This is a genomic window from Vibrio sp. 1978 (assembly GCF_033344345.1).
This window is the reverse complement of the sequence record NZ_JAWPOP010000006.1, coordinates 1-115,343: the sequence shown is the minus strand read 5'-3', so window position 1 is coordinate 115,343 and position 115,343 is coordinate 1. Positions and strand designations below refer to the sequence as shown.

Below are 115,343 nucleotides of genomic sequence, written 5' to 3'. Positions count from 1 at the left end.
GGGCTTTGAATACCACTGGCATTCCATACTAAAGTGCCTTCACCGTTCTTACACCAAGGCGCAGCATAAGTCGCATGACGAATATTCAGCTCAAGCTGCCCATCAACACCAACAGGCACAGGGAGGCGCGCTTGCTCAACAACTTTTACCGCCGGAATCGAGGCAACTAAGTTTTTGGCATAAGGGCCATCACTTAAGCTATAGCCGACAAAACCGCGCCCACGAACGTCCATTTCACTACCACGACCAAAGCGCACAGCAAACTCAGCTTTACCTGTCAGTAGACTCGACCATTGGAAATCCCAATTAACTTCTCCAAGGTTCTGGCGCTGCCAACGAATACTAGCAGCTTGACCTTGCCATACCGAACCGTTGGCTCCTTGAATGTCCAGGCCTCTCACTGTTGGTGCTTGTTGTAACACCCAAGAGACTGGTAATCCCATTAAAAGACTGACTGAAAAAAAGACGATAAAGATAACAACGTAAAGTACTGCTCGCTTCACCTTAACCTCGCTTAAACTGAAGGCGGTTTACATCGATCATGCCCGCTTGCTCTGTTCGGTCGATATCTAAAAATTCGACTTCAATACCCTGTTGCTCTTTCAAGTAACGTAACCAATCCACTAGTTGATTAAACGCGAGTGGTTTGATCCACACTTGAACGCTCTCATTACGAGGTTGTACTCGAATCAACTCAACTTTATAACGACGAGCTGAAGAAGAAACTAACTGATTCAACGGTTGACTAGAGTAGCTCACACCGCTGCTTTTTCGCAGTGCAGTGATGCCATCCGCTTTATCTTGTACCCAAGCTAGCAACTGCTTTTCACTTTGAATACGTGACTGAGCTAGCTCCGCACGTTGACTCATTGGTTGTAATAAACCCCAATAAATAATACCGATAACGGCAATAGCGCCACATCCCATGACCAAACGCTGCTCACGCTGCGAGATGCTGCTCCACCAAACCTGAGCTTGAGAAATTAAATTTTTCATCATCACCTCACAAACGCTTCAAAACAAAGCTGCCAACCACAACGTTATCGCTACGGTTCAACTGACCTTGCTCAACATTAAACTTCTCTGCCAATTTCACACGAGCCTGCTCAAAAGGTTGGAAGTCTGAACTACGAGCCTGAATACGTACTTCGCCACGTTGTCCGTCGTATTTAAAGCTAGTGATCTCCAAGTCGCTGACCTGACCAAGCGTCGCGGGTAATGCCGCCAACCATGACAACATTGCCTGCTGACCACCTCCACCAGATAAGCGGCGCTCTTCATCATCCATTTGTCGTTTGAGGTAACTAACGGTAGGAATGCGTCTTTTATTTGGGAACACTTGGCGGAAAATACGCTCACTCTCCTCACGATACGCTTGAGCTTGTGCTTCGTACTTGTGGACCACGAGCAACTGCTGCGCAACCATGACAACGATAAGCACCCCCGCAGCAATGGTGGCTTTTTGCCAGAGCTTCCAGTATTTACCCCAAGAAGATTTCGGCTTGAAGATCCCAGTCAGCAAATTGACTTTGCTTTCTGTCACCCCCTTCGCCAGTAAAGCCATCGTCATTTCCTCTGGTTGCGGCTCCCATATTTCAGGTAACGCAGATTCCGGGACCGAGCTATAGCAATCGAGCTTCCAACCTTCATGATTTTGTAGATAAGAAGAGAGGTAAAGGTCTAACCAAGAAGCGTCGACAACCGCGCCCTCTGTCACAGAGTGACGAATTAGCCATTGCTCGCCAATCATTGCAGCACTGCTGTGATCTCCACGAACCGGTAACGCAAGCACATCGGGTAAAATGCGTTTAATGGCGATACCTTGGCTTGAGAAACGTTGCAGTACAGTCTGAATCCAAGCACGTTCAACTGCGCAAATCTGCGCTTTATCCGCTTGTTTACCCAACACGCTAAAGTGCAGGCCATCAACGTCCTGAGCAACTTCGTCTTCCACTAAGTACGGTAACATCGCCTCGAATTGGCGTGTTGCACCAGGCGGTATATCCACTTGCGTCAGGACCACATCATTACTCGCCAACAGCGCCACAACTTGGCGCTGACCAGCATATGAGACCAATTCATCTAAGTGTTCCCACCCGGCGATTTCACCGCTAGCAATCACTTCCTGTTGATCTGTCGACCACACCACCCAAGGAATGGTACTTTGTTGTTCGCTACTCAGCCGAACGGTCAGAAACTCGCTCACTGATCCCTCCAAAACGACGGCGAACTACGGTCACCGTTTCTCTATTTGTACTTTGCAAAAGGCTTCGGATACGTACACGTGATTCATCCACCAACACTTGTGCATCCAATTCAAAAAAGGCGCTATCCACACCCAAATAGCCTTTGGCGTTTTTCTTTACATCTTCACTTAAGCCAGCCATTTCTGACTCTGCTAAAAATTCATCAATGCTATCCCACCCATCAAATGGGCGTTTTTCAATTAGCTGAATCGCATCACTACTGCTTAAGTTTGGTGAGAACATTGCCACCAAAATCGGAGTTTGCTCAACATCAATCGTATTCACGTTTAAACGCCAGTCATCACTTGGCAATGCACAGACCAACGGCTCCAATTTTTGGAAAATTTCACCACTCACCTGATAGACAGCCCGTAACTCGGAAGCATCTGCCATCCAACCATTTGATGCCAAATAGGAAGGTTTCATCGCTTCATATGTGCTGTCTTCAACCCCAGTAGTCGAACGGACAGAGTCATCAGCATCAATGTATTCCCAAGTAGAGTCTGCAATGATTTCTGCTTGATATGGCTCGACATCCAACTCTTCTAATAGGCGCTGCAATACATTCACTAAATATGGTCTTGTAATTTGCTGACCCGTTGGTTGCACACGACTCAATACATTTAGATTAAAGCACGCTTGCTTGTCTCTAATTCGTCCCGCCGCTTGACCATAATCTAACGGATAGACTTGCTCTTTTATCGCCCACGGTTGACTCATATTAATCGTGTCGGTGTCTTTATAACTTTGTTCGATACCCACTTTTGCTAGCGCCTCGACGCCAAGGCTGTACCAGTACGCTTGCTGGTAATTGATTTGATTAGCGCCTCGCTGAAACTGTAAGAACAAACGTTCCGACATGCTGGCGGCAACCGTCGCCATAATCGCCAGCAACATCAACACTATAATCAAAGCAACACCGCGCTGACGGTTAACCATTATTGCTGTCTCCTGAACTTTCCTCTTTCTGACTCAATGTGCCATCAGGAGTGAGATAAGTGCGGGCAATTTCTCCATAGTCTTTGAGAGTGAGAACAACAGAAACCGCTTTCGGCAGCGCTTTTTCTTCAGCCCACTCTTTTTTCCATTGCTTACCATCATAGAAACGCATATCAAATGACTCGACCTGCGTTAGCAATGGAGTAACAGTACCTTGTTGCCCAACCGGCGTATCAGGATAGCGCCACCATACTCGCTGCAGTGTTTCTTCTTTTAAGCGATAGCCAACCTTGGTTACTTCTCCACGAGGGAACTGCTGCTGAGGATTGTGCCAACCTAAACGGGCAAACATCAGCCCTTTAGTATCGGAGTCCAACAGGTAATCGGACCAAAAAATTAGCCGGCTAGCAGGCTCTTCACCATTAGTACGTGTTTGACGCATCGCCATTTGACGAAAATCGTTATCCATCATAACCATGGCACGCTGAATTTCGTTTAAGCGTTGGGTTCGTTCTTGTGATAGCGCATTGCTACGCTGTACTTGCGATACCACTTGGTACGCTGCGACACTTAAACTGGCAAAGATGGCAATCGATACCAACACTTCAATAAGTGTAAAACCTTTTACCCTTTGGCGCGTGTTTGCGCGGAGATGATTATTGCGCCACATAGCTTCGTACCGTTACTACAGGGCTCGCGCTTTTCTCTACCGAGACGCTCACATCAAATGCTTTCAGCAATGGCTGCGTCGTGGCGACTGGCGTGACTTTCCAGAACCAAGTGCGTCCTGCCAGCTCTTCTGTGCCGTTTTTCGCTTTGAGTTCTCCGGTATTCAACATCACATTTGCCATCTGATTATCCACAACCATGGCTGCAAACATTTTTTCTTCTAGATAACTGATTGTATTAATATGCTGGCTCACAGAGCGAATGACACTGATGGCAGCGGTAGCGAAAATTGCCAGTGCGACCAATACTTCCAGTAAGGTCATGCCTCTCGTCCGGCGATGACTCAAATTTGGGCGAGCTTGCTTAAAATTGCGCATTCTCATCCTCTTTCACTTCTTCGCCCGGAGCTAATAACAAAATTTGTCCACTTTCTTTGCCAATGACTCGCCAACCGTCATTAAAGGCATCACCATTTTGCGGAAAAAAAGACAGGGTAAATGGCGTGACTTCGGCGCTGGAAAAGATAAACACTTGCGGTGGCTGAATTTTCTTTTCGTCCTCTTCTTCTGCGAACATGTCTTCATCAAAAAGAGAACCTGGTTTGAATAAGCGCTCATCATTATCCCAAGCACCACCTCCGAGCTCGAGTTGTAGCGTAATATCTTCTTCTAGCTTGGTTTTGCTCGGAATCTGCTTTAATTTCAGAGGCTGCCAACCTTCTGAGGTTAAACTCAGTAGAGCGTAGGTCGATTTGGTATCATCCACTCGAACGCCAAAATCTTTACCGCTCAGCACCGCTTCTTCATTGAGCAGCTGTAAACGCTGAAAAAAGCTTTGAGCATACTGTTTGGAAAGATCTTTTTGGCTAGTCGGTAACGTCGAGATCACGGCCACAGCCGTAAGAGATAGCAAAACCAGCACCAATAGAATTTCTATCAATGTAAAACCGTTATGTTTTCGCATTTGTTTCATTAGTGCTGGCTTAGGCTCAATTATTGGAAGTCTTGCATGTTCCAGTTGCCAATATCTGCAGCTGGACCTTCTCCACCCTCTTGGCCATCTGCGCCGAGAGTGAAGATATCGATTGTACCGTTATCACCTGGGCTTAAGTATTGGTACTGGTTGCCCCAAGGGTCATTAGGAAGACGTTTGATGTAACCACCATCACGGTAGTTGCGTGGCTCTGGGTTAGATGGCTTACTAACCAATGCTTCTAGACCTTGGTCCGTTGTTGGGTAAACGCTGTTATCCAACTTGTACATATCTAGGGCATTTTCCAACGCGACAATGTCCGTAATCGCTTTTTGTTGGTCAGCCTTCTCTTTGTTACCCAATAGGTTTGGAACAACAAAACTTGCCAAAATACCTAGGATAACCACAACAACCATCACTTCTAAAAGTGTAAAACCCTGTTGTTTACTACGCTTAAACTTCATTTTTTTCTCCGAAAGTTAGATTAAAGCCATGCCGTTAGTAGACACGTCTTAATTCGAAATTATCCACTCATCAAGTTATTCATTTCTAGCATTGGCATCAAGGTCGCCATCACAATGAACAACACTAATCCAGCCATTAATGCAATCAGCGCAGGAGTAAACACACCCAGAGCAATATTGACTGTTGATTCAAAGTTTTGATCTTGGTTATCGGCAGCCCGCGTCAACATGCTCTCTAATTCACCACTTTGCTCACCACTGGCGATCATGTGTAGCATCATTGGTGGAAACAAGCGAGTTTGATCCAACGCCTTACGCAGACTAGCCCCCTCTCGAACGTTATCCGCTGCAAGCAAGACTTGCTGCTTCACATAACGGTTAGACATAACATCTACCGCAACGCGCATACCCTCTAGAATTGGAATCGCACTGGAAGTACAGATCGAAAGCGTTCGTGCGAATCGTGCGGTATTCAAACCTCGAGAGATCTTACCTATTAGCGGTAAGCTCAAGATTTTTCTGTCCCAAGCTAAGCGAAAGTCTGGCTTTTGCAACGCCAGTTTGAGGCCATAGAAAAGCGCCACCAGCACAACGAAAATAATCAGCCCCCAATCTTGCACAAACTCACTGGCTGCCAGTAAAAATTGCGTCGATTGAGGTAACTCTTGGCCCATCTGAATGATGGGTTCAATGATTTTAGGAACAACTGTCGCCAATAAGAACGAAACGATGACAACCGCGAATACCACCAAAACTACAGGATAAATCATGGCTTGAAGCAATTTAGATCGCATCTTTTGGCGGTTTTCGACGTAGTCTGCCAAACGCTCTAATACGGTATCGAGGTGACCTGATTTTTCGCCCGCCGCAACCATGGAGCGGTACAGTTCATCAAACACATGTGGGTAATCGGCAAAACTGTCGGCAAGCGGATAACCCTCTGTTACTTTCGAGCGAACCGCAGCCAACATAGAACGAATCCTCGGCTTTTCAGCCTGCTCAGAGACCGCACGCAAACACTCTTCCAAAGGCATTCCTGATTGGACTAGCGTAGACAATTGCCGTGTGATGAGTGCCAGCTCAGATGTCGAGATGCCGCGCTTAAAGCTGACTGAACCTGAAGACTTAGCCGATTTAGCTTTCGTCTCGACCACTTCAATCGGGATCATCCCTTGCTCTTTGAGTCGCTGGCGCACTTGTCGGGCGTTGTCCCCTTCTATCGTGCCTTTTTTATGCTTGCCTTTTGCATCTAGCGCTTTGTACTCAAATGCCGCCATTAGGTTTCCTTCGTCACTCGCATCACTTCTTCAAGTGACGTAATGCCACGACGCACTTTGCTTAAACCATCGCTGCGAATACTTGGCGTATGGGCGCGAACGGCTCTCTCAATTTCTTGCTCACCAGACTCTCGGTGAATCAACTCTTGCACTTGCTCATCAACCATAATGAGCTCGTGGATACCTGTTCGACCTCGGTAACCTTTTTGGTTACACGCTTCGCAGCCTTTAGCACGGTGTAGCTCTAGTGGTTCATGCGCTTCCATACCAAACAGTTTTTTCTGTTCAGCATCGGCTTCATACGGCTCTTTACAGCTTGGACAAAGCGTTCGAACTAAGCGCTGCGCTAGCACCCCTAATAACGAAGAAGAAATAAGGAATGGCTCAATACCCATATCACGTAGACGCGTAATCGCACCCACTGCGGTGTTGGTGTGGAGAGTAGACATTACCAAGTGACCCGTTAAGGACGCTTGCACTGCAATTTGTGCGGTTTCTAAGTCACGGATCTCACCGACCATCACCACATCCGGGTCCTGACGCAGAATGGCACGCAAACCACGCGCAAAAGTCATGTCGACCTTTGGGTTCACCTGAGTTTGACCGATGCCATCAATATCAAATTCGATCGGGTCTTCAACCGTTAAAATGTTGCGTTCGTTGCTATTGATCTCTTGCAAGCCAGCGTACAAGGTGGTTGATTTACCAGAACCTGTCGGGCCCGTCACCAAGATGATACCGTGAGGGCGGCCAATCAAGTGACGGAAGTTGTCATGCACTGAAGGTGTCATGCCCAAACTATGTAAATCAAGACGAGTCGCGTTTTTATCCAACAAACGCATTACCACGCGCTCACCATGTGAGGACGGCATCGTAGATACACGCACGTCCACCGCACGACCACCGATACGCAACGAAATACGGCCATCTTGAGGCACACGCTTTTCTGCGATATCTAGTTTAGCCATAACCTTCACACGAGAAACTAGCAAGGGCGCTAGCTTACGGCTTGGAGTCAGGACTTCACGCAATACGCCATCGACACGGAAACGAATCGAAAGGGTTTTCTCGAACGTCTCAATATGAATATCCGACGCACCTTCTTTGATCGCTTCGCCCAACATGGCGTTGATCAATTTGATGATTGGCGCATCGTCTTCCGATTCTAATAAGTCTTCATCGTGCGGCAGTTCTTCAGCCAAAGAGAAGAAATCATCGCTATCAGCACCAATATCTTCCATCAACTGACGCGCTTCAGACGAGTCGCGTTGATATGCTTCGGTCAGCTTTTTATCAAAGGCTTCTTTATCGATAGGTTGCGGTACGAAGCTTTTCTTTAATACACGACGGACTTCAACCAGAGCCGCAGGGTTAAGCGGCTCGACATAGTAAAGAATAGGTGGACGCTCAGGATGCTCTGTCTCCAGCACCAGTTTAAAGCGGTTGGCAAAACTGAATGGCAGACGACGCATACTTGGCGCTGTGTCTAACATATCAACCATTAGTTGTTTTCCATTTGATCAATAAACGCTTGAATCTCTGTTGGGTGCTGACGCTCCTGGCCAAAGGCTGGCATAACCGGGATCTTCTCGTCTGCCATCAACTTCAACCCTTGATCCGCTTTATAAAGCTGTTCTGCGCGAATAAAGTTGTATTTACGCTGCGTAATACCGTCAGCCGTCACACCATCGCGAATAATCGTCGGCTTGATGAACACCATCAAGTTACGTTTTTCTGTTTGCGTGCTAGTTGACTTGAACAGATGGCCAAGTACCGGAATGTCACCCAATAGCGGCACTTTAGACTCACTTTCAAGTGCGCGTTCATCGACCAAACCACCAAGAACCAACATCTGACCATCTTGGATCATGACAGAGGTGTTTAACTGTCGTTTAGCAAAGCGAACGTCAACCGCACCGTTTGCGCCTAATACGTTGGAAACTTCTTGTTCAATATTTAACTGTACAGAGTCACCTTCGTTAATTTGTGGCACTACTTTGAGTTTGATACCGACTTCTTTACGGTCAACCGTTTGGAATGGGTTGTCGTTGTTTGAGCCAGCCGTAGAGCCCGTAATAACCGGAACCTCTTCACCCACAATAAATGATGCTTCGCCATTATCCATTACGGTAATACTCGGAGAAGATAGAATGTTTGAGTTGGAGTCAGAAGCAACAGCACTAATTAGCGCTGTCCAGTCACCCATAACAATACTCATTGCCGCACCATTTACTCCGCTAAGCGCTGACGCTAGCGTAGAGTAGTCACCTGATTCAGTAACATCATATGGCGTTCGTTCGCCATTAGAGTTGGTATAGTATTCAGTGCGGGTTTGATCTTTTGCTTCTTCTAGACCAACCATCACCTGACCAATCGGGGCTCCTGAGTTACCGTACTGAATTACAGCACCCGTTTCTAATGAACCCCACTGAACACCTAGGTTAATACCATCACCTTCAGACATTTCGACAATTAACGCTTCAATAAGAACCTGAGCACGACGAATATCGAGTTGAGAAATGACGTCTTGTAATGCCATCATAATATCTGGTGGCGCTGTTAAAACTAACGAGTTAGTTGCAGCGTGAGCAGCAATGACGACCTCACCACGCGATGCACCTGATGTTTTCTGACCAGCTTGCTTTTCAGCTTGCAGGTTATCGGAAACACCTTTCAATACATCCACCAAGTCTTCAGCTTTCGCATTTTTCAGGTACACAACTCGGTTGTTACCTTTTGTCGCCATTTCAACATCAAGTTGACGAATCAAACGTTTCAAGCGGGCTCTTACTTTTGGATCACCAGAAATTAAAATCGCGTTAGTACGTTCATCGGCCACAATTTTAGGTTCAAGGAACTCTGGCGTGCTTTTCTGATTCGCACTTTTATTCAGTGCTTCGACAATGCGTACCATTTCAGCAGCAGATGCATTACGCAGCTCCACCAATTCAATTTCTTTATCGCCGGCTTGGTCAACACGCTTGATGATCTCTGCTAAGCGATTCACTACTGCCGCACGACCAGTAATCAAGATAATATTCGCTGGATCATAATGAACCACGTTACCGGCACCGGCATTATCAATCAGTTGACGAAGTAGAGGAGACAACTCACGGACCGACACATTACGCACCGCGACAACTCGAGTGATAACACTATCGCCTTGCGCGCTGCCATCACCTAACACAGGGATTGCTGAGGTTTTTGAGTCTTTTGCTTTGATAACCTTAAGTACCCCATTGTCCATCTCTACGACTGCGTAACCGTATACTTCAAGGACATTAAGGAAAAAGCTGTAATATTGCTCTTCGTTAAGTACGTCATAGCTGCGGACATCGATCTTACCGCGTACTGAAGGATCAACAATGATGGTCTTTTCGAGGTTACGACCCACTATGTTGATGAATTCTTGAATATCAGTGCCTTTAAAGCTCGCACTAAATTCGTTTGCCATTGCACCTGGTACGCAGAGTAAACTTCCTGCTAGTAGCCAAGCACTTTTGCTGAACCAATGTTTCACGTATGTCTCCCTGAACTTACGCCGGTTGCCTAAGTCTTACAATTGGATATAGATATCGTACTGTTGGCCGTCTCGCTCAACAGTTAAATTTAATTCTTGCGGATCGCTCATCACTTGCATCAGTTGTACTGAAGAAGACGGATCACTTAAATCGATCCCGTTCAGTTGAACCGCAATATCGCCAGGTTGTAGTCCTACATCATTAAATAATGCGGCATCACGACCAGGTGATACTCGATAACCAACAATGTCTCCGTCTTTTTTGACGGGTGAAATGGTGATGTATTTAAAAACGCTTTGTGGATCTTTCGCAATTTCCTCGCGGATTTGCTCTAATTTCTCTCCAACGTCAGACGTCGCTGCTTCTGCTCGCTGAGCTTGCGCCCTAGCTACCTGCGGCGATTCAGATAGCTTCTTATATTCTATACCTTCCATCATTAAGGTCTCGTCTCGACCTTGGTTATCAATGATGACGCGATCCACCAATACCGCTTTTAGTGTCGCACGTGTCCCTTCGATTTCTTCACCCAAACCGTACGTAGCTTGCTTACCTCGGTTAGCAATAACAGCAAGGCTGGTGTTGGCATCACTACTTGCAACCGCACCGACCAGCGTAAGGTTAAGGCGCGTCTTAGGGGCGTCTTTAACAATAGGCTGTTCTACAACCGCCGCTTTTTGCTCAGTGTATTTACCGAATAGGTTGGCATTCTGAAGGGCATTAAAATCTATCGCGTCGCCTTTATTGCTCGCAGCAACGCTACTCGCCGATGGACGCCATTGCGGCACTTCCGACGATTGAGGTATGGCTAACCACACAATTTTGCCAAGTATCCATCCGGTTATCGCAATAAACAGACAGGTAAGCAACAAGCTAAGTTTGGCTTGAATGGTATAATGATTGGACTTGATCTGAGCCAGTAGCGGTCTGCTTGATAATCCTGCACTTAGCTCTAAACGTTTCACTGAATGGATTCCTTTATTCTAACGTCCGTCATTTAAGCTATAACGATAGCTATCGACTTTAAATTGCTAAATTTGCAATAAAATTATTACTCAACAAAGAGCAGTGAACTATATCACAAGTTGTCTTTCATACCTTTTTCTTATGCAGTTTTTGCCAACTCCCTTGAAAAAAATACGCCTTGACTCCATCTGTAGGTGAATAATCCATCACTCATTGCTGTATTCGGGCAGTGATTAGATAGCGTAGTGTTCTATGAGTTCCCTAAATGAAGCCGTTAGGCTAGATAAATGGCTATGGGCCGCAAGATTTTACAAAACCCGCTCCATCGCGCGTAACATGGTCGATGGCGGTAAAGTCCACTATAATGGCCAACGAAGCAAGCCGAGTAAAATCGTTGAAGTGGGCGCTGAAGTCAGACTTCGTCAAGGCAACGAAGAAAAAATCGTGATAATCGAACAAATCTCAGATCAACGCCGAGGCGCTCCCATCGCACAAACCTTATATCGCGAAACCAATGAGAGTATCGCGAAACGTGAGGAACACGCGACTCAACGTAAGCTTAATGCCCACAACCCAAGTCCGGAACGCCGCCCAGATAAAAAGCAGCGCCGAGACATCATTAAGTTCAAACACCAATAAAAGCCGGAATTACCAACGAGGAAAACACTCCATGGCAAATAATGTTTTAAACCGCTACCTATTCGAAGATCTTTCAGTACGTGGCGAGTTGGTACAATTGGATGAAGCGTACCAACGTGTTATCTCCAGCAAGGAATATCCGGCAGCAATAGAGAAACTGCTGGGTGAGCTACTCGTTTCAACTACTCTTTTAACTGCCACTCTTAAGTTCGAAGGTTCGATCACCATCCAGCTACAAGGCGACGGTCCTGTGTCTCTTGCCGTTATCAACGGTGACCATAACCAACGTGTTCGTGGCGTAGCTCGCTGGGAAGGCGATGTTGCCGATGACGCAAATATTCACGATCTAATGGGTAAGGGCTACCTTGTGATCACCATCGAACCGAAAAACGGCGAGCGTTACCAAGGCGTCGTTGGACTAGAAGGTGACACTTTAGCAGAAGTGCTAGAAGGCTACTTTGCAAACTCAGAGCAGTTAAAAACGCGCCTATGGATCCGCACTGGTGAGCATGAGGGCAAAGCACACGCAGCAGGTATGTTGATTCAAGTGATCCCTGACGGCACTGGCTCTCCAGATGATTTCGAACATCTAGAGCAGCTCACTGATACAGTAAAAGATGAAGAATTGTTTGGTTTAGAAGCGAACGAGTTATTGTATCGACTATATAACCAAGACAAAGTACGTCTGTACGAGCCGCAACCTGTCGAGTTCCATTGTGGCTGTTCTCGTGAGCGTAGCGGTGCAGCAATCATCACCGTTGAGAAAGCTGAAATTTATGACATTTTGGCAGAAGTTGGATCAGTTTCTTTACATTGTGATTACTGTGGCACAACTTATACGTTCGACGAATCTGAAGTCACTGAACTGTATGCACAAGCTTCTACGGACAAGAAAACCCTGCATTAATTTACATAGCTTATCAAGCACGTAATTTACCCTACAAAAGGCCAGCTTAATGCTGGCCTTTTTGTGATCAACCCCTCGTAATAACTAGCCTCAAGCGTAATAAAACAACTGCTTAATTTTAAACAATTAATAATGATTTTGCCCTAGCGCAAAGGATTGCGTGCACGATAGACTATTCCCACCAATATGTGACGGGTTACCTAAAACCTTATTGAAATCATGGGCAAATTTTGAGCTATCTCCCTGTTTTCTCCCCGCCCCGTTGCTAGCATGGTGAGCAGATTAAAATTAAAACATTCTTACAAAATCCCTACAAAATCCTTATAAGGAGCACCTATGACCGTTATGGAACATACTAAGGCTGCAACACTTGATCTAACCAAGCACGGACTGCATAACGTAAAAGAGGTTATTCGCAACCCAAGCTACGAAATGTTGTTTGAGGAAGAAACGCGTGAAGACCTAACCGGTTATGAGCGCGGCGTGGTTACTGAACTAGGTGCGGTTGCCGTTGACACTGGCATCTTTACTGGTCGCTCACCAAAAGATAAATACATCGTCAAAGACGCTACGACAGAAGAACATATGTGGTGGACGTCTGATCAAGTGAAAAATGATAACAAGCCAATCACTCCTGAAGTGTGGGACGAGCTAAAAGAACTGGTCACAAACCAGCTTTCTAACAAACGCTTGTTTGTTGTTGACGGTTACTGTGGTGCAAACCCAGATACACGTTTGAGCATTCGTGTTATCACAGAAGTCGCATGGCAAGCGCACTTCGTTAAAAACATGTTTATTCGCCCGACAGAAGAAGAGTTAGCGACATTTGAACCAGACTTCGTAGTAATGAATGGCGCAAAATGCACTAATCCAAAATGGGAAGAGCAAGGCCTGAACTCAGAAAACTTCACCGTATTTAACCTAACTGAGCGCATGCAACTTATCGGTGGTACTTGGTACGGCGGTGAAATGAAGAAAGGTATGTTCGCCATGATGAACTACTTCCTTCCACTAAAAGACATCGCATCAATGCACTGTAGCGCTAACATGGGCAAAGATGGCGATGTAGCGGTATTCTTCGGTCTATCTGGTACGGGTAAAACGACCCTGTCGACTGATCCTAAACGTGCGCTAATTGGTGATGATGAGCACGGCTGGGATGATGACGGTGTCTTCAACTTCGAAGGTGGTTGTTACGCAAAAACCATCAAACTTTCGAAAGAAGCGGAGCCGGACATCTACAACGCAATTCGTCGTGATGCACTGCTAGAAAACGTAACAGTACGTGGCGATGGCTCTATCGACTTTGATGATGGTTCGAAAACAGAAAACACACGTGTTTCTTACCCTATCTACCATATCGATAATATCGTTAAGCCAGTATCAAAAGGCGGTCACGCGAATAAAGTGATCTTCCTATCAGCCGATGCATTTGGCGTACTGCCTCCAGTATCTAAATTGACACCCGAGCAAACTAAGTACCACTTCCTATCAGGCTTTACCGCCAAACTAGCGGGAACAGAGCGCGGTATTACTGAGCCAACACCAACTTTCTCTGCTTGTTTCGGCGCGGCGTTCCTAACGCTTCACCCAACTAAATACGCAGAAGTACTGGTTAAACGCATGGAAGCAGCGGGCGCTGAGGCTTACCTAGTGAATACTGGTTGGAACGGCACTGGCAAACGTATCTCTATTCAAGATACACGCGGAATTATTGATGCAATTCTTGATGGTTCGATTGAAGATGCACCAACTAAGCACATTCCTATCTTCAATCTTGAAGTACCAACGTCACTACCAGGTGTGGATCCAAGCATTCTAGACCCTCGCGACACGTACGTTGACCCACTTCAGTGGGAAAGCAAAGCGAAAGATTTAGCAGCGCGCTTTATCAATAACTTTGATAAGTACACAGACAACGCTGAAGGTAAATCTCTGGTTGCGGCTGGTCCTCAGATTGATTAAATCGAGTAACAGCGACGTCGCGTAAACTCAGTGAAAAGTTGGCATTAACTTATCACCTTTACGTAGGCCAAGTTACAAAAATTGCTTCAAGCCCCTCTTTTGAGGGGCTTTTTATTGAATACCACAGAATATTGATACAAGCTAAAGCTTATCTAGTTTTATTTAATAACACACGTAGGTTCTAGCAAAGATGAAAACAGCGCGTCGAGTTCTACTTCTGTTACTGGTTATCTTAGTTACCATTCCGGCCGCTACGATTGCGCTGCTAACAACATCTTACGCGGACGCAACCTGGCGCTTGCTGTCAAACACCTTTTCTCTTCCCTTCCGGGCCGAAAGCGTGCGTTATGGCTTTCCCTATCACCTAACTTTACAACGCGTGAACACCAGCGGAGACGATGCGTCTTACATCGAGCAAGTCGATTTATGGATGAATCCCGATGTTTATCGCGATGGTAAATGGATCGTTGATAGTTTATTGATTGATGGTATGAGCTTGCAGTATGGCGCACCAAAGCTCCCACCTTTAGACAACGTTTTATTCCATCAAATCGCGCTCAAAAATATTGATTACGCCGACGAGCAGTACTCTGCCAATGGCATTGACCTTCAAATTCAATCACCACAATGGAATGGTCAATTAATACCATATGGCGAAGTTCAACTTGCGGCCGACCAACTCTATTGGAATGGCGAAGCCTTTAATCAAGTCTTAGTCGATATAGACTACAAACCGCAAGACAGTACGCTTTATGGCACCTCTTTTAACTGGCGTAACAGTCAAATATCTGGGCAAGGGGAGCAGTATCCTCAAGGCTGGTCTTTAGTAAATGTGACCATCAACAAGCTGAAACTGAGTAATACGCAGCGCCAATCACTGCTTGCAAAACCTTGGCACGATCTACCATTTAGCATTAATCATATTAATAGCTTAGATTTGCTTAACGCCGATATTGAATGGGGCGACTGGCACTGGCAGAACTTGGATCTTTCTGTGGAAAACGCCACACTGCCACTGTCTCTCTGGAAGACAAAAGCTCAAGTGTCATTGCAGGCGGATAGCGTTCGATTCCAGCAGCAAACCGCAATAGAGCCACGTTTGAGTGCCGCTATCGAGCCAGGAGTAATCCAGCTCAACGAGCTCAGCTTAGATTGGCAGCAAGGTCGAGTGCAAGTTTCTGGATTGTTCACGCCAACACAATGGAAGCTCAAAGAAGCCTCTATTCAAGGCCTCAAGTGGGCAACACAGCCAGAAGACAACCTAAATTGGTGGCACGCCGCCACCAGCGAGTTAGAGCATGTTGCAATCGAACGACTCGACATTGAGCGCAGCCAAATTATCCAGCTATCTCACGAACCTTATTGGCAACTTTCCGGTTTAAATATCGAAGGGCAACAGCTTGATATTAAACAGTCGGCTCAACGTTGGGGCCTTTGGCAAGGCGAATTGGAAGTCAGCGTTGTCAACGCCAGCTATGACCAAATACTCACGTCTCACGCAGCACTTGCCATGCAAAGCAAAGATGGCTTTTGGCAATTGACTCGCCTTTTTGCGCCACTCGAGCAAGGCTACGTAGAAGGCATCGGACAAATAGATTTGAGTACCCCGAGCCAACCTTGGGCGCTCAACGTCAATGCTGATGGTATTCCCTTATCGCTCTTCCACGATTATTTTTTACCCGACACACTGGCTATTGATGGTTTTTCCGATCTCAGCCTCGATCTACAAGGGTTATCAGGTGATCGCAACATGCTGGCCTACAGCTTATCGGGTGAAGTGGAAGCCAATCTCCGAGATACCCGCTTGAAGTCCCAAGCGGATCATTCGCTCAAAGCCATTACCTTAAGTCCACTGCGTTTAAGCGCGCAACGAGGGGAAGTTGCCATAAAGCCGGTCACCATCTCAGGAAAAGCCATAAGTGGTAAGGTTTGGGGAACATTTGATATGGCCAACAACCCGCTAAGTGGCATTACTTATCAATTGGAAGAGTCGTGCGGAAACATTGAAGGCGATCTACTAAGTGGCGAAACCCACCGTAATGAGTGCGTGAACGCATCAAAACTGGCCGAGCCTACTGATATTGAGACTCCACAGAAAAATGAACCTTCCATCGAGCAGCCAATCGTAATTGATAACATCAATTTGGAGACTCAAGAGGAAGAGCTTTACGAAGAAGTTATCGAAGAAGATGAAGTACCCGACACGAATTCCGCAGCAGAACAAACCCTCTCACCGACAGAGCAAGAAGGTGAAACAGATAAGCGCCCAGCAGATCAGTCGGCGCTTACCCCATCAGCAACTGAGTAACTGCGAGTAGTTCGGTATCAGCATATAGGTACCGACAAAATCAACAGCTGGCGTGTCACCACTATAAATCACTACGTGAATAACGATGCGTGCTTTGCGTCCCGACTCCAATCGGTCTAGGTCACCACTGATCCCATCCAACGAAGTACTCGCCACGGGGTTTTGTTCGACTGGTTGACGATAGCGAATCGAGCTGTCGGCCAACACAATATCACCGTGCAGCCCACGCTCTTTAAGCAGCAGCCACGTCATCCCCCACCCTGTCAGGGTTGCTAAGGTAAAAGCTGACCCAGCGAACATGGTGTTATGCGGATTAAGGTTAGGATTAAGCTGCGCACAGCATTCAAACTGGTAACCCGTGTACTGGTTAATCTTGATCCCCATTTTGTCGCTAATTGGGATTTGTTGCTCCCAGCGCTGTTGAAGCTCAGTACACCATTCAGGGCGACGTAACACATTGGCCATCGGATCCAGTTGCTTCACCATTTGCTGATGGCGCACAGGGCCACGCTCATCGGTCAGCTCACCTCGACGCTCAAAGCCATTTTTTTCATAAAAGGCGATGGCATCTTCACGGGCATTACACACCAAGCGTTTCGCTCCTTCCTGGCGTGCTAACGACTCTAGTGCAACCAAAACCAGCGAACCCATCCCTTTGCTACGGCGATTATTTTTAACCGCCATATAGCGGATCTGGCCATCATTGTCCGGCGTAATGTATAAACGGCCAATCGCCATAGGACGACCTCGACCATCAACAATCATGCGGTGATGACTCATTTCGTCGTATTCATCGCGCTCTGAGCCGATCGGCATACGCCATGGCTCACGAAGCAGTTGCCAGCGAAACTGATAATACTTGTTTATCTGATTATCGGTTTTGGGAGTAATGAGTTTGAACATATCAATCCTTTGAAAGCACAACACTAATCAGTGTCGGAAAAATTACTCCAAGCCAATTCCATGAGCTTGGAGTTAAAGCTTAGACTATGGCGCCTGTGTTACCAGATTAGACCTGCAACCAAAACGTCACAGGACCGTCATTCACCAAGGACACTTTCATATCGGCAGCGAAGCGGCCACGCTGTGTGGGTAAGACTTCTTCACACAAGTCAGAAAAGTAATCATACAAGCGCTCTGCATCAACAGGATGCGCACCGCGAGAAAAGCCAGCTCGCGTGCCTTTTTTTGTATCCGCAGGCAGCGTAAATTGAGAAACCACCAGCACTTTACCTTCCACCTGTTTAACGTTCAGGTTCATCTTGCCTTCGTCATCTTCGAACACACGGTAGGTTGTAACACGCTCCATTAAACGCTTTGCTTTAGCTTCATCGTCGTCCTTCTCTACGCCCAATAAGACCAGCAGACCACGATCAATTTCTCCTACGACTTCACCATCCACGCGGACGGCTGCTTCACTGACTCGTTGAATTAGCGCTATCACTACTCTCGCTTCCTTCATCTGTTAACTGAGATTCAGCGGTCGAGTGTATCATGTCTAAATCTTCACTCCAGTGCTCTCGCTCACCAAGCGCAGCCGTAACTTCCGCCCCCAATAACACGATCATCCAGCATAAATACACCCAAACAAATAAGATAGGAATCGCCGCTAACGCGCCGTAGATGAGCTGATAAGACGGAAACTGAGTGATGTAAAGCGCAAAGCCTTTTTTACTCAACTCGAACAGTATCGCGGCGACTGCTGCCCCCATGGCACCATGAGCGAGGTGTACTTTTTTATTCGGCACTAGAATATACAAGCCAAGAAAAGCAAAAAAGGACAGCAACAACGGTAGCCAACGCAGAAATAAATTAAACGCACCAGATAATGTCTCGTTCTCTAAAATTTGCAGCGAAGTCACGTACGACGTCGCCGCAATACTCGCACCGACCATGATCGGCCCTAACGTGAGTACCATCCAATACATAGAGAATGAAAAGACTAAACGGCGCTTGTCTTTAACTCGCCAAATGTAGTTTAAGTTCTTATCAATGTTGGAAATCAGCATGACCGCTGCGATGAATAAAAACCCACCGCCAACCGCGCTCATTTTGCCCGTATTCGCCACAAATTCCTGTAATGCCGTATGTACAGCTTCTCCAGAAGCTGGCACAAAATTCTCAATAATGTAGCCTTGCAGCACCTCACCAACGTTCGCAAAAACGGGAAATTTCGACAATATTGATAACAATACCGTCAGCATTGGCACGATGGATAACAAGGTAATGTAGGCAAGATAGCCCGCGTTCACATTCACACGATCATGCGTTAATCGCTTAAGAAGATACTTAAAAAACGCGACGCAACTTGGCAGTAGATTGATTAATCTCGCCTTGTAACTCTCTGATAACTGGTTCATAGTTCATCCCATAATTAGCGCCGAGGACATAAGAATGCCTTATTTATTAGCAATTGTACTATCAATTTTCACTTTAACAGGGTGTCAATCTGCTTATTACTCAGCAATGGAGCAGGTTGGGTATCATAAACGAGATATTATGGTCGACCGCGTCGAAGATGCCAAAGAATCTCAACAAGATGCACAAGAAGAATTCACCAGTGCACTTGAAGCCTTGTCTGCGATCACCAACTTTGATGGTGGTGAGCTAGAAAATGTCTACAACAACATCAATGACAAATACGAAGATAGCGAAAAAGCGGCTCAAGACGTACGTGACCGTATTGCTGCGATTGAAGACGTATCCGGCGCACTGTTTGATGAGTGGCAAGATGAGCTAGAGCTGTACTCGAGTGCGAAACTGCGTCGTTCAAGCGAGCAAAAACTACGTGAAACCAAAGCCTCGTACAAAACCATGCTTAGCGCTATGAAGCGTGCAGAGAAAAAGATGACACCGGTACTGGATACGCTACGTGACAACACGTTGTACTTAAAACACAACCTTAACGCCAGTGCGATTGGTTCTTTGCAAGGTGAGTTCTCTAGCTTAGAGAAAGACATTCAGTTTGCGATCAAACAAATGAACGAAGCGATTGCAGAGTCCGATAAATTCCTACAAAAGCTCAATCAAAAGTAAATGATTTAGACCTCCTCCTAGTGAGGAGGTTTTAGTCGGCGACCTTACCGAGTAAACCGATGACTCTTCGAACAAAGCCTACTCTCTCTGGCACAGTTCCCCATGGTACTTCTATCACTTCATAACCCAACTCAGTATAGACACTCACTAACGACTGATGAATCTCCAATGCTTCTTCAAAGCTGTGCGGACGCACTTCATCTTGTACGTAAATGGATGCTTCAGGTCGACAAGTAAACACCTGACTATGGTACCCAGCGCTTTCGGTTAAGAAAGCTTGGTCAACCTTACAGCCGCCCACTTGTAGGTATGCAATGATGTCGGGGATGGCGCGATCAACAAACGCAACATCATGACAACGCGCATCACTCTTTTGTTTGTCCATCAACCCAAGGCATAACTTGGCAAACTCAGGTAAATTCGTCCACGGCAAAATACCATTTTCTAACTGGCTTTGCTGCTCAATCAAGTCGCGAGACCCTTCAGGAAACGTGGCGTAACCACACGCGTCTAGCGCATTCAGCAGTGTTGTTTTTCCCGCACCAGGCCCACCGGTGATAATAATCGGGTTCATATTCAACTCCAGAAAACAAAAAGCCCCGAGCATAACTCGAGGCTTCTTCTTAATTGAATCGCTTAACGAAAATTATTTCGCGCCACGAGAAGCACGCTTACGGTCGCTTTCCGTTAGGAACTTCTTACGGATACGGATGCTTTCAGGCGTTACTTCTACTAGCTCGTCGTCATCGATGAATTCTAGTGCTTGCTCAAGAGTCATCTTGATTGGCGGAGTAAGAACCTGTGCGTCATCTGTACCTGATGCACGAACGTTGGTTAGCTGCTTACCTTTCAGTGCGTTTACCGTTAGGTCGTTGTCACGGCTGTGAATACCGATAACCATACCTTCGTAAACTTCAACACCGTGACCGATAAATAGACGACCACGCTCTTGAAGGTTGAACAGTGCGTTAGTTAGCGCTTTACCCATCGCGTTCGCGATTAGTACACCGTTTACACGTTGACCGATGTTACCGCCTTTGTGAGGGCCGTAGTGATCAAACGTATGGTAAAGAAGACCTGAACCTGAAGTCAGTGTCATGAATTCCGTTTGGAAACCGATCAGACCACGTGATGGCATAACGAAGTCCATACGCACACGACCTTTACCGTCTGGAGACATGTCTTTCAGCTCACCTTTACGTAGGCCGATGTTCTCCATGATGCCGCCTTGGTGCTCTTCCATTACGTCGATAGTTACCGTTTCGAACGGTTCCATCAACTGACCATCTTCTTCTTTGATGATTACTTCTGGACGAGATACCGCAAGCTCAAAGCCTTCACGACGCATGTTTTCGATCAGGATAGAAAGGTGAAGTTCACCACGACCTGATACGCGGAATTTATCTGGATCGTCTGTTTGCTCAACGCGTAGTGCAACGTTGTGTACCAATTCCTTCTCAAGACGCTCAAGGATGTTACGTGACGTTACGAACTTACCTTCTTTACCCGCGAATGGAGACGTGTTTACTTGGAACGTCATTGTTACTGTTGGTTCATCAACAGACAATGGTGGTAATGCTTCTACTGCGTTTTGTGCACAGATAGTGTCAGAAATTTTCAGCTCGCCAAGACCAGTGATTGCGATGATATCACCCGCGTTAGCTTGTTCCACTTCGTGACGCTCTAGGCCAAGGTAGCCCATTACTGTACCCACTTTACCGTTGCGAGTTTTACCGTCAGCACCAATAATGGTTACCTGCTGGTTTGGCTTAACGCTACCACGAGTTACGCGAGCCACGCCGATAACACCAACGTAAGAGCTGTAGTCTAGCTGAGAAACTTGCATCTGTAGTGGACCATCAAGGTCAACATTTGGCGCGTCAACAACATCAACGATAGTTTGGAATAGTGGTTCCATGTTCTCGCCAGTTTCGCCTTCTTCTAGAGAAGCCCAACCGTTAAGTGCTGATGCGTAAACTACTTTAAAGTCTAGCTGGTCATCAGTTGCACCTAGGTTGTCGAACAGGTCGAACACTTGGTCCATAACCCAATCAGGACGTGCGCCAGGGCGGTCAATCTTGTTGATTACAACGATTGGTTTTAGACCGTGAGCAAACGCTTTTTGTGTTACGAAACGCGTTTGAGGCATTGGACCATCAACTGCGTCAACGATAAGTAGTACAGAGTCTACCATCGACATGATACGCTCAACTTCACCACCGAAGTCCGCGTGTCCCGGAGTATCTACGATGTTGATACGGTAATCGTTCCAGTCGATTGCTGTGTTTTTAGCAAGAATGGTAATACCGCGCTCTTTCTCGATGTCGTTCGAGTCCATGACTCGCTCTTCAGCTTCACCGCGAGACTCAAGCGTGCCTGATTGTTGTAGCAGCTTGTCAACCAACGTGGTTTTACCGTGGTCAACGTGCGCGATGATCGCGATATTTCTTAATTTATCAATCTGTGGAGTAGCCATGGATATTGATTCACTTAGATAGATGAAATGCCCCCACGCTGAGAACGGGTGCTCTCTGGCGACATTTGCTGATTAAAAAAACGGCCATAATGTACCAGATTTTAGCAAAAAGCCTAGAAATATGTGATCTACTCCCGAGCATTTCTGCGATTTTTACGCTTAATGCCCATTTTCTTCCTCAGAACGAATTGATTAAACGCAACTTTATTCTAATCGATGCATAATTCAAATTGACTCTTGCTCAAAAACTGGGCTGAATACGCAATGTATCTGTCACATTATGGTGCAACAATGATTTTTAGCACCATAATAGTGCAATCAAAGATCATTTTGGTGCAAGCAACTGCACCAAACTAGCATTCAAAAACACAATTGCTTGAAATTAATGGAATATTTTTTTTGGCACGGTTTTGGCTTTAGTTAAAACAGCATCGATTAATGAAAAGTCAAATTGATTAATCAATGCCAGGTTTCATGAATAATTCATAAATCGAGCTTTTACCGCTTATTAACACTGGAGGTTATCCAAGATGTCAGTAGAAAACGTTCTATCGCTGATCCAAGAAAACGAAGTTAAGTTTGTTGACCTACGCTTCACTGATACAAAAGGTAAAGAGCAGCACATTTCGATCCCTGCTCACCAAATCGACGCAGACTTCTTCGAAGAAGGTAAAATGTTCGATGGTTCATCAGTTGCTGGCTGGAAAGGTATCAACGAATCAGACATGGTAATGATGCCTGACGCATCTTCTGCTGTGCTTGACCCATTCACGGAAGACGCAACACTAAATATCCGTTGTGACATCTTAGAGCCTGCAACAATGCAAGGCTATGACCGTGACCCACGCTCTATCGCAAAACGCGCTGAAGACTTCATGCGTTCTACAGGTGTTGCAGATACTGTACTTATCGGTCCTGAGCCAGAATTCTTCCTATTTGATGACGTGAAGTTCTCGACAGACATGTCAGGCTCTTTCTTCAAAATCGACGACGTAGAAGCGGCATGGAACACAGGTTCTGACTACGAAGAAGGTAACAAAGGTCACCGTCCAGGCGTTAAAGGTGGTTACTTCCCAGTAGCTCCAGTAGATTCATCTCAAGACATCCGTTCTGCTATGTGTCTAGTAATGGAAGAAATGGGTCTTGTTGTTGAAGCGCACCACCACGAAGTGGCAACGGCGGGTCAAAACGAAATCGCAACTCGTTTCAACACGCTAACAACCAAAGCTGACGAAATCCAAATCTACAAGTATGTTGTACACAACGTTGCTCACGCGTTTGGTAAAACAGCGACGTTTATGCCTAAACCACTTGTTGGCGACAACGGCAGCGGTATGCACGTTCACCAGTCTCTAGCAAAAGATGGCGTAAACCTATTTGCTGGTGACAAGTACGGCGGTCTATCTGAAATGGCGCTTTACTACATCGGTGGTATCATCAAACACGCTCGTGCAATCAACGCATTCGCTAACCCATCAACAAACTCGTACAAACGTCTTGTACCAGGCTTCGAAGCACCAGTAATGCTAGCTTACTCAGCGCGTAACCGCTCTGCTTCAATCCGTATCCCAGTGGTACCAAGCCCGAAAGCACGTCGTATCGAAGTTCGTTTCGGTGACCCAGCGGCGAACCCATACCTATGTTTCGCAGCAATGCTTATGGCTGGTCTTGACGGTATCAAGAATAAGATCCACCCAGGCGAAGCGATGGATAAAGACCTTTACGATCTTCCAGCTGAAGAAGCAGCAGAAATCCCAACTGTTGCATACTCACTAAAAGACGCGCTAGCAGAGCTAGATGCTGATCGTGAGTTCTTAACAGCGGGCGGCGTATTCTCTGACGACTTCATCGATTCATACATCGACCTTAAGTCTCAGGACGTAGAGCGTGTGAACATGACAACTCACCCTGTTGAGTTCGAACTTTACTACTCTGTGTAAGGTCGACACTGTGTAAAATGTAAACACAGCAATAAAATATTAGGCTCGCCTCGCAGGCGGGCCTTTTTTGTATTCGCCAGTCAAGCTTCGACGTTTAACATGAGAGGATAATAAAAATACACTTAGAATTTTTCCTTACAGGTCAAAGAGCTAAGCCATTGAAACGTGAAATCATCGAACAAGAGAAGGTGAGCAATGAAAGTTCAGCTTATTCCATCACTGTGTGCACTCAGCGGATTGTTAATCGCCTCTATCGCCTTCGCGCAGGTCGCGTATACGTGGGTAGATGAAAATGGCGTGGTTCACTTTAGTGATACACCAAACAAAGGAGCAAAAGCGATCGCACTGCCAAACCTTGAAGCCAGCGCACCAGCTCCTGAGGTAGAAAGTACTGAATCGCTCGCACCTCAGACTACGCCATCTACTGCATCACAAAACAAGCCAGAGAAAACAACCGAGAAGCCTCTTCCATTACAACTCTCGATGCTGACTCCCAAGCACAACGAGACCATCCGCAGTAATCGAGGCATCATCAATATTCAATTAGAAACCAATCGCAAGCTTGGTATCGGTGAGCAATTGCAATTGTTACTCGATGGAAAACCTTATGGTGCACCACAAAACCATATAGTGTGGCAGTTAAACAATATTGACCGAGGCACTCACACACTTGCTGTGCACGCGAAAAGAAGCGGCAAGCTTATTGCATCTACTAGCCCTATAACGGTGCATTTACATAGAGCAAGTGTTAAGCCGACCGTAAAAGGGGCAAAATAGAATATCTGGTGAAAAAAATCACATCACAGCGGTGCTTTTCACTTTTTCTTCTAAGATTTATTCGCCATACTTAACGTTCAATTGCACCATTATTGTGCATCGCACAATCTTAAAGCAAAACAAGGACGTAATGTGGATACCAGTCTTCCTAGTGCCATTCTCAACAATATGGTGACAGCAACGCTGATTCTTGATGATGGATTGGCCATCCGTTATGCCAATCCGGCTGCCGAATTGCTGTTTTCTCAAAGCGCCAAACGAATTATTGAACAATCACTTTCTCAATTGATTCAGCATGCGTCGCTGGATCTCGCGCTGCTCACTCAACCGTTGCAAAGTGGCCAAAGCATCACCGACAGTGACGTCACTTTCGTTGTTGATGGCCGCCCTTTAATGCTAGAGGTGACGGTTAGCCCTATCACTTGGCAAAAACAGTTGATGCTTCTGGTCGAGATGCGCAAAATTGATCAGCAGCGCCGACTCTCTCAAGAACTGAACCAACACGCCCAACAACAAGCGGCGAAGCTGTTAGTCCGAGGGCTTGCACATGAGATCAAAAATCCGCTTGGCGGCTTACGCGGTGCGGCGCAATTGTTAGAAAAAATGCTGCCAGAGCCCTCTCTCACCGAATATACACACATCATCATTGAGCAAGCAGACCGTTTAAGGGCGCTCGTGGATCGATTACTAGGACCGCAAAAGCCAGGTAAGAAGACACAAGAGAATCTGCACCAAATTCTTGAAAAGGTTCGCCAACTGGTTGAATTAGAGTCACAACGCTCAATCATCATTGAACGAGATTATGACCCAAGCTTGCCAGAGATTTTGATGGATACAGACCAAATCGAACAGGCAATGCTTAATATCGTCAGCAACGCCGCACAAATTCTTAGCCATCAAGAACACGGGAAAATAACCATTCGCACCAGAACGGTGCACCAAGCCAATATTCACGGCAAACGCTGTAAACTCGCTGCTCGTGTCGAAATCACAGACAACGGCCCAGGTATTCCACCGGAACTACAAGACACGCTGTTCTATCCCATGGTCAGTGGCCGCGAGGGAGGAACTGGATTAGGGCTATCTATTTCGCAAAATTTGATCGACCAGCACAATGGAAAAATAGACGTAGAAAGCTGGCCTGGTCACACAACATTTACTATTTATCTGCCGATCTGATTGCGCTAATGGACTTCAAGTCGCGTCAGTTTTTCGGTTTGCTGCAAGGATTACTACATGAGTAAAGGATATGTTTGGGTCGTTGATGACGACAGTTCAATTCGCTGGGTAATGGAGAAAACGCTCTCCTCTGCCAACATCAAATGTGAAACCTATGCCGATGGAGAAAGCGTGTTAATGGCGCTCGAACGCGAAGTGCCGGATGTTCTAGTATCAGACATTCGCATGCCAGGTATTGATGGGTTGGAGCTACTAAAACAAGTACAGCGCGATTACCCAGACCTTCCCGTGATTATCATGACCGCACACTCAGATTTAGATGCGGCAGTGAATGCGTACCAAAAAGGTGCTTTTGAATATTTACCAAAACCTTTTGATATTGATGAAACCTTAACTCTGGTTGAGCGAGCCATTGCACACAGCCACGAAAACAAACGCGAGCAGCTCTCTCCAGAAGACATTCCAGCAGAAACGCCTGAAATTATCGGTGAAGCACCAGCGATGCAAGAGGTGTTTCGCGCCATTGGTCGTCTTTCTCGCTCCTCTATTTCAGTCTTGATTAACGGTGAATCGGGCACGGGTAAAGAACTCGTTGCTCATGCACTGCACCGTCACAGTCCACGTGCTAACAAACCTTTCATTGCGCTCAATATGGCGGCGATTCCCAAAGACTTGATTGAATCAGAACTATTTGGCCACGAAAAAGGCGCGTTTACGGGGGCAAACAATGTTCGTCAAGGACGATTCGAACAAGCCAATGGCGGCACTCTATTTTTAGACGAAATCGGCGACATGCCATTGGACATTCAAACTCGTTTACTACGCGTTCTAGCTGACGGGCAGTTTTATCGAGTGGGCGGTCACTCTCCGATTAGTGTCGATGTACGAATTGTCGCGGCAACACACCAGAACTTAGAAAAGCTGGTGCACGAAGGTGACTTCCGTGAGGACCTCTTTCATCGCTTAAACGTGATTCGCGTTCAGATCCCGGCACTGCGTGAGCGTAAGCAAGACATTGAAAAGCTTACACAGCATTTTCTTATCCGTGCGGCTGATGAGCTTGGTGTGGAAACAAAAACTCTCCACCCGTCGACTGTAGAGATTCTTAACCGCCTTGATTGGCCTGGCAACGTGCGTCAATTAGAGAATATTTGCCGTTGGTTAACCGTTATGGCCAGTGGTAGCGAGGTGTTACCAAATGACTTGCCAAGCGAACTACTCGAAGAGAAAAAATCCATTTCAGACTCTGCACATGGTAGTTGGCAAGAACAATTGGCGGATTGGGCACGGCATTCACTCGCAGCAGGAGATAAAGAACTACTTTCTTACGCTTTACCAGAATTTGAACGCATTTTATTAGAAGCAGCCTTAGAGCACACTAAAGGTCATAAGCAAGATGCCGCTAAAGTATTAGGCTGGGGGCGAAATACACTCACCAGAAAATTAAAAGAATTGTACTGACAATCACTTACGTGGTGCGTTAACAACGAGCGTCGTTTGTCACTCGATATTAATAAAAACATCAGTACAATTGTGGCGCACCACCATCTATGTGATTAGGCGATGTCTACTGCTACGACTCAAATTACACTGCGTACTGCTGTTCTGATTCCATTTGTCATGATCTTCTTACTGGCGATCGGTGTCGTTGTCTACGTCCAAAAACAAAGTTACGAAGAAGTGGTCACGGATATCAGTGACAAGCAACTTTCCGTGTTAACCGAAAGTGTCCACGACCACCTCAATAGCTATCTACGTAAGCCTTTTACTGCGGTTATGGCTCTCGCGCACAACGTCAGCTATCACAACCTTTATCGCCCTCACGATACCTCAGACATTCAAAACTACCTGCTGAGTGCATTCAAAAATCTTTACCAATCGATACCGCAGTTGGATGTAATCGCATTTGGTTCAGAAAACGGCGACTTTGCAGGCTTTCGCCGCGAGCTTTCCGACGATTACACCTTAATGGTGCAAGATCGCTACACCGATGGTGATCTGGTTATTTATGGAACCAACCATGTGAGTAACAACATTCGAACGGTTATCTCCCAATACGATCCTCGCACTCGCCCATGGTATAAGCCCGTTGCAGAGAGCCAAAACGCCACTTGGTCTGAAATTTATACCAACGCTGATGAACGCCAGGATATTACGCTATCAGCCATGACGCCGGTGTACAAACACGACCAATTTGCTGGTGTTTTGGTGACAGACATTCGTATCAATACATTCAACGAATTCCTGCGCGAGTTAAAATACAACACTAAAGCGTCGGTCTACATCATGGACCCAGATCATCGTTTAATCGCTCACTCAGGCCCGGGAAGCGTCATCTCATGGGGCACAAAATTTTCGGATAAAGGGCAGCGTTTGCTTGCCGCTGAAAACGCAGACCCGATCATCAAAATCAGTGCGAGCCGAGTCCGGTCTTTCGATCTCAACAACACCAAGCAACCTTATACTTTTTCATTTGAACATGATGGCCAACGTATTTTCAGTCGGCTAACCCCGTATCGAGACCAAGACGGCTTAACATGGTTTATCGGCACCTCCATTTCGGAGTCTGAGCTTCTCGGCCTGTTACCAAAAAGCCAGCAAGAGAGCTGGCTCGTTGGCATTATTGTAAGCCTATTTGGTATCGCCATCAGTTGGATCATTTTCAACCGAGTTACCAGACCAATTAACGCGACGGCCGCCGCCGCTCAGCACCTGGCAAATGGGGATTGGGATAGCGGCATGCCAAAGCCTGGTTATGTGTATGAGACAACCGTACTGGTTCATGCTTTTAATGAAATGGCGAACAATCTAAGAGCTTCATTCAAAGCATTGCGTGAACAGTTGGTTTATGACTCTCTGACACGCTTATATAGTCGTCAGGGTTTGGTCGAAATCTGTGAAAATCAGTCTGATCTTTGTCACGGCAGTTTATTTTTACTTGGTATCAACAAATTTAGAGATATCAACGACAGTGTGGGTCATCACAACGGCGACCAGCTGTTGGTCAGCATCGCTGAAAGGTTAAAACAGCAGTTTCGTGACAACGCATTATTGGCTCGGATTGGTGGTGATGAGTTCGCGGTGTTTCTCTCAAATGTCGACACTGAAACCAAAATTAAACAAACCGAGCGTCGATTACAGCAACTCTTTTCCACCCCATTTATGGTGGAAGGCGAGAATGTAGTGATGAAGATTTCACTTGGTATTGTACAAACCCAGCCAAACGAAACCATGCCTTTATGGTTACGCAACGCCAGCATCGCATTAAGTTACGCCAAACAAGACTCACTGACTGGTGTTTGTCACTACAGCCCAGAACTAGCGAGCGCTTCAAAGTTTCGTACGCAAATGCTGACCAAGATCCAAACTGGCATTGAAAACCGAGAGTTTATTCCTCATTACCAACCGATTGTGGATCTCGTCAGTGGCACAGTGTGTGGCGCCGAAGCACTTGCGCGTTGGCATAGCGACTCAGGTATGGTGTCACCATTAGATTTTATCCCAATCGCGGAAGAAAGCGGCATGATCAAAGCCATCGGCCAACAGATTCTGTTACAAGCTTGTCGCGACACTTACCAAGCGATCGAAAGCAAACAGTGGCCGTCGGACTTCCAACTGCATGTGAATATCTCCGTTAATCAACTATCTTGCCCAAGTTTTGTTGATACGGTGACAAGCGTATTGGATATCACGAAATTACCAGCAAGTAACCTCACACTAGAGATCACAGAATCACGCATCATTGATAGCGCACCGACCACACTAGAAAATATGACTAAGCTGCGTGAAATGGGTATTGGTATCGCGATAGATGACTTTGGCACCGGTTACTCATCACTGGGTTACCTCCACTCTCTACCGTTTACTTGCTTGAAGATTGATCGCACCTTCATCAATCAACTCACGCAAGAAAACTTAAACAGTTCAGTCGTCGCTGCCGTCATCAATATCACAGCAGGTCTCAAAACTAATGTCGTCGCGGAAGGTGTCGAGGATAGCAATCAAGCACAATTACTCCGCTCTTTAGGCTGTAATCAGGTGCAAGGCTTCTACTACAGCCGCCCTATGCCACTAGAAGAATGGCCAACACATTTGGTGAACATGAAGTAGAAAAGAGCGAGAATCGTTGATTTCCTAGTCATCCTCTACTGACAATCTACCCAACTGTTATTTATACTTAACTGCAAATCTTACCCATGTATTGTCACAGATGATGTTTGGGCCCTGTTCCAGTTCATAACTATCCGGATCGACAAAATGATAACGAAGAACCTTCCTCTTACTGATTTGCACCGTCACCTCGACGGTAACATTCGTACTAAAACGATTCTTGAGCTAGGCCAAAAGTTTGGCATTGCCCTACCAGCGTACGATATTGAGTCTCTCACTCCTCACGTTCAAATTGTCGAAGCGGAACCCTCTCTTGTTGCTTTCCTTTCTAAGCTCGACTGGGGTGTTGCTGTACTGGGCGATCTAGATGCGTGTCGTCGTGTCGCGTACGAAAACGTAGAAGACGCGCTAAACGCACAAATCGATTACGCAGAGCTGCGTTTCTCTCCTTACTACATGGCGATGAAACACAAGCTACCAGTAGCGGGGGTTGTTGAAGCCGTCGTGGACGGTGTGCAAGCGGGTATGCGCGATTTTGGCGTGAAAGCCAACCTGATCGGTATCATGAGTCGCACATTTGGCACTGACGCATGTCAACAAGAACTGGACGGCATTCTGAGCCAGAAAGATCACATCGTTGCCGTCGACCTTGCGGGTGACGAACTAGGCCAACCGGGTGATCGCTTTGTGTCTCACTTCAAGCAAGTACGCGATGCTGGCCTTGGGGTAACGGTCCATGCTGGTGAAGCAGCAGGTGCAGAGAGCATGTGGCAAGCAATCAATGAGCTGGGCGCAACTCGTATCGGTCACGGCGTAAAAGCGATTCACGATCCAAAACTGATGGATTACCTAGCAGAAAACCGCATTGGTATTGAATCTTGCCTGACGTCAAACTACCAAACAAGTACGGTAGAAACGCTAGAAAACCACCCTCTCAAGCAGTTCCTAGAGCATGGCGTTCTTGCGTGTTTGAACACTGACGATCCAGCGGTTGAAGGTATCGAACTGCCATACGAATACGAAGTAGCGGCACCAGCCGCTGGCCTGAGCCAAGACCAGATTCGCCAAGCGCAAATCAATGGCCTTGAGATTGCGTTCCTTTCAGAAGCAGAAAAATCGGAACTGAGAGAAAAAGTAAAAGATCGCGCTTAAATCCAGCGAAAACATAAAAAAATGCCAGCATCTGCTGGCATTTTTTATATCTTGAATCTGTATCTCTGATTAAATAACACGAGAGAACTGTTGCTGACGTGCCTTTGCTCGTAGGTATTTATCGAAGCTCATACAAATATTACGGATCAACAAACGACCTCGCAGCGTCACACGAATTTCATTATCATCCACTTCCACCAGCTCATCGTTAATAAAGGTCTGAAGTAGCTGCAAATCTTCTTTAAAGTACTGTTCAAACCTCACTTTAAACTCAGACTCAATGGCTTTCTTGTCTAACTTGAAGTTACAAATCAGCTGCTTAATCACTTCACGACGGAGCAAATCATCGGAGTCCAGAGAGACCCCTTTCCATAGAGCGTGACGAAGTTCGTTGACTTGAGCGTAGTATTTCTTCAGCTCTTTCTGGTTTTGCGCGTACGCATCGCCGATCATCGAGATTGCAGAAACACCAAAGCCAACCAAGTCACATTCACCTTGTGTGGTGTAGCCTTGGAAATTGCGATGCAAAATACCTTCGCGCTGGGCAACAGCAAGTTCATCGTCCGGCAAAGCAAAGTGGTCCATACCGATAAATTGGTAGCCAGCATCAGTCAGTGTCGCGATGGTGTCTTGCAGAATCGCCATCTTCTCTTCTGCCTTTGGCAGATCTTCGTCTTTAATCTTACGCTGCGCTGCAAATAGCTGTGGCATGTGCGCGTAGTTAAACACGGATAGACGGCCCGGCTGCATCTCTAGCACTTGTTCTAGAGTCTTGGCAAAAGATTCTTTGGTCTGCTTCGGTAAACCGTAAATCAAATCTAGGTTCGTCGAACGAAAGCCTAACTCTTTTGCGCGCGCAACCATCGCAACGATGAACTCTTCATCTTGCTCACGATTCACCAGTTTTTGCACTTCTTTGTTGAAGTCCTGAACACCGATGCTCAAGCGATTGAAGCCTTCACTACGCAGATGATCCAGCATGGTCAGCTCGATTTCACGCGGGTCAACCTCGATACTGATTTCAGCATCGCTACTAAAAGTAAACTCTTGGCGTAGCAGGCTCATTACACGCGTGATTTGCTTTTCAGAGAGAAACGTCGGTGTACCACCACCAAAATGCAATTGCGTCACGGTGCGACCAACAAGTAATGCAGCACGTTGACGAATTTCGTGTTCAAGCACGTCGAGGTATTCATCCGCTTTGTGCGAGTGGCGCGTAATGACTTTATTACATCCACAGTAGTAACAAAGCTTGTGACAGAACGGAATGTGTACGTACAGCGATAATGGGCGTTCTGGGTATTGAGTGCATGCCATATCATAATCAGAAATGGTGAACGCTTCATGAAACTCCAGCGCCGTTGGGTACGACGTATAACGAGGCCCGGAATAGTTGTACTTATCCAATACCGCTTGATCCCAGACGATTTGCTGTTTCGATTCAGTGTGTTGATTCGACATGGTGGTACTTTCCGTTAAATGCTAGGGCAACGAAAGCCGTCACCCGATATTCAGAGCCGCTATTTTGCCATACGACGATGACAAGCGTGGCAACGCCGACTGGCTTTTTAAGTATAAAACTAAAGAAGTGCTAGCGTGATCACGATACCCCCATTAGTCATAAGGAGACTATTGGGGGTCGCGCTTAAATCATCTGAATATTGATTTGATTATTCAGTGGCTGGACGTTTTTCTGCAACACTTTGAGCTCCTCAATAATCGCATCAGTGAGGCGGCTTTCCGCTTTATGACGCGTCAAGTTCTGTTGCATACGCTCTTTCTTGGCAAGTTGTTGGCGTTCTTCGCCACGCGCCATATCTTTCACGATGTGGTAAAGCTCAGAAATCGCAGGGTACGTTTTATCGAAATCAACGCGGTCTTCACCTTGTACATAATCCATGATGTTATACACACGGATACTGATTTCAGATAAATCGCACTGGCCTTGAATGCCCGCCTGACACAAGGTATGCACATTCTCAAAAATGTTGGCGTTACGTTTGTCTATCGCCAATTTTTGATGCTTCAGCTGCAATTCCTTTTGCTTTTTCAATTGAAGCAGAAGGTAACCTGCATAAGAAGCGAGTGCGATGATAATCACAACACCAGCAATAGCTAATAAGGTTACATTCATAGCTTAATTATCCTTTATAGTCGTCGAAATTAATGTCGTCGAAATCTGCCAGCAAGTCATCATCGTTGCGCGGGCTTTTCTCAGCAGGTGCAGTGAAGTCTTCCTCTTCTTCAGGTTCCAACAAACCTAGTTGGTCCATTAGTTTCTCAATGCGATCGAGTTTCTCATCGACGAATTTCTGTAGACCTGTGCCCAGGTTTTCACCCGCTTCAATACGGTCTAGCAACACGTTCAATTGCGCGTCATTTTCTAGCATCTCTAGTTCTTGCTCTGCCGACAAACGACGCTCTTGCTTCGTCATTTTCTTCGCAGGTTCAACAATCAGAGGTATTTTCTTTTTGCTGCCTAAGCGCGGGTCGCGATTTTGTGCAGCAGCTTGCTTTTTCTGCTCGTTAACTTCTGAGTTACGGTTACCCGTTTTCAGACCTTTACGCTTTTTAGCACGCTTGCGTAAGCGGCCTTCCACATCAGATTCTGTACGGTTACGAGTTACAACAAACTCAGGTGCACCAGCGGCACCCGGTTTTCTAGATTTTTTACTACGGCTCATTACTGGGGTTTCCTCAGTAAAATTACATCATTACCAATAAATTCGAGTTCGAGCTTATCCCGCTCAGCTAGGAACTGGAACGTGTCACGACTAAAGAACACTACGTGAGTGAGATCGTTCTTATAATGCCATGATTTGAAAGCCTCCACGTCGATGACCATTTTCGTCATCAGGCCTATCCAGCCCCCTGGCTTAACTAAATTCAACCATTGCTTCCACACCAAATCTGGGTGGTAGAGGTGCTCTATCACCTCTGTTGCTGTCATGAAGTCGTACGTTTTTTCTAAAACCGACGTATCAGGGTGGTAGTAGAGATCGTACAACGCCATGTTGTGCCCCGCCTCTTCCAGCATCAAGGAGAGCGTTGGGCCAGGACCACAACCAAAGTCGATACCATTTGATTGTGGAGAAATTCGCTCTGTGATCGGGTCAGCAATACGCGACAAAAAGCGTCGGTAACCCAAATCATCGGGGTTGTTCTCATGCAAATCATAGTGAGCTTTTTCGCTTTCCGCATCCAAACGTTGGTCTGGATTTACGAATACCAAGCTGCACTGCTCACATTGAAGATATTCACGACGCTTATCTTCAAAATAATGGTGAGTGCGCTGATTTTGGCATAAAGGACAGGTATGCATGCTGACTTCCTCAAACAGGGATGCGAAACATACCAGAAAGTGAACTCGGATTGGAGTGTTGTTGAGTATTTTTTCAGCAATTTTTATTAAAAAACTTTGTTTACAACCTATAAAGCTAAATAAGTGCAGTAATCTCAATTCAAGTTACGACTGAGCAAGTCAACGGATATAAAAAAAGCGACAGTCAGACTGTCGCTTTCTAAGTGCCATCAATTGGCGAAACTGTGTTGCACACATTTGGTGCACCAATGATCCCTTTGTTTTTAGAGCTTTCCCTGCCAAAAAGAGTTGTTTTTCATCTTCCTGATGAGTTTTGGCTATCCGTTTACTTCCTGTCTACTGAGCAACTTCCTGTGCCTGATCCGTTTCACTGTCTTAACCGTCAGACGAGATGACCATCCTTATCTGATAGGCTCCCTACCTATCTAAATCCCTTTCTAAATCACCAAGCATCCGAGCTACATCCTTGGAGACCTAAACCGTGGTCTTAAATCCTTACATTCACTCCCTGTGAACGACTTCTACTTTACGCCATCCCGTTATGCTCACAAGTAATGGGTTGAAAAAATAATCCGCCTATTTTTCTAAAAAATCAAAATTATCATTTAATCAAAAGCTTAAAAACACTAACAAGAAAAAGCCAACATCAAGTATGGCAAATGTCTCACAAACTGCCGAGCCAACTATCGCTTTCGCATCCAAACTCGACTGTGATATCTGTCACGAACAAAAATGCCCTAGTGGATTCACTAGGGCATTTTTGTACAAGTTGCTCGAACGATGTAGGGACATCTACCCAACCAGCTCAAGATGCAGGATCTTGAGCGATTTAGGTATATTAGTGCAGACCGCCAACGTATTTAGACAGCACTTCGATATCTTCGTCTGTCATTTTCTTCGCGATGTCGCGCATCATGGCATTCATATCATTGCCACGGTCGCCATCACGGAATTTTTCTAGCTGAGCTTTGATGTAGTCAGCATGCTGACCAGAAATTTTCGGGAAACCTGAAAGCTCAGTACCATTGCCACGAGGACCATGACATGCAATACATGCGGTTAGGCCACGCTCGGCATCACCAGCGGTATAAAGCGTTTTGCCTTTTGCTACTACATCTTCAGGTGTTGAGTTTTCTGAAACTGGTAGCGAAGCGTAGTAAGCAGATAGGTCTGCGATATCTTCATCGCTCAGTGGCATTGCCATACCACTCATTACAGGATCGTAACGACCTTGTTTACCACCACTTGTCATGCCTAGCTTAAGTTCTTTTAACTGCTTCTCAAGATACTTAGCGTGTTGGCCTGCGAGTTTCGGGTACGTTGTTATTGCACTGTTGCCATCTGCTCCGTGACAGGCGACACAGGTTTGTGATTTTGCTTTACCAGCCTCAATATTACCTTGGGCCCATACTGAGCAACTGGCTAAAAGACTCAAAATTAGCGCTAATTTCTTCATGACATTCCATTATAATTATCAAGCTTCCAGTACCACGGAATGTGAACATACCGCGTACACTCATGGTACAATAGGCGACCTTATGCCGAGCACGGTTATTTTACACATTTTCACAAAAAAGTAATCAATCGACTACACAAAGTCGAGATGGAGTTAACAGTGAGCGTAAAAATTCATTACCAAAATACGCATTTCATCACCAGCGCACCCGATATTCGTCACCTGCCGGAAGACGAAGGTGTCGAAATTGCGTTTGCAGGACGCTCAAACGCTGGTAAATCGAGTGCACTTAACCGTCTAACTAATCAAAAAAGCTTAGCCAAGACATCAAAGACACCTGGTCGTACGCAATTAATCAACCTTTTCAAAGTAGAAGAAGGTTGTCACATTGTCGATCTACCTGGATACGGTTTTGCTCAAGTACCGGTAGAGATGAAAAACAAATGGCAGAAATCTTTGGGTGAATACCTACAGAAACGCGAGTGCCTAAAAGGCTTAGTGGTTCTAATGGACATTCGTCATCCAATGAAAGATCTCGACCAACAAATGATTTTCTGGGCCATCGATAGCCACATTCCTGTGCAAGTTTTGCTAACCAAAGCAGATAAACTAAAAAGTGGTGCACGCAAACAAACTCTACTGAAAGTTCGTAAGCAAGTAGAAACTTTCGGTGGTGACGTTTCTGTTGATGTGTTCTCTTCACTGAAAGGATTAGGTGTCGATCAGCTACGTGCAAAACTGGATACCTGGTTTGCACCAGCACTAGCACACCTGATAGAAGAAGACGAACAAGAGATACCAGCGAGCGATGAAGAATAATTAACAATATTTGTTAAATTTCTTCGACACGGCCCTGCCATTTGGTGGGGCTTTTGTTTATCTGAACTAAATAACAGGCAATAAAAATCCCCGCCTTCCTGGCAGGGATAACGGGAGAGAAAAATTGGTAATTATTGTTATGTGACGAAGCATTGCTGAACTGAGATTCGATTTCAATAGGTTAAAAAGCGCTCTTGTTTCCTGTGTATCACCAAACATTCACTCCAAAAACACCCAATAGTGTTACAATTCAGACAGTTAAGCCAAGCAAATCTTCAAAAAGATGTAACTTAGTTTCTTTCAAGAAAAAATAATAGTGTGACTGGCGTAAATTTACAGGATGAATAACGCGATAAATTTGAAGGAAAAATCGAGATTTTGCAGTGATTTAGAAAGGTCAAAAAAGAAGGTTTCTGAAGGCTTACTTTAAGCTACTGATCCAAAAGAATAATTTTCTTTCGTCCAATAAAAAACGCCCCAGTCAAAAACTGACTGGGGCGGCTGAATCAGCCTAATCCAATAACGTGAAACAAAAGGTCTGAAAGATAGAACATCTTACCTCTGTACCCTACGAGTATTAATGTACAACAATTGGTCAGAATTGCAAAGAATTTTTGTAGTTTTTTTTCATGAAATTTTTATTAAGCAACATCAAAGTTAACTTTGCGCTAGCTTTTTTAATCTCAAAAAAAAGCCAGCGTTTGTGCGCTGGCTCATAATTAATTGGTTATTTTGGTCTAAAAGTGACTAATGAGCTTGATCCCAGTTCTCACCGTGACCTGCTTCTGCAACCAACGGTACTTTTAGCTCTGCTGCAGATTCCATCAATTTCTGTACTTTACTTTCAATTTCGGACAATGATGACTCTTCAACTTCAAAGACCAATTCATCGTGTACTTGCATTAATAACTTCACACGACCATTGCCTTCTTCCTGAATCCACTGATCAACCCACAGCATCGCTTTCTTAATGATGTCCGCAGCCGTACCTTGCATTGGTGCGTTGATTGCCGCACGTTCAGCAGCTTTACGACGCATCCCGTTGCGCGATTTGATTTCTGGTAAATGCAAACGTCGACCAAAAATCGTTTCAACATACCCTTTATCTGCTGCCGTGCTGCGTGTGTCTTCCATGTACTGCATCACGCCTGGGTAACGTTCAAAGTATGTATCCATGTACGCTTGAGCCTCACCACGAGGAATGCCTAATTGCTTCGCCAAACCAAACGCACTCATGCCGTAAATAAGACCGAAATTAACCGCTTTCGCACGACGACGTTGCTCACTTGAAACGTCTTCAATAGAAACACCCATGATTTCTGCTGCGGTTGCCGCGTGGATATCTTTGCCATCACGGAATGCATCCAATAACGCTTGGTCACCAGAAAGGTGCGCCATGATGCGAAGTTCGATTTGCGAGTAGTCGACCGCTAAGATTTTATGCCCTGATGGCGCGACAAACGCTTGACGAATACGACGGCCAGCTTCGTTACGAATTGGAATGTTCTGTAAGTTCGGATCAGTAGAAGATAGACGACCCGTTGCAGTCACTGCTTGGTGGTAAGAAGTATGCACGCGCCCCGTTGATGGGTTGATCATCTTCGGCAGTTTGTCGGTGTAAGTTGATTTTAGCTTCGCCAAACCACGGTATTCCAAAATCAGTTTTGGTAGTGGGTAGTCTAGCGCGAGTTCTTGCAGAACTTCTTCATTCGTCGATGGTGTGCCTGATGGCGTTTTCTTCACAACCGGTAAACCCATTTTTTCAAATAGGATGGCTTGTAATTGCTTTGGCGAGTTCATGTTAAACTCTTGCTCTGCAATTTCGTACGCTTTCTTTTCAAGCTCATCAAGGCGAGCGGTAATCTCGACCGACTGCGCACTCAGCTTCATTTCATCGATAAAGACCCCAGTGCGTTCAATGCGCGAAAGAATTGGCACCAACGGCATTTCAATCTCTTCGTAAACTGTCTTCAGGCTTTCATCCTGCTCGATATTAGCAAACAAGCGATTGTGCAGACGAAGGGTCACATCCGCATCTTCTGCCGCGTATGGCGATGCTTGTTCCAGTTCGATTTGGTTAAACGTAAGCTGATTTTTGCCTTTACCTGCAATTTGCTCAAAAGAAATGCAGCTGTGCTGTAGGAAGCGAAGCGCCAAGCTGTCCATATCGTGTTTACCGCCGACACTGTTGTAGATATACGATTCCAACATCGTGTCGTGCTTGATACCTTTTAGCTCAATGTCGTAACGAGCGAGTACAGACGCATCATACTTTAAGTTTTGACCGACTTTTGCTTTCGCTGCATCTTCAAGAATTGGCTTCAGCTGTTCTAGTACCCAATCACGATCAAGCTGTTCAGGCGCATCTAAATAGTCATGTGCAACTGGCACATAAGCCGCAATACCTTCATCGACAGCGAATGACAAACCAACTAGATTCGCTAGCATGTAATCTAGGTTATCGGTCTCCGTATCAAATGCAAACAGCTCAGCCGTTTGAAGTTTATCTAGCCAAGCATTGAAGGTTTCTTTATCCAGAATTGTTTCATATTGGCTGCGATCGATTGTTACCGCAGAAGTTTCCATCTCGGCTTGAGAAGAAGAAGCTTGTGAAGATCCTGCAAGCTCTACGGCCTCCACAGATCCAGAACCGCCTTCAAGTAGTTCATTCAACCAAGATTTAAACGTCAGTTGGCCATACAGCTTCACTAATTCGTCTTTATTTGGTTCCGCTTTCAGCAATGATTCTGGCGTTTCCTCAAGCTCAACATCCAATTTGATGGTCGCGAGCTCATACGAAAGCATGGCATTTTCTTTGTTGTCGATGAGCTTTTTCGCCATGGTTTTAGAACCACGGAAACCAAGCCCTGCAATATCATCGAGGTTTTCATACAACTTCGTCAGACCACCAATACCTTGCAGTAGTGCGGTCGCTGTTTTATCACCGACACCCGGTACACCAGGAATGTTATCTACTTTATCGCCCATCAGTGCTAAGTAGTCGATGATCAACTCAGGTGGAATGCCAAACTTTTCAACCACACCTTCACGATCCATTACGACGTTCGTCATGGTGTTGATCAAGGTAATGTTATCATCCACTAGCTGCGCCATGTCTTTATCACCAGTACTGATCAATACAGGCATGCCCTTTTGTGATGCTTGGTATGCTAACGTACCGATGACGTCATCCGCCTCGACGCCAGGAACACAGATCAGCGGCAAACCCATTGCACGAATAACATTGTGTAATGGTTCAATTTGACAACGCAGGTCATCCGGCATTGGCGGACGATTCGCTTTGTATTCTGCATACATATCATCACGAAAGGTTTTTCCCTTTGCATCGAAAACCACCGCGATGCGCTCAGACGCAAACTGACGCATCATGCTGCGTAACATGTTCACGACGCCGTAAACGGCATTAGTTGGAATTTCACCATTGCTCATGGTGCCCGGGTAGGCGTGAAAAGCGCGATATAGGTAAGAAGAGCCGTCGATAAGGATCAACGGATTTTCAGGAATACTTGCCATAATTGTCTGTATCCAATTCAGTACTTGAGAGATCTGCCTAGGATGCCATGACTGCTGATCTGAATCTATCTTGTTCGCTCGATCTAGGTCGCGTAAATTTTTCCGACTTTATTCACGAAAACACCACCCCCTGTGGATAACTCTGTTTATAGAAATTATCCACTGGTTATCCAATAACAAAAAACACAAGAAAACACCAACCCAAACCATTGATTAATAACAATAAATTCGCATAACGGCGAGAAGATCAACGATCCTAAAATGATCATCGCATGTGGAAAAGATATTAATAGTGACGTCAAATAGAAATCGTAGAAAAGAAAAAAGCGACCCGAATGGGGTCGCCTAGCAGAAGTGGTAAAGCAAATTCTGTAAATAGAGCAGCTTAACCAAGAAGCTATAAATTACACTGGAAGCAATGTGAGCAATGTCGTGTCAAAAAGAATTCGTGCAAGTTCTCGGAAAAATGTTTCATCACTTCTCAACTTTCAGTTAATTAACTTCTGTTAATAAGTCACTCAACGTCCTTGTGAACTTTCCTCATTCCCTAAGACAGGTCTAATAATAATGATTCTCATTTCGTAGTCAACAGTTAAATGAGAAAAAATCTCATTTATTTTCACATTGCTTTAATGAAATGCACTCGAGATTCTCGAAGATTTACTTTTTCTTCAAACTTTTCAATTATATAGCCATTTCTCAATAACAAGCGAAGCATAGCCGGAAACTGGTTTCGAGATTTCACTTTTAATGTGTTGTAGCCTTGTTCTGCCACCCAATCCTCTTGAGCTTCCAAAAGCAGTTGTGCCACGCCTTCATTTCGAGCTTCAGGGACAACACCACCTAACCAGCTATAGAAAACACCATCCTCTAATTCGTAACCTATTTTGAAGCCGACAATCGTGCCATTTTTTTCTGCAACGAGGATTAAACTGTTTTTCTCTTCTAAACGTTGAGTCATGGAGTCTACCGTTTCTCCTTTCGAAAACTCGGTAACACGCGCCACAACTTGAAGTGCTTCTTCCAATGTGCCTTCACGAATCAGCATTGTCATTGTTCTCTTCTCCAAAATAAAAATACCCAAGCACCTTGGATTGTTACTGTTGTAATCCGCCTGAGGTTACTTGGGTATATACAGACGAACAACTCTTGTTGGTCTGGTATTTCTCACTGAGCGATAATTACTCTTCTGTCGCTTCCGGAGTACGATTTAGGTGTTGAGCAGTTTGTGCATTCTCTTCTGCCAACCACTCAGCAACGTCTTTCGCAAAGTACGTTAAGATGCCATCTGCACCTGCACGTTTGAAGCACAATAGTGATTCCATCACAATTTCACGCTCTTTGAGCCAGCCATTCATGATCGCCGCTTTATGCATCGCGTACTCACCAGACACCTGATAAGCAAACGTCGGTACCTGAAGTTCGGTTTTAACTCGGCGAACTACATCTAAGTATGGCATACCAGGTTTAACCATCACCATGTCCGCACCTTCATTGATGTCTAGCGCCACTTCATGGATCGCTTCGTCAATGTTTGCAGGGTCCATTTGGTAGTTTTTCTTGTTGCCGCCTTTTAGATTTGAAGAAGAGCCAACCGCATCACGGAATGGTCCGTAGTAGTTCGATGCGTACTTAGCCGAGTAAGCCATGATTTGAGTATGAATGTAGCCCGCGTTTTCTAATGCTTCGCGGATCTTACCAATTCGGCCATCCATCATGTCTGAAGGCGCGACTACGTCAGCACCCGCTTCTGCATGAGACAAAGCCTGCTTAACCAATACTTCTGTGGTTTCATCATTCATTACGTAGCCATCTTCATCGATGATGCCGTCTTGGCCATGTGTCGTGAATGGGTCGAGTGCCACGTCTGTGATTACACCAATTTGAGGAATGTGTTCTTTAAGCGCTCGTACTGCTCGCTGAACCAAACCTTCTGGGTTGTAGGCTTCAGTAGCACATAAGCTTTTAGCGTCTTGGTTTACGACAGGGAAAAGCGCGATTGCTGGAACGCCTAGATTTGCAAGGTATTGTGCTTCTTCTAGCATTAAATCAATCGACAAACGCTCTACACCCGGCATGGACTCCACGCTCTCACGACGATCTTTACCCATAAGAATGAACATTGGATAAATCAGATCATTAACAGAAAGTTGGTTCTCAGCCATCAAACGACGACTAAAATCGTGCTTACGTAAACGACGCATACGGCGTGCAGGGAATGGACCTTGAATTGATACAGACACCATTTTCTCCTTGTCTGGACGGTTATGATGATCAAATCATCTGGTGAACAAAATCATATCACTCTTGATGCATGTTGCGAGTGACAATCTGGAAAAAGGTAATGAAAAAAACTGAAAATGACCCAGCACTCACACTCAAGTATACTTCGAATACGAAACCAACTATGAAGCACAGAGAGTAACGATGATCGATACCCACGCGCACATCTATGCCAGCGAATTTGATAACGACCGCGATGAAGTAGTACAACGCGCCTTAACGCAAGGCATTAATAAAATCCTGTTGCCAAACATCGATCTGGACTCTATTGAGCCCATGCTACAAACCGAAGCGGCATATCCTGACGTGTGCCACTCAATGATGGGACTCCACCCTTGTTATGTGGACAGCAATGTTGAACAAACGTTGGAGATCATCCGCGGTTGGTTTGAGAAACACAAGTTTATTGCGGTGGGCGAAATCGGTATCGACCTGTATTGGGATAAAACCTATCGTGCTGAGCAAGAAATGGCGTTCGTAGCTCAACTTAACTGGGCAAAAGAGATGGACTTACCAGTCGTTATCCACACTCGTGATTCGATTGAAGAAACACTCACTTTGCTAAGACAAGAGCAAGATGGTCGTCTGCGTGGTGTATTCCACTGTTTTGGAGGCAGCTTAGAAGAAGCGCAAGCAATCAATGAGCTAGGCTTCCACTTAGGCTTGGGTGGCGTATCGACCTTTAAGAATGGCGGGATGGATAAAGTCATTCCACATTTGGATATGCAGTGGGTCATTTTAGAAACCGACTGTCCATATTTAGCGCCTGTGCCACACCGTGGTAAACGTAATGAACCAGCCTACACTTCTCTCGTTGCACAACGTGTTGCCGACTTGCGTGATGTCGACATCGCAACCATCGATGCCATAACGACTGAGAATGCCAAAAAGCTGTTTAATATTTAATTCACGAGAATTGAAAAAAGCGACGAAATCAACGTCGCTTTTTTATCACCTAAACTATTGAATGAACGATTCAACCCGTTGAAATAGTAGAACAATCCATACAAAATTATTGATAAACATAATAATTAACTAGCAACTCTACTTACTTCTCATATCGTCACTTTACTTCGTCCGCTTTGCAAAACTGTCGACAACTCGACACATTATTTTTCTATACTGATTTACGCCCATTAATTAGCACAAATGTAAAACAGCATGAATATGGAAGTTGAAGTGTGTACACATGGTGCTTACTTACAACGCGTACCGCGCAGTTTTTTTCAAAAGCTGCTGGGCATCAAGGAAGTATACGTATGCACAAAATGTGGTTACGTCATGAAAGTTAAGTAATTAGCCCAAGAAAAAACCAACCGCAAAAAAAGCGGCTCAATTGAGCCGCTTTTCACATCTAGATTAGCCTTATTCTTCGGTTTCCGCTTCTACTTCTTCGCTTCGACGAGTATAAAAACGCGCGAAGAACAAACCGACTTCAAACAGTAAACACATCGGAATAGCGAGTAAGGTTTGCGAGATCATGTCTGGTGGCGTTAACACCATACCTACGACAAACGCAGCCACTATAATATAAGGACGTTTCTGTCTTAAATCTTCTGGTGTAGTGGCCCCAGTCCAACACAACAAAATAATCGCAACAGGCACCTCAAATGCGATACCAAACGCCATAAATAGCGCCAGCACAAAGTCGAGATAACTCGAGATATCAGTTGCAAACTCTACTCCACCAAGAGAGATGGCGGTAAAGAAGCCAAACACCAATGGAAATACCACGAAGTAGGCAAATGCCACTCCACAGTAGAACAATAGCGAACTAGAGAACAGCAGTGGCATGATCAATCGACGTTCATGCTTGTACAAACCTGGCGCTACAAAGGCCCAAACTTGATACAAAATAAACGGCACCGCAATAAATACCGAAGCAATTAACGTCAGCTTAAGTGGCGTAAAAAAAGGTGACGCTACATCCGTAGCAATCATGGTCGCGCCTTCAGGTAGACGTTCTACTAAAGGTGCGGAAACAAACTCGTAAATGTGGTTAGAGAAATAAATTAGTCCGACAAACACGACCAACACTGCGAGGATTGAACGCAGTAGTCGGTTGCGAAGCTCCAACAAATGACTAATTAAAGGTTGTGTCTGCTCGACGGTAGACATGGCAAACCTCTTATTAAAAACCAGATCAAAAAGGAGCTACCAATCACTAGTAGCTCCTCCTAATGAGACTATTCGGCTTTCTTATCTGCCGCTGTAACCTTGCTCTCTTGCGCTTTCTCTACCTTTTCTGCTGCTGGCTCTGTTTTTACAGGCTCAGCCTCTGAATCGGTGTTCTTTGCGTAAGGACGATTTACAGATTGCGCTGCCTTCTTCAACTCTTCAACTGAAGATTTCAACTCAGGGGACAAATCATCCATCCCCATTTGTTCTGCTTTGCGCAAGTTTTCTTGCAGCTCTTGGACTTTCAGCTCGTGTGACAATTCGTCTTTGACGCTATTTGCCATACTCTTAGCGGCACCGATAAAGCGAGACACGCTGCGAATAGCATGAGGCAAACGCTCCGGCCCAAGAACGACCAGACCAACAACAGATATTAATACCAGTTCCCAAAAACCGATATCAAACACGTTTTACGCCTGCTCTTTGTCTTTTTTCGTTTCAGGAGCAGCTTCTTTTTTCTGCTGCTCTTCTAGACTTTTTGGTTCGAAGTCTGCGTCTTTGTCATTTTTCGCAGGTTCATCTTCGCTCATCGCTTTTTTGAAGCCCTTAACGGCACCACCCAGATCGCCACCGATACCGCGTAGTTTCTTTGTTCCGAATAGCAATACAACAATTACAGCAATGATTAGAAGTTGCCAAACACTGATACCACCCATTCTCTTTACCTCGGGTCTTTAAACAAACAAAAATATTTCAAGAGTTTAACGTCTATTGACGATAAGCTCGCCAACTAAGCAGCCAAAATGTGACACCTGCGATACCGCAGGCCAACGAAAGCTGCTCAAAAGCATCGTTCACCAATATTGCCGAGCATACGACTAAAGTCGCGCCAACGCCAAACAAAAACTTTCCTGTCGCCTGCTGGCGCTTGCTCTGGCGATACCCTTGATAAAGCTGATCCATACGTTGATTCATCGCTTTACCTTGTTTCAGGCTATCGTAAAGTAGCTCTGGCAGTTCAGGTAATTTCTCTGCCCAAAATGGTGCGCGGTCTTTAATCGCATTCACTAGAGCTTGCGGCCCAACTTGATTCATCATCCATTCCTCCAGGAATGGTTTTGCGGTCTCCCACAAATCGAGTTGAGGATATAGCTGCCTACCAAGCCCTTCCACGTACAATAGCGTTTTTTGCAACAGTACAAGCTGTGGCTGAACCTCCATATTGAATCGACGTGCCGTGTTGAACAAATTCAACAACACATGACCAAAGGAGATTTCGCACAATGGCTTAGCAAAAATAGGCTCACACACAATGCGAATCGCGAACTCAAACTCATCGACATTGGTATCCGCAGGCACCCACCCTGAATCCACATGTAACTCCGCCACTCGGCGGTAGTCACGATTGAAAAACGCCAGGAAGTTTTCCGCCAGATAACGCTTGTCTTCGCTATTAAGTGTACCAACGATTCCGCAATCTAGCCCTATCCACATTGGGTTCTCTGGATGTTCGGGTTTGACGAACACATTACCCGGATGCATATCGGCATGGAAAAAGCTGTCTCGGAACACCTGAGTGAAGAACACACTCACACCGCGTTCCGCGAGCAATTTCATATTGGTGCCATTTGCTTTCAAGCCTTCAATATCAGAGACTTGAATGCCATATATTCGCTCAGAAACCATGACAGTTTCATTACTGAAGTCGGGAAAAACTTCAGGAACATACAATTCTTCGCTGCCCTCAAAGTTGCGGCGCAACTGAATGGCATTCGCCGCCTCACGTCGCAAGTCGAGTTCATCAAGCAGGGTTTTCTCGTACTCACGCACGACTTCAACTGGTTTTAAACGACGTGCTTCAGGCATCGCTCCGGCGACTATACGCGCCATTCGGTGCATCAGTTTTAGATCTGAATCAATGACTGGGCGAATATCTGGGCGGATAACCTTTAATACCACTTCTTGGTTAGTGTCTTTTATGCGCGCAGTATGTACCTGAGCAATCGACGCAGACGCCAGTGGTTTGATATCAAACTCGGTAAACCATTTTTCTAACGGACCACCTAATGCTTGCTCCATCTGCTTTTTTGCCAACTCGCCATCAAAAGGAGCGACTTGGTCTTGAAGTAAAGCTAGGGGATCAGCGATATGCGGAGGAAATAAGTCACGGCGCGTCGACATCATCTGACCGAACTTAATCCAAACCGGCCCCAGCTCTTGCAGTGCTAAACGCAGACGTTCACCGAGTGGTTTTTCTGGGTGCTTGTTCTTAATCCAAAACAAGCTTTTGCGCAGTAAAAGCGGAGCTTTGGTCAGTTGGTGATCGGGAAGCAGCTCATCTAAGCCGTATTCCAGTTGTACTTTGGCGATGTGGTATAAGCGCTTTAGTTCTGCTGGCGTCATGGTTTCTCCAATGCAGGCTTATCTGCATCCAGCTTATTCAGCAAAGCCGTTAAACGAGCTTCAATGCGAGAAGCCTGGCTGCGAACCTCATCAACTTGGTCGCAGAAATAGGCCACTTCTAACGGAGCGGGAGCCAGTTTCCATTCTTCAGTCACTACTTGCGCAAGATGACGCTGGTGTTTTTCTGCTTGAGACGCAAGAAAGTTGCCGATGTTTTTTGAACCTTGCACAAAGGTATGTGCGGCGACATCGCCAGTCACGCGAGACAACCACTCTTCAACATCTGGTTTGCAATCCACCATCAACTGAGAGAATTTCTGCGCCAATTGAATATCGCCTTCGAGTTCAAGTTTATCTTGTTTAATAAGACGAGTGATGTTGGCCTGATCGCGCAGCTCTGGTAACACACTCAAGTTGAGCGATAGATAGCAGTTAGGCTGCCCTTCGTAATGACCAAGCACATCAATTTGCTGACTAAAAACGAATGTCAGTGTTTTATTGATCTCTTTCAGGTGAACTTGAATAACTTGACCTTTTAGACGCGCTAAACGACGGCCCAATGCTGGGTCGTCTTTGATCAGTGTATTCAGTGACGTTTCAATCACAGCGGTGATAAGTGGTTCAAATGGCATGCCGTTAACCCTTAGAATTTATAACCGCGATGCAAAGCCACAATACCACCAGTTAAGTTGTAGTATTTGGTGTTTTCAAAACCTGCGTCTTGCATCATGCCTTCCAGCGTTTCTTGGTCTGGATGCATACGGATTGACTCCGCTAGGTAGCGGTAACTCTCTGAGTCATTCGCAACTAGCTCACCGATTCTCGGCAACAAGTGGAATGAATATGCGTCGTATACTTTCGATAACGGCTCTAGCACTGGTTTTGAAAATTCCAACACCAATAGACGGCCGCCTGGCTTCAGTACGCGGAACATTGAACGAAGCGCTTTGTCTTTGTCTGTCACATTACGCAAACAAAAACTGATGGTGATAACATCAAAATAATCATCAGGGAACGGCAGTTCTTCTGCGTTGGCTTGAACGTAATGCACGTTACCCACAATACCGTTGTCACGCAGTTTATCGCGACCAACGTTAAGCATTGAGTTATTGATATCGGCAAGGATGACATGGCCTTCATCGCCAACAATGCGCGAGAATTTCGCCGTCAAATCCCCCGTACCACCACCTAGGTCAAGAATACGCTGGCCAGGGCGAGCGCCACTACAATCGATAGTGAAGCGCTTCCAAAGGCGGTGAATACCACCTGACATCAGGTCATTCATGATGTCGTATTTTGTTGCCACGGAGTGGAATACTTCGGCAACCTTAGTCACTTTTTCGTCTTTTGCCACTGTAGAGAAACCAAAGTGAGTGGTTTCATTCTCTAACGCTGTATTGGATTGCAAACTTGTGTCCGTCATTCTAATTCCTCTTAGGCAGCGCTTTCCTCTACGGGGCGTTTGTTGACAAATAAAATCGCCCACTGCACTGCGGGCGATTAGTTTACTTTATCCTCAGCCGGATGTCTTTCTACTAACGGGTCATTTTCTGAAAATGCATCACTCTGCGCTAACTGCGCGAGGTCGGAAGAAATCGGTCGTTTAATTTCAACTCCCAAGTGTTTAAAGCTTTCGGCTTGGCGAATCACATTTCCGCGCCCTGTGGCAAGCTTGTTCATCGCACCTTGATAGCTTTGATTCGCCTTATCCAGCGCACCACCGAGCCCCTCCATGTCGTCTACAAACAATCGTAATTTGTCGTAGAGTTTTGTCGCACGCTGCGCAATCATTTTGGCGTTTTCATTTTGGCGTTCATTGCGCCATAGATTATCAATGGTGCGCAATGCCACCAGCAACGTTGTTGGGCTCACCAAAATGATGTTTTGCTCCATCGCGTCTTTGATCAAACTTGGATCGGCTTGAATCGCGACTTGGAACGCCGGCTCAACCGGGATAAACATCAGAACATAGTCCAAACTCTGAATACCTTTGAGTTTGTGGTAGTCCTTCATGCTTAACCCTTTGATATGTGCACGTAGAGCGGCTAAATGCGCATTCAAAGCCTGATCGCGCTCAGCATCAGTTTCGGCGTTGAAGTAGCGCTCATAGGCAACCAGCGCCATTTTAGAATCCACAACCACTTGTTTGTTTTGTGGGAGATGAACAATGACATCAGGTTGGTAACGCTTGCCAGCTTCATTTTGTAAGTTCACCTGAGTCTGATATTCGTGCCCTTCACGCAAGCCAGATTCGGCAAGTACCCTAGCGAGCACCACTTCGCCCCAGTTACCTTGCTGTTTGTTGTCCCCTTTCAACGCTTGGGTCAAATTAACCGCTTCGCGCGTCATTTGCTCGTTCAAACGTTGCAGGTTTTTCAGCTCATGCACTAAGGTATGGCGCTCTTTAGCTTCTTGACTAAAGCTGTCATTAACGTGCTTTTTGAACCCTTCTAACTGTTCTCTAAGCGGTGACAACAAGCCTTCTAAACTCTGACGGTTTTGCAAATCGACCTTCGCGGTTTTTTCTTCAAACAGTTGATTGGCCAAGTGCTCAAATTGTTGTTTCAAGCGTGCTTCTGCTTGTTCTAAAATTTGCAGTTTTTCGGCATTAGCTTGGTTAATTTGCTCATGGCGAGCTTGCTGTTCACGCAGCTGCGTTTCTAGACGTGATTTGTGTTCACGCATTTGGCCAAGCTCATCAAAGTATTGCTGGCGCTCTTGCTTTACAGCCTCGAAGTAACGCAGTTTTTCCATTGCTGCCATCAGCTTTCCATGTGTTTGGCGTACTTCAAACGCGGCTTTATCGCGCTCATCATCTAATTCATCCAACTCTTGCTGAGCATCGGCAAGGCTTTGCTTGACCTGTTCAAGTTGCTGTTGATGAAGCTGTTTTTCTGAAACAAGTTGTTGCTCGAGAAGCTGAGTTTGGGTGATAAAACGCTGTTTCACCCACCAACCGGCAGCGACACCACTAAGCGTGGCAGCACAAAGAGAAGAGAGAATGAGAGATTGGTACTCAAGAATCCATTGCATAATAGCGAGTTAGCCTGTGTTTTGTATCTATAACAATGGTATTTAGACACTGGATAAATGTCCAGTTTGTTGGATGAAAAATCCTCGCATACACTAGGCCTTCCTATAATATTCTTTCTTCCGCTCAAATTATCCAAACCGAGCGGCACATCATCACGCAGAGGCATCATGAACGAGCGTCGCGCCCTAGGATTTGGGCTCTCAGCAGTATTACTTTGGTCTACCGTTGCAACCGCATTTAAACTCACGTTGGCAGAATTTACGCCTATTCAAATGCTATGCATTGCCAGCATCGTCTCTGCGATTGCGCTAACAGTAATCTGTGGTGTGCAAGGTAAATTGGGCCAGTTAAGTGCTACATTTTTCTCAAACCCTTGGTATTACCTACTGCTTGGGTTGATTAACCCTTTGGCGTATTACGTTATTCTGTTCAAAGCATATGACTTGCTGCCCGCATCTCAGGCTCAAGCGATCAACTACAGCTGGGCCATCACCTTAACGCTAATGGCCGCTGTTTTCTTAGGACAAAAGATCCGTGGTAAGGACTGGCTGGCTTGCGGTTTTAGTTATGTCGGCGTGATAGTGATTGCCACACAAGGCAATCTTTTAGGCATGGAATTTGAGAGCCCGTTGGGTGTTGGTCTTGCGCTGCTATCAACGCTGCTGTGGGCCGGTTACTGGATTTTAAATACCAAAAATAAGGCCGACCCTGTGGTTGGCGTTCTGCTCGGCTTTTTGGTCGCTATTCCATTCGCCATTGGTTTAAGTCTTTATGAAGGTGCTGGCTGGCAGATGATCTCAGCTAAAGGCTGGGCAGCGGTGACGTATGTCGGACTGTTTGAAATGGGGATCACTTTCGTTTTGTGGCTGAGCGCACTCAAATCAACGCAAAACACCGCGCGTATCAGTAATCTGATCTTTGCTTCTCCATTTATCTCACTCATGTTGTTAGCTACCATCATCGGCGAAGAAATTCACCCTTCAACCTTGATTGGCCTAGTATTGATCATCAGTGGCTTAGTCATTCAGCAAGTCTCATGGGGCAAGAAAACCAAAGCGGTAAACGCTTCTTAATCACCTATCAAAAGCCCTAAAAAACGATGCAATAAGTTGGATAAAAAAGAGATATAGATAACATTTTAATGATAGAAAGCACTTTACGCTGCTAGGATTTAGCTACGCGTTGGATACGATACTCACAAAGCCCAATAGCTTACGCTAGATTCTAATATAATTACCTTTGGGCGATTTAGGACTCGTTATTAATTATGTTTCGCTTCGCTATTCCTTCGCCTTTGATGGCAGACTGGCAACACGTTCTGCGACAATGCTGTAATGTAACTCAAGCTCAGGGACAGCTTTATACTCTGAGCGATACTCAGCAGTGGCTATCGACTGAGGTGTCCACCTCAACCCAAAATCATCGTGCTATCGTCGATGTGATAACGCAAGTTGTCGATCACTTTACGCCGACAGATTTTACAGTTAGCCATACCCCTTTTGAAGAGCAAACCTTGAGCATAGGACCGATTTGGCTACCTAATGGCGAATTGCTTGCCGTACTGACACTGACTCACCCTAATGATCAATCAACGGTTGTTTCGGCATGGCTAAGCGCAATGGCGGGGCGGATCAGCTTTGATATCAACTTGCACTGTCAGCAAGAACAAACGCGACATCAAAGCGCGGAAATAAAGCCAACACCAACACTACAAGAGTTTATCGACTGCCTTGAAGACCACGTATGGATAAAAGGCATGGATGGTCTTTATTCGATGACCAACCGAAGCGTAGAAAATGCGTGGCAAAAAACCAACAGTGAAATCATTGGAAAAGACGATTTTGCTCTGTTTAGCCATGAACGTGCGGAAAAATTCATTGATGCCGATAAATTGGTGGTAGCCACGGGCACGCAAAATATTGTTGAAGAATGCCGTCAAATTGATGAAAACAATAACCCCACTTGGCTAGAAACCATTAAGTCTCCTGTCCGTGATCATGCGGGAAACTTAATCGGCATTCTGGGGATGACACGTAACATCACCCGCCGAAAAATGGTAGAAACGCAGCTCTCCTTAGCGTCCCAAATTTTCAACAATTCGCAAGAAGGCATGGTCATTACAGACCGCAATGCCAACATCATTGATGTAAACACGGCTTTTACCCAAATTACAGGTTACCGCTCTGAAGAGGTGATAGGAAAAAACCCACGAATTCTGCGTTCAGGCCATCATGATCAAGGTTTCTATCAACAGTTGTGGCATCAACTCGAAAACAAAGGCCAATGGAAAGGCGAATTCATCAACAGAAAGAAAGATGGCAGCATTTATCCGCAATTAGCGACCATTAGCGCCGTAATGGACGATAAAAACCACCTTATTAACTACATTTGTGTGTTTGAAGATATCTCTGTGCGTAAGGCACACGAAGAAAAGCTGCAGCGCATGGCTTTTTACGATCCATTAACCAATCTACCTAATCGCACCCATTTACTCAGCTTACTCGAACAACACATCGAAACCGGACACAAAAGCCAGCAGACGTTTGCCACCCTATTCTTAGATATCGACCATTTCAAACACATCAACGATAGTATGGGCCACTTCTGTGGTGACCAATTGCTGTCTAAGTTAGCGATTCGTCTGCAAGATGTGCTTCACCTCAATGCGCATGTGGCTCGTATTGGCGGCGATGAATTTGTGATTATTTTGCCAGACATCCATAGTGATGTTGCCTTACTGGAAACCGTCGGCGATATTCTAAGCGTATTCCAGCAACCATTCGACTTGGCAAACCACGACTCACTTCGTGTCTCGACCAGTATTGGTATTGCCTTGTACCCAAGAGACGGTCAAGACAGTGAAACCTTACTGAAAAACGCAGACACTGCGATGTACTTAGCGAAGAAAAATGGACGCAACGGCTACGCGTTTTACTCACCGGATTTGACCGATAAATCCGTATCCCATGTACGCATTCAATCCGCTTTGCATCAAGCAATAGAAAAACAACAACTCCGGTTAGAATTCCAACCGCAATACAACTTGGAACAAAATACGATTGTCGGCGTGGAAGCTTTATTACGCTGGCAGCATCCAGAGTTTGGCCTTGTACCACCAGCAGACTTTATTCCAATTGCAGAAAAAACAGGGCTGATTCAAAGCATTGGTGAGTGGGTATTACAACAAGCTTGTTTGCAAGGTAATGCTTGGCTAGACCAGGGCATCGAGTTTGGCAAAATCGCCGTCAATGTTTCTGCGTTGCAGCTTCAGCAGTCAAATTTCATTCAGCGATTAAGTACTATCCTCGATAACACCGGATACCCTGCCCAACGGTTAGATTTGGAGATCACAGAGAGCTTTTTACTGATCGACCCTCAACAAGCCATTGCATCGTTAAATCAATTACGAGAGCTGGGTATTGAGATTTCTCTGGATGACTTTGGAACTGGCTATTCGTCTTTGTCTTACTTGAAAGGTTTGCCAATCAACAAACTGAAAATTGACCGCTCATTTGTCAGTGATGTCCCAAGTAATAGCGACAGCAACGCGATTGTGAATGCCATTATTGCCATGGGAAAAACGCTGTCGTTGAAAGTCGTCGCGGAAGGGATAGAAACTCGGGAACAAGCCGATTATTTATTCGAAAAAGGCTGTATTTATGGTCAGGGATATTTATTTAGTCAGCCAGTGAGCGCTGAAAAACTGTTTCGTTGAACCAGCTTGCTCCTCAAGTCACTCTCGCGGTGCCACGTCCGCGGAGGTGATTTGTTTTGCTTGATTTTGGGTTGATTGGCATAGCTCTAGACGATCAACCAAAATATTGATACAAACCAGCAACGGCACACCGATCAATAGTCCCATTCCGCCCCAAAGCCAGCCCCAAAAAACAAGCCAAACAAAAATCACTAACGGGTTTAAGTTAAACCTTTTCCCCAATAGTGTTGGTGTAACAAACTGACTTTCAATCAAATTGAGCAGTAAATAGATAGACACCACCGTCAGCATAAAACTGACCGACTCCAACTGAAGATAAGCAACAAAGCCAAAGCTCACCATGGATATGACAGGGCCGAGGTACGGCGCAAAATTCATCACGCCTGCAAATGCGCCCCATAGAAATGGATCTTCAAGGCCTAGAACAAAAAACACGGCCCCAACACTCAACCCAAGTCCCGCATTCACCAACGTGATGGTGCCAATGTATCGAGATAGGTCTTTCTGTAGCGCTTTGACCAACTCAATCGCTTGGCGCTGTTTGGCGAACCCATGTAAGTAAGACACTGACTTTCGAAATAAGCTTCGTCCATGATTGAGCATAAAGTAAACCATAAACAGCACGATCATCGCTTGTGTCAAAATCGTCGGCGTAGTGGTCGCGAGCGTTTTTACCAAAGAAAATACGGTGTTGTTCCCGACCTCATCCATACTCATATCATTGGCGATATTCAATGGAGTATTAAGGTGATCAGCCGAAGCTTTAGTAACTTCGCTTACTTCTTGCGACACATTTTTCACGATACTGGGCAGCTCAGACCACCATTGCTTGGCGGGCTCCGACATGGCGGCAAGACCAATAATTGAGGCGCCAACGAGGAATGACAGTGTCAACACGACGGTAATAGCACGTGGTAAGCCTTTGTCTTCAAGATAATTAATGAAAGGACTGCACAGCAGAGAAATAAAGGTGCTAAGTACAATAGGTAACAATATTGGCTTGGCAAAATACAGCCCTGGGACGAGTAACAGGACGAGAAGCGTTGCACCAATCGCAGTGTTGGCAGGAATGTTCAATTTCGCTGTCATAATAAGCTCAGAATCGGTAAGAAAATTTTGCGGTGAAATCCGCTATTAGAGTGGTTCGCCCTCTGTCGTCGCAGCGTTGCTTATTTGTTTTGTGTTGCTGCATTTCCATTTTGCTCCGCATCTGACTCATCCAGAGAAGCTGCCGCGACCGGCTTTGTGAGCGAATCGGTAATATCAGACACGCTGCTAACCAATAGCCCCATTGACGAAATAGAAGAAGTCAGTCGAGACAATCGACCTGCTTTTGCAGCGGTAACGGCAACGACAGCACTAATGCCTAATGTCGTCCAAGGGTTTTCTCTCACAAACTTCTTGGTGGTAAACGTGAACATTTCCATCGACAAACAGCATTGCTCTAGAGACGCTTTACCTTCCATCCGCTTGATCCGCATGGCTCGATTGAGCTTTTGTAGCGAGCGCATCCCACCCCTCCTGTAATTGTTCTGTCGTATTTTTGAATCCAAGAAATCCAACTAAACGCTTCTGCCACCAGGCTAAAGCAAATAATGCCAAGCCTAATGATGTGATAAATACACCCACGGCAACATATACGTTGGCAGTTAACTGATAAGCCACCACCCCAGAGGCAAGGCACAAACTGAATACGAACAATACCGACAATAGGGTAAAAACAACGGTACACAGCAAAATCTGACGCACTGCGGACACGTTAACTTTCATCTCCAAGAGGAACAAATCCAACGTTGAACCTGACCATGCTTTTAGCGATTTCGTCAGTTGGTCCAATTGCGCAAGAATGCTGCTCAAACCATTAATGGTTTGTTGGATATCCTGTTCTTCTGCCCCATCAGGGGCTCGGCCGCTGTCTGAAGCCGCCGAGCCTGATTGCTGATTGGTAACTTGCCCTGAGTTATTCATGTGAAGCCTCGCCTTTCTGTTGTGTGGCTTAATCCTTGATGACCACTATTATTTGATCAGCTTCGAAACCGCCCAACCAGCAAGGAAGGCACAGCCTATGCTCAGCAATGGGCGCTCCTTGATTACATTTTCTGCCGACTTAGTCGCCTGCTGAACTTGCTGTGCACCTACATCCAGCTTCTCTTTGGCTTGGTCTTTCATCGCGCCAACGGCTTCCGTCGTGGCTTGTTCCGCTAAGTGATATGCTTCTTCTAACTGCTCTTGAGGTTTTACTGTGCTTTCTTTTGTAGTAGCCATAACTAGCCTCCATTAATGAGTTGAATAGTGAATCAAGTGAAACAATGTTTGACCTCACTTACTCCCTACAAAGCCATATCCATGCCAGAATTTTAAGTTATTGTTTTTTATTGATTTTATTTTTATTTTGATAAAAAGCCGTATCTGTACGTGTAATTCTTTCCAGGCTTTCCCCGCCATTCTTGTAATTTTTTCTTAGCGCCTTACCGACTGTTAGCAAGTTATTGCAAAACAAGATATTAAGTCACTGATTAATAAGACTTAAAGTTCATTGGCATACAACCTGCAACTGAAGACGAAACATCGTGTTTGTATTCCATACGCTCAAACACCCCTATCACCAGTAAATAAGGAGTGGCATATGAAAAATGAAAACATCGCCTCAATCATTGAGCTTATCGAAAGCGGAAATGAAATTTACAACAAGGCCATCGAGAACATCGACAACACTTCTTTGAATAATGTGTTGGTAGAACTGCTCAGAGTACGTGAGCGTGCAGTCATTGAGCTCACTCCCTACTCTCTAGCAAGTAACAATGAAGAATCTGCCGACGACACTCCGGTTTCCTACACCATCAAGGCGCGTGAGGTCTACAGCGACGTGATGAAGGAAGTGTCCTCTGACAAAGAGTCTATGTATTTAGAACAGCTTGAAGGTGTCGAAAGCAAGGTACTCAAAGAGATTGAGAATTTGATTACTTCCCACCCAGAGCAGGCGGATAACTCGGTTCTGCTGAAAGTTCGTAGCGATATAAAAAGCTGCAAAGAAAAACTCAGCAGCATCAGCCTTATTAGCTAAAACTTGGTGGTCGCCTTTGCAATAAAGCTCAGTATTGAGCAAAGAAATGGCCAACTTGCTTTGGCCATTTCTGACAAGCCCACAGGCGCATTAACATAACCATCACGAGAAATGTCCCACGACAATAGTCATAAATAAAGAGGTCACTATGACATTGGATAACAATCGAGTAAGGGAGCTACTCGTAAAAATGACACACCATCGCCAAACGTGTTTGCCTCTCGTTAACCCGCAATCACATATGACACTCGCAAGAGCGGCATATCGATTCGTGAAAATAGAAAAAGTGATGATCAAAAAGATGGCGAAGCTGTTCTTCGATCAAGACGGTGAACAATTCATTGCAGAAAATGCCACCGAATACGGCGTTGCCGAGTTAGGCAATTACAAAGAAATGCATTTTATGAATAAACTACTGTTAGATGATTTAAAAGCCCTGCTTAGAGCCATTGACGACACCAACTTAACCGCACTTGTTTCTTATTGGTTAGCTGCTTTACAAGTTGAAAACGATGAAATTGAAAAGCACTTACCTCAGGGTGAGTAATTGTACTCGCCCTTCTTTCTTTCACTTTGTTTAAACCACATCCCCAATCAACCTAGTAAAAGGTGCAGATAGAAAAAAGCCGCTGCATCTACGCAGCGACCTTAATAGCCTTTTTACGACGCACACCAAATCATCAAACAACACAGAAAAAGCGCCATGTAGAATACGAAGCAAATGGCGCGTTATCCGCGGATTATCTGTGTTAAAGCGAAGCTGATTTACGTCTCTGGCTTGGAACAAATACGTTCAATGACTTTGGACGCAGCTTGATTGCCAGTTGCTCATCAGAATACAGTTCACCATCAATCACATACTCAATCGGTTTATTCGCAGAAATAGTGACGCTCTGAGCCGTCGCGTATTGAAAATGTGTCGATTCTTCCTGTGCGCCTACGCTCGTTAATGTCAGATCCGACAATGCGATAAGACGTCCGCCTAAAGACTCGGTGTTATCTAAATATGTGATATGCAGCTTGCCATCATCAGGCTGCGGCGCATCACCACCTTGGGCAAGCAACGTACTAAATGGAGCGATATTCGCAACGACAAAACTATGGACTTCAAGCGTTTGTGTATTATTGTCGTGGTTTCCATCTCCAGTTGGAGCATCTAACGAAACGGTTAAAGCTTGCGTTTCTTCCGCCACTACAGCATTAAAAAAGCCGGTGAGGTAAGCGAGTTGTCCAAAAACATTTTTCTCTTCTCGCTGAGCGTGCTCGATCATTTTCTGTTCTAGCCCAATGCCTAAGACCAATAAAATAAGCCGCTGATTACATTCCGCAGTATCAATACGTTGGCAGTGTCCGCCAAGCAACGCTTCACACGCTTTTTCGACCGGTGAGAATTTTGCGCCAACGCCATAGAGCACATGACATAACGCATTGGCAGTTCCGAGCGGAACAATACCGAGTTTGAGGTCGGTATCCACCAATTGGCTCGCCACCTCTGTTACTGTGCCATCGCCACCAGCTACGATGATTTGCTTAGCTCCACTTTCTTTTGCCTGTTGTGTTAGCTGCTCGGCGCTGAGGTTTGTGGTGGTTTGATGAATACTCAAGCGATATTTTTTGGTTAGTTCACGAATCAAGTGCTGTTCGTTTTCCTCCCATTTGCCGCCACCTGCAACAGGGTTAACCACCATCCAAGTGGATTGATCCAGCCCCAGTACGCCTTTTTCACTGATCGCTCGTAACGTCCTAATCTGTAATTTATTCAATCTCGCGGTACTGCGTACGTCATTGATTTTTTTCATCACGGATTCAACCGTCAGTGACGGGTCTTTGCTCAGTAAATACGCCGCCACAACAAACACTGAACGACCACGCCCTAACGCACAATGCACAACCACTGCCCGCGAGCACGAGATTTGAGTATCAATCCAGTTAATCGCATGGCGAAGGCGCTCTAGCGTCGGGGCTTTGTGGTCGAGTACCGGAATCGAAAGGTAATGAAACTGCTTGTCGGTCATCGCACTTTCAAGGCCTGCAAATTCTGCGGTGACATCGACAATACAAGAGATTTCATTGGATTCGAGAAAATCTAAGTCACTCTGAAACAAACGGCGAGATAGGTATAAATTGTCGCTGACTTTTTGGATTGGAGGCACTGTATCACGCCGTCTTTCCCAGGCGTTATACGCTCTAGCCCCCAATAGAAATGGGATGAATGCCCAGCGAATCCACCTGACAATCTTGCCATCTTGGTTTTTTCTAAAAATAGAGGGAATGTCGAATACGTAGGCTACGCTGACCAACGCTAAAGAAAGAGATATCCACAAGAACAGCAAACTAACGATAATTTGAGGCGTATATATAGCGGCCAATAAACTGATCAGAGCGCCAAGAATATAATATTTGATGATAAACATTCGCTCTCCTTGCCTTCAGCGAGTGCACTTTTTAGTGGAAGTTAGAATACGCGGGGGATTGAGCTTGGATACATGAACTTGAGTAAACGCCTTGATTGAGTGCCTTCCCGTGCCGAAATGGCACGAAAAGGTCCAACACTCTACCTAGCTTGCCATCTCTTCAACATAACCATCCGCTAGTTTCATTTTCTGCTTATCGGTCATTACTTTGCCGGCTAACTGGAAGAAACGCTGTTCTTCTTCCTCAAGATGGTGCAACACTTTGTGACGCAAGGTTTTCATTAGGTTGAGCCACGCTGGCGAGCTCATATCGGTTGCATCAAGCTGTGCAATCACTTTATCAATTTCATGATGCTCTGCGATGCCATGGCGAGTGAGATCAATGGTCTTATCGCTATCTATTAAAGGCGCGTAGAAAAATCGCTCTTCTGCCGCTGCGTGCTGTTCGAGTTCCTCTTTAAGGTTGTGGTAAAACTCTTCACGAGCGGGGGAATCTCCAGACGTTTCCATCAGAGCATCGAGTAAAAGGCGCTGCTTTTCATGACTCTCTTTCAGTACATCAAATATGTTTTTCATCTTTGACTCCTTATCTGATTGTAAACAATTGGGACAAAAGGAAGGGCGGTGATTGACCGCCCCTCTCTTACATAGCTATGCGTAAAAAACCTAACCTGATTCGGCTAACAGTCTTGGTCTTCAGCGTTTAGATTTTCTTTAATGTTTTCACATTCATCTTCAATCGCATTTTGGGTTTCTTCGGCGGCTTCATCTATCTTTTTGCCGGCCTGTTCCATTGGCCCTTCTTCACTACAAGCTGCCAACGCAAACACCAAACCGAATACTGCGGCGATACGGTAAATAAATGACGTAAGTTGCATGGAATCTCCTATCTATTTACGTTTTTTCTTCCTAGCAGAACAATCACTATTGATACAATTAATGACAATAGGAATAGGTAAAATATCACTTGCGCGATAGAGGCAGCAGCTCCTGCAATACCAGTAAAGCCTAATAGTGCAGAAATTAGTGCCAGTGCCAGAAAAATAAACATCCAACGAACCATAGTGTTACCTCCTAATAAAAGTGGGTTAAATCACTCGGCTCGCTATTATTGAACCACTTCTAGCTTATCAACCACCTTATTTACGTCATTGGTGTTATTTGCAATTGAAATTGCAAGATCATGCTCCGCATCTGAATTAACTTTACCTGCCAACGTTACCGTTTTGCGTTCTGTCGTTACATCAATATCCGTACCACTCACATTGGTATCCATTAGTAGGCGCGTTTTAACTATAGTCGTGATTTTAGAATCGGTCAGTGTAGCTAAAGCTTCTGAATCAGTTTCTTTCTTGCCTTCATTCACTACTGACAATTCGTTGTTTACTTTTTTCACACCATCAAGACCAGTAACAAGCTCTTCGGCAAGTGATTTTTCAAGATCATTGTTTACCGAACCAGAAAGGGTAACGACCTGATTCTCAACATCGGTATTGATATCAAAAGAGTTGAGATTGCTGTTTAGCAGTAGTGTGGTTTCAGCTTTACCATCTAGCCAAGCGTCCATGGATTCTTTTTCCCATTTATCACTCGCTAAGACTGCTGTAGATGAAGTAGCAAGAACTGACGTAAGTACAATTTTAGCTGCGATGTTATTCATGGTAATTCTCCTTTATTGACGTTGCACTTCCCTAGGAGCAAACCATGTGCCAACTTTATAACTTATTGTTTTTAATTAACTAATAAAGAAAAGAGGTAAAAATGAGATGAGCAATAAAGTATAAGCATGAATTATTTACACGTAAAAAATGTAATTTTTAATCGGTGATAAGCCTCCGTCACTTGTGCCGAAATAACCTGATAAAACAGAAAGGCTATTTCTCCAGAATCAATTAATAGCAAAATTATTATTTAAAAAATAAAAATCTGAACAAAAGGAAATATCTACTGATGGCTCTCACCGATATATATCAAAAAGGGGCTAACAACATAAAAATACCGAACAAATCCTTAAATCTATGCTGACAATATTTTGTCTTGTGAAGTGAGAATAATCCACGTACATTGTTTCTGTCATAGTAAAGAGGACATTTCTATGTCGATGCCAAGCCTGTTTCTAAGAATACAAGATCCATCACTTAAAAATGCCATCGCTTCTTGCCAGGAACTGAACAAATTTCGTCTGCATGACATCGATGCCGCAGACCAATGGATTGAAGATTTCCTACAACTCAAACCGGAAGTTGCGATTGTTGAAGTCGCCCACTTTACTAGTGCAGATTATCAACGTCTTTCTAATATCGAAGACATCTACGATATGGACTTGATCATCATTAGCTCAGGCGCTCCAAACGAGAACTTGGATAAGCTGATGAACTTGGGTGCTATTTTTCACTACAGAAAGCCCGTTGATATTGCCATTCTGACGGACACCCTGAGCGAAGTCAGCCAGTACTATCAACACAAACAAGATCAAGGGCGTAAAGTGTCCACCAGCGATCTTGACCAATTTGGTCTTTTGGTCGGCTCTTCCTCTCCGATGCATCAGCTCTATCGTATGATCAGGCGCGTTGCTAAAACAGAAGCCAACGTCCTTATTGTCGGTGAAAGTGGATCAGGCAAAGAACTGGTGGCGCAGACCATCCACTTAGCGAGTGAGCGTAAACAACAGCCCTTTATAGCGATTAACTGTGGTGCCATTAGCCCTGAATTGGTTGATAGTGAACTGTTTGGCCATGAGAAAGGCGCTTTTACCGGAGCAAATAAAACTCACCAAGGTGTATTTAAGCAGGCAGAGGGCGGCACCCTATTTTTAGATGAAATCACCGAGATGCCTATCGAGCATCAAGTGAAGCTATTACGGGTGCTAGAAACCGGAGAGTATCGCCCAGTTGGCAGTAATACGGTTCATATCGCTAATACTCGCATCATTGCTGCTACAAACCGTGATCCTAAAATCGCCATTGAGGAGCAGTTCCTGCGTGAAGATCTGTTTTTCCGCTTATCGCATTTCCCATTAACGATACCGCCACTGCGAGAACGAGGCGGTGATATCGTCGGTCTGGCCAAGCACTTTATCGCGCACCGCAACGCCAATGAGGCAAAAACCAAAACGATTCTTGACTCTGCGATCCAAAAAATCGCTGCACACGACTGGCCAGGTAATGTCCGTGAGCTCAAACACACGATCGAGCGTGCATTTATTTTGGCTGATGACACCATCCGAGATGAACACCTTATCTTCGACACACCACCATTGGAAACAGGCACCAGCATCGAAGACCTTGTTCCGGCGGGCGTTTCGCTAGAAGAGCTAGAAAAAGCCGCCATTCTCAATACCCTTGAAGAGAATCAAGGCAATAAAACGGAATCAGCGCAGGAGTTAGGCATTAGCGTGAAAACGCTCTATAACAAACTCGAAAAGTATCAAGACGAGTAACTCGCTATGGGAATACAAAAAGAGCACTGACTTTTATTCAGTGCTCTTTTTGTATCTTATCTTTTATGCAGTTAGGCTGCGTTTGGTGTTTGATTAAACCCACTGCCCCGCAACAAAGCCGCTCGACCAGCACCACTGAAAATTGTAGCCCCCTAGCCAACCAGTCACATCCATCACCTCACCAATAAAATAAAGCCCTTTAATGTCTTTGCATTCCATGGTTTTCGAGGATAAGTGATCAGTATCGACACCGCCGAGTGTCACTTCCGCAGTTCGGTAGCCTTCAGTGCCATTCGGGGCGATATCCCAATGCTCTAGGCGCTCCACAATCGCCGCAAGCTCCTTTTGATTGAACTGTTTTAGCGGTTTATCGACTAGCTCTTTACGTTCAATTAAGACTTCAACCAGACGCTTAGGCAGCACTTTGGCAAGCGTATTCTTGAGTGACTGATTTGGATGCTTCTCACGACTGCGTTCTAATAACTCAGCAACATCATCGTTTGGCACAAGATTGATCAACACCTTTTGTCCGGCCCGCCAGAATGAAGAAATCTGTAACACTGCTGGACCAGATAACCCACGATGTGTGAACAACAGGGCTTCTTTGAACATGGTGCCATCTTCAGCCGTAATTTCCGCAGGTACCGCGATACCGGATAACTCAGCAAAGTCTTCTTTGTCTTCTTTATGCAGAGTAAATGGTACAAGACCTGCCGTGGTTGGGATAACTCGAAGACCAAATTGTTCCGCGACTTTATAACCAAATGGTGTCGCCCCCAGTTTTGGCATCGACAAACCACCTGTTGCGATAACTAAAGACTCACATTCGACAATCTCAGTACCAGCATGCAAACGAAAGCCTTCATCAATTTTTTCAATCGAATGAACATCGCATTGGTAACGCTGCTCGATGTTCGGCATGTCACACTCAGCTAACAACATCTTCACGATATCTTTGGCCGTAAATGCATCGACACAAAACAACTGGCCGTGATCACGCTCTTCGAACTCAATGCCATGTTTACACACCATCGAGATGAAATCCCAGTTAGTGTATTGGGAGAGCGCCGACTTAACAAAGTGCGGGTTTTGACACAAATAGTGATTAGCTGAAACGTCGTAGTTAGTGAAGTTACAACGACCACCGCCCGAGATAAGGATTTTACGTCCTGGCTTTTTAGCATGATCGAGCACCAAAACACGGCGGCCTCGCTTGCCTGCTTCTGCAGCACACATTAAACCTGCTGCGCCTGCGCCAATTACAACAACATCAAATTTCTTACTCATCGGTAGCTCTTAGACTGATTGGTATCGAATCAAAATAAAAAAGGATGTGCACATTGCACATCCTTGCTTTCTAGGCGCGACATTCTACCGACAAATACCGAAAGGGAAAAGCGCTTAAACTCTAAGCGCTCTGTATGTCCGCAAAATCTCAGACAGAACAACTTCTGGATTATTGACTCTTAGAGAATGAAGGCCGCAAGTAGCGTCACGCCGAGCAACGCGGTCGATAGAACAAACAATTCACGCACTCTTTCACACTTACCAGTAAAAATTTCATCGTGGTGATGATGATATTCTTTACTTTTAATGTAGTGATACAACCTCACCTGCTTGGTGACATTTCCATGAGTAGTAAAAAAACCATTACCATCAACTTGCTGATATAACAGCGGATGCGCTTCACGCATGATATAAATTAGAGAACGAAGAGCGGTGAGATACCGGATCATATTAACTCCAGTTACCACCATTAGCGCAAATAAGATTGTGTCTCCACTGATCATCTTTTCCTCCCTACATCTTCAACAATGCTCAAGAGAAAAAGACGACCAAGACTTCGTCTTTACCCGCTACTTACAACGTCCCAAAACGCGTTTACGCAGCTGGAGCATCCATGATTGAAGATGAACCTTCTTTCGCCATTTGTGCTAGATCTTTGTCGATGAAGAACAACGCTTTACCGTCTTCACCTACCAGTTCGATCTTATCTAAAATCCCTTTAAACAACTTCTCTTCTTCGTGCTGTTCTGACACGTACCACTGTAGGAAGTTAAACGTTGAGTAGTCTTGGCTAGTAAATGCAACGTGCGCCAGTTTGTTGATTTTTTCCGTGATCATTTGCTCATGTTCAAATGTCTCGCGAAAAACGTCACCTAGGCTCGCAAAGTCATGCTTTGGCGCATCAATAGCGCCTAAGATTGGCATTGAGCCAGTTTCACTCACGTAAGTGAATAGGCGTTGCATGTGCTCCATTTCTTCTACGGCGTGAGCGCGTAAAAATTCAGCCGCACCTTCAAAACCTTTGTCTTCACACCAAGCACTCATTTGTAAGTATAGATTGGATGAGAAAAATTCTAGGTTAATTTGCTCATTCAATTGTTCGACCATAGTTTGAGACAGCATGTTAACTCCTATTATTGTGCATGCAATATACCCAAGTAACCTCGAAATAAATGACGCTGCGAGAATAGCTTGGTCTGGCAGACACGGCGAAGTTTCACTTCAACTCCAGTCAGTAACACTACGCTTATTTCAGCATATCAAAGTCACTTGGATATAACGCCACTATAACATGATTACTGAGACAAGACTTTGTACCTACGGCACCGATATGAGATCACTTCAGCAAATTTTTTTTGGGGTTGGTGCTAATCTAAAACTATGACCTTACAAGGAGATAGCAATATGAGTTACAAACACATACTTGTGGCAGTCGACCTTTCAGACGACAGTAAAGTGTTGATTAAGAAAGCCGTATCACTGGCTAAACCTCTGGATGCGAAAGTCTCTTTTATTCACATCGACGTGAACTACGCAGAACTCTACACTGGGCTTATCGATATCAATATGGCAGAAGCGCAACATCAAGCAATGGAAGCATCGCGCACACAATTGGCAAACTTCGCAGAATATGCGCAATACCCAATTGCCCATACTTTAGTCGGTAGTGGCGATTTGAGTAATGAGTTGTGCGATACCATTCAAGACTACAGTATCGATTTGGTGGTTTGTGGTCATCACCAAGATTTCTGGAGCAAGATTCTATCTTCGACTCGACAGCTTATTAACTGCTCACCAGTCGATATGCTGGTCGTACCGCTAAAAGACTGATTGGCGCAACGATAAAACTTGGTTAGACTGCGGGCACATTTGTTGTTGATAAAGATTCTCATCCATGGCTTATCTATCCGCAGTTACCCTACTTTGGGCATTCTCATTTAGCCTGATCGGCGTTTACCTCGCCGGTCAGGTTGATTCTTGGTTCTCGGTGTTCATGCGCGTGGCACTGGCGAGTTTGGTTTTCATTCCCTTTTTGAAATTCCGTGGCGTTAGCAAATCCCTAATCGCGAAACTGATGACTGTCGGTGGCTTCCAGCTCGGTTTGATGTATTGCTTCTACTACCAATCTTTTTTGCTCCTTTCCGTGCCAGAAGTATTGCTGTTCACCGTATTCACACCCATTTACGTCACGCTAATCTATGACTTCTTGAAAGGTCGCTTTTCACCTTGGTACTTAGTTACCGCTGCAATAGCCGTATTTGGTGCCGCCTGGATTAAATTTGCAGGCATTAATGAAGATTTCCTACTGGGCTTTTTGGTCGTACAAGGAGCAAACCTCTGCTTTGCCATCGGTCAGGTGGGCTACAAATATATCATGGAGAGTGAGCCCGTCGATTTGCCACAACACACCGTGTTTGGCTACTTCTACTTAGGTGCACTTTGTGTAGCAACCGTGGCTTTCGCGCTCATGGGTAACCTCGACAAACTACCAACCACTACAACGCAATGGGGCATTCTGACATACCTTGGGTTGATTGCTTCTGGTTTTGGTTACTTTGCTTGGAACAAAGGCGCGACTATGGTGAACGCAGGTGCACTGGCAGTAATGAACAATGCATTGGTTCCGGCGGGCTTGATTGTAAACATTGTGATTTGGAACCGCGATGTTGATGTCATGCGACTCGCCATTGGCGGTGCGATCATCATGCTATCCCTATGGATTAACGAAACCTGGGTGAAAAAGCGCGTCGAAATGAGCTACGCCAATAAGTAACGCCATCGCTACTAACAAATATTCCAGCAATAAAAAACGCTCTCCGACTGGAGAGCGTTTTTTGTTTGATTAATGCACTTTGGCTTGTGAGATTGCGTTTATCAAAGCATTAGGTGGCGTTGGCAGCAACACTTCTAGTTTCGCATTACGCGCTTCCAGTTTACGCTGACGCTTAAGTAACTTTTGTTGTTTTTTCGCCACTTTTAGCAACTTCTTTTGCTGCTTATAGTGCTTTTTCAGTGCTTTTTTCGCTTTCTTGAGCGATTTTTTATCCGCTAAATCAAACCATACTGATGCGTCGGCTCTTACTGGCTCCGGAGATTTTTTGGCTTGTTTTTTCTCTTTCACGCGCTCAACAACACGCTTCACAATCGCTGCTTTTTCGTTGCTTTGTTTAGTGGTCACTGGAATCGCTTGTGATGGCAGAGCTTCAACCAATAAGCCACATGCTTGTTGCTCACTCAATGGCTTGTCTTGGCATTTTTGTGGAGGAATTGCGGCTGGCTTACAAAGGGTATCTTTGGCCGATGAAGAGCGTGCGCAAGAACGACAAACGAATTTTGGTGCGACAACTAAACGATGGATATCACCAAGTTCTGCCGCGATCTGTTTGCGACTCATTTTACATAAACGTTTAGCCATTCTACTACTCCAGCTTCCCAGTTATCGACCGCATCACAACAAGTGAAATAATAATAATTCTTAGTTAGATATACAGTCAGGGAAGGGAATTAGCAAGAGAAAACTATCAATAGAGACGAGGAAAGAGAGGCTGAGTCACAGCACGACACACCGTACTATGACAAGAAAAGTTGAGCCGTCAGGAAGTTATGCCATCGATGCTTTAACGTAGACATCGAAGCGATTTTTTTTCGTTTCAATCGTCATGGTCGGTTTTTTCTCGTTCAGCCAGTTAGCATAGTCTGGGCGTTTAACTACTACACGCTTTGTGGCTAACGCCATGGCTGGTTCTAGCAGACCATCGGCGTCCAAATCGGCGCCAACCAACGATTGGAAAACGCGCATTTCTTTTTTCACGAGCGCCGACTTCTTTTTATTTTCTGGGTGCGGATACATCGGGTCAAGATACACCACATCTGGCTGGAAAAAGTCTTTATCTTGCGCCAATTGTTCCAGCGCATCATGGCTAGAAGCATGGATTAGCGACATGCGCTCAGATACCCAGGTGCCGATTTCTGGGTCTTGTTTCGCTCGATCCAAGCCATCATCTAACAAAGCCGCTACGACTGGATGACGCTCGACCATCTGCACTTTACAACCTAGCGAGGCGAGCACAAACGCATCACGACCAAGACCTGCCGTGCCGTCTAACACGGTTGGCGTTGCCCCTTTGTTCAACCCCGCAGCTTTCGCAATTGCTTGGCCTTTACCACCACCGAACTTGCGACGATGACCTACCGCACCACCAATCAAATCCACAAAGATTGCCCCCAGCTTTGGCTCATCCACTTTACGTAGCTCCAAACGCTCGGTGGTTAGCACCAAAGCAAAATCGCTATCGTCAGTGTGAGAAAGCTGCCAACGCGCAGCGAGTTCATCAAGATGAGATTGTTGAGACGGGTTTTCACAGATCAATTGCAGTTGCAAAAGGAGGCTCCAATAAAAATCGAGGTAACTGGCGCTGAGTGTATACCTAAGTTACCTATTAATGCTAGGTTGAGCTTGCTACGAAGAGGTTATACAACCGTCAGTTGCTCCACTAGCTCAGAAAGCGGCTTAGGATGACCAATACCGTAGCCTTGACCGTAGTCCACACCGAGGTCTATCAAATGCTGCATAACCTGGTCATTTTCGACAAACTCCGCCACCGTCACTTTACCTAGTTGCTTCGCCAAGTCATTGATTGAACGAACCATCACGCGGTCCATTTCATTTACGTTGATATCTTGCACGAAAAGACCATCAATTTTCACGATATCGACAGGAAGTTTCTTTAAGTAACCAAATGAAGACAATCCAGATCCGAAATCATCCAATGCAATCATACAACCCAAAGCCTTTAGCTTGGTAAACAGCTCAATGGCTTGATCCAGATTGCTCATCGCCGCTGTCTCGGTGATTTCTAAGCAGATTTTTTCACACGGCAGAGTCGAACTTTCCAATCGCTCCAATAAGAAGTCAATAAACTCTTGATTCCCCATAGATTGACCTGAAAGGTTTATCGAACAGCGACCAAGCTGTTCAACCACCTCAGGACGCTGTTCAAACCACTCTAGCGTTTGAGTAATAACCTGCTTATCAATCCAATGGGCAATGTTGTAGCGCTCGGAAGCAGGGATAAACAGCGCAGGAGAAACATAATCACCGTACCCATTGCGAATACGCACCAAAATCTCAAAATACATTTGAGTCTCGTGCTTTTGTAAGCTTTTTATCGGTTGAGCAAACAGTTCTAAACGTTGATTCGACAATGCCTCATGCACCAAATTGACGCTCTGCATTTCCATCTGACGACGCTGCAACTCTTCGTTATCTAAGCTGAATAGATTATAGCGGTTACGGCCTTGCTCTTTAGCGGCGTGACAAGCAGAGTCTGCTTGAGCATGCACCATTTGTGGCGTATCAGCGGTATGATCGATGATACGGATACCAATTGAGCAACTGATGAACAGGCGTGTGTCTTCCCAAATAAAGAGGTGTTCGCTTAGTGTCGAGATGATCAGTTTGGCAATATTGATGGCGCCATATTCGTCACAGTCTTTGAGTAACACCGCAAACTCATCGCCTCCCATTCGAGCCAAGATGGAATTGTACGGCAGAACGCCTTCCAGCATACTGGCGCAGAATTGAATCGCCGCATCACCTGCATCATGCCCAACCGTATCATTGAGGACTTTTAGTTGATCTAAGTCGAGGTACAACATGGCGTGGACTCGACGATGGCTGTCCACTTCGCACAGTGCGGTCTTAAGCTCTAGTTCAAAATGGTTTCTGTTGTAAGTCCCCGTCAGTAAGTCATAGCGAGCTTGGTATTCCAATTTCTCGGAGAGCAGTTTGGTTTCGGTAATATCTTCGCCCACAATCAGCAGTTGCTCAGATTCACTCAGCGGACGAATATTCTCGCGCACCCAAACACGATGACCATTTGCATGACGATACTCGACTTCACGTCGCCAAACACCATGCACTTGCTGGTTGGGTTGCAATAACACTTGGCGAGGGAACAGCACTTTGTCATCAAAATAGAACTCCCTCAGGCGATGTCCGAGCATGTCCATCGGTTTGTAGCCAAGAAGTAGTTGAGCAAATCGATTCACTTCTTGAATTCGGTTATTACTATCAAGCGTCACCATCATCACGGGCTGCTGCTCGTAATAGTTGCGTAGGGTTGACTCACGTTGGTAGAGCTTGTCCTCCATCAATTTACGACTGGTAATATCGCGCGCTTCAAACAAGTATTGCTTATGATTCCCTACTTGCTGAGAAAAAGGCTTGAGCGAAACTTCTAACACCAATGCGCCGTGTTCTTTACTCCAAATTTCAGCTTCAAACGTCGACACTTGATGGTGAGGCGCGTGGAAATACTCCTCAAGCAACGCTTGTGCTTTTTCACTCCAGTTGGGGTGAAACCAAAGTGGTCGGTCTAAGCGCAGTCCTTGGTGATAAAGTAAGGATTGAAGGTGATCGTTGCCCGATTTAAGCACACCGTTGGCATCCAAAATGCCCATATACTGCATGCTCTGATCGAAAATCGATTCTAGAATAGCCTGGCTTTCTCGCGCAGCGCTCTCACTTCGACGCATCCGCTGTAAATAATAACCCATCAGCAAAATGACCACCGACATCACCACAAACAGGCTACCAAACAGGCGAATTTCCTTGGCAAAACGTTCAGAAAGCTTCATTGGCTTATTAAAAAATACCGCAGAAACCTCTTGTTCAGCCCCCAATCCCCAACGCGCTACCGCTTGGTAATCGAGCTTTATTTCAGAATCACTTTTTTTCACCGCAGGCAGAGGCTGATCAGGGTTATCCAAAACGAACTCAAGCATCTCTGCGCTCTCAATACCATGCCGATAACCACTTTGAATAACCCCTCCAACTGCGCCATGACCCAAACCAATGTCATGCACCATAAACAGCGGCGCGTTTGAGACTTTGTTGACACCAACCCAGTCACGCTCGCTGCCAACCATACCTTGTTTATCTCGGTAATAGGTCCAGAACAAGACGACTTTATCGGAACTCAGTTTTGCGACTTGTTGTTTTAGATCGATGATACTGTCTGGGACAACTTGTACGATTTTGTCTCGATATTGCGGGAACTTGAGGACAAAATTGTCGATTTGATAACGCAACACCTCACCGGTCACCGAGTGGTCACTGACGATGAGAACTTGTGTGTAGTTCGGATGTAAGCGCTCAATAAGAGCGAGATTCGCTTCCAAATCGACATCTTCCATAACTCCGGTTGCATTCAGAGAACGATGTAAAGAAGGATGGTAGTTATTAATGCCGTTAAATATAACTGGGGTGTCTTTGATGATTGAGGCTAAACGCTGCATGAGTTCAAGCGCATTGTTATCGCTCACTAAAATGGCATCGAATCGCTCTTTGCGTAATTTCGTAAGATATAAGGATTTTAGTTGTGCAAAAAACTGCTCACTCTGGTTACGTTTCGAGTCTAGATAGAGCACACGCATGTCCAGCGCTCGATCGCCCAGCTGTTGCTCGATGCCTCGCTGTATGGAGTCCGTCCAGAAAAAACCCTGATGATAGGAGTGCACGACCAACACCTTCGGATCTGAGGCCGTAGCAAACGCGCTCCAACATAGCGCGGCAATAACCAGAAAACGCTGCACATTATCTCCATAGCTCGGAGTTAACCCGCAGTTACTCCTGCCAAACCTTGTGAATCCTATCCGCTATGAGTATAAAAGGGAGGTAAAACTCTATCCCTAACGGAAATCATAGTATGAATGCGAGCCTGCCGAAACTCGACGACCTTGACCGCGCAATATTAAAAACACTGATGGCTGACGCCAGAACGCCCTACGCAGAAATGGCAAAGCAGTTCGATGTCAGCCCTGCCACTATCCATGTGCGTATCGAGAAGATGAAGTCGGCGGACATCATCGAAGGAACGGAGGTGATCATCAATACTAAAAAGCTTGGCTACGATGTGTGCTGCTTTATTGGTATTAACCTCAATGCAGCTCGTGATTACCACTCCGCGTTAGAAAAACTCAACGCGCTCGACGAAGTCGTTGAAGCTTACTACACCACGGGCGCGTATAACATATTCGTCAAATTGATGTGCAAATCGATTGAAGAGCTGCAATTTGTACTGATCGACAAGCTGCAAGCCATTGATGAGGTTCAGTCCACGGAGACATTGATATCGTTGCAGAACCCGATCAACCGAAACGTAAATCCGTAAAATTTTTTATAAAAAATGTACAAAAAAGGCCAACCGTTCGGTTGGCCTTGATGTTTTTTGCTCAATTTACGCCGCAATACCCGAATGGCGCAACAGTGCATCGATTTGTGGCTCGCGGCCACGGAAGCGCTTAAACAGCTCCATTGGCTCTTCACTGCCCCCCATTTCTAGGATGTTGTTCAGGAAGCTTAGACCCGTCTCTTTGTTGAAGATGCCTTCTTCTTCAAAGCGAGAATACGCGTCTGACGACAGCACTTCAGCCCACAGGTAGCTGTAGTAACCCGCACTGTAGCCACCAGCAAAAATATGGCCGAAGCTGTGTGAGAAACGCGCCCACTCAACCGCAGGAACTACCGCGACTTTCTCTTTCACTTTCGCCAGAGTTTCCAGTACACGCGCACCCACTTCAGGGTCATATTCGGTGTGAAGCGTGAAGTCGAACAAGCCGAATTCTAGCTGACGCAAAATACCCATCGCAGATTGGAAGTTTTTCGCTGCGAGCATTTTGTCTAGCATCGCTTTAGGTAGCGGCTCACCTGTCTCATAGTGACCAGAAATGAACGCCAGCGCATCCTCTTCCCAACACCAGTTTTCTAGGAACTGACTTGGTAGCTCAACCGCATCCCAAGGCACGCCATTAATACCTGAAACAGCACCTGTATCAACTTGCGTCAACATGTGGTGGATTCCATGACCAAACTCATGGAATAGCGTCACGACTTCATCGTGCGTGAACAGTGCTGGTTTGTCGCCCACTGGACGGTTGAAGTTACACGTTAGATACGCAACCGGCGTTTGCAGCTCGCCAGATAGCGTAACGCGACGACCACGACAATCATCCATCCACGCGCCGCCACGTTTGTGTTCACGAGCGTAGAGATCTAGGTAGAAACTGCCACGGAGTGTGCCTTCAGCATCAAAGATATCGAAAAAGCGCACAGATTCGTGCCAAGTGTCTACGCCTTCGCGCTCAGTAACGGTCATACCAAACACGCGGTTTAGCACTTCAAACAGACCGCTCACGACTTTTGACTCTGGGAAGTATGGGCGCAGTTCTTCATCCGAAATTTGGAACAGGTGCTGCTTTTGTTTCTCGCTGTAGTAAGCGATATCCCAAACGTTCAGCTCTTCAACACCAAACTCACTTTTCGCAAACTGACGTAACTCTTCGACTTCACGTTCACCTTGCGGTTTCGCTCGTGTCGCTAGGTCATTCAGGAAGCCCAGCACTTGATCCGGCGTTTCAGCCATCTTTGTTGCTAACGACTTTTCACTATAAGTATTGAAACCTAGCATACGTGAAATTTCATGGCGCAGTTTTAGCTGCTCAGTAATGATTTCTGAGTTATCCCATTTGCCTGCGTTTGGACCTCGATCAGAAGCGCGCGTCACGTACGCTTCGTACACTTCTTTACGCAACTCTTGGTTATCGCAGTACGTCATGACAGGTAGGTAAGATGGGATATCTAGCGTAATGAGGTAACCATCTAACTCTTTTGCTTCTGCGGCAGCTTTCGCTGCTGCCAGCGCCGATTCTGGCATACCTGCTAGGTCTTTCTCGTCTGTGATGTGCTTGGTCCAACCCATGGTGGCATCCAGCACATTGTTAGAGAATTTAGAGCTCAGCTCAGACATACGTTTGCTGATCTCGCCGTAACGGTGCTGCTCATCGGATGGCAAACCAATGCCTGATAACTCGAAATCACGCAGTGCATCAGTGATGGTTTTCTGCTGGGCACGAGTTAACGTTGCAAATTCTTCGCTCGCTTTGATGGTTTTGTACGCTTCGTACAACCCTTTGTGCTGACCAACCCAAGTGCCGTACTCTGACAAAATTGGTAGGCAACTTTCGTAAGCTTCACGTAGCTCTTCGCTGTTCACTACCGAGTTCATGTGACCCACTGGCGACCAGATGCGGCTTAAGCGATCATCCGCTTCTTCAATTGGCGCAATCACACTGTCCCAAGTTGGGTGAGCGTTGTCTTGTAGAACTTCATCGATTTTTGCTCGGCAGTCAGCAATCGCTTGCTCAACGGCAGGCTTGATGTGTTCTGGTTTAATTTGAGAAAACGGAGGTAGGTCCGTAAACGTCAGAAGAGGATTAGACATGAATAATTCCTTTTGTGTTTTGACTCTGTGATTGCCTGTCTATTTTGTGTAGATAGGCCAACTCAATGTACAGACGAGCCAGCAACATGGATTGGGGGAGCTCCGTTCCCTTTCTCTATGCCGCGATGACCATCTTATAGTCAACCAGCGCTACTCTGTCCTTGAGTCTTGTTATACCTAAATGAGATTTCACACCCTTTTGAGTGCGAGAAACTCACCTAGTTCAATTCGATTACCAATAGTAAGTGTGGGTGACTTAAAGAAATTTCAATAGCGTCCCCTTATCAGAGGAACAGATTTGATTGGAAGTTCTACATCTTTAAGTTACTTGAGTATAATACCGCCATAGAGTGAAAATCACAGACCACACTCAGCCAAAGAGTGTTTCGAGAGTTTAATTTGTTAAGTTACCGCCACAGCTTCCACGCTGGCAACCATGCCGACGTGGTCAAACACATCGTTCAAAGCCTCATTCTTGATGCGCTGAAACAAAAAGATAAGCCATTCGTTTATCACGATACCCACTCGGGTGTGGGCCGTTACGATCTGACTCACGAATGGTCTGAAAAAACGGGCGAATACAAACAAGGCATCGCACGTATTTGGGATAACCCAAGCATTCCTGAAGACATCAAAAGCTACATCGATGCCATTAAAGTGCTCAACAATGGCGAGAAGCTGCGTTACTACCCAGGCTCACCACGTGTGGCGCGCGCGCAAATCCGCCCACAAGATCGTATGGTGCTGACCGAGTTGCACCCGGCCGATCACCCATTGTTAGAGCAAGAATTCCATCGTGATCGCCAAGTGAGCATCTTCAAAGAAGACGGATTCCAACGCCTCAAAGCAAGCTTACCGCCACAAGAGCGTCGTGGTTTGGTGCTGATTGACCCACCATACGAACTCGCGAAAGAGTACCGCGATGTGGTGCGAGCGATTCATCAGAGCCATAAACGTTGGGCAACCGGTATCTACGCGATTTGGTACCCAGTGGTAAACCGCCACGACATCGAAGATATGATCGAAGGCTTGGAAGCACTGGGCATTCGTAAAATTCTGCAAATCGAGTTAGGTGTTGCACCAGATACCAACGAGCGCGGCATGACGGCATCCGGCATGATTGTGATTAACCCGCCATGGAAACTGGAAAGCCAGATGAAAGAGATTCTGCCATTCCTGCAAGACGCGATCGCACCAGCAACTGGCCACTGGAAAGTGGACTGGATTGTGCCAGAGTAAGCACTTCAGTACTGCTATCTTCAAGCGCAACGATATTCTCGTTGCGCTTTTTTATGCTCTCACCTTCTCCCTCCAATCGTGCTTATTCTTCTTTTTGTGCCTCTCATCGCTATTTGTCATAAGTATTGTCGCTTTTTCCCATTTAGGAATTAGTCGAATTCGATTTATGATAGTGGGATAACGGTGGCATTGAGTTCGGACAAGGTCATCCCAATCTATCTATGTACCAGATAAAATTTATAAGCTCTTGGAGAAAGTAATGGCGACTCATTTTGACTATATCTGTATCGGTGGCGGCAGTGGCGGCATCGCATCTGCAAACCGTGCGGCGATGTACGGCGCGAAAGTTGCGCTAATCGAAGCTCAAGACCTTGGCGGTACCTGTGTCAACGTAGGTTGTGTACCGAAAAAAGTGATGTGGCATGGCGCGCAAATCGCAGAAGCAATGAACCTGTACGCAGAAGATTACGGTTTTGATGTCGACGTGAAAGGTTTCAACTGGAGCAAACTAGTTGAGAGCCGTCAGGCGTACATTGGTCGTATTCACCAATCTTACGATCGCGTTCTTGGCAACAACAAAGTAAACGTGATTAAAGGCTTTGCTAAGTTTGTTGACGAAAAAACTGTCGAAGTAAACGGTGAACACTACACAGCAGATCACATCCTGATCGCGGTTGGTGGTCGTCCTACTATTCCAAACATTCCAGGCGCTGAATACGGCATCGATTCAAACGGCTTCTTCGACCTAGCAGAGCAACCAAAACGCGTTGCGGTTGTGGGCGCAGGCTACATCGCAGTTGAAATTGCTGGCGTACTGCACGCGCTAGGTACAGAAACGCACCTGTTCGTACGTAAAGAGTCACCACTGCGTAGCTTCGATCCAATGATCATCGATACGTTGGTTGAAGTGATGGACGCAGAAGGTCCAAAACTGCACACCCACTCTGTACCAAAAGAAGTGGTAAAAGAAGCCGATGGCAGCCTAACTCTGCACCTAGAAAACGGTGAAAGCCAAAACGTTGACCAACTGATTTGGGCAATCGGTCGTCACCCTGCGACAGACGCAATCAACCTAGCGTCAACCGGTGTGGCAACGAACGAAAAAGGCTACATCAAGGTAGACGAATACCAAGAAACCAACGTGAAAGGCATCTACTGTGTGGGTGACATCATGGAAGGCGGTATCGAGCTAACGCCAGTAGCAGTGAAAGCGGGTCGTCAACTTTCTGAGCGTTTGTTCAACAACAAACCAAACGCGAAGATGGACTACGATTTGGTACCAACTGTGGTATTTAGCCACCCACCAATCGGCACTATCGGTCTTACAACGCAAGAAGCAGAAGAGAAGTACGGCAAAGACAACATCAAAGTCTACACATCTGGCTTTACTGCGATGTACACCGCTGTTACTAAGCACCGTCAACCATGTAAGATGAAGCTTGTATGTGCGGGCGAAGAAGAAACGGTTGTTGGCCTACACGGCATCGGTTTCACGGTAGATGAAATGATCCAAGGCTTCGGCGTAGCAATGAAGATGGGCGCAACCAAAGCAGACTTCGACTCTGTTGTGGCTATCCACCCAACGGGCTCTGAAGAGTTCGTAACGATGCGTTAATTACGCTCTAATCGCATTGCTGATTTCAGTGAATCATTTGAAAAGGTCATCTTAGGATGACCTTTTTTTGTTATCCCATGCTTAACTCGCATTCTCTAATAATGTGCGAATAAACTCGGCTTTAATAGCACTCTCCTGCTTACCATCATGAATCAGACACAAGTCTGCACGCAGTGACTCTTTCAGCTTGATAAAACGAATCCCATGCCAATGATGCTGAGAAAACGTCGACGGCACCAACGTCACGGTATTGCTGTTTGCTACATATGCCATCAAGGTGCTTGGCTCCACCACTTGTTTGCCAATATAGGGTGAAAAGCCTTCTTGCAGACAGGCATTGATGATGAAGTTTGCCGAGGCAGAATTCGCCAAACTCATAAACGCAAACTCACACGCCTTTAAATCTTGGAGCCGCAGCAAAGATTTGCTGGCTAACTCATGTTGCTCCGACACCGCCACCACAAACACATCTTTGCCCAAAGACACCGACTGGTACGGATAAATGTTGAGTGCATCGGCAAAACGCACGATGCCCACATCGATTTTCTTCTCGCTCAGATGCTTCTTTTGCGTCTCTGGGTTAAGGTCAAAAATGTCGGCGTGATAAGTGTCATGCTCAGCATGGAAGCGCTGTAACAAACGATCAAATCCGCCCCAAAATGCGCTACTTACCACACCAACTCGCAGGATATTTCTCTGGTTCAACCCCACTTGCTGCACTTGATTGAGCGAGACATCCAAGGTCTGAAAAATCAGTTGGCATTTGGACTCCAACAATCGTCCGGCCTCCGTTAGCATGACGTTTCTTGAATCACGCTCAAACAGTTTGACGTTAAGCACTTCTTCCAACTCTTTGATGCGATTGCTCAACGGCGAATTGGTGATATTGAGGTTCTCGGCGGCCTTAGTGAAATGCTTGGTTTGTGCGACCTCGTAAAAGTAACGCAGCATCTTCAGCGTCACGCGCTCAAATGGTTCTGACTTCATAATTGAGTCCTAGCGAATTTCATCATCCTCTTTTTAAGGATGATAGTAGCGAATAAAGCAAAGATAACCAGCGCAGAAAGTCACACAATGGAATCAACACACAACCAGAAGGTGACTAACATGAATCACGATCCAGTAATCGGCGCGCTACAAACCATTCGCGAACGCAAACCAAACTTCCAACCTAAAGCGGCGTTTATTTTAGGCTCAGGCTTAGGCGTATTGGCAGACGAGCTACAAGACAAAGTGGTCATTCCATACGAAGAGCTCGAAGGCTTTCCGGTTAGCACCGTGCAAGGCCACTCTGGTGAGTTGGTACTTGGCACCATGGGCGGCGTAGACGTAGTGTGCATGAAAGGTCGCGGTCACTACTACGAACACGGCTCAATGAAGGTCATGACAACACCCGTACGAACCTTTAAAAAGCTGGGCTGTGAGTTTCTGCTCGTCACCAACGCGGCAGGCTCACTTCGCCCTGAGCGTATTGATGTCGGCTCTCTGGTGGTATTTCATGACCACATCAACACCATGCCTGAATCGCCAATGATCGGTCCGAATGATGAAGAGTACGGCCCGAGGTTCTTCAGCCTCGCCAATGCGTACGACAAAGACCTGCGCGCAGAAGCGTTTGAAGTCGGCAAAGCCAATGGTATTCACCTGAATGAAGGCGTGTTTGTCTCTTACACAGGCCCCAACTTTGAGACCGCAGCCGAAATCCGCATGATGCAAATCATCGGTGGTGATGTCGTGGGCATGTCGGTCGTGCCAGAAGTGATTTCTGCGGCGCATTGCGGCTTACCCGTATTGGCAGTATGTGCGATCACCAACATGGCAGAAGGCTTGGGAGATGTAGAATTGTCTCACGCCCAAACATTGAAGTGCGCGAAGCTAGCCGAAGCCGATTTCATTCGCTTTATTAAGCGCTTTATGAAGCATCACTTCTAAAGCCGTTTCATCCCAAAAAGAAAAAGGGTCATCAAGTTACTTGATGACCCTTTTTCGTATCACGTTTCCCAACGTTCGGGGGCATTTCGGAGCCGTTTGTGCGTTTTACTTAACTGCGCGAACCAATTCAGCAATGCCTTCCCAATCGCCGTTGTCCATCATTGCGGTTGGCACCATCCAAGTACCGCCACAAGCTACAACCGATTTCAGCGCTAGGTAATCTTCCACGTTGGATGGGCTCACGCCACCTGTTGGCATGAATTCCACTGGGTAAACCGCCGTGAGTGCTTTCAGCATGTTTACGCCGCCTGATGGCTCAGCAGGGAAGAACTTCAACGTACGCAGACCCATTTCCATCGCTTGCTCAACCAAGCTTGGGTTGTTTACACCCGGTACGATAGTCACACCACGTTGCTGACAGTATTTCACTGTGGTTGGGTTGAAGCCTGGGCTAACGATAAAGTCCACGCCCGCTTCGATCGCGATATCCACTTGTTCTGTGGTCAGAACGGTGCCCGCGCCAATCAACAGTTCTGGGTACGCTTCACGCATGATGCGAATCGATTCCGCCGCCGCTTCGGTGCGGAATGTCACTTCCGCACATGGTAAACCGTTTTCTACCAACACTTTTGCCAGTGGCAGAGCGTGTGCTACGTCGTTGATTGCGATAACTGGGACGATTTTGATATCTCTTAATCGTTGTTCAAGTGTTGTCATGGGGAACCTCTAAAGAATAAAGCTTAATGTTGCGACGATAATAAACGCGATACCGCCAAGTAACGTTTCCATTACCGTCCAAGTTTTTAATGTGGTTTTCTCATCCATCTCAAGCAGACGAGATACCAACCAGAAACCAGAGTCATTGAAGTGAGACAGTACCGTTGCACCACCCGCAATCGCGATTACGATAAAGCAAAGGTCTAGTTCACTCAAACCTGTTGATGCAGCCACAACTGGCGCGATAAGAGCTGCCGTAGTGGTTAGCGCTACCGTTGCCGAGCCTTGAGCAACACGCAGACAGGTTGAAATAACAAACGCCGCCACAATCACAGGCATACCTGTATCTGTAAGAACGTCAGCCAGTGCATCACCGATGCCGCTTGAGCGCAGTACGCCGCCAAACATGCCACCTGCACCCGTTACTAGGATAACACCACAGATAGGAGCCAATGACTCACCACACAATTTTTCTAGTTTTGCCATGCCGTAGTCTTTGGCAAACACAGCCAGACAGACAATCAAAGTAATCAGCAACGCGACTGGAGTTTTACCTAGCATACGTAGGAACTCAACCAGTGCCGTTTTGCCATCAATCACACCCGCAACCGCCAGTGTGTTCAGTACCGTATCCAAACAGATTAGCAGGACTGGCAGCACAAGGATGGTCATAACCGTGCCAAATTTTGGTGCGTTGCGCTCATCCACCATCGCTTCGCCATTAAAGAAGGCTTTAGATAGTGGGATATCGAATTTTTTTCCCGCGTACAAACCAAATAGGTAAGCGCCAAGGTACCAAGTTGGAATAGCCACCAGAATACCCACCACCAATAACAGACCGATGTTTGCACCAAGGAATTCGGCCGCTGCAACCGGACCTGGGTGTGGTGGAACAAACGCGTGCATAACCGCAAAAGCACCAGCTGCAGGCAACGCGTATTTAATTGGTGAGCCACCAAAACGAGCCGCCACACTTAGGATGATTGGCATCATCACTACAAGGCCAGCATCGAAGAAGATTGGGAAGCCAAACAGTAATGAAGCGACGCCCAAAGCAAATGGTGCGCGCTCTTTACCAAAGCGACCAATCAAAGTGTCTGCCAGCACTTTCGCACCGCCAGTCACTTCAAGAATTTTACCGATCATCGCACCAAGACCAACCAGCAATGCCACGGAAGCCAGTGTGCCGCCGAAGCCGCCCATCATGGTCGATACGACTTTCTCAGAAGGAACGCCAGTGGCGATTGCTGTGCCTAAACTCACCATAGTAAGGGAAGCAAAAGCATGGACTTTCAGTTTAATGATCAGAACGAGTAACGCTGCAATGGCAAGGCCTGCAATCGTCAGTAGGAACGTAGGATCTAGGGCTTGGGTTAATTGCTCCATAGGTTCACCTTTAAGAATTATTGTTTGTGTTATGGTTCACATTTATTTCAGTTACCGGTAACATGTTACCGATAACATGAATAAGATAAACCCATATTTTAAAGTGAATTCAAAAATTGAGATCACGCGCAAATTTGGTTATGAGGATAAGTTATGGCTGGTAGTAGTGTCATCGTTATGGGCGTTTGTGCTAGTGGTAAAAGCACAATTGGTGAGCATCTAGCGAAAAAGCTAGGGCGTAAATTCATTGATGGTGATGATCTTCATCCACGAGCGAACATTCAGAAAATGGCGTCGGGCCAGCCTCTGAACGATGATGATCGCAAGCCATGGCTAGAACGCATTCGTGATGCGGCGTACAGCCTAGAAAGCAAAAACGAACACGGCATTATTGTCTGTTCAGCACTGAAAAAGATTTACCGCGATCAGATCCGCGAAGGCAACAACAATGTGACCTTCCTGTTCCTTGATGGCGATAGGGAGTTGATCCTTAATCGCATGCGTATGCGCAAAGGCCACTTCATGAAAGAAAACATGGTGAAGAGCCAATTCGAGACGCTAGAGCGCCCAGACAACGAGCCTCAAACTCTGATCGTCAGTATCGACGGAGACATCAGCGACGTGGTGGAACGCTCTGCCGCTGAGCTAATCAAAATGCAAGCGATCGAGGTGGCGTAATGACTCACTCTGTTGTTCTTGAGGTCACACAGCGTTTGACCGAGCGCAGCCGTGAAGCGCGCGCTGCGTTTCTTGCTCGCACCGAAGTGCAAGCCGAAGCGGGCAAAGGCCGTGTTGGTTTATCTTGTGGTAACTTAGCCCATGCAGTCGCCGCTTCTTGCTCTTCTGAAAAGAAAAATATTCTCGATTTTACTCATGCCAATGTCGCGCTGATCAGCGCCTACAACGACATGTTGAGCGCCCACCAGCCGTACCAAGACTACCCAGCACAAATCAAAAAAGTGCTGGCGGACTACGGCCATACGGCGCAAGTCGCAGGTTGTGTGCCAGCGATGTGCGATGGGGTGACTCAAGGTCAAGCAGGCATGGATATGTCACTGTTTTCGCGTGACTTAATTGCGCAATCAACGGCGTTGTCTTTGAGTCACAATGTCTTTGATGCCACATTACTGCTTGGCATCTGTGACAAAATCGCACCGGGGCAACTGATGGGCGCGCTGTCTTACGCACACCTACCAACGGCGTTTGTGCCAGCGGGTCTGATGGCAACAGGCATCAGCAACGAAGAGAAAGTCGACGTGCGCCAAAAATACGCAGCGGGAGAAGTCGGCAAAGACGCTCTGCTGGATATGGAGTGTCGCGCTTACCACTCTGCGGGTACGTGTACATTTTACGGCACCGCCAATACCAACCAGTTGGTGTTCGAAGCCATGGGCTTGATGCTGCCAGGTTCAGCATTCATTCATCCCCATACCCAACTGCGTAAAGCGTTAACCAATCACTCGGCTCTGAAAATCGCCTCTATGACGGCGGGTTCTGCACACTTCCGTCCGCTGGCCGAGGTGGTCACAGAAAAGAGCTTGGTCAACGGCATCATCGCTCTACTTGCATCTGGCGGCAGCACCAATCACACCATTCATATGATCGCCGTGGCGCGTGCTGCTGGCATCTTGCTCACCTGGCAAGACATCAGCGATCTGTCGGATGTGGTTCCTTTATTAGCGCGCGTTTACCCGAACGGCCCAGCCGATATGAACGCGTTCCAAGACGCGGGGGGCGTGCCAGCGTTATTGCACCGCTTGAACCAATCCGAGCTTTTGCATCGCGATGTGAAACCCGTGTTTGGTGAATTTGAAGACCAAATGACGCTACCGAGCCTTGTCGATGGCCAACTGACCTGGACATCGTGCCAAGGCAGCCAAGACGGTGACGTGATCGCCAAACCAGACGCCACATTCCAAAATACTGGCGGCACTCGCGTATTGACTGGCAACTTAGGCAAAGCCGTGGTGAAAGTGTCTGCGGTGAAAGAAGAGCAACGCGTGATTGTGGCACCAGCGATCGTATTCCAATGCCAACACGAAGTGGAAGCCGCATACAAACGTGGCGAGCTGAACAAAGACTGCATCGTTGTGGTCACACACAACGGCCCAGCGGCAAACGGCATGCCTGAACTGCATAAACTGATGCCAATCCTCGGCAACGTGCAGAAAGCGGGCTTTAAAGTCGCGCTAGTGACGGACGGTCGTTTATCTGGTGCATCCGGTAAAATTCCGTCTGCGATTCACGTTTCTCCAGAAGCCATTCGTGGTGGCGCGATTGGTTTGGTGCGCAACGGTGATTTGATTCATCTGGATTGCCAAACGGGCGAACTGAACAACTTAAGCGATACCACTGGTCGCGAGTTGATTCATTTCGATACCGAATCGACCCAACAAACTTGGGGACGAGGCTTGTTTAGCGTGATCCGCCAAAACGTATCGAGTGCAGAAGAAGGCGCAAGCTTTATTGTTTAAGCCAGACAAACAAAAAGAGCGGAGTTTGATACTCCGCTCTTTGTATTTGTCTTCGTTGTTTTTGTTTGGCTTGATTAAGCGGTTTTCATCACCACGACGGCAGCAATCACCACAAAGATACCAAACCAGCCGATTGGTTTGAGTTTCTGCTTAAACAGCAAGGCTCCACCCACTGCGGTACCCAAGATACCGATCGCACCCCAAGAGGCATAAGCAATGGCTAAGTCGATCTCTTTCACCGCTTGTGCCAACAGCGTGAATGCTGTCAGTACCAACACAATCGCCGCAATGCCCCAGCCTTTATATTTAAAACCTTTTGAGCGTGTCAGCGCCATATTGGCCATGATATCGACCAAGGCAGCCATCACGACAAATCCAAATGACATCGTAAAAAATTGACTCATGATTCGCACCTTGTACTAGTAGAAAATGAACGTTCTTTTGCCGGTTTATCGGCATTTTTCTTGGCGTTAGGTTGACCATGTGATTCCCCTAAGGTCACACACACAATGCCAACAACGGCTAACATCAAACCAAACAACTCTTGATGGTTTAAGTGTGCATCAAAGGCGATGATCGACACCACGGTGATCAACGAGATACCCAACCCTTCCCAAACAGCGTATGCCACACCGATAGATATTTTCTTCGCGGCAAACGCGAGAAAGTAGTAAGAGATTGCGATCAGCACATACATTACGATGTAGCCCCACCACCCGTGCCCTTGTCCGATAAGAGACATAGTGCTTGTACCAGCCACTTCGGCAACGATGGCGAGCAATAAAAATAGACGTGCAACTAGCATGATTAATCCTCCATCAGAAATAAAAAAAATGCATAACGGAGAATGGTGAATGTCGCGTACCTGTATCGACATTCAAAAAGTTAAAAAGATAAAAATGAGCCACTTCTCCTGACTATTTGAGATAAGGTTAGCGCTGGGTAGGAAAAAGAGACAGGTAATTGAGATATTCATTTTTGAATATCTTAAGAAGTAAGTTGTCTATGTAATCACATAATATTGATAAGGTTAAAGCATCTACTCTCTCATTCAGCCGATGCCATCAGGTGACGTCATTGCGTAAAAATCAGCGGCGTATTGAGGGTTTGTCGCACCACTTTATGTAGGTGTCTGTGCAAAGGATGGTTGCGGTTGGTTTGAAGGAAACCGCCAGAGACCACAAACTGACTGAACTCACGATTAACGGGTGGCATTGCGTAAGAGGCGAGTTCTGGCATCAACAATGCCGAGCTTTGACTGGCATACATAATCGCGTCGGTTTCTTGCAACATTTGGCAAGCCAAACGCAAATTATAGGACTTCAGTAACACTACTGGCTCATAACCCATGCGTCGATACTCGGACTCCACGGTACAAAGCGGTTTATATGACGCAGGCGCAGGCAAAGAGACGAGTGGTAGTTTGGACACCGTGTCCCAATCATTGCTGACTTTCGACAACGTTGGGTGGTTTTTGCGCGCCAAAATCACTCGTTTTTCAACGAATAACGGGCGCATGTAAATGTCTTTCGACAGCTCGGTCTCTTGGTCAAGAATGCAGTAATCGTGCTCGCCTTCTAACATTTCATCGTGCGAGTAAGTATTCCAGCTGGAAAAGGCAAAGTGCGCTTTGGGAAAGGCTCGATGACAACCAGTGAGCAGTCGCTGCCCTTGTTCATCCATCAAATAAGGGTCAGTTACAATCGCAATCTGCCCTTGGTATTGCAGTGGGTCGAACACTTCAAATTCTTGCACCACTTTTTCCAGTGGTGCAACCATATTGTCGAACTCGGCGGCGAGACGAATCGCCATGGGTGATGGCTCTACTCCATGTGCTTTACGCACAAAAAGCGGGTCATCAAACACTTGCTTCAACTTCATCACGCCGCGGCTGGCGCTCGGTTGAGAAATGCCAAGCTGCATTGCGGCCAGCTTGATGCTGCGGTTTTCCACCACGGCTTTTAATAAACGCATTAAGTTGAGATCCAATGCATCCAGCTGATGTGCCATACCCTAACCTACCAATACCATTGATGAGCGAATACAAAGAGCAGTTAACAATTAGTTAAACACTCTCTCCCGACGTGATCTGATAACCCATATCGAAGACTTTTTCTTCTTGCGTTTCGCCTTTCAGGCGCGCAATTAATAGCTCTGCGCTCTTTACACCAATTTGGAAACGCGGCGTATCAACGCTGGTCAGTTTCGGACTGATGGTTTGACCGATATCCAGCGCGTTATAGCCCGCCACTGCCAATTGCTGTGGAACTTGAATGCCACGTTGCTGCGCACTCAGCATGGTGCCAATTGCGATGTCATCGTTGGTACAGAACACCCCATCGAGCGTTGGGTGCGTTTCCAGTGCACGTTCGAGCAAATCATGCGCTAAAGAAAAACTCGAATGATCACCAGTTAATACATGTTTAGGTTCTAGCCCTGCTTCTGTCATCGCGCGATCGTAACCTTGCATCCGCAATTTGGTTCGCGTATCCAGACGCGCGCCAAAATAGACGATTGTACGCTTCCCCGTATCTAGCATCTGCTTAACCACGGTGTACGACGCATCTTCATGATCGAGTCCAACCGCCATATCAATCGGCTCCGATGGCAGTTCCATGGTTTCGACCACCGGAATGCCCGCATTTTTGATCATCTGTAATGTACGCGGCGTGTGATGGCTTTCAGTTAGAATAAGCCCATCGACTTGATAAGAGAGTAATGACGCGATCTTGCGCTCTTCTTCAAGCTCATCGTAGCTAAAATGCGCTAAAAGCGTCTCATAGCCATTGGCTTTGGTCACCATCTCTATGCCCTGAACAAAGGAAGCAAAAATTTGGTTGGACAAAGACGGCAGTAAAATACCAATGGCTTTACTGGAGGACTTTGACAACATCGCCGGTGCACGGTTTTCGATGTAACCCATCTCTTCAATCGCAGTCGCAATCTTGGCCCGAGTCTTTTCTGCCACCGATTCAGGGTTACGCATATAGCGTGAAACGGTCATCTTCGTGACGCCAACCTGGTCTGCGACATCCTGCAATGTCGTACGAGTTTTCTTATTCTGTTGAGCCATAAATATGTGATTTATCAGTAATGTTACAAGTAACATTATGACGAATAGACTCTCTGCCGACAAGCTCAGTGAAAATAATTCGCAAAATCATGACGTTATTACTCCATTAGCCATCAAATTGCGTTTCATGGATTGTGAATCAAAACCGAATAAATAAATGACATTTATATCAAAGTTCTTATAAAATGCCGTACCTAAAAGAATAAGACATTAGTCACAGTGCAGTTAGGCTCTAGCGAAACCCAGATTTACTACCACCTGCTTGATCTGGACGACTCCCAAAAGCAGCAATACCTCCAAGCATTGCAACGAAGTCAACCTGAGCTGTATCGACAACTCGTTCCTCTTTTAGCCAACGAGACACCGGAAGAACAACTAACGCAGTTACTTTATTTTGGTGCTCATCAGGCAACGAACCAAGACGTCGATCTAAGCGGAGAAATCATCAGTAAGTACCGCCTAACTCATGAGTTGGGGCGTGGTGGCATGGGTGTCGTATACGCAGCTCTACGTGCAGATGAAACGTTCGAGCAAGATCTGGCTATCAAGTTTATTCAAAGCAATTTGAGCAATGTGTTAGGGCAACGCGCACTCTTCGATGAAGCTCAACTTCTCGCGCGTCTAAACCATCCTTACATCGCGAAAGTGTTTGACGGCGGTCTCCATCAAGATTCGGTTTACATCGTGATGGAGCGGGTGTTTGGTCAAACTTTGGATGAGTATCTATCTGAAAATAAGCTAGAAAAAACGGAGAAGCTGCTGTTGTTTAAGCAGATCTGCCAGGCGATGGAGCACGCCCACCAGCACCAGGTTTTGCATGCCGATCTAAAACCAGAAAATATACTGATTGATCGTAGCAAGCGTCCCAAGCTGCTTGACTTCAACTTGACTCAAAAAGCGCACTCCAACCGAGAAGATTCACCCTCAGCGCTGATTGCGTTTAGCCAAAATTTTGCCAGCCCAGAGCAGCAAGCAGGACTGGTTCTAACAGAGCAAAGCGACGTGTACTCCTTGGGCAAAATTCTCGCTTTGATGTTTCCATCACCAACAATTTGGTCTGATGTTTACTGGGTGATAAGACGCGCAACGCGTCCTGCCACTCAAATGCGATATACCGATGTTAGAACATTGCGCATTGATATCGAACGAATTATCGAACGCCGTCCAATCGAGCAGAAAAAAAACTGGCCATTGTATAGCGCCTTTCGCTTGGTACAGCGACGTCCCCTTGCTTCGGTATTGTCAGGCATCATTGTGCTCTCTGGTGTGTTATTTGGCAGCGCCATGATGCAAAAGAATATCCAGCTGCAACAAGAGAAAAAGATTGCAGAAGATATGATGTACGAAATGACTCGCCTCATATTCCACGCGAAGGGGCAAAATGTCGAACATCTCTCAGTGAACTCCATGATGGAGTTAACACGAAGGCGGATACTCTCTAACCCAGATATCCCCAAACATATAAAACAAAAAATGTTGTTGGCGATGATGACACCGGTGCCAGAGAAGCACCTAACTACACCAATGAGTTGTCAGCCAAATTGTGCGTCTAAGGACAGCACCAACCAATAAGGCTTAAAACAAGATGTATACACGTTCAGTGGTATTTTGGCTGTCTGCATTGACGGCTACGTCCACGTTGGCAGCAGACGTTTCAGCTGCCACTTCACACCCACCAGCTTCAACCTTGAAGCAAGGCTACTTTATCGACGCCCCAGTGACTGGCCTGTATTACAAAACCAGTTCCAATATCACTGGCGTCACTCAGCAAGGAGCATTTCATTACCAACCCGGTGATGTAATTAGCTTCTTCCTTGGTAACGATGATAAAGGTTATCTGCTGACGACCTTATCAAGCCAAGAAGTGCTGACGCCGACGATGGCGACAACCAAACCTAGCCGCAGCATCAATATGACGCGTCTGCTGCTTTCTCTCGACAGCAGGCCTGAGAATCGTGAGGAAATTGTCCTAGCAAACCGTGTGCTGTCTGATCCTCACTTTCAAAGCCAGCTCAAAGGCCTTGATCTCAATTACCTGGATGACGCTAAACGCTACCTCAATCTCGATTGGGTATCTGTCAATGAGGCGATTGAGCACCTAAACGAAAGCCAGCAGTACATTGAAAAAAATTTTTCCTCTGATGAGATCATTTTTGAACCTCGCGACATGACGTTCAAAAACATCGTCATCAAAAAGAAGGATTGGCAAGGCCGCGCTTGTGCTTACGATCTACGCTATCAGCATCATCCCAAATATCGTCCTCCTATTGGTGAAACTCGATTCACCATCACCAAAGACTCATTGATTGAACACCCAAGCATTGGCGATCATTTTCAAGGCTGCTTCCTCTCGATGAAACGCCCCATCACGGAAGATGTCGTCGAACCGATAAGCAAGTTTGCGGATTGGTTTAATATCGTTGGTTGTTCAATCACAGGGTGCACCCGCAACGACTTGAATGGCTTCTCTCTCGAAGACTTCGATGATGAAGGCGACTGGAAGTACCGCTCCGTTGCCCTCAATTTTGATCCGAGCACCGAGTTATTGATGGAAAAAGTACAAGGTCTCGGGCGTAAAAAAAACATCCAACACAATAACCGTACAGAAATGCTCTGGTTTACGTATCCCAATACTAGCGAACACGACATTGACTACCTCGGTGTGTGGCAGCAAACCGAATACCACCAACAGTCCATGACACAATCATGCCTATTGATGCGCCATCAACAAGTCATGCGACTGCCGAAAAATACGGACACCTGCCCAACCGATACAAGCCTGTACACCCAAGATGTTACCCGCGAATTTGCCGACATGTGGTGGGTCAACAATAGCGCCCCCAAAGCCGAACTCGCGCAAATGAACGTCATGGTGCGTTGGTCAACAACCCCATCCGAAATCAATTACACCACCTGGGAATACTTGCCAGCTGGTGCAACTTGGGAGCAAGGCATTTTATATCGCTATCAACAAAATGTTCTGCGCAACCAAGACGGTTCCGATCGCATTGAAACCCACACCATTTCTGAATTTGTCAAAGTGAGCGAGGATGTATAACCATGGCAACAGCAGTAGCACTGACACAAATCATTCAACAATGGCAATCTGGTGATAAACGAGCTGAGAGCGAGCTCTATCAGTTTGCTTATTTACAGTTGCGTAAGATCGCCCAACATGAGCGTGAACGAAATGCAGAAAAGTACGGCACCGACAACAAAGTACTGGCAGACAGCGTCAACAGCACCACGGCATTAATTCATGATGCTTACCTGAAAATGTCCAACTGCGACATGAGTGAAATTGAAACAAAGCGCGATTTCTTTTTGATGGCCGCCAAAGTGATGCGTCAAATTTTGATCGACAACGCACGCTCGCACCAAGCACAAAAGCGTCAACACATTACATTGATGAGAGATGAAGAAGATCGTTTCGAGCAATTGATTATCATGGATAAAGCTCTGGATAGTTTCAGTAGCCGCTATCCACGCCAATCGAGCGCACTCAAACTCAAGTATTTAATGGGCATGAAAAACCAAGAAATCAGTGAGCTACTCGAATGCAGCGCAAGCCTGATAGAGAAAGACCTCAAATTCTCTCGCAGTTGGCTACAATCACGAATGGCGCACACGTAATCATGAACAAAAAGCTTTGGATAATCGGCGCAGTATGCGTCGGTTTGTTCGGTATTTACTTCATTTCAAACAAACACAATTTGGCATCTGTGGAAGACTCGTCAGACAACGCCGACAAGTCAACCCAGCAAGCACATCGTCAATATGAGCGCACATCTTTAGTTGAAGTAAAGCAAGCGTTGACAGGTTCTGCGTTGGATCGCACTCATAAAAAAGCGGGAGATGACGCATTTAACTCCGCCCTTTTAGGACAACCAGGCCCTGTTACGAATCCATTTCATACCACAGAAGACAACACGTTTTACGAGTCAGCATTGGGTGATAAGAACAGCCGACCACAAGAGGACCCATCAGAGAATAATAAACCCATCATCAACCTCACTGTGGAACAGCAGCTACAAACCATTATTTATGCTTGGGAGCTGAAACAAAACTCTCCGGTGAGTTATTCGCTCAACCTTAACCAGCTTTTTGAAGACCCAGATGGCGATCTCCTCACCACTCAGATTTGGCTTGAAAACGCCAATGGGTTAAGAGTCCTCAACCAAGGACAAATGATGGTGCAAGGAGCGCCTGAGGAAATAAAAACCACCACATATTTGGCGGTAGCAGCGCGCGATGATTATCACGGTAATAGCGATCATGCATGGGTCACAACGCGCTTTGAGTTACCCGTTATCACACCCGATCAAAATGACACAGAACACTCGTTAGTTGGCGATGTAGTTTATCGCCTAGAGACGACACAAAATCTTGCAGGTATCGCGTACGCGTATGAAGTGGTGTATTGCGAGGCCTTTCAGTTTGAGGGGGGCGAAGTAAGTTATGCCGCCTCACACAACAAACGCCAGTGTCCTGAAAAGGGAGACTTGAAAAAAGTGGGCAAGTACAAAATCAGTGATGACTCGTTGATCGTTTATGTCCAAGGTGTACGCCAAATTTGGACCATCAAAAAAGAATACCCATCTCAGGTTCATGAAGATACTCGGAACTACTTCACCACCGTGTTTGATGGTAAACAATTCGAAAGCTACACCATGCAAAAAAACAAGCAATCGATGGAAAAGCGCATCAACGCACCGACAGGGCGATATTTACGCCAGATATCCTTTTTTGACTATTTGTTACCTCTCCCAAGCGGGGGGTATCTGGTTGCTGAAGCTGGCAATTATATTTATCACTATGGTACTAAAGTCGTGGGTCCGCATGGTGAAAGTCTCGAATCCGATCTCAATTTACGAACTTATGGTCCTAACCTGTATTGTAGCGATGTCGCCATTTGGTATCACAGCCATGTCATTGCTGGTCAAGGAGACTATCAAATAGACATCATATCAGACCCTAACCCAGACGATCCGACTTACCAAATTGATTGCCACGAGTTCATCAGCGCCCCTGCTACTGGACAACAATCGTTATCGTTTGATCTTAACTATTCCCCTTACGATGAACTACTTGATGGCGAGGTGTATAGCTACATTTTACGTCCGAAACCTGAGCTCGCTGATCACGTTGAGGAATTTAAGATCAACATGATTTATCACGCCCCTGTCCTTAGCGACACCCAATAAACCTCTATTTACAGGTGGTTATTTTGACAAAACAATCATCACCAAAATAAAACTGGAAGCGTGATCAAATTATCAATTTTCCATCATAGACAAAAAATAGAAATAAATTTTACGGGTTTTGTGCGGATTTTCGTGTTTACGGGTTTTGTGCGGATTTTCGTGTCTTGAACCTAAGCTCAATAGTCATTAAAAAGACACCACTCTCTTATATCTCACTAGTGAGATATAAGGAAAAAAATAATAAAAAAAGCGACTTTCTCATTCGGAAACGAAACAAGGACAAATAAATAATGAATAAGGTGAGTTTACTAGCAGCGTCAGTGGCTATCGCTCTTACAGGCTGTGGCGGTTCAGATGGTGGTTCAAACAGTGCTAACGACGGCGTTGTGATCACAGGTTTTGACGGCTACTTCAAGCATGCCGTTGTTTTTGAAGATACGAACAACAACGGCCAATGGGACACTCAAGAAACATTCCTTGGTCTGACCGATGAGAAAGGTCAGCTTAAATTGGATGCAAAACCAGAAAGCACTCTAGCGCTGCAGACCATTACACCAAACGGTGCAAAGCAGAAACAGCTTATCGCTTTGGATGCTAAAGAGTACGCTGGCAAATACACGGTTGATATGGATCATCCAGGCCAAGCCATGGCCCACGAAATCGTGTTCCGTGCACCAACATCGTCAAACGTGATTTCACCTATCACGGACCTTGTTGCGATTGAAATGGCAAAAGATCCAGCCATTAGTGAAGAAGACGCGAAAGCGAAAGTAAACCAAGCGCTAGGAGGCTCAGAAGAAGCACCAATTGATCTGTACAGTGATTTTGTTGAAGGTGCGACAAAAAACGCCGAACTACATAAAACCGCTCAGATTCTGACCGACTCGAAAGCACAAAACCCAACGAACTACGAGAAAAAAGCCACGGAGTTTGCTCAAGCGGCAAACCAAGAAGTGGAACGTCTTGTTGCATCTGGCGAAAACATCAATGACCCAAATCTACGTCCAATCATCACTGACGCGACCCCAGACAGCGACACCTTAGCACCTGAAACGGCAGTTAATAACAAGCTAACCGTAAACAAAATCGTCGAAAAGGCAGCTAAAGATAAGCTAGAAAATCTACCAAAAATCGTACAAGGCGTGGACTTTGATGGCTTAGAGCTAGACATTGAAGGTCTATTTGCAGACAAAGACCAAAACCTTGTGACAACCAAACTGACGCACAACTTTGCAGGCACAGGCATTGAAGTTGTGCAAACTGGCAACCTGATTGTTCTACAACCAACTGCAATCGTAGAGAAAGCTGGTGATTTTGAGATTGTTCTAACGGCGCAAGACATTGATTCGTCAGGTAAGGTTTTGGGTACGGTAAGCACCGTATTTCAGTTCGAAATCGAATCGGCAAACTTACCACCAATGGTTGTAGAAACAGAACAAGCGCATCTGCAGTCCATCGTTGATGGTTGGTACCTACAACAAGGTGAAGTATTTGAACAAACGCTCGATATTTCTAGCTTGTTCCAAGATAAAGACGGTCATATCACCGACTACTCAGCGGACTATGTGGACATTGAAGGTCTAACAGTATCTGAGGATGGTAATGCAATTATCACCATTAAAGGCACACCAACAAAAGCAGGTGAAGCTGGAGCAACACTTGCGATTAGCGCAACAGATGGCCATACCGCGGTACAAATTGCGCTCAGCATGCCAACGGTTATCGAAGGCGTCACGCCACCACCAGTAGTACCGACTTTGGGCTTCACTCACGAGCACTTCAACGGTCAAGAATGGAAAATGGGTAGCTTTGCACAGAAAGATGGTGAAATCGGCTACGCCATGTTGATGCAAGATTCTGAAGGCCTACTATTCTGCTGGGGTTCAAACCACGATGAGATGAGTCAAGAGTACAAAGCGAACATCAGTGACTTCCTAAAAGACACATGGGAACACGATGCTTACGCCATTCTTGCCGATCTGGACCAACAAACTGGTTACACAGAATACAACAATAAAGACTGTAACGACGTTGAGTTGAAAGACGGCAAGCTATACAACAGCTACGGCGACGAGTATGAAATGTTGTACCAGCACAAAACCGAGCATAACGGCACTCAAATGATCGTTAAAATCTCAGATGATGAGCTGTTCTGGATGGACTCAAGCAATACCCCATTCGCAGAATCACTTTCGGTTGCAGAACACATCAAACAAGGCACGGTAGAGCATGACTTGATGGTAGAAAGTAATGGCACAGGCGACGACACAGTCCTGAAATACTCGTCAGGTGCGTACGAATACGACACTGATACTTACAACTACACTTCGTTCATGCCAACAGGATTCCAAACTCCAGGTAATTGGGAAATCCAGAATGATGAAGACCGTGAACTGCTGATTCTAGAAGAAACAGGCTCAGAGTCAGATTACAAAACTCGTCATCGTTACATCAACCGCGATTTTGGTGACTTTTATATTGGTATTCGTTGGAGTAAAGAACAAAACGGTCATGAATCCGCACCGGAATATGGTCTGTACTCTAACAGCAAAGAAGCCATGACAAGCATCGCGAGTTCACTACCGATTTTGGAGCCTGGTGATGATGACTAAAGCAACCATCGTTAACCCTTGCTGTGATAGCGTGCATTTGCGTAGAAGACGCAGAACATTTTGGGAACGATTGGTCGGCATCAAAGAAGTGTATATCTGCTCTAACTGTCACAAAGAAACGCCACTCAAATAGCGATAATATTTGAGACCGCAAAAAGCCCCGAACTCGGGGCTTTCTTCTATATTTTGACCGCAATATCTGAGTCGTTATTTCACGCACACCACGTTCAATAATGAGGTTCCGGTGAGCTGATTGGGCTCACGATCGGCGAACAAACCTTTCTTATCTTTGCCCCAATACGGCAGTTGCAGTGGCCATTGATTTTTTTCCATCACCCCAGACGCCCTCAGCGCTTTAAACTCTGCAGGGTTAGCTAAGTTCATACCCAGTTGCTGACATACTTTGTGCGAGTTTTCGTAGTTGAGGCGGTTCCACGGCTTACCATGTTCCATGTAAAACTGATTATGGTGATCGAGTAAATATGGGACCACGTACGTTTTGCCCTGTACTGAAGTTCTCAACCGAACTTCAATGTCATCATTTCCAGTGACAATTGGCTTCGCTTTGGTCTTAGCAACAGGCGTAGACGAAGAGCTATCACGTGAACTTTTTGCCTTGGTATCTGGCTTCTCTGCCCGCGCTTTAAAGGCGTCGGTATCAGCTCGCACAGCAGGAACTGGCGCGGGTTTCGGGGTCACCGTCGGTGTTGGCTTAACCGAAGATGCGGCTGATTTCGACGATACAGTAGATTTAGGTGTAGGTGGTGTTACTGGTTGTTTCGTCCCTTTCCCAACCACTCGGATGAACGCCTCTTTGTAGTTCGACAAGGTTTTGACTCCTCGTAAGTCATCCCTCGCATCAGACAATGCCTTGTAAGGTCCAATCAAACAGCGATAGCCTTTGGATTCAGGCTTCATCCATACGTCAGTCGTGATTTTACTATAGAGAGGCTTAGCTTTCGCGAGAGACATAGGCTTGGGTAGCAATCCGCATTGAATCCAGTAAAGGTAGTTGCCCCCCTGCGGCACTTTCTTTCCCCATACTCCGTTACCAATTGGGCACGTTTTCTCAAGCATCGGTAATTCTTTCTCGCTGGCTTGAGTGGCTTGGCAAAGGAACTCCTCCGCCGATACTGGGCTAGAAAACTGGGCGCATACCAGCAACAAGCCGAAAGCTAGGCTTGCTTGGAAGATACGAGATGGGTGTTGTGCCTTCTTCATTTCCATACACTTCACTCTAAATTAGTGGGTAAGGTCATTATGGCGGCAAAGCGCCAAAAAAATGTGAACAAAGAATAACTAGCAAAAAAAGAGCCGGAATTTGCATCCGGCTCTCAGTTTAGGAAGGAATTAAGCGAATTTACAACGCTTGGCGGGAAAATTCTTAACCTTTGTACAGTTTCGGGTTGAATACATCTCGTAACCAGTCACCCAATAAGTTGATAACCAGAACCAGTGTAACCAACACGATGCCTGGGAAGGCAGTAATCCACCACGCACCTGAGAAGATGTAGTTAAAGCCGATGCTGATCAGCGCACCTAGTGACGGCTGATCAACAGGAAGACCCAAACCTAGGAATGACAGTGCCGCTTCCGACATGATCGCATTCGCTACCTGTACCGTCGAGATAACCAAGATTGGTGATAGACAGTTCGGCAGGATGTGACGGAACATGATGCGTGGCGCTTTAAAGCCCATCACTCGTGCCGCTTCTACGTATTCTTTCTTCTTCTCTGCCAATACCGAGGCGCGAATGGTCCGTGCGTATTGCGGCCATTCTGCCACACCGATGATCACCACCAGCATGACCACCGCATATTGGCTGTAAAAATCACTGCCAAAGCTGGCTTTGAAGATAGCTGACACGATGATCGCGACCATCATGGTCGAGAACGACAACTGTACGTCTGCAAAACGCATCAAGAAGCTATCGATACGGCCACCGAAATAACCCGCCGACAAACCAATGATGATACCCAGTACCAACTGAAGGCCAACAGCCAGGAAGCCGATGGTTAGAGACAGACGAGAGCCGTAAAGAATGGTCGATAAAATATCGCGACCTTGCTCGTCAGTACCCAACACAAAGCGCTCATCGCCATCTTCCATCCACGAAGGTGGCAACTCAGAATCCATGATGTCGATAGACGTCAGATCGTACGGGTCTGTTGGCGCAAGAATCGGTGCAGCCAATGCCAATACTAAGAACATCATAAAGACGGTAAAACTCGCCATCGCCACTTTGTCGCGTTTGAAGTAATACAGAAAATCTGACTCTTTGAAACGCTGCCACGCTGATGGAGCAGGAGCTGGTGTTAAATTTGATTGGCTCATGATTAAGCTCCTTTTCCAGTTAGGTTCACAGTTGGGTTGATGATGCCGTACAGCAAGTCAACGATGGTATTGGTTACCACGAAGATCAGACCAACAAAGATAACGTAGGCAGTGATCAGCGGTGTATCTACACGGTTGATTGCCTCTAGGAAAAGGAAGCCAGTGCCCGGCCATTGGAACACGGTTTCAGTAAGAATGGTGTAGGCCACCATGGTACCAATCTGCACGCCACCTACCGTCAATACTGGTAGCATGGTGTTCTTAAGTGCATGTTGGTAATAAATCTTTTGTAAGTTCAAACCTTTTGCTTTGGCAAACTTAATGTATTCCGAGCTCAGTACTTCCAGCATTTCTGAACGTACCAGACGGATGAACAACGGCAGCATGATAGACGCTAGCGCAATACACGGCAGGATAAGGTGCTTAATGCCATCGATGGTAAAGAAGCCAGATTCCCAACCGAGCACGTTAGCGGTTTCACCTCGCCCATAGGAAGGCAACCAACCGAGTTCTATTGAAAAGACATACATCAGCATGATTGCGGTTAAGAACACCGGAATCGAGATACCGACACTGCTCATCGCCATGACAAATTTGGTAAAAACACTCTTAGGATGAATCGCAGAGTACACCCCAAGCGGAATAGAGAAAACAATGATGATAAGCGTCGCGCCAAACACGAGCTCTAATGTAGCTACCAGCTTGTCGAGAATCACCTCAACCGCAGGTCGCTTGAAAAAATATGAGGTACCCAAATCACCTTGCAGTGCATTACCCACAAAGCGCGTGTACTTTGTGATAAAGGGATCGTTCAGGCCTAAGTCGTCGCGTAGCGCTTGACGCTCCGATTCCGAAACCGACTGACCTACAAGCTCACGCAGCGGATCACCCAGGTTGTCCTGAATGGCAAACGCCACCAAACTGATCACAAACATCACTATCAGTGCCTGAAACAGGCGCTTGACCAGAAACGAAAACATTCCTTGCCCCTTAACTATCCATAGATCTCTAAATTAGAGAGAAAATTCAGTCTAAATAACCAACTCAATCCGACTGAAACAAAGCTGAGTCGAGTGCTTTAAGTTGAGGAGGGAAATCCATCCCTCCTCAAAGTCGACTAACCGTGATTATTCAACCACTAGGTCACCGAAGTAAGGCATTACCATCGGGTTAACGATATCTGCCGCTTTCACGTTAGACTTCGCGCCCCATGCTTCACTTTGCCAGTGTAGCGGTACGAATGCTGCGTCGTTGTATAGTGTCGCTTCTACGCCCTTCAGCATTTCTGCACGTTTCGCAGGATCCGTCTCTACGTTCGCAGCTTCAACCACTTTGTCCATTTCTGGGTTTGAGTAGTAACCACAGTTGTACTGACCACGACCGGTTTCTTCGTTACGAGTCATCGTTAGGAACTCGTTGAAGTTCGCTGAGTCTTCTGTATCTGAGTGCCAACCGATCATCAGCATGTCTGCCGCACACTTGTCGAACTCAGGCCAGTACTGCGCTTTTGGCATGGTCTTCAGATCAACCTTGATACCGATCTTAGACAACATTGCCGCCGCCGCTTGTGCTACTTTCGCATCGTTCACGTAACGGTTGTTTGGCGCGATCATCGTTAGCGTCAGGCCATTTTCGTAACCCGCTTCTTTCATCAACTCTTTCGCTTTCTTCAGATCGTAGCGAGGAACCAGTTTGTCATCGTGACCCACGTAACCTGCCGGGCTTTGCTGACCCGCGGCCGTTGCGAAGCCTTTCATGATTTTCTTCACAATACCTTCGTTATTGATTGCGTGAACAATCGCTTGGCGAACGCGAACGTCTTTCAATGCTTCGTTGCTGTTTTGGTTTAGTTGGAACGTGATGATACGAGTACCAGGTAGCGTAACTAGGTCGATGCCGTCTGCGTCTTCAACGCGTTTGTGGTCGTTTGGCGCTACAGGGTGAATCATGTCTACACCGCCAGAAAGCAGCGCTGCTACACGAGTTGCGTCTTCTTTGATTGGCACAAGTGTTAGCTTATCAACATTACCTTTCGACTCTTTGTCCCAGTAATCTTTAAAGCGTTCAAATTCCACTTTTACGCCCTGTTCACGTGAAGTCACAATGAATGGACCCGTGCCAGATACGTTAGTCGATGCAAATGAGTTACCGTGCTTCACTAACTCAGACTTGTCTTTGCCGTCCGCAGTTTTGCCCGTGTAGAACTTGCTGTCCATTGGGAAAATGTACGTTGCGGTTTGCAACACTAGTGGGTAAGGACCTTTAGTTACAAGATCGAACGTGTTGTCGTCAACTTTGACGATTTTTTCGTACGGGTCGAAGATGTTTTTAAAGTCAGGAGAGCTTTGTAAACGCTGGAACGTCCACACGACGTCGTCAGCCGTTAGAGTATTGCCAGAATGGAATTTCACACCTTCACGCAGTTTGAAACGAACAGTCGTATCGTTAATACGTTCCCAGCTTTCTGCTAGGCGAGGCTCGAAATCCATTTTTTGAGTAAAGCGAACCAACGGATCAAATACCATGTGTGACATTTGCAGTGTGCCACCTGATAGCTGCTCATGTGGGTCAAGCGATACTGGGTCAGCTGCATAGCCAACTTTGATATCTGCTGCCATTGCGTTAAAGCTTAGGCCCGCAGCCATTAGCGCCACTGCTAATTTGCTTTTCATGGTTTTCATTTGCATAACTCCTTCATGCGGGGATACGGATCCCTTGTTGTTGTGTTTGCGTCTTTGTTATGACTAAAGGTTAGAGCCAAGCGAATTGCTTGGTTTATGCCGTTTCGATCTCTTCTCGCAAGCCAGTAAACTCCGGCATCAGAGAAATCAATTTTTTGCTGTATTCGTGTTGAGGTGCCGTGAATAACTGTTCTGTTGGTGCCACTTCTAAAAGTGTACCCATTTGCATCACACCTACTCGGTCACACATCTGACGAATAACAGGTAAATCGTGACTGATAAACAACATAGTCAAGTTCAGCTCACTTTGCAGATCTTTCAGCAAGTTTAGAATTTGTGCCTGTACCGATACGTCCAGTGCTGAGGTCGGTTCATCACAAATCAAAAGTCGAGGACGAGTCGCCAACGCACGCGCAATAGAAATACGCTGACGCTGACCACCGGAGAATTCATGAGGGTACTTAAGCCCAGCCATTCGACCCAAACCAACATGATCCAATAGGTCATTCACGATTTGGCGAGTTTCCGACTCGTTTTTCGTCAATTTATGGAAACGGATTGGCTCAGCAATAATATCGAATACCTTCATACGAGGGTTCATTGAAGTATATGGGTTTTGGAACACCATCTGCATTTGACGACGCATCGGGCGGCGCTCTTTCTCAGAGGTTAAAGCGGTCAGGTCAATGCCCTCGAATTTCACCTGACCAGAGTTAGGTTGGTATAAACCAGCAATCACACGTGCAATGGTCGATTTACCTGAACCAGACTCGCCCACCAAACCAAAGGTTTCGCCTTCGTGCACTTCAAGGCTCACATTATTAGATGCTTGCACGTATTCTCGACGGCTCTCGAACAAAGAGTCTTTGGTCACAAAGCGAAGATTGACGTTCTTCACGTCCAAAAGCGGGCCAGTGTACTCACGCTCATCTTGGCTTTGTCCTAACCAGTGGTTCTTGATATCGAGTGGCTCCATTTCCGCCGCTTCTTCGATATAGCTTACTAACGGGAAACGATCTAGCTTTCTGTCTGAACGTGGTACCGCTGAAATTAGACTGCGAGTATAAGAGTGATCAGGATCGCCCAATACTTTGGCTGTTGGTCCAAACTCCACCAAGTCACCACGATACATTACCGCTACGCGATCGGTGACGTTGGAGACGACACCCATATCGTGAGTAACCAACATACAGCCGACATTGTTCTTGATACACAGCTCGCGGATCAAGTTGAGGATTTGGTCTTGGATAGAAACGTCTAACGCCGTAGTTGGCTCATCGGCAATGATCAGATCTGGCTCACCAGCCAAAGCAATGGCAATGACAACACGCTGACGCATACCACCAGAGAATTGGTGTGGGTACTGTTTTAAGCGGTTTTCTGGTTGCGGAATACCAACCTGCTGCATAAGAGAAAGCGCGCGCTGATACGCCTCTTCATCAGAGACCTTCATGTTGGCGTGGATCGTCTCTTTTAGCTGTTGCTCAACAGTAAAAAGTGGATTGAGCGAGGTCATCGGATCTTGGAAAATAAAACCTATTTTCGAGCCGCGAACCTTACGCATCGCTTCTGGTGATAGGCCAGAAATTTTTTCTCCATCCAGGAATACATCACCGCTAGCAACGCGACCTGGAGGGCTAAGCAAATCAATAACGGCGTTACCAACGGTGGATTTACCCGCACCTGATTCGCCAACAACACCCACGATTTCACCACGTTCAATATGAAAAGAAAGTGATTTCACGGCAGCGTGAACGCCGTGTCGGGATGGGTATTCAATACGAAGGTTTTTCACTTCTAATAGTGACATTTCAGACCTCTACTGCCTTGTCTGTGGTATCGAATCATGCCAAAGGCACCATTCATCACCTGAATGAATCCGTTCAAATTCAGAATAATACTCTGAAATCTTAATGCGGAAATAATTTGGCAAAAATCACACAAAAAAGCAACAATTAAAGTATATTCCGCCGAAAAAACATTAAATAAACGCACAATTAGCGAATAAAAATGCATTAACAAGTATTTAACCATTTTCATATCACACTATTTTTGTGCGTCATGCACCAATAAAACTAGAAAAATGCTCTAAAAGTAAACATGAGCTAAACAAGATCATTAACCATATTATTCATGTGCATTTATTAACATTTAACAAACAATATCATATGCAAAAAGTGTTTTTTCAACATAAAAAACTATTAATAAAATAGTCGGCAAATACAAAAAGCCAAACTTAGGAAGAGAAAGGATCGGTCAAAACGTGAACAAAACAGCAAAACCACACAAATCCTGCTCCAACGCAGATTATGCGCCACTTAAGCGGTTTATTGACTAAGCAAAGGAAAGTACCGCTATCCTCATTCGTACGTCATAAGAAAACTCGCCGATTTTAACCCTTTACGACACAATTGAGAGTGGGATAATAGATGAACAGTGTCAAAGCCAAGCCGTAAATAAAAGGAGCTCCTGTGCTTAAAGCGATTTTTTTTGATATGGACGAGACTTTATGTGCAACGTCACAAGCCGATAAAGTTGCAGGACAAGCGTTTACAACTTGGATTCATAAAACCTACCCACAAGTGACTGATCCAAAAGCGTTTTTGCAGCGCTACTTACAGGGTGTATACAAAAAGCTGAATGCTGAGTTCCCTCACCTTGTGGCTCTGCTACCCGATGAAAATGCCTTCCGTTGTGGCTTGATCCAAAACATCTTGGCGGAGCAAGGCGTCAGCATCACTGCAAAAGAGGCTCAACAAGCTCAAGACTACTTTGACTCTGCACGTATGGGCGCGTTCACTTTCTTCCCTGGTGTAAAAGAAATGCTCAGCGATCTTCGTCAACATTACAAACTCGTCGTGATCACTAACGGCCCGATTTTTTCTCAACACCCTAAATTAAACGCGACACAAATGAGCAACTGGGTGGACCATATTATTGTGGGAGGAGAAGAGCCAGAAGAGAAACCTGCTACAAGTATTTTCCAAAAAGCGCTCGACTTGGTCGAAGTAAAACCAGAAGAGGCTCTACACGTGGGCGACTCTTTACCTGCTGACATTGCTGGCGCTAACAATATGGGCATTTTGAGTGTATGGGTGAATGCGACAGGCGCAAGCAACTCAACGGATATAACGCCAAGTTTTGAAATCCAAGAAACGGTAGAACTGAAAGAAATCCTTAAAACACTCGCCCAATAAAAGCAGCGGATTAGAAAACTACAAAACCCCAGACACTGCTCTGGGGTTTATTTTGTCAGCTCGAAAAGCATTTGGATCATAGGTGGTCAAAAGCCCCTAGAGCTGTACACTTTTGGGGAAAATTGAAATGGAATGCCGATTCTTTTCAGGAGAGATGTAAAAAAGCCCCAGTCTTTCGACTGGGGCTCTAAATAGCGGTCGGTGAAGAGCCGAATTCTAACTTCAGGCGAACCCCACTTGGGTTCAAATCCATTGATACATTACCGACTAATACAGTCCAAGCGAGATCATAAACTCTAAAACGACGAAAGCCTGCTAAAAAGCAGGCTTTCTAATAGTGGTCGGTGAAGAGGGATTCGAACCCCCGACCCTCTGGTCCCAAACCAGATGCGCTACCAAGCTGCGCTATTCACCGAACTGTATTTGCTGATTTTCTCAAATCAGACAGGACACTTCAACTAAGAAATCACCTTAATTAATGGGGTGGCTAACGAGATTCGAACTCGCGACCACCGGAATCACAATCCAGGGCTCTACCAACTGAGCTATAGCCACCATCAATTTTTCTGTTTACCGCTCTATATAGCCATAAACTAAATAGTGGTCGGTGAAGAGGGATTCGAACCCCCGACCCTCTGGTCCCAAACCAGATGCGCTACCAAGCTGCGCTATTCACCGACGATGTTTTATCTTGATTGAATCAAGATTGGGAGCAATGCTACCGCATTCAATCTAAAAAAGAAAGAATGGGGTGGCTAACGAGACTTGAACTCGCGACAACCGGAATCACAATCCGGGGCTCTACCAACTGAGCTATAGCCACCACTGATTTTTACCGATGTATCCTCCGAGGCAATGGTACGCCCGAAAGGATTCGAACCTTCGACCTTTGGCTCCGGAGGCCAACGCTCTATCCAACTGAGCTACGGGCGCATGCCCTATCGGCGGAGTGGAATAATACGGATATCACACTATGCCGTCTAGTACTTTTTTTACTTTTTTTATCGTTTGGTCTCTTTTTCGACAGTTATCTTCCGTTAAAGTGGATTTTTGATGTGATTCACGCCCTGTCATGGATAACTTGTTGTTTATTGCAACAAGTTATCGGGATATAATCACCCATTATTTACATTGATTTAACAGCTGCAACCAAGTTGTCTAATCATTCTATGCCATTCAGTGGAATTTAATGATTTCTCTGCTCGGCATTAATACTCTAACTATATAAATAGGTAAGTCACTTACCTCGGGAATGTGAAGTGGGTTTAATGGATATGTCTCGACAAATGATTAGCGTTTTGTTCGCTGCCTTAACGTTTTCTACGGCAGCTTTAGCTTCTGACATCAGCCAAACTGAATACGATGCGATCGCAGAACGCATCCAACCTGTCGGTGATGTTTATCTAGCGGGTTCTGAGCCAGTGAAAGAAGAACCAACCGGTCCACGTGATGGCGCCACAGTTTATGGTACTTTTTGTATTGCTTGTCACGCATCTGGTGTAAACGGCGCACCTAAAACAGGTAATGCCGATGATTGGGCACCACGTATTGCACAAGGCAAAGATACGTTAGTGAAGCACGCATTAGAAGGCTTCAATGCGATGCCAGCCAAAGGAACCTGTATGGACTGTTCTGACGATGAAATCATCGCAGCAATTGACCACATGATTGAAGGTCTATAAGTAAAGACATCAACGAAAAAGGCTTGCCAGTTGGCAAGCCTTTTTGTTTTTAGTCAGTGAGAACAAGGTTACTTTACTTCTTAAACATTGCTCGAATATTGGCAATGTGTGCTTGACCTTTCGCCATACGCTCTTCTGCTGATACTGGCTTTTTGTTTACTTCCCATTCAACGTCATCAAATGGCAACTCATCCAAAAAGCGGCTTTGAGTCGGTTTGATCAACTCGCCGAACTGCCGACGCTCTTTGCACATAGTGAAAGTCAGTTCACGTTGCGCTCGAGTAATACCAACGTACATCAGGCGACGCTCTTCTTCCACGTTATCTTCATCAATACTGGTTTGGTGCGGTAAAATACCTTCTTCGGACCCAATTAAGTATACATATGGGAACTCAAGGCCTTTTGATGCGTGCAAGGTCATCAGTTGTACTGCATCACTGTCTTCATCTTCTTCACCGCGCTCCATCATGTCACGCAAGGTCAAACGTTGAACGACTTCTTTTAACGTTTTCTCTTCTTGATCGTAGTTGTCACCCTCTAGGTCCGCCACTATCCATGAATAAAGGTCAGAAACGTTTTTCATTCGCATTTCAGCGGCTTTCGGACTTGCTGAAGTTTCGTATAGCCAATCTTCATAATGGATATCACGAACTAGCGAACGAACCGCTTCGACGGTATCACCACGCTCAGCTTGATCAGCAATCGCCACTAGCCATTGGGTGAAACGACGCAAGTTTTCTAGACCACGTCCCGTTAGGTGCTGTTCGAGCCCCATTTCAAAGCTCGATTCAAACAGGCTCTTCCCTCGCATATTGGCATAACTGCCTAACTTCTCTAACGTTACTGGGCCAATTTCACGTCGTGGAGTATTCACAATGCGCAAAAATGCATTGTCGTCATCCGGATTAACCAAAACGCGCAAATACGCCATGATGTCTTTAATCTCTGCGCGCGCAAAAAACGAGGTGCCGCCAGAAATTTTATACGGTACACGGTTTTGCATCAGAGACTTTTCAATCAAACGTGATTGGTGGTTACCACGATATAGAATCGCATAATCTTTATATTCGGTACGGTTTAGGAACTTATGCGCAATTAGTTCACCCGTTACGCGCTCTGCTTCGTGCTCTTCATTTTTAGCCAACAACACTTTGAGTTTTTCACCGTCAGGAATTTCAGAGAACAGGGACTTCTCATAGACGTGAGGGTTGTTAGCTATCAAAATGTTGGCCGCACGCAGGATTCGACTCGTTGAACGGTAGTTTTGCTCTAGCTTAATCAAACGCAAATTCGGATAATCTTCACCCAGCAACACGAGGTTCTGAGGTTTCGCACCACGCCATGAATAAATAGACTGATCGTCATCCCCTACAACCGTCAATCGTCCACGTTCTCCGACAATTAATTTGACCAGCTCATACTGACTCGTGTTGGTATCTTGATACTCGTCAACCAGTAGGTAACGGATACGATTCTGCCAACGCTGACGAACGTCTTCATGATTACGTAAGAGTAAAACGGGCATCAAAATTAGGTCATCAAAATCAAGCGCGTTATAGGCTTTCATTTGCTTTTGGTACATATCAAAACAGAACGCAAACAATTGTTGCTGTTCACCTTGCGCACGCGCTTTGGCTTGCTCTGGCGTCAACATGTCGTTTTTCCAGTTGGAAATACAACTCAGAAGCTGACGTAGCAGATCTTTATCACCATCAAGCTGCTTTTCAGTAAGCTCCTTGAGCAGCGCTAGCTGGTCTTGGTCATCAAACAGTGAGAAGCCCGCTTTCAACCCTAAATGCTTGTACTCACGCTTGATGATGTTCAATCCTAAAGTGTGGAATGTTGATACCATCAAACCTTTAGACTCACCTTTCCCTAACGTTTGACCTACACGCTCCTTCATTTCACGTGCCGCTTTGTTGGTAAACGTCACCGCCGCAATGTTACGCGCTTTGTAACCACATTGCTGAACCAGATAAGCGATTTTATTGGTAATAACACGAGTTTTGCCCGAGCCAGCACCAGCTAGCACTAGGCATGGACCAGACACGTATTTCACGGCTTCATCTTGACTAGGGTTCAGCTTCATAGAAATTCTCTGCGGGTGATGAATGTGGCGCCTATGATAAAGGGGTGGCCTCGTGAAAGCTATGCTGATTTCTTGTAATTTTCACACCAATTAAGTGCAATATTCTGTTGCATAAATGGCGGGTATTTAAGCTATAATGAATGAACGTTCATTCACTAAAGGGTGACATTATGAAGGATAACCCTGCTGTAGATAAACGAGAACAAATCTTAGTCGCTGCTGAACAACTCATTGCTGAATCTGGCTTTCAAGGGCTTTCCATGCAAAAGCTCGCCAATGAGGCAGGTGTCGCAGCAGGGACGATTTACCGTTATTTCTCAGATAAAGAACATCTTTTAGAGGAACTACGCCTTAACGTTGCTAAGCGTGTTGCTACTGCGGTGCAACTAGGTGTTAGTGAAGAGATGCCTTTAAAACAGCGTTATCGAACCATGTGGCTCAATATTTGGAATCTAGCGAGCTCGAACTTAAGTGCGATCAGCAACCGAGTCCAATATGAATCTTTACCCTGTTCAAATAGTAGCAAAGCTCGGGAACTTGAGAGACAAATGTTTGCCCAAGTAGATCTTCTTTTCAATCAGGGCAAAGACGAGGGAGTATTCAAGCTTCTCGATAACGAAGTACTTTCTGGATTAAGTTTTGAGGCAAGTGTTGCACTTGCTCGGAAACACGCTTTGGGATTTTATCAACTGGATAAGACGGCATTAGAGGCCGCTATTGAAGCCAGTTGGGATGCAATTATTAAACACTAACTTGGAGTTCTTAATAGAATGAAAAAGTGGACTTTCTTTATGTTACTTATCGCCGTTCTCTTGTTCGGCAGCGTGATAGGTTTCAATTTATTTAAGCAACAAAAGATCGCTGAATACATGGCAAACCGTCCTGAACCTGAGTTCCCAGTAACCGTGACAGAAGTGCAAGCGGTGGATTGGGTACCAGTCATCGAGGCAATTGGTTTTATCGAGCCAAACCAAGGCGTGACGGTAGCGAACGAAACGAGCGGTGTTATCGATAAAATCGCGTTTGATTCCGGTACTCAAGTTAAATCGGGTCAGCCATTAGTGTTGCTTGATTCTGAAGTCGAAAAAGCAAATTTGAAGAGCTCGCAAGCTAAGTTGCCAGCGGCAGAAGCGAAATACAAACGCTACCAAGGCCTATTCAAAAAAGGCTCTATTTCTAAAGAAGCGTATGACGAAGCAGAAGCAAACTACTTCTCCTTAAAAGCGGATATTGAAAGCCTGAAAGCAACCATCGACCGACGTGAAATCAAAGCGCCATTTGATGGTGTGGTAGGTATTCGTAACGTGTACCTCGGTCAGTACCTACAGGCGGGCACCGATATTGTTCGCCTTGAAGATACCAGCGTGATGCGCTTGCGCTTCACCGTGCCACAAACCGATATTTCACGTATCAATATCGATCAAGAAGTGGATATCTTTGTTGACGCTTATCCAGACCAACCTTTCAAAGGGTCTATTTCTGCGATTGAACCAGCTGTAAACGTACAAAGTGGTTTGATTCAAGTTCAAGCGGATATCCCTAACAGTGACGGCAAACTACGTAGTGGTATGTTCGCGCGTGCAAACATCATTCTGCCTAAATTAGAAAATCAGGTCACGCTACCTCAAACCGCGATCACATTTACGCTGTATGGCGACAATGTTTACATCGTAACAGAAGAAGATGGCGAAAAACGCGTTAAGCAGCATGTGGTAAAAGTTGGCGAACGCTCTAAAGATATCGCACACATTCTAGAAGGCGTGAAGCCAGGTGATGTAGTGGTGACATCGGGTCAAGTCCGTTTGAGTAACCATGCGAAAGTAAGCATTGTCGAAAGCGATGCAACTACCCCACCTGCTGAAACACCAATGCTTTAAGTTGGAGGCATCATGCGCTTTACAGATGTTTTTATAAAACGTCCAGTTTTAGCGGTATCGATCAGCTTTTTGATTGCATTGCTTGGTTTGCAAGCGGTGTTCAAAATGCAGGTTCGTGAATACCCTGAAATGACGAATACGGTGGTCACCGTGACCACCAGTTACTACGGTGCAAGTGCCAACTTGATCCAAGGCTTTATTACTCAGCCATTGGAGCAAGCGGTAGCGCAAGCCGATAATATTGATTACATGACTTCGCAATCGGTACTGGGTAAATCGACCATTACTGTAAACATGAAGTTGAATACTGATCCAAATGCGGCGTTGTCTGACATTCTGGCGAAAACCAACTCGGTACGTTCACAGCTACCAAAAGAAGCCGAAGACCCAACCGTAACCATGTCGACAGGTTCGACAACGGCGGTACTGTACATCGGCTTTACGAGTGACGAGTTATCTTCAAGCCAGATCACTGACTACCTTGAGCGTGTAATCAACCCGCAGTTGTTCACCGTAAACGGTGTGTCCAAAGTTGACCTGTATGGTGGTATGAAGTACGCACTGCGCGTATGGTTAGATCCTGCCAAAATGGGCGCTTTGAAGCTTACCGCAACCGATGTGATGAGCGTTCTTAACGCCAACAACTACCAATCTGCAACCGGTCAAGCGACGGGTGAGTTCGTGCTTTATAACGGTAGCGCAGATACTCAGGTATCAAACGTTGCTGAACTTGAAGCATTGGTCGTGAAAACTGGTGAAGGGGATGTCATCCGCCTAGGTGATATCGCTAAAGTAACGCTAGAGAAGAGTCACGACGTTTATCGCGCAAGTGCAAACGGTCAAGAAGCTGTGGTTGCGGCGATCAACGCAGCGCCAAGTGCTAACCCAATCAACATTGCAGCAGACGTACTTGAACTGTTGCCTCAGCTTGAGCGCAACCTACCAAGTAACATCAAAATGAACGTAATGTACGACTCAACTATCGCCATCAACGAATCGATTCACGAAGTAGTGAAAACGATTCTTGAAGCAGCAGTAATCGTACTTGTGGTTATCACACTGTTCCTAGGTTCATTCCGCGCGGTAATCATTCCTATCGTGACCATTCCACTTTCATTGATTGGTGTGGCAATGGTGATGCAGGCAATGGGTTTCTCTTGGAACTTGATGACGCTACTGGCGATGGTGCTTGCCATCGGTCTGGTGGTGGATGACGCGATCGTTGTACTAGAAAACGTTGACCGTCACATCAAAGAAGGGGAATCACCATTCCGAGCTGCAATCATTGGTACACGTGAAATTGCGGTTCCAGTTATCGCGATGACATTGACGCTAGGTGCAGTGTACGCACCGATCGCATTGATGGGTGGTATCACCGGTTCATTGTTCAAAGAGTTCGCTTTGACACTGGCAGGTTCAGTATTCGTATCCGGCATCATCGCTTTGACACTATCACCAATGATGTGTTCGAAGATGCTGAAGGCGAACGAGAAGCCAAGCAAGTTTGAGCAAAAAGTTCACCATATCCTTGATGGCATGACCACTCGTTACGAAGGCATGTTGAAAGCGGTAATGGCTCATCGTCCGGTTGTTATTGCGTTTGCAATCATTGTATTTGCAAGCTTACCGGTCTTGTTCAAGTTTATTCCTAGCGAACTAGCACCATCTGAAGATAAAGGTGTGGTCATGCTGATGGGTACCGCACCATCAAACGCGAACTTGGACTATATCCAAAATACCATGGATGACGTAAACCAAATACTCTCAGATCAACCGGAGGTGGAATACGCGCAGGTCTTTAATGGTGTACCAAACTCAAACCAAGCGTTTGGCCTAGCAACATTGAAGCCTTGGAGTGAACGAGAGGCAAGCCAATCTGAAATCACGAAACGTGTGGGTGGCCTAGTATCAAGTGTACCTGGTATGTCTGTCACTGCATTCCAAATGCCAGAGCTTCCAGGTGCAGGCTCAGGTCTACCTGTTCAGTTTGTAATTACAACACCAAATAGCTTCGAGAGCTTGTTTACTATCGCTAGCGATATTCTAACCGATGTTGCAAGTAGCCCAATGTTTGTCTATTCCGACCTGGATTTGAACTACGATTCAGCAACGATGAAGATCAAGATCGATAAAGACAAAGCGGGTGCCTACGGTGTGACTATGCAAGACATTGGCATCACTCTCAGCACCATGATGGCAGATGGTTATGTAAACCGAATCGACCTGAATGGCCGCTCGTATGAGGTGATCCCTCAAGTTGAGCGTAAATGGCGTCTAAACCCAGAATCGATGAAGAACTACTATGTACGCTCTGTGGATGGTAAAGCGGTTCCATTAGGCAGTCTGATTACTATCGATGTGGTGGCTGAGCCTCGCTCTTTGCCACACTTCAACCAGCTAAACTCAGCGACTGTGGGTGCAGTACCATCGCCTAGTGTTGCTATGGGTGACGCAATCGACTGGTTTGAAAATATTGCACAAACCAAGCTGCCTGCAGGCTATAACCACGATTACATGGGCGAATCTCGTCAGTTTGTAACGGAAGGTAGTGCCTTGTATGCAACCTTCGGTCTTGCACTTGCGATCATCTTCCTCGTTCTGGCGATTCAATTTGAATCACTCCGCGATCCTATTGTCATCATGGTATCTGTACCTCTGGCAATATGTGGTGCCTTGATCGCATTGGCCTGGGGTACGGCCTCGATGAACATCTACTCGCAGGTTGGTTTGATCACGCTGGTCGGCCTAATAACCAAGCACGGTATCTTGATCTGTGAAGTCGCCAAGGAAGAGCAGTTACATAATAAACTGTCTCGTATTGATGCGGTGATGGAAGCTGCGAAAGTGCGTCTTCGCCCTATCCTAATGACCACTGCTGCGATGATCGCAGGTCTTATCCCACTGATGTACGCAACAGGTGCAGGTGCCGCGCAACGTTTCAGTATCGGTATCGTCATCGTTGCTGGCCTTGCAATCGGTACACTGTTCACACTATTTGTACTACCTGTGATTTACAGCTACCTAGCTGAAAAACACAAACCTCTGCCAGTATTTGTTGAAGACAAAGACTTGGAGAAGTTAGCGCGAGTTGACGAAGCGAAAGCAGCTCATCGTGAATTAGCGGATAACAGATAAGCTATTAAGGCATTCAAAAAGGTCACTTCGGTGGCCTTTTTTATTGCCGCTCTCTTTTTTGCCATCTAAATGGCGACTTTCACGTATCATTTACTTAAAATGAGGACAAATCAAAAGGAGTTTTAGCCACTATGTTTGACCCAAAGAAATTAGAGCAAATTGCTAAACAGATTCACGACTCAATGCCTCAACCTGTAAAAGAGTTGGGCTCTGATGTCGATCAGAAAGTTCGTCAAGTAATCCAAGGCCAGCTAAACAAGCTAGATGTTGTAAGTCGCGAAGAGTTTGATGTTCAAACTCAAGTTTTACTACGTACACGTCAAAAGCTAACAGAAATGGAACAGAAGTTGGCACAACTTGAAGAAAAGCTTGCTGAAAAATAAGTATCAAAGCGCTCCTCACAAAGGAGCGTTTTTCTTATCGGCGCGCAGATAAATCGGCTAAAAACAAAAAGGCTTGGTCAACGGCGACCAAGCCTTTTGATTAGATGTTGTGTTTTATTTTGTATTTATCACTCCAGTCTGCCTGGAGTTTATCTACTGCGTTACTTGAGACTAAGTAAATTACGCTGTATTAAGGTTTCATTTCTAGGAGTACGATAGTAAACGAGCACCTTCGACACCGAAATGGAGCCTTAAGGCCAGTCATTTAGCCGCCCACCGCGATACGCTTCATATCAGTCATGTAACCACGTAGCTCTTCACCGATGTACTCTACAGGGTGGTTACGGATTGTTTCATTCACAGCGATAAGAGTCGCGTTATCCACTTGGTTAGACGTTTCACCTAAACCTTTACCAATTACGTCAGTATTTACGGCTGGCATAAACTTCTCACGTAGAAGCGGCGTTGCTACGTTAGCGAACAGGTAGTTACCGTATTCCGCAGTGTCTGAGATAACCACGTTCATCTCGTATAAACGCTTACGTGCGATAGTGTTTGCGATAAGTGGCAGCTCGTGTAGAGACTCGTAGTAAGCAGACTCATCGATGATGCCAGATGCCGTCATCGCTTCGAATGCTAGCTCAACACCCGCACGAACCATAGCAACCATCAAGATGCCGTTATCGAAGTACTCTTGCTCAGAGATTTCTACGTCAGTTTCTGGGTAGTTTTCGAAAGCAGTTTCACCTGTTTCTGCACGCCAGCCTAGTAGATTTGCATCGTCGTTTGCCCAGTCAGCCATCATAGTGCTAGAGAAGTGACCGGTGATGATGTCATCCATGTGCTTGTTGTATAGCGGACGCATAAGTTCTTTTAGCTCTTCAGAAAGCTCAAATGCTTTCACTTTTGCAGGGTTAGTTAGGCGATCCATCATGTGAGTGATACCACCAAACTTCAGTGCTTCAGTGATGGTTTCCCAACCGTATTGAAGAAGCTTACCAGCGTAGCCAGGATCGATACCATCAGCAATCATCTTCTCGTAACACACGATAGAGCCAGCCTGTAGCATGCCACAAAGGATAGTTTGCTCACCCATTAGGTCAGATTTCACCTCAGCAACAAAAGAAGACTCTAGACAGCCAGCACGGTGACCACCGGTTGCAGCAGCCCAAGCTTTCGCGATATCCCAACCTTCACCTTTTGGGTCGTTCTCTGGGTGAACAGCGATAAGAGTCGGTACACCGAAACCGCGCTTGTATTCTTCACGAACTTCCGTACCTGGACATTTAGGTGCAACCATTACTACCGTTAGGTCTTTACGGATTTGCATGCCTTCTTCAACAACGTTGAAACCGTGAGAGTAACCTAGTGCTGCGCCTTCTTTCATTAACGGCATTACCGTCTCAACAACGTTTGTGTGCTGCTTATCTGGAGTAAGGTTTACTACTAGATCAGCTTGTGGAATTAGCGTTTCGTAGCTACCTACCTCAAAACCGTTGTCTTTTGCGTTTTTGAATGACTGGCGTTGCTCATCAATCGCGGCTTGGCGAAGCGCATAAGCAACGTCTAGACCAGAGTCGCGCATGTTCAGACCTTGGTTAAGACCTTGAGCACCACAACCTACAATGACTACTTTCTTACCTTTCAGATAATCCGCTTCTGAAGCGAACTCACTGCGGTCCATAAAACGACAACGACCTAATTGGTCCAACTGCTCGCGCAAGTTTAGGGTATTGAAATAATTAGCCATCTGGGTGCTCCTTTGAGATTCTTCCATTGAGGTCAGTAATTGCCTTACCGAATAACTTCATACTAAAACAGACATGAGATTGCTTAAAGTGATATATTCACAATTAGTTATTGCAATTTATGCAACATGGAAATGAAAATTTAATGAATATCAAAAGCCTGCAACTTTTCATTCATCTCTGTGAGAGTAAAAGTTTCGCCAAGACCGCAGCGGCAATGCATATTAGCCCTTCAGCCTTAAGCCGACAGATACAAAAATTAGAGGAGGAAACCAGCCAACAATTGTTTTTACGCGACAACCGTAGCGTTGATTTAACTATCCAAGGTAAAAAGCTAGTCCCAGTTGCCTTAAAGATTCTTGGCGAATGGCAGCAGTATCAGAGTCACCTGAAGGGAACCGAGGATGAACTGAAAGGAGAAATCCGTCTCTTTTGTTCTGTTACTGCAAGCTACAGCCATCTTCCGGAGCTAATCTCTGACTTTCGTATTCAGAACCCTTTCATTGAGTTCAAACTATCAACCGGCGATCCAGCTCAAGCGATCGACAAAATACTAGCAGATGAAGCCGATATTGCCATATCAGCCAAGTCAGAACAGATGCCAAATAAAATCGCATTTGAAACGATCAGTGAAATCCCACTTTCTGTCATCGTACCTGTTGGGGTTAGTGCGTTTGCTGAAGAGCTACAAAAAGAAAAACCAGACTGGTCGGTCATTCCATTCATACTCCCAGAAGCAGGAACGGCAAGGGACAGGGCCAATACTTGGCTCAAACAAATGAAAATAAAGCCAAAGATCTACGCACAAACCTCCGGACATGAAGCCATCGTAAGTATGGTTGCATTGGGGTGTGGAGTAGGTATAGCACCTGATGTTGTAATCAACAACAGTCCGGTAAGAGAAAAGATAAATCGTTTAAAAGTCTTACCAATTAAACCTTTTAAACTTGGTGTTTGCTGCAACAAAACTCAGCTGGAGAATCCGCTTGTTAAAGCCTTTTGGAAGGTTGCAGAGAGCAAGTATATCGCACCTTAGATGAACACTTTTTAGGTATAAAGTGAGCTAATTTTAAAACTCTATAGATGCAAAAAAGCCCGCTCTTTCGAGCGGGCTTCTTAAATTTAAAGCCTGGCGATGTCCTACTCTCACATGGGGAAGCCCCACACTACCATCGGCGCTATTTCGTTTCACTTCTGAGTTCGGCATGGAAATCAGGTGGGTCCAAAACGCTATGGTCGCCAAGCAAATTCTT

The 115,343-nt window shown here is 45.8% G+C and carries 100 protein-coding genes, 5 tRNA genes and 1 rRNA gene (1 of these 106 running past the window's edge); 38 read left to right on the top strand and 68 right to left on the bottom strand.

Annotated elements, in window-relative coordinates; all coding sequences use genetic code 11:
- The 12 genes in view from R8N49_RS08335 to gspC are tightly spaced (at most 59 nt apart) and all read right to left on the bottom strand, a layout consistent with a single transcriptional unit that may run on beyond the window.
- Window positions 1-503 carry the 5' portion of a type II secretion system protein N gene (locus R8N49_RS08335; RefSeq protein WP_017635007.1) on the bottom strand. 259 nt of this gene lie to the left of the window's left edge, so 503 of the gene's 762 nt are visible here — the first part of the coding sequence; the start codon lies at window positions 501-503; its stop codon lies beyond the left edge, outside the window.
- A gap of 1 nt (window position 504) precedes the next feature.
- Window positions 505-996: a type II secretion system protein M gene (locus R8N49_RS08330; RefSeq protein ID WP_005383002.1), complete on the bottom strand. Its 492-nt coding sequence runs from the start codon at window positions 994-996 to the stop codon at window positions 505-507.
- Window positions 997-1,003: 7 nt separating this feature from the next.
- Window positions 1,004-2,206 (bottom strand): type II secretion system protein GspL, encoded by a 1,203-nt coding sequence (gene gspL, locus R8N49_RS08325; RefSeq protein ID WP_053303405.1) that lies wholly within the window; start codon window positions 2,204-2,206, stop codon window positions 1,004-1,006.
- Window positions 2,175-3,185 (bottom strand): type II secretion system minor pseudopilin GspK, encoded by a 1,011-nt coding sequence (gene gspK, locus R8N49_RS08320; protein ID WP_005382999.1) that lies wholly within the window; start codon window positions 3,183-3,185, stop codon window positions 2,175-2,177. The genes gspL and gspK overlap by 32 nt, the downstream gene beginning before the upstream one ends.
- Window positions 3,178-3,855 (bottom strand): type II secretion system minor pseudopilin GspJ, encoded by a 678-nt coding sequence (gene gspJ / locus R8N49_RS08315; RefSeq protein WP_132936677.1) that lies wholly within the window; start codon window positions 3,853-3,855, stop codon window positions 3,178-3,180. The genes gspK and gspJ overlap by 8 nt, the downstream gene beginning before the upstream one ends.
- Complete coding sequence (gene gspI, locus R8N49_RS08310; RefSeq protein ID WP_017635009.1) at window positions 3,842-4,231, bottom strand: type II secretion system minor pseudopilin GspI; 390 nt, start codon at window positions 4,229-4,231, stop codon at window positions 3,842-3,844. The genes gspJ and gspI overlap by 14 nt, the downstream gene beginning before the upstream one ends.
- Entirely contained in the window at window positions 4,218-4,817 is a 600-nt protein-coding gene (locus tag R8N49_RS08305) for a prepilin-type N-terminal cleavage/methylation domain-containing protein (RefSeq protein ID WP_031779019.1), read from the bottom strand. Before R8N49_RS08305 ends, gspI begins: the two co-directional genes overlap by 14 nt.
- A gap of 29 nt (window positions 4,818-4,846) precedes the next feature.
- Window positions 4,847-5,290 carry a type II secretion system major pseudopilin GspG gene (gspG, locus tag R8N49_RS08300; RefSeq protein ID WP_005379298.1) on the bottom strand — a complete coding sequence of 148 codons (444 nt, stop codon included), beginning with the start codon at window positions 5,288-5,290 and terminating at the stop codon, window positions 4,847-4,849.
- 59 nt (window positions 5,291-5,349) lie between these two features.
- A complete protein-coding gene (gspF, locus tag R8N49_RS08295; RefSeq protein ID WP_005382993.1) occupies window positions 5,350-6,567 on the bottom strand; it encodes a type II secretion system inner membrane protein GspF in 1,218 nt (405 codons plus the stop codon).
- Window positions 6,567-8,069 carry a type II secretion system ATPase GspE gene (gene gspE, locus R8N49_RS08290; protein ID WP_005379296.1) on the bottom strand — a complete coding sequence of 501 codons (1,503 nt, stop codon included), beginning with the start codon at window positions 8,067-8,069 and terminating at the stop codon, window positions 6,567-6,569. Before gspE ends, gspF begins: the two co-directional genes overlap by 1 nt.
- Window positions 8,069-10,087, bottom strand: a complete 2,019-nt coding sequence (gene gspD, locus R8N49_RS08285; protein WP_005379295.1) for a type II secretion system secretin GspD — start codon at window positions 10,085-10,087, stop codon at window positions 8,069-8,071. Before gspD ends, gspE begins: the two co-directional genes overlap by 1 nt.
- Before the next feature lie 36 nt (window positions 10,088-10,123).
- Entirely contained in the window at window positions 10,124-11,050 is a 927-nt protein-coding gene (gene gspC / locus R8N49_RS08280; protein WP_005379294.1) for a type II secretion system protein GspC, read from the bottom strand.
- Between the two features lie 253 nt (window positions 11,051-11,303).
- Here gspC and hslR point away from each other — a divergent pair, with 253 nt between their 5' ends.
- The 4 genes from hslR to R8N49_RS08260 all read left to right on the top strand — a co-directional run bounded on the left by hslR (window position 11,304) and on the right by R8N49_RS08260 (window position 16,870).
- Window positions 11,304-11,690 carry a ribosome-associated heat shock protein Hsp15 gene (gene hslR, locus R8N49_RS08275; protein ID WP_005379292.1) on the top strand — a complete coding sequence of 129 codons (387 nt, stop codon included), beginning with the start codon at window positions 11,304-11,306 and terminating at the stop codon, window positions 11,688-11,690.
- A gap of 31 nt (window positions 11,691-11,721) precedes the next feature.
- On the top strand, window positions 11,722-12,597 hold the full coding sequence (gene hslO, locus R8N49_RS08270) for an Hsp33 family molecular chaperone HslO (protein WP_005379290.1): 876 nt from the start codon (window positions 11,722-11,724) through the stop codon (window positions 12,595-12,597).
- Window positions 12,598-12,933: 336 nt separating this feature from the next.
- Window positions 12,934-14,562 (top strand): phosphoenolpyruvate carboxykinase (ATP), encoded by a 1,629-nt coding sequence (gene pckA, locus R8N49_RS08265; RefSeq protein ID WP_017820689.1) that lies wholly within the window; start codon window positions 12,934-12,936, stop codon window positions 14,560-14,562.
- A 190-nt stretch (window positions 14,563-14,752) separates the two neighbouring features.
- Window positions 14,753-16,870: an AsmA family protein gene (locus R8N49_RS08260; RefSeq protein ID WP_132936675.1), complete on the top strand. Its 2,118-nt coding sequence runs from the start codon at window positions 14,753-14,755 to the stop codon at window positions 16,868-16,870.
- On the opposite strand, the gene R8N49_RS08255 is transcribed toward R8N49_RS08260, so the two are convergent.
- From R8N49_RS08255 to R8N49_RS08245, 3 genes are all read right to left on the bottom strand, one after another.
- Complete coding sequence (locus R8N49_RS08255; RefSeq protein ID WP_005379283.1) at window positions 16,856-17,773, bottom strand: bifunctional GNAT family N-acetyltransferase/hotdog fold thioesterase; 918 nt, start codon at window positions 17,771-17,773, stop codon at window positions 16,856-16,858. The two genes, R8N49_RS08260 and R8N49_RS08255, sit on opposite strands and share 15 nt — an antisense overlap.
- Window positions 17,774-17,879: 106 nt before the next feature.
- Window positions 17,880-18,314 (bottom strand): D-aminoacyl-tRNA deacylase, encoded by a 435-nt coding sequence (dtd, locus tag R8N49_RS08250; protein ID WP_005379282.1) that lies wholly within the window; start codon window positions 18,312-18,314, stop codon window positions 17,880-17,882.
- Complete coding sequence (locus R8N49_RS08245) at window positions 18,286-19,230, bottom strand: virulence factor BrkB family protein (protein ID WP_005379281.1); 945 nt, start codon at window positions 19,228-19,230, stop codon at window positions 18,286-18,288. The genes dtd and R8N49_RS08245 overlap by 29 nt, the downstream gene beginning before the upstream one ends.
- Window positions 19,231-19,264: 34 nt before the next feature.
- Here R8N49_RS08245 and R8N49_RS08240 point away from each other — a divergent pair, with 34 nt between their 5' ends.
- A complete protein-coding gene (locus tag R8N49_RS08240) occupies window positions 19,265-19,906 on the top strand; it encodes a DUF2959 domain-containing protein (protein ID WP_005382972.1) in 642 nt (213 codons plus the stop codon).
- Between the two features lie 31 nt (window positions 19,907-19,937).
- Here the strand turns inward: R8N49_RS08240 and R8N49_RS08235 are convergent, their stop codons facing one another.
- Together R8N49_RS08235 and typA are read right to left on the bottom strand one after the other, a co-directional pair.
- A complete protein-coding gene (locus tag R8N49_RS08235) occupies window positions 19,938-20,480 on the bottom strand; it encodes an AAA family ATPase (RefSeq protein WP_005382971.1) in 543 nt (180 codons plus the stop codon).
- A gap of 72 nt (window positions 20,481-20,552) precedes the next feature.
- The gene (gene typA / locus R8N49_RS08230) at window positions 20,553-22,382 is read right to left on the bottom strand and encodes a translational GTPase TypA (RefSeq protein WP_005379276.1); all 1,830 of its coding nucleotides are present in this window, start codon (window positions 22,380-22,382) and stop codon (window positions 20,553-20,555) included.
- 530 nt (window positions 22,383-22,912) lie between these two features.
- Here typA and glnA point away from each other — a divergent pair.
- The 6 genes from glnA (at window position 22,913) to add (ending at window position 31,540) form a co-directional block, all read left to right on the top strand.
- Entirely contained in the window at window positions 22,913-24,322 is a 1,410-nt protein-coding gene (gene glnA, locus R8N49_RS08225; RefSeq protein ID WP_005379275.1) for a glutamate--ammonia ligase, read from the top strand.
- A gap of 195 nt (window positions 24,323-24,517) precedes the next feature.
- Window positions 24,518-25,099: a DUF4124 domain-containing protein gene (locus R8N49_RS08220; protein WP_064353518.1), complete on the top strand. Its 582-nt coding sequence runs from the start codon at window positions 24,518-24,520 to the stop codon at window positions 25,097-25,099.
- 132 nt (window positions 25,100-25,231) lie between these two features.
- Window positions 25,232-26,278 carry a nitrogen regulation protein NR(II) gene (glnL, locus tag R8N49_RS08215; RefSeq protein WP_017821940.1) on the top strand — a complete coding sequence of 349 codons (1,047 nt, stop codon included), beginning with the start codon at window positions 25,232-25,234 and terminating at the stop codon, window positions 26,276-26,278.
- Between the two features lie 57 nt (window positions 26,279-26,335).
- Window positions 26,336-27,739 carry a nitrogen regulation protein NR(I) gene (gene glnG / locus R8N49_RS08210; protein WP_005379267.1) on the top strand — a complete coding sequence of 468 codons (1,404 nt, stop codon included), beginning with the start codon at window positions 26,336-26,338 and terminating at the stop codon, window positions 27,737-27,739.
- Window positions 27,740-27,841: 102 nt separating this feature from the next.
- On the top strand, window positions 27,842-30,388 hold the full coding sequence (locus R8N49_RS08205) for an EAL domain-containing protein (RefSeq protein ID WP_186584550.1): 2,547 nt from the start codon (window positions 27,842-27,844) through the stop codon (window positions 30,386-30,388).
- Window positions 30,389-30,535: 147 nt separating this feature from the next.
- On the top strand, window positions 30,536-31,540 hold the full coding sequence (gene add, locus R8N49_RS08200; protein WP_005382965.1) for an adenosine deaminase: 1,005 nt from the start codon (window positions 30,536-30,538) through the stop codon (window positions 31,538-31,540).
- A gap of 69 nt (window positions 31,541-31,609) precedes the next feature.
- On the opposite strand, the gene hemN is transcribed toward add, so the two are convergent.
- From hemN to R8N49_RS08175, 5 genes are all read right to left on the bottom strand, one after another.
- Entirely contained in the window at window positions 31,610-33,001 is a 1,392-nt protein-coding gene (gene hemN / locus R8N49_RS08195) for an oxygen-independent coproporphyrinogen III oxidase (RefSeq protein ID WP_017821952.1), read from the bottom strand.
- 184 nt (window positions 33,002-33,185) lie between these two features.
- Window positions 33,186-33,674: a DUF2489 domain-containing protein gene (locus tag R8N49_RS08190; protein ID WP_005379254.1), complete on the bottom strand. Its 489-nt coding sequence runs from the start codon at window positions 33,672-33,674 to the stop codon at window positions 33,186-33,188.
- 7 nt (window positions 33,675-33,681) lie between these two features.
- Window positions 33,682-34,224 (bottom strand): Der GTPase-activating protein YihI, encoded by a 543-nt coding sequence (gene yihI, locus R8N49_RS08185; RefSeq protein ID WP_258489866.1) that lies wholly within the window; start codon window positions 34,222-34,224, stop codon window positions 33,682-33,684.
- On the bottom strand, window positions 34,224-34,862 hold the full coding sequence (locus R8N49_RS08180; RefSeq protein ID WP_005379250.1) for a class I SAM-dependent methyltransferase: 639 nt from the start codon (window positions 34,860-34,862) through the stop codon (window positions 34,224-34,226). Before R8N49_RS08180 ends, yihI begins: the two co-directional genes overlap by 1 nt.
- 838 nt (window positions 34,863-35,700) lie before the next feature.
- Window positions 35,701-36,318 (bottom strand): c-type cytochrome, encoded by a 618-nt coding sequence (locus tag R8N49_RS08175; RefSeq protein ID WP_005379248.1) that lies wholly within the window; start codon window positions 36,316-36,318, stop codon window positions 35,701-35,703.
- Between the two features lie 159 nt (window positions 36,319-36,477).
- Between R8N49_RS08175 and yihA the strand changes: the two genes are divergently transcribed.
- Window positions 36,478-37,137, top strand: coding sequence for a ribosome biogenesis GTP-binding protein YihA/YsxC (gene yihA / locus R8N49_RS08170; protein WP_017635019.1), 660 nt, complete (start codon window positions 36,478-36,480; stop codon window positions 37,135-37,137).
- Between the two features lie 747 nt (window positions 37,138-37,884).
- Here the strand turns inward: yihA and polA are convergent.
- The 3 genes from polA to hemB form a co-directional block, all read right to left on the bottom strand.
- Entirely contained in the window at window positions 37,885-40,671 is a 2,787-nt protein-coding gene (gene polA / locus R8N49_RS08165) for a DNA polymerase I (RefSeq protein ID WP_186584551.1), read from the bottom strand.
- A gap of 619 nt (window positions 40,672-41,290) precedes the next feature.
- On the bottom strand, window positions 41,291-41,725 hold the full coding sequence (locus tag R8N49_RS08160) for a GNAT family N-acetyltransferase (protein ID WP_005379245.1): 435 nt from the start codon (window positions 41,723-41,725) through the stop codon (window positions 41,291-41,293).
- A 127-nt stretch (window positions 41,726-41,852) separates the two neighbouring features.
- Window positions 41,853-42,914, bottom strand: coding sequence for a porphobilinogen synthase (hemB, locus tag R8N49_RS08155; RefSeq protein WP_031777176.1), 1,062 nt, complete (start codon window positions 42,912-42,914; stop codon window positions 41,853-41,855).
- 184 nt (window positions 42,915-43,098) lie between these two features.
- On the opposite strand from hemB, the gene R8N49_RS08150 reads away from it, so the two are divergent.
- Window positions 43,099-43,860, top strand: coding sequence for a TatD family hydrolase (locus R8N49_RS08150; RefSeq protein ID WP_017821949.1), 762 nt, complete (start codon window positions 43,099-43,101; stop codon window positions 43,858-43,860).
- A 459-nt stretch (window positions 43,861-44,319) separates the two neighbouring features.
- Here R8N49_RS08150 and tatC read toward each other — a convergent pair whose 3' ends face one another.
- From tatC to rmuC, 7 genes are all read right to left on the bottom strand, one after another.
- Entirely contained in the window at window positions 44,320-45,072 is a 753-nt protein-coding gene (tatC, locus tag R8N49_RS08145) for a twin-arginine translocase subunit TatC (protein ID WP_005379234.1), read from the bottom strand.
- Window positions 45,073-45,140: 68 nt separating this feature from the next.
- Window positions 45,141-45,539 (bottom strand): Sec-independent protein translocase protein TatB, encoded by a 399-nt coding sequence (tatB, locus tag R8N49_RS08140; protein ID WP_033905892.1) that lies wholly within the window; start codon window positions 45,537-45,539, stop codon window positions 45,141-45,143.
- A gap of 3 nt (window positions 45,540-45,542) precedes the next feature.
- A complete protein-coding gene (gene tatA, locus R8N49_RS08135; protein ID WP_005382958.1) occupies window positions 45,543-45,788 on the bottom strand; it encodes a Sec-independent protein translocase subunit TatA in 246 nt (81 codons plus the stop codon).
- 52 nt (window positions 45,789-45,840) lie between these two features.
- Entirely contained in the window at window positions 45,841-47,475 is a 1,635-nt protein-coding gene (gene ubiB / locus R8N49_RS08130; RefSeq protein WP_005379226.1) for a ubiquinone biosynthesis regulatory protein kinase UbiB, read from the bottom strand.
- Window positions 47,472-48,107: an SCP2 domain-containing protein gene (locus tag R8N49_RS08125; RefSeq protein ID WP_005379213.1), complete on the bottom strand. Its 636-nt coding sequence runs from the start codon at window positions 48,105-48,107 to the stop codon at window positions 47,472-47,474. Before R8N49_RS08125 ends, ubiB begins: the two co-directional genes overlap by 4 nt.
- An 11-nt stretch (window positions 48,108-48,118) precedes the next feature.
- Complete coding sequence (gene ubiE / locus R8N49_RS08120) at window positions 48,119-48,898, bottom strand: bifunctional demethylmenaquinone methyltransferase/2-methoxy-6-polyprenyl-1,4-benzoquinol methylase UbiE (RefSeq protein ID WP_005379210.1); 780 nt, start codon at window positions 48,896-48,898, stop codon at window positions 48,119-48,121.
- 77 nt (window positions 48,899-48,975) lie between these two features.
- Entirely contained in the window at window positions 48,976-50,508 is a 1,533-nt protein-coding gene (gene rmuC / locus R8N49_RS08115) for a DNA recombination protein RmuC (RefSeq protein WP_005379209.1), read from the bottom strand.
- A gap of 168 nt (window positions 50,509-50,676) precedes the next feature.
- Here rmuC and R8N49_RS08110 point away from each other — a divergent pair, with 168 nt between their 5' ends.
- Both R8N49_RS08110 and R8N49_RS08105 read left to right on the top strand, forming a co-directional pair.
- The gene (locus tag R8N49_RS08110) at window positions 50,677-51,582 is read left to right on the top strand and encodes a DMT family transporter (RefSeq protein WP_053349759.1); all 906 of its coding nucleotides are present in this window, start codon (window positions 50,677-50,679) and stop codon (window positions 51,580-51,582) included.
- Window positions 51,583-51,776: 194 nt separating this feature from the next.
- Window positions 51,777-54,224, top strand: coding sequence for an EAL domain-containing protein (locus tag R8N49_RS08105; protein ID WP_054579546.1), 2,448 nt, complete (start codon window positions 51,777-51,779; stop codon window positions 54,222-54,224).
- An 18-nt stretch (window positions 54,225-54,242) separates the two neighbouring features.
- Here R8N49_RS08105 and R8N49_RS08100 read toward each other — a convergent pair whose 3' ends face one another.
- The 4 genes from R8N49_RS08100 to R8N49_RS08085 form a co-directional block, all read right to left on the bottom strand.
- Window positions 54,243-55,313 (bottom strand): AI-2E family transporter, encoded by a 1,071-nt coding sequence (locus R8N49_RS08100; protein WP_005379202.1) that lies wholly within the window; start codon window positions 55,311-55,313, stop codon window positions 54,243-54,245.
- A gap of 80 nt (window positions 55,314-55,393) precedes the next feature.
- Window positions 55,394-55,690 (bottom strand): glycine zipper domain-containing protein, encoded by a 297-nt coding sequence (locus tag R8N49_RS08095; protein ID WP_053349761.1) that lies wholly within the window; start codon window positions 55,688-55,690, stop codon window positions 55,394-55,396.
- The gene (locus tag R8N49_RS08090; RefSeq protein WP_005379198.1) at window positions 55,680-56,192 is read right to left on the bottom strand and encodes a phage holin family protein; all 513 of its coding nucleotides are present in this window, start codon (window positions 56,190-56,192) and stop codon (window positions 55,680-55,682) included. The genes R8N49_RS08095 and R8N49_RS08090 overlap by 11 nt, the downstream gene beginning before the upstream one ends.
- Before the next feature lie 48 nt (window positions 56,193-56,240).
- A complete protein-coding gene (locus tag R8N49_RS08085) occupies window positions 56,241-56,489 on the bottom strand; it encodes a hypothetical protein (RefSeq protein WP_005379196.1) in 249 nt (82 codons plus the stop codon).
- Window positions 56,490-56,850: 361 nt separating this feature from the next.
- Here R8N49_RS08085 and R8N49_RS08080 point away from each other — a divergent pair, with 361 nt between their 5' ends.
- Entirely contained in the window at window positions 56,851-57,288 is a 438-nt protein-coding gene (locus R8N49_RS08080; RefSeq protein ID WP_005379194.1) for a DUF2383 domain-containing protein, read from the top strand.
- 148 nt (window positions 57,289-57,436) lie between these two features.
- Complete coding sequence (locus R8N49_RS08075) at window positions 57,437-57,835, top strand: hypothetical protein (RefSeq protein WP_005379193.1); 399 nt, start codon at window positions 57,437-57,439, stop codon at window positions 57,833-57,835.
- A 202-nt stretch (window positions 57,836-58,037) separates the two neighbouring features.
- On the opposite strand, the gene R8N49_RS08070 is transcribed toward R8N49_RS08075, so the two are convergent.
- The 5 genes from R8N49_RS08070 to R8N49_RS08050 all read right to left on the bottom strand — a co-directional run bounded on the left by R8N49_RS08070 (window position 58,038) and on the right by R8N49_RS08050 (window position 61,362).
- Window positions 58,038-59,702: a diacylglycerol kinase family protein gene (locus tag R8N49_RS08070; protein WP_047103710.1), complete on the bottom strand. Its 1,665-nt coding sequence runs from the start codon at window positions 59,700-59,702 to the stop codon at window positions 58,038-58,040.
- A 144-nt stretch (window positions 59,703-59,846) separates the two neighbouring features.
- Complete coding sequence (locus tag R8N49_RS08065; RefSeq protein ID WP_005379185.1) at window positions 59,847-60,278, bottom strand: hemerythrin domain-containing protein; 432 nt, start codon at window positions 60,276-60,278, stop codon at window positions 59,847-59,849.
- A gap of 104 nt (window positions 60,279-60,382) precedes the next feature.
- Entirely contained in the window at window positions 60,383-60,580 is a 198-nt protein-coding gene (locus tag R8N49_RS08060; protein WP_005394413.1) for a hypothetical protein, read from the bottom strand.
- 8 nt (window positions 60,581-60,588) lie between these two features.
- Window positions 60,589-60,765 carry a DUF1328 family protein gene (locus R8N49_RS08055; protein ID WP_005379177.1) on the bottom strand — a complete coding sequence of 59 codons (177 nt, stop codon included), beginning with the start codon at window positions 60,763-60,765 and terminating at the stop codon, window positions 60,589-60,591.
- A 45-nt stretch (window positions 60,766-60,810) separates the two neighbouring features.
- Window positions 60,811-61,362, bottom strand: a complete 552-nt coding sequence (locus R8N49_RS08050) for a BON domain-containing protein (protein ID WP_170893620.1) — start codon at window positions 61,360-61,362, stop codon at window positions 60,811-60,813.
- Between the two features lie 435 nt (window positions 61,363-61,797).
- On the opposite strand from R8N49_RS08050, the gene R8N49_RS08045 reads away from it, so the two are divergent.
- Window positions 61,798-63,141, top strand: a complete 1,344-nt coding sequence (locus R8N49_RS08045; RefSeq protein WP_005382945.1) for a sigma-54 interaction domain-containing protein — start codon at window positions 61,798-61,800, stop codon at window positions 63,139-63,141.
- A 93-nt stretch (window positions 63,142-63,234) separates the two neighbouring features.
- On the opposite strand, the gene R8N49_RS08040 is transcribed toward R8N49_RS08045, so the two are convergent.
- The 3 genes from R8N49_RS08040 to ftnA all read right to left on the bottom strand — a co-directional run bounded on the left by R8N49_RS08040 (window position 63,235) and on the right by ftnA (window position 65,550).
- Complete coding sequence (locus R8N49_RS08040) at window positions 63,235-64,428, bottom strand: NAD(P)/FAD-dependent oxidoreductase (RefSeq protein ID WP_005382944.1); 1,194 nt, start codon at window positions 64,426-64,428, stop codon at window positions 63,235-63,237.
- Window positions 64,429-64,607: 179 nt separating this feature from the next.
- Complete coding sequence (gene uspB / locus R8N49_RS08035; protein ID WP_005382937.1) at window positions 64,608-64,931, bottom strand: universal stress protein UspB; 324 nt, start codon at window positions 64,929-64,931, stop codon at window positions 64,608-64,610.
- Window positions 64,932-65,022: 91 nt separating this feature from the next.
- Window positions 65,023-65,550 (bottom strand): non-heme ferritin, encoded by a 528-nt coding sequence (ftnA, locus tag R8N49_RS08030; protein ID WP_005379167.1) that lies wholly within the window; start codon window positions 65,548-65,550, stop codon window positions 65,023-65,025.
- A 282-nt stretch (window positions 65,551-65,832) separates the two neighbouring features.
- Between ftnA and uspA the strand changes: the two genes are divergently transcribed.
- On the top strand, window positions 65,833-66,258 hold the full coding sequence (gene uspA, locus R8N49_RS08025) for a universal stress protein UspA (protein ID WP_005379165.1): 426 nt from the start codon (window positions 65,833-65,835) through the stop codon (window positions 66,256-66,258).
- A gap of 64 nt (window positions 66,259-66,322) precedes the next feature.
- Window positions 66,323-67,201 (top strand): carboxylate/amino acid/amine transporter, encoded by an 879-nt coding sequence (locus R8N49_RS08020; protein ID WP_025768287.1) that lies wholly within the window; start codon window positions 66,323-66,325, stop codon window positions 67,199-67,201.
- 69 nt (window positions 67,202-67,270) lie between these two features.
- Here the strand turns inward: R8N49_RS08020 and R8N49_RS08015 are convergent, their stop codons facing one another.
- The 3 genes from R8N49_RS08015 to R8N49_RS08005 form a co-directional block, all read right to left on the bottom strand.
- Window positions 67,271-67,843 (bottom strand): hypothetical protein, encoded by a 573-nt coding sequence (locus R8N49_RS08015; RefSeq protein ID WP_132937279.1) that lies wholly within the window; start codon window positions 67,841-67,843, stop codon window positions 67,271-67,273.
- A 186-nt stretch (window positions 67,844-68,029) separates the two neighbouring features.
- Window positions 68,030-68,809 carry a class I SAM-dependent methyltransferase gene (locus R8N49_RS08010; RefSeq protein WP_258489870.1) on the bottom strand — a complete coding sequence of 260 codons (780 nt, stop codon included), beginning with the start codon at window positions 68,807-68,809 and terminating at the stop codon, window positions 68,030-68,032.
- Between the two features lie 89 nt (window positions 68,810-68,898).
- Window positions 68,899-72,024, bottom strand: a complete 3,126-nt coding sequence (locus R8N49_RS08005; RefSeq protein ID WP_258489873.1) for an EAL domain-containing protein — start codon at window positions 72,022-72,024, stop codon at window positions 68,899-68,901.
- Window positions 72,025-72,137: 113 nt separating this feature from the next.
- Between R8N49_RS08005 and asnC the strand changes: the two genes are divergently transcribed.
- Window positions 72,138-72,602 carry a transcriptional regulator AsnC gene (asnC, locus tag R8N49_RS08000; protein ID WP_005389595.1) on the top strand — a complete coding sequence of 155 codons (465 nt, stop codon included), beginning with the start codon at window positions 72,138-72,140 and terminating at the stop codon, window positions 72,600-72,602.
- Window positions 72,603-72,668: 66 nt separating this feature from the next.
- Here the strand turns inward: asnC and prlC are convergent, their stop codons facing one another.
- Entirely contained in the window at window positions 72,669-74,711 is a 2,043-nt protein-coding gene (gene prlC / locus R8N49_RS07995) for an oligopeptidase A (RefSeq protein ID WP_017635033.1), read from the bottom strand.
- A 399-nt stretch (window positions 74,712-75,110) separates the two neighbouring features.
- Here prlC and R8N49_RS07990 point away from each other — a divergent pair, with 399 nt between their 5' ends.
- Window positions 75,111-75,950 carry a 23S rRNA (adenine(2030)-N(6))-methyltransferase RlmJ gene (locus R8N49_RS07990; protein WP_005379158.1) on the top strand — a complete coding sequence of 280 codons (840 nt, stop codon included), beginning with the start codon at window positions 75,111-75,113 and terminating at the stop codon, window positions 75,948-75,950.
- A 259-nt stretch (window positions 75,951-76,209) separates the two neighbouring features.
- On the top strand, window positions 76,210-77,565 hold the full coding sequence (gorA, locus tag R8N49_RS07985; protein WP_054579538.1) for a glutathione-disulfide reductase: 1,356 nt from the start codon (window positions 76,210-76,212) through the stop codon (window positions 77,563-77,565).
- A gap of 81 nt (window positions 77,566-77,646) precedes the next feature.
- On the opposite strand, the gene R8N49_RS07980 is transcribed toward gorA, so the two are convergent.
- Window positions 77,647-78,552: a LysR family transcriptional regulator gene (locus R8N49_RS07980; RefSeq protein WP_132937277.1), complete on the bottom strand. Its 906-nt coding sequence runs from the start codon at window positions 78,550-78,552 to the stop codon at window positions 77,647-77,649.
- Between the two features lie 120 nt (window positions 78,553-78,672).
- Between R8N49_RS07980 and xapA the strand changes: the two genes are divergently transcribed.
- Window positions 78,673-79,497: a xanthosine phosphorylase gene (xapA, locus tag R8N49_RS07975; protein ID WP_005379149.1), complete on the top strand. Its 825-nt coding sequence runs from the start codon at window positions 78,673-78,675 to the stop codon at window positions 79,495-79,497.
- A 105-nt stretch (window positions 79,498-79,602) separates the two neighbouring features.
- Here xapA and R8N49_RS07970 read toward each other — a convergent pair whose 3' ends face one another.
- Together R8N49_RS07970 and R8N49_RS07965 are read right to left on the bottom strand one after the other, a co-directional pair.
- Window positions 79,603-80,214, bottom strand: coding sequence for a bifunctional 4-hydroxy-2-oxoglutarate aldolase/2-dehydro-3-deoxy-phosphogluconate aldolase (locus R8N49_RS07970; RefSeq protein WP_025624148.1), 612 nt, complete (start codon window positions 80,212-80,214; stop codon window positions 79,603-79,605).
- 9 nt (window positions 80,215-80,223) lie between these two features.
- Window positions 80,224-81,600, bottom strand: coding sequence for a GntP family permease (locus R8N49_RS07965; protein WP_132937276.1), 1,377 nt, complete (start codon window positions 81,598-81,600; stop codon window positions 80,224-80,226).
- A 153-nt stretch (window positions 81,601-81,753) separates the two neighbouring features.
- On the opposite strand from R8N49_RS07965, the gene R8N49_RS07960 reads away from it, so the two are divergent.
- The gene (locus tag R8N49_RS07960; protein WP_005379140.1) at window positions 81,754-82,278 is read left to right on the top strand and encodes a gluconokinase; all 525 of its coding nucleotides are present in this window, start codon (window positions 81,754-81,756) and stop codon (window positions 82,276-82,278) included.
- Complete coding sequence (edd, locus tag R8N49_RS07955; protein ID WP_258489877.1) at window positions 82,278-84,074, top strand: phosphogluconate dehydratase; 1,797 nt, start codon at window positions 82,278-82,280, stop codon at window positions 84,072-84,074. The genes R8N49_RS07960 and edd overlap by 1 nt, the downstream gene beginning before the upstream one ends.
- Before the next feature lie 74 nt (window positions 84,075-84,148).
- On the opposite strand, the gene R8N49_RS07950 is transcribed toward edd, so the two are convergent.
- From R8N49_RS07950 to R8N49_RS07935, 4 genes are all read right to left on the bottom strand, one after another.
- Entirely contained in the window at window positions 84,149-84,478 is a 330-nt protein-coding gene (locus R8N49_RS07950) for an SMR family transporter (protein WP_005478614.1), read from the bottom strand.
- On the bottom strand, window positions 84,475-84,879 hold the full coding sequence (locus R8N49_RS07945) for an SMR family transporter (protein ID WP_005384225.1): 405 nt from the start codon (window positions 84,877-84,879) through the stop codon (window positions 84,475-84,477). The genes R8N49_RS07950 and R8N49_RS07945 overlap by 4 nt, the downstream gene beginning before the upstream one ends.
- Before the next feature lie 269 nt (window positions 84,880-85,148).
- Window positions 85,149-86,084, bottom strand: a complete 936-nt coding sequence (locus R8N49_RS07940) for a LysR family transcriptional regulator (protein ID WP_005379132.1) — start codon at window positions 86,082-86,084, stop codon at window positions 85,149-85,151.
- Between the two features lie 55 nt (window positions 86,085-86,139).
- On the bottom strand, window positions 86,140-87,147 hold the full coding sequence (locus R8N49_RS07935) for a substrate-binding domain-containing protein (protein WP_017636149.1): 1,008 nt from the start codon (window positions 87,145-87,147) through the stop codon (window positions 86,140-86,142).
- A gap of 219 nt (window positions 87,148-87,366) precedes the next feature.
- Between R8N49_RS07935 and R8N49_RS07930 the strand changes: the two genes are divergently transcribed.
- The 5 genes from R8N49_RS07930 (at window position 87,367) to R8N49_RS07910 (ending at window position 94,963) form a co-directional block, all read left to right on the top strand.
- Window positions 87,367-88,719: a serine/threonine-protein kinase gene (locus R8N49_RS07930; protein ID WP_132937274.1), complete on the top strand. Its 1,353-nt coding sequence runs from the start codon at window positions 87,367-87,369 to the stop codon at window positions 88,717-88,719.
- 13 nt (window positions 88,720-88,732) lie between these two features.
- A complete protein-coding gene (locus tag R8N49_RS07925; RefSeq protein ID WP_132937273.1) occupies window positions 88,733-90,205 on the top strand; it encodes a chromosome partitioning protein ParA in 1,473 nt (490 codons plus the stop codon).
- 2 nt (window positions 90,206-90,207) lie between these two features.
- A complete protein-coding gene (locus tag R8N49_RS07920; protein ID WP_005379118.1) occupies window positions 90,208-90,780 on the top strand; it encodes a sigma-70 family RNA polymerase sigma factor in 573 nt (190 codons plus the stop codon).
- A 2-nt stretch (window positions 90,781-90,782) separates the two neighbouring features.
- Window positions 90,783-92,351: a hypothetical protein gene (locus tag R8N49_RS07915; protein WP_132937272.1), complete on the top strand. Its 1,569-nt coding sequence runs from the start codon at window positions 90,783-90,785 to the stop codon at window positions 92,349-92,351.
- A gap of 290 nt (window positions 92,352-92,641) precedes the next feature.
- Window positions 92,642-94,963, top strand: a complete 2,322-nt coding sequence (locus R8N49_RS07910) for an acid phosphatase (protein ID WP_132937271.1) — start codon at window positions 92,642-92,644, stop codon at window positions 94,961-94,963.
- A gap of 207 nt (window positions 94,964-95,170) precedes the next feature.
- Here the strand turns inward: R8N49_RS07910 and R8N49_RS07905 are convergent, their stop codons facing one another.
- From R8N49_RS07905 to R8N49_RS07885, 5 genes are all read right to left on the bottom strand, one after another.
- Window positions 95,171-96,190 carry an SPOR domain-containing protein gene (locus R8N49_RS07905; protein ID WP_213908236.1) on the bottom strand — a complete coding sequence of 340 codons (1,020 nt, stop codon included), beginning with the start codon at window positions 96,188-96,190 and terminating at the stop codon, window positions 95,171-95,173.
- Between the two features lie 157 nt (window positions 96,191-96,347).
- Window positions 96,348-97,298 carry an ABC transporter permease gene (locus tag R8N49_RS07900; protein ID WP_033907403.1) on the bottom strand — a complete coding sequence of 317 codons (951 nt, stop codon included), beginning with the start codon at window positions 97,296-97,298 and terminating at the stop codon, window positions 96,348-96,350.
- Between the two features lie 2 nt (window positions 97,299-97,300).
- Window positions 97,301-98,278: an ABC transporter permease gene (locus R8N49_RS07895; protein ID WP_005379110.1), complete on the bottom strand. Its 978-nt coding sequence runs from the start codon at window positions 98,276-98,278 to the stop codon at window positions 97,301-97,303.
- 147 nt (window positions 98,279-98,425) lie between these two features.
- Entirely contained in the window at window positions 98,426-99,979 is a 1,554-nt protein-coding gene (locus R8N49_RS07890; RefSeq protein WP_005379109.1) for an ABC transporter substrate-binding protein, read from the bottom strand.
- Window positions 99,980-100,073: 94 nt separating this feature from the next.
- Entirely contained in the window at window positions 100,074-101,789 is a 1,716-nt protein-coding gene (locus R8N49_RS07885) for a dipeptide ABC transporter ATP-binding protein (protein WP_213986418.1), read from the bottom strand.
- Window positions 101,790-102,450: 661 nt separating this feature from the next.
- On the opposite strand from R8N49_RS07885, the gene R8N49_RS07880 reads away from it, so the two are divergent.
- Window positions 102,451-103,176, top strand: coding sequence for an HAD family hydrolase (locus R8N49_RS07880; protein ID WP_085570081.1), 726 nt, complete (start codon window positions 102,451-102,453; stop codon window positions 103,174-103,176).
- A 338-nt stretch (window positions 103,177-103,514) separates the two neighbouring features.
- On the opposite strand, the gene R8N49_RS07875 is transcribed toward R8N49_RS07880, so the two are convergent.
- The 5 genes from R8N49_RS07875 to R8N49_RS07855 form a co-directional block, all read right to left on the bottom strand.
- A tRNA-Pro gene (locus tag R8N49_RS07875) sits at window positions 103,515-103,591 on the bottom strand.
- Between the two features lie 64 nt (window positions 103,592-103,655).
- Window positions 103,656-103,731, bottom strand: a tRNA-His gene (locus R8N49_RS07870).
- A 46-nt stretch (window positions 103,732-103,777) separates the two neighbouring features.
- Window positions 103,778-103,854: transfer RNA gene (locus tag R8N49_RS07865), tRNA-Pro, on the bottom strand.
- Window positions 103,855-103,923: 69 nt separating this feature from the next.
- Window positions 103,924-103,999: transfer RNA gene (locus tag R8N49_RS07860), tRNA-His, on the bottom strand.
- A 33-nt stretch (window positions 104,000-104,032) separates the two neighbouring features.
- Window positions 104,033-104,109 (bottom strand) — tRNA-Arg (locus R8N49_RS07855).
- Window positions 104,110-104,444: 335 nt separating this feature from the next.
- Here R8N49_RS07855 and R8N49_RS07850 point away from each other — a divergent pair.
- Window positions 104,445-104,858 carry a c-type cytochrome gene (locus tag R8N49_RS07850; protein ID WP_005384252.1) on the top strand — a complete coding sequence of 138 codons (414 nt, stop codon included), beginning with the start codon at window positions 104,445-104,447 and terminating at the stop codon, window positions 104,856-104,858.
- Window positions 104,859-104,931: 73 nt separating this feature from the next.
- Here the strand turns inward: R8N49_RS07850 and rep are convergent, their stop codons facing one another.
- Window positions 104,932-106,947, bottom strand: coding sequence for a DNA helicase Rep (gene rep / locus R8N49_RS07845; protein WP_005379104.1), 2,016 nt, complete (start codon window positions 106,945-106,947; stop codon window positions 104,932-104,934).
- 170 nt (window positions 106,948-107,117) lie between these two features.
- Here rep and R8N49_RS07840 point away from each other — a divergent pair, with 170 nt between their 5' ends.
- From R8N49_RS07840 to ubiK, 4 genes are all read left to right on the top strand, one after another.
- Window positions 107,118-107,699: a TetR/AcrR family transcriptional regulator gene (locus R8N49_RS07840; RefSeq protein WP_005384254.1), complete on the top strand. Its 582-nt coding sequence runs from the start codon at window positions 107,118-107,120 to the stop codon at window positions 107,697-107,699.
- 18 nt (window positions 107,700-107,717) lie between these two features.
- Window positions 107,718-108,824 carry a multidrug efflux RND transporter periplasmic adaptor subunit VmeC gene (gene vmeC, locus R8N49_RS07835; protein ID WP_005379101.1) on the top strand — a complete coding sequence of 369 codons (1,107 nt, stop codon included), beginning with the start codon at window positions 107,718-107,720 and terminating at the stop codon, window positions 108,822-108,824.
- A 12-nt stretch (window positions 108,825-108,836) separates the two neighbouring features.
- The gene (gene vmeD / locus R8N49_RS07830) at window positions 108,837-111,959 is read left to right on the top strand and encodes a multidrug efflux RND transporter permease subunit VmeD (RefSeq protein ID WP_005379100.1); all 3,123 of its coding nucleotides are present in this window, start codon (window positions 108,837-108,839) and stop codon (window positions 111,957-111,959) included.
- Window positions 111,960-112,090: 131 nt separating this feature from the next.
- Entirely contained in the window at window positions 112,091-112,342 is a 252-nt protein-coding gene (gene ubiK, locus R8N49_RS07825) for a ubiquinone biosynthesis accessory factor UbiK (protein WP_005379099.1), read from the top strand.
- A gap of 265 nt (window positions 112,343-112,607) precedes the next feature.
- Here ubiK and ilvC read toward each other — a convergent pair whose 3' ends face one another.
- Complete coding sequence (ilvC, locus tag R8N49_RS07820; protein WP_005379098.1) at window positions 112,608-114,092, bottom strand: ketol-acid reductoisomerase; 1,485 nt, start codon at window positions 114,090-114,092, stop codon at window positions 112,608-112,610.
- A 143-nt stretch (window positions 114,093-114,235) separates the two neighbouring features.
- On the opposite strand from ilvC, the gene ilvY reads away from it, so the two are divergent.
- Entirely contained in the window at window positions 114,236-115,126 is an 891-nt protein-coding gene (gene ilvY / locus R8N49_RS07815) for an HTH-type transcriptional activator IlvY (RefSeq protein WP_005379097.1), read from the top strand.
- Window positions 115,127-115,217: 91 nt separating this feature from the next.
- Here the strand turns inward: ilvY and rrf are convergent.
- Window positions 115,218-115,334 (bottom strand): 5S ribosomal RNA (gene rrf / locus R8N49_RS07810).
- Window positions 115,335-115,343: the final 9 nt, after the last annotated feature.

Excerpts from the sequence above, each read along its gene's own strand:
- R8N49_RS08330 (WP_005383002.1), bottom strand. The coding sequence starts at position 996 with ATGAAAAATTTAATTTCTCAAGCTCAGGTTTGGTGGAGCAGCATCTCG.
- gspK (WP_005382999.1), bottom strand. The coding sequence starts at position 3,185 with ATGGTTAACCGTCAGCGCGGTGTTGCTTTGATTATAGTGTTGATGTTG.
- gspJ (WP_132936677.1), bottom strand. The coding sequence starts at position 3,855 with ATGTGGCGCAATAATCATCTCCGCGCAAACACGCGCCAAAGGGTAAAA.
- gspI (WP_017635009.1), bottom strand. The coding sequence starts at position 4,231 with ATGCGCAATTTTAAGCAAGCTCGCCCAAATTTGAGTCATCGCCGGACG.
- R8N49_RS08305 (WP_031779019.1), bottom strand. The coding sequence starts at position 4,817 with ATGCGAAAACATAACGGTTTTACATTGATAGAAATTCTATTGGTGCTG.
- gspG (WP_005379298.1), bottom strand. The coding sequence starts at position 5,290 with ATGAAGTTTAAGCGTAGTAAACAACAGGGTTTTACACTTTTAGAAGTG.
- gspF (WP_005382993.1), bottom strand. The coding sequence starts at position 6,567 with ATGGCGGCATTTGAGTACAAAGCGCTAGATGCAAAAGGCAAGCATAAA.
- gspE (WP_005379296.1), bottom strand. The coding sequence starts at position 8,069 with ATGGTTGATATGTTAGACACAGCGCCAAGTATGCGTCGTCTGCCATTC.
- hslR (WP_005379292.1), top strand. The coding sequence starts at position 11,304 with ATGAGTTCCCTAAATGAAGCCGTTAGGCTAGATAAATGGCTATGGGCC.
- hslO (WP_005379290.1), top strand. The coding sequence starts at position 11,722 with ATGGCAAATAATGTTTTAAACCGCTACCTATTCGAAGATCTTTCAGTA.
- pckA (WP_017820689.1), top strand. The coding sequence starts at position 12,934 with ATGACCGTTATGGAACATACTAAGGCTGCAACACTTGATCTAACCAAG.
- R8N49_RS08260 (WP_132936675.1), top strand. The coding sequence starts at position 14,753 with ATGAAAACAGCGCGTCGAGTTCTACTTCTGTTACTGGTTATCTTAGTT.
- R8N49_RS08255 (WP_005379283.1), bottom strand. The coding sequence starts at position 17,773 with ATGTTCAAACTCATTACTCCCAAAACCGATAATCAGATAAACAAGTAT.
- R8N49_RS08245 (WP_005379281.1), bottom strand. The coding sequence starts at position 19,230 with ATGAACCAGTTATCAGAGAGTTACAAGGCGAGATTAATCAATCTACTG.
- R8N49_RS08240 (WP_005382972.1), top strand. The coding sequence starts at position 19,265 with ATGCCTTATTTATTAGCAATTGTACTATCAATTTTCACTTTAACAGGG.
- R8N49_RS08235 (WP_005382971.1), bottom strand. The coding sequence starts at position 20,480 with ATGAACCCGATTATTATCACCGGTGGGCCTGGTGCGGGAAAAACAACA.
- typA (WP_005379276.1), bottom strand. The coding sequence starts at position 22,382 with ATGGCTACTCCACAGATTGATAAATTAAGAAATATCGCGATCATCGCG.
- glnA (WP_005379275.1), top strand. The coding sequence starts at position 22,913 with ATGTCAGTAGAAAACGTTCTATCGCTGATCCAAGAAAACGAAGTTAAG.
- R8N49_RS08220 (WP_064353518.1), top strand. The coding sequence starts at position 24,518 with ATGAAAGTTCAGCTTATTCCATCACTGTGTGCACTCAGCGGATTGTTA.
- glnG (WP_005379267.1), top strand. The coding sequence starts at position 26,336 with ATGAGTAAAGGATATGTTTGGGTCGTTGATGACGACAGTTCAATTCGC.
- R8N49_RS08205 (WP_186584550.1), top strand. The coding sequence starts at position 27,842 with ATGTCTACTGCTACGACTCAAATTACACTGCGTACTGCTGTTCTGATT.
- add (WP_005382965.1), top strand. The coding sequence starts at position 30,536 with ATGATAACGAAGAACCTTCCTCTTACTGATTTGCACCGTCACCTCGAC.
- hemN (WP_017821952.1), bottom strand. The coding sequence starts at position 33,001 with ATGTCGAATCAACACACTGAATCGAAACAGCAAATCGTCTGGGATCAA.
- R8N49_RS08190 (WP_005379254.1), bottom strand. The coding sequence starts at position 33,674 with ATGAATGTAACCTTATTAGCTATTGCTGGTGTTGTGATTATCATCGCA.
- yihI (WP_258489866.1), bottom strand. The coding sequence starts at position 34,224 with ATGAGCCGTAGTAAAAAATCTAGAAAACCGGGTGCCGCTGGTGCACCT.
- R8N49_RS08180 (WP_005379250.1), bottom strand. The coding sequence starts at position 34,862 with ATGCATACCTGTCCTTTATGCCAAAATCAGCGCACTCACCATTATTTT.
- R8N49_RS08175 (WP_005379248.1), bottom strand. The coding sequence starts at position 36,318 with ATGAAGAAATTAGCGCTAATTTTGAGTCTTTTAGCCAGTTGCTCAGTA.
- polA (WP_186584551.1), bottom strand. The coding sequence starts at position 40,671 with ATGGCAAGTATTCCTGAAAATCCGTTGATCCTTATCGACGGCTCTTCT.
- R8N49_RS08160 (WP_005379245.1), bottom strand. The coding sequence starts at position 41,725 with ATGACAATGCTGATTCGTGAAGGCACATTGGAAGAAGCACTTCAAGTT.
- R8N49_RS08150 (WP_017821949.1), top strand. The coding sequence starts at position 43,099 with ATGATCGATACCCACGCGCACATCTATGCCAGCGAATTTGATAACGAC.
- tatC (WP_005379234.1), bottom strand. The coding sequence starts at position 45,072 with ATGTCTACCGTCGAGCAGACACAACCTTTAATTAGTCATTTGTTGGAG.
- tatA (WP_005382958.1), bottom strand. The coding sequence starts at position 45,788 with ATGGGTGGTATCAGTGTTTGGCAACTTCTAATCATTGCTGTAATTGTT.
- ubiB (WP_005379226.1), bottom strand. The coding sequence starts at position 47,475 with ATGACGCCAGCAGAACTAAAGCGCTTATACCACATCGCCAAAGTACAA.
- R8N49_RS08125 (WP_005379213.1), bottom strand. The coding sequence starts at position 48,107 with ATGCCATTTGAACCACTTATCACCGCTGTGATTGAAACGTCACTGAAT.
- ubiE (WP_005379210.1), bottom strand. The coding sequence starts at position 48,898 with ATGACGGACACAAGTTTGCAATCCAATACAGCGTTAGAGAATGAAACC.
- rmuC (WP_005379209.1), bottom strand. The coding sequence starts at position 50,508 with ATGCAATGGATTCTTGAGTACCAATCTCTCATTCTCTCTTCTCTTTGT.
- R8N49_RS08110 (WP_053349759.1), top strand. The coding sequence starts at position 50,677 with ATGAACGAGCGTCGCGCCCTAGGATTTGGGCTCTCAGCAGTATTACTT.
- R8N49_RS08105 (WP_054579546.1), top strand. The coding sequence starts at position 51,777 with ATGTTTCGCTTCGCTATTCCTTCGCCTTTGATGGCAGACTGGCAACAC.
- R8N49_RS08100 (WP_005379202.1), bottom strand. The coding sequence starts at position 55,313 with ATGACAGCGAAATTGAACATTCCTGCCAACACTGCGATTGGTGCAACG.
- R8N49_RS08095 (WP_053349761.1), bottom strand. The coding sequence starts at position 55,690 with ATGGAAGGTAAAGCGTCTCTAGAGCAATGCTGTTTGTCGATGGAAATG.
- R8N49_RS08090 (WP_005379198.1), bottom strand. The coding sequence starts at position 56,192 with ATGAATAACTCAGGGCAAGTTACCAATCAGCAATCAGGCTCGGCGGCT.
- R8N49_RS08085 (WP_005379196.1), bottom strand. The coding sequence starts at position 56,489 with ATGGCTACTACAAAAGAAAGCACAGTAAAACCTCAAGAGCAGTTAGAA.
- R8N49_RS08080 (WP_005379194.1), top strand. The coding sequence starts at position 56,851 with ATGAAAAATGAAAACATCGCCTCAATCATTGAGCTTATCGAAAGCGGA.
- R8N49_RS08075 (WP_005379193.1), top strand. The coding sequence starts at position 57,437 with ATGACATTGGATAACAATCGAGTAAGGGAGCTACTCGTAAAAATGACA.
- R8N49_RS08070 (WP_047103710.1), bottom strand. The coding sequence starts at position 59,702 with ATGTTTATCATCAAATATTATATTCTTGGCGCTCTGATCAGTTTATTG.
- R8N49_RS08065 (WP_005379185.1), bottom strand. The coding sequence starts at position 60,278 with ATGAAAAACATATTTGATGTACTGAAAGAGAGTCATGAAAAGCAGCGC.
- R8N49_RS08060 (WP_005394413.1), bottom strand. The coding sequence starts at position 60,580 with ATGCAACTTACGTCATTTATTTACCGTATCGCCGCAGTATTCGGTTTG.
- R8N49_RS08055 (WP_005379177.1), bottom strand. The coding sequence starts at position 60,765 with ATGGTTCGTTGGATGTTTATTTTTCTGGCACTGGCACTAATTTCTGCA.
- R8N49_RS08050 (WP_170893620.1), bottom strand. The coding sequence starts at position 61,362 with ATGAATAACATCGCAGCTAAAATTGTACTTACGTCAGTTCTTGCTACT.
- R8N49_RS08045 (WP_005382945.1), top strand. The coding sequence starts at position 61,798 with ATGTCGATGCCAAGCCTGTTTCTAAGAATACAAGATCCATCACTTAAA.
- R8N49_RS08040 (WP_005382944.1), bottom strand. The coding sequence starts at position 64,428 with ATGAGTAAGAAATTTGATGTTGTTGTAATTGGCGCAGGCGCAGCAGGT.
- uspB (WP_005382937.1), bottom strand. The coding sequence starts at position 64,931 with ATGATCAGTGGAGACACAATCTTATTTGCGCTAATGGTGGTAACTGGA.
- ftnA (WP_005379167.1), bottom strand. The coding sequence starts at position 65,550 with ATGCTGTCTCAAACTATGGTCGAACAATTGAATGAGCAAATTAACCTA.
- uspA (WP_005379165.1), top strand. The coding sequence starts at position 65,833 with ATGAGTTACAAACACATACTTGTGGCAGTCGACCTTTCAGACGACAGT.
- R8N49_RS08020 (WP_025768287.1), top strand. The coding sequence starts at position 66,323 with ATGGCTTATCTATCCGCAGTTACCCTACTTTGGGCATTCTCATTTAGC.
- R8N49_RS08015 (WP_132937279.1), bottom strand. The coding sequence starts at position 67,843 with ATGGCTAAACGTTTATGTAAAATGAGTCGCAAACAGATCGCGGCAGAA.
- asnC (WP_005389595.1), top strand. The coding sequence starts at position 72,138 with ATGAATGCGAGCCTGCCGAAACTCGACGACCTTGACCGCGCAATATTA.
- prlC (WP_017635033.1), bottom strand. The coding sequence starts at position 74,711 with ATGTCTAATCCTCTTCTGACGTTTACGGACCTACCTCCGTTTTCTCAA.
- gorA (WP_054579538.1), top strand. The coding sequence starts at position 76,210 with ATGGCGACTCATTTTGACTATATCTGTATCGGTGGCGGCAGTGGCGGC.
- R8N49_RS07980 (WP_132937277.1), bottom strand. The coding sequence starts at position 78,552 with ATGAAGTCAGAACCATTTGAGCGCGTGACGCTGAAGATGCTGCGTTAC.
- xapA (WP_005379149.1), top strand. The coding sequence starts at position 78,673 with ATGAATCACGATCCAGTAATCGGCGCGCTACAAACCATTCGCGAACGC.
- R8N49_RS07970 (WP_025624148.1), bottom strand. The coding sequence starts at position 80,214 with ATGACAACACTTGAACAACGATTAAGAGATATCAAAATCGTCCCAGTT.
- R8N49_RS07965 (WP_132937276.1), bottom strand. The coding sequence starts at position 81,600 with ATGGAGCAATTAACCCAAGCCCTAGATCCTACGTTCCTACTGACGATT.
- R8N49_RS07960 (WP_005379140.1), top strand. The coding sequence starts at position 81,754 with ATGGCTGGTAGTAGTGTCATCGTTATGGGCGTTTGTGCTAGTGGTAAA.
- edd (WP_258489877.1), top strand. The coding sequence starts at position 82,278 with ATGACTCACTCTGTTGTTCTTGAGGTCACACAGCGTTTGACCGAGCGC.
- R8N49_RS07950 (WP_005478614.1), bottom strand. The coding sequence starts at position 84,478 with ATGAGTCAATTTTTTACGATGTCATTTGGATTTGTCGTGATGGCTGCC.
- R8N49_RS07945 (WP_005384225.1), bottom strand. The coding sequence starts at position 84,879 with ATGCTAGTTGCACGTCTATTTTTATTGCTCGCCATCGTTGCCGAAGTG.
- R8N49_RS07940 (WP_005379132.1), bottom strand. The coding sequence starts at position 86,084 with ATGGCACATCAGCTGGATGCATTGGATCTCAACTTAATGCGTTTATTA.
- R8N49_RS07935 (WP_017636149.1), bottom strand. The coding sequence starts at position 87,147 with ATGGCTCAACAGAATAAGAAAACTCGTACGACATTGCAGGATGTCGCA.
- R8N49_RS07925 (WP_132937273.1), top strand. The coding sequence starts at position 88,733 with ATGTATACACGTTCAGTGGTATTTTGGCTGTCTGCATTGACGGCTACG.
- R8N49_RS07920 (WP_005379118.1), top strand. The coding sequence starts at position 90,208 with ATGGCAACAGCAGTAGCACTGACACAAATCATTCAACAATGGCAATCT.
- R8N49_RS07915 (WP_132937272.1), top strand. The coding sequence starts at position 90,783 with ATGAACAAAAAGCTTTGGATAATCGGCGCAGTATGCGTCGGTTTGTTC.
- R8N49_RS07910 (WP_132937271.1), top strand. The coding sequence starts at position 92,642 with ATGAATAAGGTGAGTTTACTAGCAGCGTCAGTGGCTATCGCTCTTACA.
- R8N49_RS07905 (WP_213908236.1), bottom strand. The coding sequence starts at position 96,190 with ATGGAAATGAAGAAGGCACAACACCCATCTCGTATCTTCCAAGCAAGC.
- R8N49_RS07900 (WP_033907403.1), bottom strand. The coding sequence starts at position 97,298 with ATGAGCCAATCAAATTTAACACCAGCTCCTGCTCCATCAGCGTGGCAG.
- R8N49_RS07895 (WP_005379110.1), bottom strand. The coding sequence starts at position 98,278 with ATGTTTTCGTTTCTGGTCAAGCGCCTGTTTCAGGCACTGATAGTGATG.
- R8N49_RS07890 (WP_005379109.1), bottom strand. The coding sequence starts at position 99,979 with ATGAAAACCATGAAAAGCAAATTAGCAGTGGCGCTAATGGCTGCGGGC.
- R8N49_RS07885 (WP_213986418.1), bottom strand. The coding sequence starts at position 101,789 with ATGTCACTATTAGAAGTGAAAAACCTTCGTATTGAATACCCATCCCGA.
- R8N49_RS07850 (WP_005384252.1), top strand. The coding sequence starts at position 104,445 with ATGGATATGTCTCGACAAATGATTAGCGTTTTGTTCGCTGCCTTAACG.
- rep (WP_005379104.1), bottom strand. The coding sequence starts at position 106,947 with ATGAAGCTGAACCCTAGTCAAGATGAAGCCGTGAAATACGTGTCTGGT.
- R8N49_RS07840 (WP_005384254.1), top strand. The coding sequence starts at position 107,118 with ATGAAGGATAACCCTGCTGTAGATAAACGAGAACAAATCTTAGTCGCT.
- vmeC (WP_005379101.1), top strand. The coding sequence starts at position 107,718 with ATGAAAAAGTGGACTTTCTTTATGTTACTTATCGCCGTTCTCTTGTTC.
- vmeD (WP_005379100.1), top strand. The coding sequence starts at position 108,837 with ATGCGCTTTACAGATGTTTTTATAAAACGTCCAGTTTTAGCGGTATCG.
- ubiK (WP_005379099.1), top strand. The coding sequence starts at position 112,091 with ATGTTTGACCCAAAGAAATTAGAGCAAATTGCTAAACAGATTCACGAC.
- ilvC (WP_005379098.1), bottom strand. The coding sequence starts at position 114,092 with ATGGCTAATTATTTCAATACCCTAAACTTGCGCGAGCAGTTGGACCAA.
- ilvY (WP_005379097.1), top strand. The coding sequence starts at position 114,236 with ATGAATATCAAAAGCCTGCAACTTTTCATTCATCTCTGTGAGAGTAAA.